Annotated in this window: 106 protein-coding genes and 7 tRNA genes (2 of these 113 only partly in view); 40 read left to right on the top strand and 73 right to left on the bottom strand. The window is 59.5% G+C overall.

Features of this window, described 5'->3' with window-relative positions; all coding sequences use genetic code 11:
- The 11 genes from HMPREF1261_RS08575 to HMPREF1261_RS08525 form a co-directional block, all read right to left on the bottom strand.
- Positions 1-1730, bottom strand: the 5' portion of a protein-coding gene (locus HMPREF1261_RS08575) for a bifunctional (p)ppGpp synthetase/guanosine-3',5'-bis(diphosphate) 3'-pyrophosphohydrolase (RefSeq protein WP_034658193.1). It extends 565 nt beyond the left edge of the window; the window shows 1730 of its 2295 coding nt (coding positions 1-1730); the start codon lies at positions 1728-1730; its stop codon lies off the left edge, out of view.
- An 85-nt stretch (positions 1731-1815) separates the two neighbouring features.
- On the bottom strand, positions 1816-2361 hold the full coding sequence (locus HMPREF1261_RS08570; protein ID WP_023017406.1) for an adenine phosphoribosyltransferase: 546 nt from the start codon (positions 2359-2361) through the stop codon (positions 1816-1818).
- A 51-nt stretch (positions 2362-2412) separates the two neighbouring features.
- Entirely contained in the window at positions 2413-4164 is a 1752-nt protein-coding gene (locus HMPREF1261_RS08565) for an ABC transporter substrate-binding protein (RefSeq protein ID WP_023030654.1), read from the bottom strand.
- Positions 4165-4228: 64 nt separating this feature from the next.
- Positions 4229-5401 carry a protein translocase subunit SecF gene (secF, locus tag HMPREF1261_RS08560; protein WP_023030653.1) on the bottom strand — a complete coding sequence of 391 codons (1173 nt, stop codon included), beginning with the start codon at positions 5399-5401 and terminating at the stop codon, positions 4229-4231.
- 2 nt (positions 5402-5403) lie between these two features.
- Positions 5404-7287: a protein translocase subunit SecD gene (gene secD, locus HMPREF1261_RS08555; protein ID WP_023030652.1), complete on the bottom strand. Its 1884-nt coding sequence runs from the start codon at positions 7285-7287 to the stop codon at positions 5404-5406.
- Positions 7288-7565: 278 nt separating this feature from the next.
- Entirely contained in the window at positions 7566-7940 is a 375-nt protein-coding gene (gene yajC, locus HMPREF1261_RS08550; RefSeq protein WP_023030651.1) for a preprotein translocase subunit YajC, read from the bottom strand.
- An 89-nt stretch (positions 7941-8029) separates the two neighbouring features.
- Complete coding sequence (gene ruvB, locus HMPREF1261_RS08545; RefSeq protein ID WP_005278995.1) at positions 8030-9109, bottom strand: Holliday junction branch migration DNA helicase RuvB; 1080 nt, start codon at positions 9107-9109, stop codon at positions 8030-8032.
- A gap of 36 nt (positions 9110-9145) precedes the next feature.
- A complete protein-coding gene (ruvA, locus tag HMPREF1261_RS08540) occupies positions 9146-9754 on the bottom strand; it encodes a Holliday junction branch migration protein RuvA (RefSeq protein WP_023030650.1) in 609 nt (202 codons plus the stop codon).
- Positions 9755-9835: 81 nt separating this feature from the next.
- Complete coding sequence (gene ruvC / locus HMPREF1261_RS08535; protein ID WP_005283305.1) at positions 9836-10408, bottom strand: crossover junction endodeoxyribonuclease RuvC; 573 nt, start codon at positions 10406-10408, stop codon at positions 9836-9838.
- Positions 10409-10596: 188 nt separating this feature from the next.
- Positions 10597-11352, bottom strand: coding sequence for a YebC/PmpR family DNA-binding transcriptional regulator (locus HMPREF1261_RS08530; RefSeq protein ID WP_023030649.1), 756 nt, complete (start codon positions 11350-11352; stop codon positions 10597-10599).
- A gap of 92 nt (positions 11353-11444) precedes the next feature.
- A complete protein-coding gene (locus HMPREF1261_RS08525; RefSeq protein ID WP_084538535.1) occupies positions 11445-12323 on the bottom strand; it encodes an acyl-CoA thioesterase II in 879 nt (292 codons plus the stop codon).
- 142 nt (positions 12324-12465) lie between these two features.
- Here HMPREF1261_RS08525 and HMPREF1261_RS08520 point away from each other — a divergent pair, with 142 nt between their 5' ends.
- The gene (locus tag HMPREF1261_RS08520; RefSeq protein WP_034658192.1) at positions 12466-13857 is read left to right on the top strand and encodes a DUF2029 domain-containing protein; all 1392 of its coding nucleotides are present in this window, start codon (positions 12466-12468) and stop codon (positions 13855-13857) included.
- Between the two features lie 4 nt (positions 13858-13861).
- Here the strand turns inward: HMPREF1261_RS08520 and HMPREF1261_RS08515 are convergent, their stop codons facing one another.
- The 15 genes from HMPREF1261_RS08515 to HMPREF1261_RS08445 form a co-directional block, all read right to left on the bottom strand.
- The gene (locus tag HMPREF1261_RS08515) at positions 13862-14323 is read right to left on the bottom strand and encodes a hypothetical protein (protein WP_034658282.1); all 462 of its coding nucleotides are present in this window, start codon (positions 14321-14323) and stop codon (positions 13862-13864) included.
- Entirely contained in the window at positions 14323-15426 is a 1104-nt protein-coding gene (locus tag HMPREF1261_RS08510) for a glycosyltransferase family 4 protein (RefSeq protein ID WP_023030646.1), read from the bottom strand. The genes HMPREF1261_RS08515 and HMPREF1261_RS08510 overlap by 1 nt, the downstream gene beginning before the upstream one ends.
- Complete coding sequence (locus tag HMPREF1261_RS08505) at positions 15426-16328, bottom strand: phosphatidylinositol mannoside acyltransferase (protein WP_023030645.1); 903 nt, start codon at positions 16326-16328, stop codon at positions 15426-15428. Before HMPREF1261_RS08505 ends, HMPREF1261_RS08510 begins: the two co-directional genes overlap by 1 nt.
- Positions 16329-16413: 85 nt before the next feature.
- Positions 16414-17022 carry a phosphatidylinositol phosphate synthase gene (pgsA, locus tag HMPREF1261_RS08500; RefSeq protein ID WP_005278979.1) on the bottom strand — a complete coding sequence of 203 codons (609 nt, stop codon included), beginning with the start codon at positions 17020-17022 and terminating at the stop codon, positions 16414-16416.
- The gene (locus HMPREF1261_RS08495) at positions 17015-17584 is read right to left on the bottom strand and encodes an HIT domain-containing protein (protein WP_023030644.1); all 570 of its coding nucleotides are present in this window, start codon (positions 17582-17584) and stop codon (positions 17015-17017) included. The genes pgsA (HMPREF1261_RS08500) and HMPREF1261_RS08495 overlap by 8 nt, the downstream gene beginning before the upstream one ends.
- The gene (gene thrS / locus HMPREF1261_RS08490; protein WP_005278975.1) at positions 17571-19634 is read right to left on the bottom strand and encodes a threonine--tRNA ligase; all 2064 of its coding nucleotides are present in this window, start codon (positions 19632-19634) and stop codon (positions 17571-17573) included. Before thrS ends, HMPREF1261_RS08495 begins: the two co-directional genes overlap by 14 nt.
- Positions 19635-19711: 77 nt before the next feature.
- Positions 19712-20938, bottom strand: a complete 1227-nt coding sequence (locus HMPREF1261_RS08485; protein WP_023030643.1) for a Dyp-type peroxidase — start codon at positions 20936-20938, stop codon at positions 19712-19714.
- A gap of 2 nt (positions 20939-20940) precedes the next feature.
- Positions 20941-21597: a copper chaperone PCu(A)C gene (locus tag HMPREF1261_RS08480; protein ID WP_023030642.1), complete on the bottom strand. Its 657-nt coding sequence runs from the start codon at positions 21595-21597 to the stop codon at positions 20941-20943.
- Complete coding sequence (locus HMPREF1261_RS08475; protein WP_034658280.1) at positions 21597-22169, bottom strand: copper resistance protein CopC; 573 nt, start codon at positions 22167-22169, stop codon at positions 21597-21599. The genes HMPREF1261_RS08480 and HMPREF1261_RS08475 overlap by 1 nt, the downstream gene beginning before the upstream one ends.
- A 223-nt stretch (positions 22170-22392) precedes the next feature.
- A tRNA-Gly gene (locus HMPREF1261_RS08470) sits at positions 22393-22468 on the bottom strand.
- 43 nt (positions 22469-22511) lie between these two features.
- Positions 22512-22583 (bottom strand) — tRNA-Val (locus HMPREF1261_RS08465).
- 27 nt (positions 22584-22610) lie between these two features.
- Positions 22611-22681 (bottom strand) — tRNA-Cys (locus HMPREF1261_RS08460).
- Positions 22682-22711: 30 nt separating this feature from the next.
- A tRNA-Gly gene (locus HMPREF1261_RS08455) sits at positions 22712-22787 on the bottom strand.
- A gap of 38 nt (positions 22788-22825) precedes the next feature.
- Positions 22826-22897 (bottom strand) — tRNA-Val (locus tag HMPREF1261_RS08450).
- Positions 22898-22951: 54 nt separating this feature from the next.
- Positions 22952-23027: transfer RNA gene (locus tag HMPREF1261_RS08445), tRNA-Gly, on the bottom strand.
- Between the two features lie 256 nt (positions 23028-23283).
- Here HMPREF1261_RS08445 and HMPREF1261_RS08440 point away from each other — a divergent pair.
- The 5 genes from HMPREF1261_RS08440 (at position 23284) to msrB (ending at position 26678) form a co-directional block, all read left to right on the top strand.
- A tRNA-Val gene (locus HMPREF1261_RS08440) sits at positions 23284-23358 on the top strand.
- 88 nt (positions 23359-23446) lie between these two features.
- Positions 23447-24349, top strand: a complete 903-nt coding sequence (locus HMPREF1261_RS08435; protein ID WP_023030640.1) for a DMT family transporter — start codon at positions 23447-23449, stop codon at positions 24347-24349.
- Positions 24350-24394: 45 nt separating this feature from the next.
- On the top strand, positions 24395-25093 hold the full coding sequence (locus tag HMPREF1261_RS08430; protein WP_023030639.1) for a pyrimidine reductase family protein: 699 nt from the start codon (positions 24395-24397) through the stop codon (positions 25091-25093).
- 6 nt (positions 25094-25099) lie between these two features.
- Complete coding sequence (locus HMPREF1261_RS08425; protein ID WP_023030638.1) at positions 25100-26251, top strand: glycosyltransferase family 87 protein; 1152 nt, start codon at positions 25100-25102, stop codon at positions 26249-26251.
- Positions 26252-26261: 10 nt separating this feature from the next.
- Positions 26262-26678: a peptide-methionine (R)-S-oxide reductase MsrB gene (msrB, locus tag HMPREF1261_RS08420; protein ID WP_005283348.1), complete on the top strand. Its 417-nt coding sequence runs from the start codon at positions 26262-26264 to the stop codon at positions 26676-26678.
- 90 nt (positions 26679-26768) lie between these two features.
- On the opposite strand, the gene hemQ is transcribed toward msrB, so the two are convergent.
- On the bottom strand, positions 26769-27470 hold the full coding sequence (hemQ, locus tag HMPREF1261_RS08415) for a hydrogen peroxide-dependent heme synthase (protein ID WP_005283350.1): 702 nt from the start codon (positions 27468-27470) through the stop codon (positions 26769-26771).
- A gap of 150 nt (positions 27471-27620) precedes the next feature.
- Between hemQ and HMPREF1261_RS08410 the strand changes: the two genes are divergently transcribed.
- Together HMPREF1261_RS08410 and HMPREF1261_RS08405 are read left to right on the top strand one after the other, a co-directional pair.
- The gene (locus tag HMPREF1261_RS08410) at positions 27621-28295 is read left to right on the top strand and encodes a DUF3000 domain-containing protein (RefSeq protein ID WP_023017387.1); all 675 of its coding nucleotides are present in this window, start codon (positions 27621-27623) and stop codon (positions 28293-28295) included.
- Between the two features lies 1 nt (position 28296).
- Positions 28297-29517, top strand: coding sequence for an HRDC domain-containing protein (locus HMPREF1261_RS08405; RefSeq protein ID WP_023030637.1), 1221 nt, complete (start codon positions 28297-28299; stop codon positions 29515-29517).
- Here the strand turns inward: HMPREF1261_RS08405 and dxs are convergent.
- The 5 genes from dxs to dut form a co-directional block, all read right to left on the bottom strand.
- Entirely contained in the window at positions 29514-31412 is a 1899-nt protein-coding gene (gene dxs / locus HMPREF1261_RS08400; RefSeq protein WP_023030636.1) for a 1-deoxy-D-xylulose-5-phosphate synthase, read from the bottom strand. The genes HMPREF1261_RS08405 and dxs overlap by 4 nt on opposite strands.
- Positions 31413-31518: 106 nt before the next feature.
- On the bottom strand, positions 31519-32775 hold the full coding sequence (locus HMPREF1261_RS08395) for a class I SAM-dependent RNA methyltransferase (protein ID WP_023030635.1): 1257 nt from the start codon (positions 32773-32775) through the stop codon (positions 31519-31521).
- Positions 32768-33475, bottom strand: a complete 708-nt coding sequence (locus HMPREF1261_RS08390; protein ID WP_034658279.1) for a DUF3159 domain-containing protein — start codon at positions 33473-33475, stop codon at positions 32768-32770. The genes HMPREF1261_RS08395 and HMPREF1261_RS08390 overlap by 8 nt, the downstream gene beginning before the upstream one ends.
- A 29-nt stretch (positions 33476-33504) precedes the next feature.
- Positions 33505-34476 (bottom strand): DUF3710 domain-containing protein, encoded by a 972-nt coding sequence (locus tag HMPREF1261_RS08385; protein WP_023030633.1) that lies wholly within the window; start codon positions 34474-34476, stop codon positions 33505-33507.
- 14 nt (positions 34477-34490) lie between these two features.
- Positions 34491-34964, bottom strand: a complete 474-nt coding sequence (gene dut / locus HMPREF1261_RS08380; RefSeq protein WP_023030632.1) for a dUTP diphosphatase — start codon at positions 34962-34964, stop codon at positions 34491-34493.
- 103 nt (positions 34965-35067) lie between these two features.
- On the opposite strand from dut, the gene HMPREF1261_RS08375 reads away from it, so the two are divergent.
- Positions 35068-35529 (top strand): DUF3093 domain-containing protein, encoded by a 462-nt coding sequence (locus tag HMPREF1261_RS08375; RefSeq protein ID WP_023030631.1) that lies wholly within the window; start codon positions 35068-35070, stop codon positions 35527-35529.
- A gap of 529 nt (positions 35530-36058) precedes the next feature.
- Here the strand turns inward: HMPREF1261_RS08375 and HMPREF1261_RS08365 are convergent.
- Together HMPREF1261_RS08365 and HMPREF1261_RS08360 are read right to left on the bottom strand one after the other, a co-directional pair.
- Positions 36059-36349 (bottom strand): DUF4193 domain-containing protein, encoded by a 291-nt coding sequence (locus tag HMPREF1261_RS08365; protein WP_005278945.1) that lies wholly within the window; start codon positions 36347-36349, stop codon positions 36059-36061.
- A gap of 111 nt (positions 36350-36460) precedes the next feature.
- Complete coding sequence (locus HMPREF1261_RS08360; protein WP_034658189.1) at positions 36461-37348, bottom strand: inositol monophosphatase family protein; 888 nt, start codon at positions 37346-37348, stop codon at positions 36461-36463.
- On the opposite strand from HMPREF1261_RS08360, the gene ppgK reads away from it, so the two are divergent.
- Together ppgK and HMPREF1261_RS08350 are read left to right on the top strand one after the other, a co-directional pair.
- Positions 37347-38105, top strand: a complete 759-nt coding sequence (gene ppgK / locus HMPREF1261_RS08355; protein WP_023030628.1) for a polyphosphate--glucose phosphotransferase — start codon at positions 37347-37349, stop codon at positions 38103-38105. The genes HMPREF1261_RS08360 and ppgK overlap by 2 nt on opposite strands.
- Before the next feature lie 197 nt (positions 38106-38302).
- A complete protein-coding gene (locus HMPREF1261_RS08350) occupies positions 38303-39784 on the top strand; it encodes an RNA polymerase sigma factor (RefSeq protein WP_023030627.1) in 1482 nt (493 codons plus the stop codon).
- Positions 39785-39929: 145 nt separating this feature from the next.
- Here HMPREF1261_RS08350 and HMPREF1261_RS08345 read toward each other — a convergent pair whose 3' ends face one another.
- A complete protein-coding gene (locus HMPREF1261_RS08345) occupies positions 39930-41693 on the bottom strand; it encodes a DEAD/DEAH box helicase (protein ID WP_023030626.1) in 1764 nt (587 codons plus the stop codon).
- Positions 41690-41941, bottom strand: a complete 252-nt coding sequence (locus tag HMPREF1261_RS08340) for a DUF3039 domain-containing protein (RefSeq protein ID WP_005278940.1) — start codon at positions 41939-41941, stop codon at positions 41690-41692. Before HMPREF1261_RS08340 ends, HMPREF1261_RS08345 begins: the two co-directional genes overlap by 4 nt.
- Positions 41942-42079: 138 nt before the next feature.
- Here HMPREF1261_RS08340 and HMPREF1261_RS08335 point away from each other — a divergent pair, with 138 nt between their 5' ends.
- From HMPREF1261_RS08335 to galE, 9 genes are all read left to right on the top strand, one after another.
- Positions 42080-42463: a DUF3099 domain-containing protein gene (locus tag HMPREF1261_RS08335; RefSeq protein WP_023028868.1), complete on the top strand. Its 384-nt coding sequence runs from the start codon at positions 42080-42082 to the stop codon at positions 42461-42463.
- 39 nt (positions 42464-42502) lie between these two features.
- A complete protein-coding gene (locus HMPREF1261_RS08330) occupies positions 42503-44080 on the top strand; it encodes a methyltransferase (RefSeq protein WP_023030625.1) in 1578 nt (525 codons plus the stop codon).
- Between the two features lie 41 nt (positions 44081-44121).
- On the top strand, positions 44122-44565 hold the full coding sequence (dtd, locus tag HMPREF1261_RS08325) for a D-aminoacyl-tRNA deacylase (protein WP_023030624.1): 444 nt from the start codon (positions 44122-44124) through the stop codon (positions 44563-44565).
- Positions 44566-44925: 360 nt separating this feature from the next.
- Positions 44926-46320, top strand: a complete 1395-nt coding sequence (locus HMPREF1261_RS08320; protein ID WP_005278931.1) for an HAAAP family serine/threonine permease — start codon at positions 44926-44928, stop codon at positions 46318-46320.
- A gap of 38 nt (positions 46321-46358) precedes the next feature.
- Positions 46359-47732: an L-serine ammonia-lyase gene (locus HMPREF1261_RS08315; RefSeq protein ID WP_023030623.1), complete on the top strand. Its 1374-nt coding sequence runs from the start codon at positions 46359-46361 to the stop codon at positions 47730-47732.
- 140 nt (positions 47733-47872) lie between these two features.
- Positions 47873-48625 carry a transcriptional regulator gene (locus HMPREF1261_RS08310; RefSeq protein ID WP_232018220.1) on the top strand — a complete coding sequence of 251 codons (753 nt, stop codon included), beginning with the start codon at positions 47873-47875 and terminating at the stop codon, positions 48623-48625.
- Between the two features lie 193 nt (positions 48626-48818).
- Positions 48819-49832, top strand: coding sequence for a sigma-70 family RNA polymerase sigma factor (locus tag HMPREF1261_RS08305; RefSeq protein ID WP_005278926.1), 1014 nt, complete (start codon positions 48819-48821; stop codon positions 49830-49832).
- A 234-nt stretch (positions 49833-50066) separates the two neighbouring features.
- Positions 50067-50744, top strand: coding sequence for a metal-dependent transcriptional regulator (locus tag HMPREF1261_RS08300; RefSeq protein WP_023017369.1), 678 nt, complete (start codon positions 50067-50069; stop codon positions 50742-50744).
- Between the two features lie 3 nt (positions 50745-50747).
- Positions 50748-51731 carry a UDP-glucose 4-epimerase GalE gene (galE, locus tag HMPREF1261_RS08295; RefSeq protein WP_023030622.1) on the top strand — a complete coding sequence of 328 codons (984 nt, stop codon included), beginning with the start codon at positions 50748-50750 and terminating at the stop codon, positions 51729-51731.
- Between the two features lie 9 nt (positions 51732-51740).
- Here galE and HMPREF1261_RS08290 read toward each other — a convergent pair whose 3' ends face one another.
- Positions 51741-52826: a DUF4192 domain-containing protein gene (locus tag HMPREF1261_RS08290; protein ID WP_023030621.1), complete on the bottom strand. Its 1086-nt coding sequence runs from the start codon at positions 52824-52826 to the stop codon at positions 51741-51743.
- 260 nt (positions 52827-53086) lie between these two features.
- On the opposite strand from HMPREF1261_RS08290, the gene HMPREF1261_RS08285 reads away from it, so the two are divergent.
- Positions 53087-54103: a PAC2 family protein gene (locus tag HMPREF1261_RS08285; protein WP_023030620.1), complete on the top strand. Its 1017-nt coding sequence runs from the start codon at positions 53087-53089 to the stop codon at positions 54101-54103.
- 34 nt (positions 54104-54137) lie between these two features.
- Complete coding sequence (locus tag HMPREF1261_RS08280) at positions 54138-56681, top strand: RNA helicase (protein ID WP_023030619.1); 2544 nt, start codon at positions 54138-54140, stop codon at positions 56679-56681.
- 120 nt (positions 56682-56801) lie between these two features.
- Here HMPREF1261_RS08280 and HMPREF1261_RS08275 read toward each other — a convergent pair whose 3' ends face one another.
- Positions 56802-57326 carry a carboxymuconolactone decarboxylase family protein gene (locus HMPREF1261_RS08275; protein ID WP_023030618.1) on the bottom strand — a complete coding sequence of 175 codons (525 nt, stop codon included), beginning with the start codon at positions 57324-57326 and terminating at the stop codon, positions 56802-56804.
- Between the two features lie 106 nt (positions 57327-57432).
- Complete coding sequence (locus HMPREF1261_RS08270) at positions 57433-58026, bottom strand: peroxiredoxin (protein WP_023017366.1); 594 nt, start codon at positions 58024-58026, stop codon at positions 57433-57435.
- Positions 58027-58188: 162 nt separating this feature from the next.
- Here HMPREF1261_RS08270 and HMPREF1261_RS08265 point away from each other — a divergent pair, with 162 nt between their 5' ends.
- The gene (locus HMPREF1261_RS08265; RefSeq protein ID WP_023030617.1) at positions 58189-59136 is read left to right on the top strand and encodes a LysR substrate-binding domain-containing protein; all 948 of its coding nucleotides are present in this window, start codon (positions 58189-58191) and stop codon (positions 59134-59136) included.
- Between the two features lie 108 nt (positions 59137-59244).
- On the opposite strand, the gene HMPREF1261_RS08260 is transcribed toward HMPREF1261_RS08265, so the two are convergent.
- Positions 59245-60162: a hypothetical protein gene (locus tag HMPREF1261_RS08260; protein WP_023030616.1), complete on the bottom strand. Its 918-nt coding sequence runs from the start codon at positions 60160-60162 to the stop codon at positions 59245-59247.
- Positions 60163-60282: 120 nt separating this feature from the next.
- Between HMPREF1261_RS08260 and hrpA the strand changes: the two genes are divergently transcribed.
- On the top strand, positions 60283-64185 hold the full coding sequence (hrpA, locus tag HMPREF1261_RS08255; RefSeq protein WP_023030615.1) for an ATP-dependent RNA helicase HrpA: 3903 nt from the start codon (positions 60283-60285) through the stop codon (positions 64183-64185).
- Between the two features lie 192 nt (positions 64186-64377).
- On the opposite strand, the gene nrdR is transcribed toward hrpA, so the two are convergent.
- Both nrdR and HMPREF1261_RS08245 read right to left on the bottom strand, forming a co-directional pair.
- Positions 64378-64836 carry a transcriptional regulator NrdR gene (nrdR, locus tag HMPREF1261_RS08250; protein ID WP_023017363.1) on the bottom strand — a complete coding sequence of 153 codons (459 nt, stop codon included), beginning with the start codon at positions 64834-64836 and terminating at the stop codon, positions 64378-64380.
- 220 nt (positions 64837-65056) lie between these two features.
- Positions 65057-65461, bottom strand: coding sequence for a hypothetical protein (locus HMPREF1261_RS08245; protein ID WP_023030614.1), 405 nt, complete (start codon positions 65459-65461; stop codon positions 65057-65059).
- 253 nt (positions 65462-65714) lie between these two features.
- On the opposite strand from HMPREF1261_RS08245, the gene lexA reads away from it, so the two are divergent.
- Both lexA and HMPREF1261_RS08235 read left to right on the top strand, forming a co-directional pair.
- Positions 65715-66425 (top strand): transcriptional repressor LexA, encoded by a 711-nt coding sequence (lexA, locus tag HMPREF1261_RS08240; protein WP_023030613.1) that lies wholly within the window; start codon positions 65715-65717, stop codon positions 66423-66425.
- A 483-nt stretch (positions 66426-66908) separates the two neighbouring features.
- Positions 66909-67691 (top strand): DeoR/GlpR family DNA-binding transcription regulator, encoded by a 783-nt coding sequence (locus tag HMPREF1261_RS08235; RefSeq protein WP_023030612.1) that lies wholly within the window; start codon positions 66909-66911, stop codon positions 67689-67691.
- A 69-nt stretch (positions 67692-67760) separates the two neighbouring features.
- On the opposite strand, the gene ptsP is transcribed toward HMPREF1261_RS08235, so the two are convergent.
- Positions 67761-69449, bottom strand: a complete 1689-nt coding sequence (gene ptsP, locus HMPREF1261_RS08230) for a phosphoenolpyruvate--protein phosphotransferase (protein WP_023030611.1) — start codon at positions 69447-69449, stop codon at positions 67761-67763.
- Positions 69450-69658: 209 nt separating this feature from the next.
- On the opposite strand from ptsP, the gene HMPREF1261_RS08225 reads away from it, so the two are divergent.
- From HMPREF1261_RS08225 to HMPREF1261_RS08215, 3 genes are read left to right on the top strand one after another with little or no spacing between them, the layout of a single operon-like run.
- A complete protein-coding gene (locus HMPREF1261_RS08225) occupies positions 69659-70621 on the top strand; it encodes a 1-phosphofructokinase family hexose kinase (protein WP_023030610.1) in 963 nt (320 codons plus the stop codon).
- Between the two features lie 18 nt (positions 70622-70639).
- Positions 70640-72736, top strand: a complete 2097-nt coding sequence (locus HMPREF1261_RS08220; protein ID WP_023030609.1) for a fructose-specific PTS transporter subunit EIIC — start codon at positions 70640-70642, stop codon at positions 72734-72736.
- 55 nt (positions 72737-72791) lie between these two features.
- A complete protein-coding gene (locus tag HMPREF1261_RS08215; RefSeq protein ID WP_005278890.1) occupies positions 72792-73064 on the top strand; it encodes an HPr family phosphocarrier protein in 273 nt (90 codons plus the stop codon).
- 222 nt (positions 73065-73286) lie between these two features.
- Here HMPREF1261_RS08215 and HMPREF1261_RS08210 read toward each other — a convergent pair whose 3' ends face one another.
- From HMPREF1261_RS08210 to hflX, 3 genes are all read right to left on the bottom strand, one after another.
- The gene (locus HMPREF1261_RS08210; RefSeq protein WP_023030608.1) at positions 73287-74318 is read right to left on the bottom strand and encodes an HNH endonuclease signature motif containing protein; all 1032 of its coding nucleotides are present in this window, start codon (positions 74316-74318) and stop codon (positions 73287-73289) included.
- A 126-nt stretch (positions 74319-74444) separates the two neighbouring features.
- On the bottom strand, positions 74445-75725 hold the full coding sequence (locus HMPREF1261_RS08205) for a uracil-xanthine permease family protein (protein WP_005283439.1): 1281 nt from the start codon (positions 75723-75725) through the stop codon (positions 74445-74447).
- Positions 75726-75757: 32 nt separating this feature from the next.
- Positions 75758-77266, bottom strand: coding sequence for a GTPase HflX (gene hflX, locus HMPREF1261_RS08200; protein ID WP_023030607.1), 1509 nt, complete (start codon positions 77264-77266; stop codon positions 75758-75760).
- Between the two features lie 75 nt (positions 77267-77341).
- On the opposite strand from hflX, the gene HMPREF1261_RS08195 reads away from it, so the two are divergent.
- Together HMPREF1261_RS08195 and HMPREF1261_RS08190 are read left to right on the top strand one after the other, a co-directional pair.
- Complete coding sequence (locus HMPREF1261_RS08195; RefSeq protein ID WP_005283444.1) at positions 77342-78151, top strand: hypothetical protein; 810 nt, start codon at positions 77342-77344, stop codon at positions 78149-78151.
- Positions 78152-78161: 10 nt separating this feature from the next.
- Positions 78162-78710: a hypothetical protein gene (locus HMPREF1261_RS08190; RefSeq protein WP_023030606.1), complete on the top strand. Its 549-nt coding sequence runs from the start codon at positions 78162-78164 to the stop codon at positions 78708-78710.
- Positions 78711-78715: 5 nt separating this feature from the next.
- Here the strand turns inward: HMPREF1261_RS08190 and dapF are convergent, their stop codons facing one another.
- Genes dapF through HMPREF1261_RS08175 form a run of 3 tightly spaced genes read right to left on the bottom strand, consistent with a single transcriptional unit; the run spans position 78716 to position 81073 of the window.
- Positions 78716-79561 (bottom strand): diaminopimelate epimerase, encoded by an 846-nt coding sequence (gene dapF, locus HMPREF1261_RS08185; protein ID WP_023030605.1) that lies wholly within the window; start codon positions 79559-79561, stop codon positions 78716-78718.
- A 10-nt stretch (positions 79562-79571) separates the two neighbouring features.
- The gene (miaA, locus tag HMPREF1261_RS08180) at positions 79572-80471 is read right to left on the bottom strand and encodes a tRNA (adenosine(37)-N6)-dimethylallyltransferase MiaA (protein ID WP_023030604.1); all 900 of its coding nucleotides are present in this window, start codon (positions 80469-80471) and stop codon (positions 79572-79574) included.
- Positions 80453-81073, bottom strand: a complete 621-nt coding sequence (locus tag HMPREF1261_RS08175; protein WP_023030603.1) for a hypothetical protein — start codon at positions 81071-81073, stop codon at positions 80453-80455. Before HMPREF1261_RS08175 ends, miaA begins: the two co-directional genes overlap by 19 nt.
- Positions 81074-81209: 136 nt before the next feature.
- Here HMPREF1261_RS08175 and HMPREF1261_RS08170 point away from each other — a divergent pair, with 136 nt between their 5' ends.
- Both HMPREF1261_RS08170 and HMPREF1261_RS08165 read left to right on the top strand, forming a co-directional pair.
- Complete coding sequence (locus HMPREF1261_RS08170; RefSeq protein ID WP_005278868.1) at positions 81210-82514, top strand: DUF349 domain-containing protein; 1305 nt, start codon at positions 81210-81212, stop codon at positions 82512-82514.
- Positions 82514-83614: a GNAT family N-acetyltransferase gene (locus HMPREF1261_RS08165; RefSeq protein WP_023030602.1), complete on the top strand. Its 1101-nt coding sequence runs from the start codon at positions 82514-82516 to the stop codon at positions 83612-83614. Before HMPREF1261_RS08170 ends, HMPREF1261_RS08165 begins: the two co-directional genes overlap by 1 nt.
- Here HMPREF1261_RS08165 and HMPREF1261_RS08160 read toward each other — a convergent pair.
- The 5 genes from HMPREF1261_RS08160 to HMPREF1261_RS12500 all read right to left on the bottom strand — a co-directional run bounded on the left by HMPREF1261_RS08160 (position 83611) and on the right by HMPREF1261_RS12500 (position 88141).
- The gene (locus HMPREF1261_RS08160; RefSeq protein ID WP_023030601.1) at positions 83611-84237 is read right to left on the bottom strand and encodes a hypothetical protein; all 627 of its coding nucleotides are present in this window, start codon (positions 84235-84237) and stop codon (positions 83611-83613) included. The genes HMPREF1261_RS08165 and HMPREF1261_RS08160 overlap by 4 nt on opposite strands.
- Before the next feature lie 22 nt (positions 84238-84259).
- Positions 84260-85786, bottom strand: coding sequence for a tRNA (N6-isopentenyl adenosine(37)-C2)-methylthiotransferase MiaB (gene miaB / locus HMPREF1261_RS08155; protein WP_023030600.1), 1527 nt, complete (start codon positions 85784-85786; stop codon positions 84260-84262).
- Positions 85787-85969: 183 nt separating this feature from the next.
- Positions 85970-86569, bottom strand: coding sequence for a recombination regulator RecX (recX, locus tag HMPREF1261_RS08150; RefSeq protein ID WP_023030599.1), 600 nt, complete (start codon positions 86567-86569; stop codon positions 85970-85972).
- 39 nt (positions 86570-86608) lie between these two features.
- Entirely contained in the window at positions 86609-87745 is a 1137-nt protein-coding gene (gene recA, locus HMPREF1261_RS08145; protein ID WP_023030598.1) for a recombinase RecA, read from the bottom strand.
- Between the two features lie 180 nt (positions 87746-87925).
- Positions 87926-88141: a DUF3046 domain-containing protein gene (locus HMPREF1261_RS12500; RefSeq protein WP_023017347.1), complete on the bottom strand. Its 216-nt coding sequence runs from the start codon at positions 88139-88141 to the stop codon at positions 87926-87928.
- Between the two features lie 130 nt (positions 88142-88271).
- On the opposite strand from HMPREF1261_RS12500, the gene HMPREF1261_RS08140 reads away from it, so the two are divergent.
- The 3 genes from HMPREF1261_RS08140 to HMPREF1261_RS08130 are packed head-to-tail and all read left to right on the top strand — an operon-like array spanning position 88272 to position 90164.
- Entirely contained in the window at positions 88272-88835 is a 564-nt protein-coding gene (locus HMPREF1261_RS08140) for a biotin transporter BioY (RefSeq protein ID WP_023030597.1), read from the top strand.
- On the top strand, positions 88835-89527 hold the full coding sequence (locus HMPREF1261_RS08135; RefSeq protein WP_023030596.1) for an energy-coupling factor ABC transporter ATP-binding protein: 693 nt from the start codon (positions 88835-88837) through the stop codon (positions 89525-89527). Before HMPREF1261_RS08140 ends, HMPREF1261_RS08135 begins: the two co-directional genes overlap by 1 nt.
- A 13-nt stretch (positions 89528-89540) precedes the next feature.
- Entirely contained in the window at positions 89541-90164 is a 624-nt protein-coding gene (locus HMPREF1261_RS08130) for an energy-coupling factor transporter transmembrane protein EcfT (protein WP_023030595.1), read from the top strand.
- A 125-nt stretch (positions 90165-90289) separates the two neighbouring features.
- Here HMPREF1261_RS08130 and HMPREF1261_RS08125 read toward each other — a convergent pair whose 3' ends face one another.
- From HMPREF1261_RS08125 to pgsA (HMPREF1261_RS08110), 4 genes are all read right to left on the bottom strand, one after another.
- Positions 90290-91147 (bottom strand): PspA/IM30 family protein, encoded by an 858-nt coding sequence (locus HMPREF1261_RS08125; protein WP_023017343.1) that lies wholly within the window; start codon positions 91145-91147, stop codon positions 90290-90292.
- A 133-nt stretch (positions 91148-91280) separates the two neighbouring features.
- On the bottom strand, positions 91281-91658 hold the full coding sequence (locus HMPREF1261_RS08120; protein ID WP_005278839.1) for a helix-turn-helix domain-containing protein: 378 nt from the start codon (positions 91656-91658) through the stop codon (positions 91281-91283).
- Between the two features lie 8 nt (positions 91659-91666).
- Positions 91667-92182, bottom strand: a complete 516-nt coding sequence (locus HMPREF1261_RS08115) for a nicotinamide-nucleotide amidohydrolase family protein (protein ID WP_023030594.1) — start codon at positions 92180-92182, stop codon at positions 91667-91669.
- A gap of 5 nt (positions 92183-92187) precedes the next feature.
- Positions 92188-92772 carry a CDP-diacylglycerol--glycerol-3-phosphate 3-phosphatidyltransferase gene (gene pgsA / locus HMPREF1261_RS08110; protein ID WP_023030593.1) on the bottom strand — a complete coding sequence of 195 codons (585 nt, stop codon included), beginning with the start codon at positions 92770-92772 and terminating at the stop codon, positions 92188-92190.
- A 59-nt stretch (positions 92773-92831) separates the two neighbouring features.
- Here pgsA (HMPREF1261_RS08110) and HMPREF1261_RS08105 point away from each other — a divergent pair, with 59 nt between their 5' ends.
- The gene (locus HMPREF1261_RS08105; RefSeq protein ID WP_023030592.1) at positions 92832-93122 is read left to right on the top strand and encodes a YciI family protein; all 291 of its coding nucleotides are present in this window, start codon (positions 92832-92834) and stop codon (positions 93120-93122) included.
- Between the two features lie 9 nt (positions 93123-93131).
- Here HMPREF1261_RS08105 and HMPREF1261_RS08100 read toward each other — a convergent pair whose 3' ends face one another.
- The 7 genes from HMPREF1261_RS08100 to dapB all read right to left on the bottom strand — a co-directional run bounded on the left by HMPREF1261_RS08100 (position 93132) and on the right by dapB (position 103246).
- The gene (locus HMPREF1261_RS08100; RefSeq protein WP_023030591.1) at positions 93132-94253 is read right to left on the bottom strand and encodes a TerC family protein; all 1122 of its coding nucleotides are present in this window, start codon (positions 94251-94253) and stop codon (positions 93132-93134) included.
- 169 nt (positions 94254-94422) lie between these two features.
- Positions 94423-97791, bottom strand: a complete 3369-nt coding sequence (locus HMPREF1261_RS08095; RefSeq protein WP_023030590.1) for a DNA translocase FtsK — start codon at positions 97789-97791, stop codon at positions 94423-94425.
- 131 nt (positions 97792-97922) lie between these two features.
- Positions 97923-98561 carry a TIGR03085 family metal-binding protein gene (locus tag HMPREF1261_RS08090; RefSeq protein WP_005278818.1) on the bottom strand — a complete coding sequence of 213 codons (639 nt, stop codon included), beginning with the start codon at positions 98559-98561 and terminating at the stop codon, positions 97923-97925.
- 65 nt (positions 98562-98626) lie between these two features.
- Complete coding sequence (locus HMPREF1261_RS08085; protein ID WP_023030588.1) at positions 98627-100783, bottom strand: ribonuclease J; 2157 nt, start codon at positions 100781-100783, stop codon at positions 98627-98629.
- A gap of 2 nt (positions 100784-100785) precedes the next feature.
- Entirely contained in the window at positions 100786-101694 is a 909-nt protein-coding gene (dapA, locus tag HMPREF1261_RS08080) for a 4-hydroxy-tetrahydrodipicolinate synthase (RefSeq protein WP_034654087.1), read from the bottom strand.
- Positions 101695-101748: 54 nt separating this feature from the next.
- On the bottom strand, positions 101749-102495 hold the full coding sequence (gene thyX, locus HMPREF1261_RS08075) for an FAD-dependent thymidylate synthase (RefSeq protein WP_023017334.1): 747 nt from the start codon (positions 102493-102495) through the stop codon (positions 101749-101751).
- A 4-nt stretch (positions 102496-102499) separates the two neighbouring features.
- A complete protein-coding gene (gene dapB, locus HMPREF1261_RS08070) occupies positions 102500-103246 on the bottom strand; it encodes a 4-hydroxy-tetrahydrodipicolinate reductase (protein ID WP_023030587.1) in 747 nt (248 codons plus the stop codon).
- A gap of 124 nt (positions 103247-103370) precedes the next feature.
- Between dapB and HMPREF1261_RS08065 the strand changes: the two genes are divergently transcribed.
- Both HMPREF1261_RS08065 and HMPREF1261_RS08060 read left to right on the top strand, forming a co-directional pair.
- Positions 103371-103760, top strand: a complete 390-nt coding sequence (locus HMPREF1261_RS08065) for a VOC family protein (protein WP_023030586.1) — start codon at positions 103371-103373, stop codon at positions 103758-103760.
- Positions 103761-103877: 117 nt separating this feature from the next.
- Positions 103878-104609 (top strand): AMIN domain-containing protein, encoded by a 732-nt coding sequence (locus tag HMPREF1261_RS08060; RefSeq protein WP_023030585.1) that lies wholly within the window; start codon positions 103878-103880, stop codon positions 104607-104609.
- Between the two features lie 86 nt (positions 104610-104695).
- Here HMPREF1261_RS08060 and HMPREF1261_RS08055 read toward each other — a convergent pair whose 3' ends face one another.
- The 4 genes from HMPREF1261_RS08055 to HMPREF1261_RS08040 form a co-directional block, all read right to left on the bottom strand.
- Positions 104696-106942 (bottom strand): polyribonucleotide nucleotidyltransferase, encoded by a 2247-nt coding sequence (locus HMPREF1261_RS08055; protein ID WP_023030584.1) that lies wholly within the window; start codon positions 106940-106942, stop codon positions 104696-104698.
- A gap of 213 nt (positions 106943-107155) precedes the next feature.
- Complete coding sequence (gene rpsO, locus HMPREF1261_RS08050) at positions 107156-107425, bottom strand: 30S ribosomal protein S15 (RefSeq protein WP_005278802.1); 270 nt, start codon at positions 107423-107425, stop codon at positions 107156-107158.
- A 149-nt stretch (positions 107426-107574) separates the two neighbouring features.
- On the bottom strand, positions 107575-108516 hold the full coding sequence (locus HMPREF1261_RS08045; protein WP_023030583.1) for a nucleoside hydrolase: 942 nt from the start codon (positions 108514-108516) through the stop codon (positions 107575-107577).
- Entirely contained in the window at positions 108517-109539 is a 1023-nt protein-coding gene (locus HMPREF1261_RS08040; protein WP_023030582.1) for a bifunctional riboflavin kinase/FAD synthetase, read from the bottom strand.
- 23 nt (positions 109540-109562) lie between these two features.
- Between HMPREF1261_RS08040 and truB the strand changes: the two genes are divergently transcribed.
- Positions 109563-110456 carry a tRNA pseudouridine(55) synthase TruB gene (gene truB / locus HMPREF1261_RS08035; RefSeq protein WP_023030581.1) on the top strand — a complete coding sequence of 298 codons (894 nt, stop codon included), beginning with the start codon at positions 109563-109565 and terminating at the stop codon, positions 110454-110456.
- Between the two features lie 47 nt (positions 110457-110503).
- Here truB and HMPREF1261_RS08030 read toward each other — a convergent pair whose 3' ends face one another.
- The 4 genes from HMPREF1261_RS08030 to HMPREF1261_RS08015 form a co-directional block, all read right to left on the bottom strand.
- On the bottom strand, positions 110504-111178 hold the full coding sequence (locus HMPREF1261_RS08030) for a 4'-phosphopantetheinyl transferase (RefSeq protein ID WP_023030580.1): 675 nt from the start codon (positions 111176-111178) through the stop codon (positions 110504-110506).
- Positions 111178-111984 (bottom strand): metallophosphoesterase, encoded by an 807-nt coding sequence (locus HMPREF1261_RS08025; protein WP_023030579.1) that lies wholly within the window; start codon positions 111982-111984, stop codon positions 111178-111180. Before HMPREF1261_RS08025 ends, HMPREF1261_RS08030 begins: the two co-directional genes overlap by 1 nt.
- 76 nt (positions 111985-112060) lie before the next feature.
- Positions 112061-113371, bottom strand: a complete 1311-nt coding sequence (locus tag HMPREF1261_RS08020; RefSeq protein ID WP_023030578.1) for an MATE family efflux transporter — start codon at positions 113369-113371, stop codon at positions 112061-112063.
- On the bottom strand, positions 113361-114083 hold the 3' portion of the coding sequence (locus HMPREF1261_RS08015; protein WP_023030577.1) for a bifunctional oligoribonuclease/PAP phosphatase NrnA. 246 nt of this gene lie beyond the right edge of the window; only the last 723 of its 969 coding nucleotides appear in the window; its start codon lies beyond the right edge, outside the window; the stop codon is at positions 113361-113363. Before HMPREF1261_RS08015 ends, HMPREF1261_RS08020 begins: the two co-directional genes overlap by 11 nt.

Here is a 114083-nt window from a genome sequence, read left to right as displayed (position 1 = left end):
TGGTTGGCCACGTGCTGTGCGGAGACGTGGCCTGCGCCGATGGCCGTGTACAGGGCATCGACATCGGAATAGTGCAGCTGTTCTGCGACCTGCTTCATGGAGCTGGCGGTAAACAGACGGTGCATCGGCAAGCCGCCGCGCTGCACCTCAGAGGCCAAGGCATCGCGCCCGGCTTCGAGGTGCTCCTCGCGCCTTTCCTTGGCAAACCACTGGCGCACCTTCGCCTTGGCCCGCGGTGAGACCAAGAATTCCTGCCAATCGCGCGAGGGGCCGGCGTTGGGATCCTTGGAAGTAAAGATTTCTACCTTGTCGCCGGATTTCAGCGGCGATTCTAGCGCCACCAATTTGCCGTTAACCTTGGCGCCAATGCAGCGGTGGCCAACCTCCGTATGCACGGCGTAGGCAAAATCCACCGGGGTGGAACCCGCCGGCAAATCCACCACATCGCCCTTTGGGGTAAAGGCGAAGATCTGGCGCGCCGTCAGGTCATAGCGCAATGAATCGAGGAACTCATTGGGGTCTGCCGCTTCCTTCTGCCAATCCAGCAGCTGACGCATCCAAGCCATCTGGTCCACCTCTTCTTGGTGCCCAGAATTCTTGCCCTTCGTTTCCTTATAGCGCCAGTGCGCGGCGACGCCGAATTCGGCGTTGTAGTGCATCTCGTGCGTGCGGACCTGTACCTCCAGTGTTGCTCCGCCGTCTGCTAGCACCGTGGTGTGCAGAGACTGGTAGACGCCGAAGCGCGGGGAGGAAATATAATCCTTAAAACGCCCAGGCAAGGCCTGGTAAATGGAGTGCACGACGCCAATGGCGGCGTAACAGCTATTGATGTCATCCACCAGTACGCGGATGCCCACAAGGTCAAAGATCTCCGCGAACTCGCGGCCGCGCACGACCATCTTTTGATAGATGGACCAGTAGTGCTTCGGCCGGCCCATCACCTCAGCCTCGATGCCGTTTTCCTTTAAGGCGGCACCTACTTGGTTGATGATTTCCTTCAAGGCGCGATCGCGCGAGGGCGCGCGCTCTGCCACCATGCGCACGATTTCGTCGTACTTTTTGGGATAGAGGATGGCAAAAGACAGATCCTCTAACTCCCATTTCACGCTGGCCATGCCCAACCGGTGGGCCAAGGGGGCGATGACCTCTAGTGTTTGGCGCGCCTTCTTTGCTTGCTTTTCCGGCGGCAAAAAGCGCATGGTGCGCATATTGTGCAGACGGTCGCTGACCTTAATGACCAGCACGCGCGGATCGTTGGCCATGGCGACGATCATCTTCCGGATGGTCTCGGCTTCCGCCGCAGCCCCCAGGGCCACCTTGTCCAGCTTCGTCACGCCATCAACAAGCCGGGCCACTTCGGGCCCGAAGTCGCGGGTCAGATCCTCCAGCGTGTAATCGGTATCCTCCACCGTATCGTGCAAGAGTGCTGCAACGATGGTGGTGGTATCCATGCCGATTTCCGCGGCGATCGTAGCCACGGCTAGCGGGTGGGTAATATACGGCTCGCCCGACTTACGGAATACTCCCTCATGCAGCCTTTCTGCGGTGTTATAGGCAGCGTTGAGTAATTCCGCATCCGCTTTGGGGTGGAATTTCCGGTGAATGGACATGAGGGGATCGAGCACCGGGTTAATCTTGACCCGCCCGCCGGTCAGTGACCGGGCAAGGCGGGCAGACATGCTCCGCATCCCGTTATTAGCCTGGCGTTTTGCTGACTTATCAGTGGCCATCTCTACCGCCCTTCACAATGCCACAGCCTATAGTGCTAGCTGCGGCGCCTTTCCAGATCGTGTGATCTAGCTTAGACGCACCATCTTAGTCAGCGTCATCCAGCACAATGAGCGGCGGGCCCGATAAGCGCTCCCGGCCGTTCAGGCCCTTTACCTCTAGCACCACGACGTTGCCCGCAACCTCGGCCCCGGCGGACTCAAGCAGCAGCTTGGCGCCGTGGAGGGTGCCACCGGTGGCCAGGACGTCATCGACAAGCACCACGCGCTTGCCCTTCACATCAACGCCGCTGGCGGGAATCTCCAACGCGGCCGAGCCGTACTCCAGCTCGTATTCTTCGGTATAAACCGGCGGCGGAAGCTTGCCCTTTTTACGAATGGCCAAAATGCCCAAGCCCAACTTGTACGCCACGGCAGAGCCCAGCAGGAATCCGCGGGCATCCAAGCCGCCAATGAGATCCGCGCCCAGCTCCTCGCAAGCGGCCGCTAGGCCATCAACGACGGCCTGAAATGCCTCAGGATCGGCCAATACCGGGGTGAGATCTTCAAAGAGGATTCCTTCCTCTGGAAAATCCTGAACGAGGCGCACCTTGTCGTGCAAAGCTTGTGCTGCTGATTCGTACTGGGAACTCATCATCTTCCTTGAGAAATAAATAGCGAGAAATATTTTGAGAGCGAAAAAGGCCTAGGCCTTTTCCACAGGTTCTTGTGCCGGCACGTGCCAACGGTCCATGTTCCAGCCGATGCCCGAGATGCCAGTGTACGGCAGGACACCCTCCACGTCGCGGTGAACGATGAACACGCGCGGCTGCGCGGCAATAGGAATGGAGGGAACGCTGTCCCACAGCTGCTCTTCCTGCTCCTTGAGCTGCACGGAGTTTTTAATGCTGGAATCTGCCGCGGAGTACTCGGTCAGCGGGTCGACCGGGCCTAAGAAGGCATCAATGGTGGGCTCACCCGTTTCCGGATTGGGATTGAGATAGAACTGCGATAACTGTTCGTCCGCAGCATCCTCAATGGTAATGCCCGCCGGTTCGCAGGAGGCGCGCAGTGCCTCGACCATTGCCTGGTAGCGCTTATCCGGGCCAACGTAGCCCACCTTGATGGTAGTGCCGTTCAACTGGCCGGCCGCGGCCATGTCCGTTCCCTCGTGGTCCTTCGCCACCGAGCCGAGCGTTTGGGCCACCGGATCCTGTACGGACACGGTGCGGACATAAGCCGGCGGGACGTCGACGCCAGATATTTCGGAGCTCTTGTGCGCCATCGAGGCTTGGTCCACGCAGGCAGCAAATGCCTTCCTGGCAGAGGGCTCTGCGAAAATCCCGGCCTGTGACAGGGTCAGCGTATCGGTTTGCAGGCCCACCTTGGTGGTCGTCTCAAACTCGTCATTGCCTGCGCCCGCGGAGTCCTCCCCAGCGGAGTCGTGGTCTGGTTCTTTGCCTTCCGCGGATTCTGCGTCCTCGCCCGCGTTCCCGGAAAGCCAGCCGGGCGCCGCGGTGGCGGAGTCTGCCACCTTGAGTACGCCCTTATCCGCAAGCTCCTGCGCGTCGGCGCTACTCGGCCACACGACGAGCCGGTCCAAGGCAGGCTGGTCACCGTGATACTGCTCATTGGCCTTTAAGAAAACCTCGCCAGAATCGCCGACCTTTTCTGCCGTGAAGGGGCCGTAAGACACCTGCAGCTCGGGATCAAAATCATCCTTGGCAGTAGAAAAACCATAGCGCCACAACTCAGCCACTGGCTGCAGCGCCGCCATGTCTTCTGCATGCAGGGCCGCGTTGAGATCCTCCATGCTCATGTCCGTCTTCTGTGCAAGCGCGTGCGCAGGCATGACCGTGCCAGGGCCAAACATCTGGCGCCAGCGGTGGCCCTGGTCTTTATAGAAGGTCAGAGTAAAGGCCTTGCTGTGCGGTGCGCACTCGATGTCCGCGATGTCATTCATCAACGGCATATGCGAGGCAAATTCCACCGGGTGCGTACCGGCCGTATAGGCAAGCAGGTAATCATCGCAGGTGACGGGGGCGCCGTCGGAGAATGTGGCGTCATCGGCAAGCGTCAAACGCACGCTTTCCTGGTCGCTATCTGCTGCGGGCGGAAGCTTTTCGGTCTCGACCAAATCCGCGTTGGGAATGAGCTGTCCGGAGGGGCCCGGCACGAAAAGGCCGGGATAAAGGCGCGTCGAAAGCTGCGCCGCGGAGGTGGTGCTGCCGAAGGCGGTACCGGCATTCGTCGTTGCCAGCTGGGAGTTGACCATATAACCGGGGTAGTTATAGGACTCCGGATCGCTGGGCGCTGCATGGTCACCGCTATCGGATTTCTCGCTGCTGCACGAGGCCGCTACCAGCGCGAGGGCGGAAAGCCCCGCCACAACCGCCGTGATTTTGGGACGGCGACCCCACCACCGTGTGGTGCCTAGTCTGCGTTCCACGGTTCGCACAACCCCCTCTTCTCCTTCAAAGACCGAGCCTTACCCCGTCTGATTATGACGTGTTTCAGAGCACTTAGCGGCCTGGGCGCCAGGTAGCACCGGTATGACCGGAGGCGCTGCTGCCGTGATCAGATTGCTCTTCTGCTACTTCCTTGTGCGTCTTGGCGCCCGCATCAGAAGGCGTTACCACCTTGCGCTTCGCAGAACCCTCTTGCGCCGGTTCACCATCCTCAGACTTACCCGCGCGGTAATCCAGCACACGCTGCGTGTGCTGTTTGACGCGCTTGGTCCAATTAGCAAACGTCACCACCAACGGGGTGGCCAAGAAGATCGAAGAGAAAATGCCCTCGATAACGCCGATGAGCTGGATCAGCGCCAGATCGCGCAGCGTACCGATGCCCATGAGCCATACAGCGATGACGAACAGGGCGATAATAGGCAGCGCGGAAATGATGGACGTGGAAATGGAGCGCATGACCGTCTGGTTGATCGCCAAGTTGGCCAGCTCCCCGTAGGTCTTAGATCGTTGACCTTCCAGCCCCGCCGTATTTTCATTGACCTTGTCAAAGACGATGACGGAGTCATAGATGGAGAAGGTCAGCACGGTGAGCAAACCGATGATGACGGCGGGAGAAACTTCAAACCCAAAGAGGGCATAGATGCCGGCGATGACGATGCCATCGATAATAAGCGCCGAGATGGCCGCAAACGCCATGATCTTTTGCAAGCGCACCGCCACATAGATGGTCGCAGCTACGAGGAATACGACCATGGCCAGAATCATGCGCTGGGTAATGGAAGAACCCCAGGACTCGGAGACGGTGGAGGAACCAATGGCGTCCGGGGTGGCCTCCCCGTTTTCGTCCTTCGGCTGGAATTCCTCGTAGATTGCGGAGCGGGCGCTGTCTACCTCTTCTTGGCTCAAGCGCTCAGAGGTGATTTCGAGCGTCTCAGAATCGCCGGCGCCGACGATGCGCACCTGCTCGGGTTCAACGCCGGTGGAGTCCTCAAAGACGGTAGCTACCTCGTCCTCTTTCAAGTCCCCAGCGGGCATGGACAAGGTGGTACCTCCCTCAAAGTCGAGGGAGAGGGTGAACCCGCGAATCAAGATGGCGGCGATGGCGCCGACGAGGAGCGCGGCGGTAATCGCGTACCACCGTTTGGTGTGGCCAATGAAGTCATAGCCACGCTCGTCTTCATAGAGACGATCCAAACGCGAAATCTTGTGTTTAGTAGATACGGCCATGATTATTTCTCCTCATCTTCCGCAGCTGCTGAGGGCGCTGAGCTCTCAGACGAATCGGCGCTAGCGGATGCCGAATTGTCAGTGGCGCGCGCCTGCGATGCGGTAGCAACGCCGCGGGACTCCGCGTAGTAGCCGCGTTCGCGTCGCTCTTCAATCAGCGCGTAAATTCCGCCCAAGCCATTCATCGATGGCTTGGCTGCCGCTGGGCGGCGGCCGATGATCTGCATCAACGGCGCCATGACCAGGAAGGACACGACGAGGTCGAAGATCGTGGTCAAGCCCAAGGTGAACGCGAAGCCCTTTACCTCACCGATGGCGAGGAAGTAGACGATGACAGAACCAATCAGCGTCACCGCGTTACCGGTCACGATGGTGCTGCGCGAGCGCTCCCAGGCCTTCTGCGTTGCTGACCTGAAGGTTCTACCCTCTAAGAGCTCGTCCTTGATGCGCTCGTAGTAGACCACGAACGAGTCCGCGGTGGCGCCAACACCGATGACCAAACCGGCGATACCAGACAGGTCGAGCGAGTAACCGATCCAGCGCCCCAGCAGCACGATGGCGCCGTAGGTCAGCAGGCCGGAGCCGAGCAGGAAGATGATGGACACGCCACTTAGTGCACGGAAGTAGTACAAGGAGTAGAGGATGACCAAAATCAAGCCGGCCAAGCCTGCCCACAGGCCGGCCTCGAGCGCTGCCTTACCCAGTGTCGGCGGAATGGACTCTACCGTGCCGCCGGGCTCGCCATTCTCTCCGGCAAAGGACAGCGGCAATGCACCATAGCGCAGGTTATTGGCCAGGTTATTGGCTTCTTCCTGGCTAAAGTCACCGTTAATGGAGGTAGCAGAGCCGTACGGGGTAGCGCCCTGGATAACCGGCGCCGAAATGACGGCCGAGTCAAGGGTGATGGCAATCTGGTCGTTCAGGTGCTCCCGCGTGAGGTCAGCCCAGGTCTGGGAACCGTTCGGGCCATTGCCGGTCTTGAAGGAGAAGCTAATCTCCATCTGGCCGGACTGCGGGTTCAGGCCGCCATTAATCGGGGAATTGGTATCAATCTCATTACCCGTCAAACGGGTACCGTCTTCATCCTCAACGCCGTTGAGCAACGGCGCTGGCTCCAAGACATAAGGGGTGCCGCTGTCGTAATCACAGGTCACGAAAGGCTTGGACGGATCGTCCGCACCAGCCAGTGGGTCGGCGGAACCTTGGCAGGTCAAGAGCGACGAGGCCGCTGCCTGCGTCGTCGGATCGTCCGATTGGCGGTCCTTCAACAACATCTCAGTGACTTCGTCGCGGCGCTCGGTCTGCTCAATGGAGTTGGAAGGCTCGTCCAAGGGCTTGGCGGAGACCTTCGGCGCCTTGACGTCCTTGGGTTCCTTGCCTTCCGCCTGCGCCTCTTGCTGGGCAACGGCATTGGTGACGTCTTCCAGCTTCTTATTGGCCTCGTCCTCATCTAGGACGCCGTATTTGACCCACCGGTTAGCCATATCTTCCAGCTCTTTGTCGAGCTTTTCCAGATCCGGCGCGGAGGGTTGTGCCACTGGGCGGAAGTACAGCTGGGAGGTCTGTCCCACCGCCTGGGCTTGGGACGCATCCTCGCCCGGCACGGTGATGACGAGGGTATTGCCGTTGATGACGACCTCGGAACCAGAAACGCCCATGCCGTTAACGCGCTGTTCCAAAATATTGCGCGCCTGCCGTAGCTGATCCTGGGTGGGGTCTTCACCTTGTGGTGCCAAGGTAACGCGAGTGCCGCCCTGCAGGTCGATGCCTAGCTTCGGGGTGGCTTGGCGGTTTCCGGTAAAAAAGACCAGCGCATAGATAACAACCACGATGAGCCCAAAGAGCGCGAGGGCGCGCTTGGGCCATTGGCGGTTGCTATTTTTCATAGCGCCTCGAGATGATGCGGACAACGATATTCTCCTGTGCACTGCAAACCAGGGTGATTAAACAATAAATACGGCCCGCCCGATTCGGCGCGGGCACGTTAACAACGCACAATCGTACGTCATGGAACAACATTTTCCTTAACGGGGTCTGCGATTCAGCGAAAATGTGTCAGGTTCTACGTTTCTCATAAGCCGATTGCAGGTTCAGAGAACCCCCAGCTTATGCACAGAATACGCCCGCGGCCTACTCGGAAAAGGGCGCGGGCGATAGCGAGGACTTAACGGTTGGAGGGCTGCTCGCCTTCCCCGCCGTTGAATCCATCATCATTATTGTTCTCACCGTTATCGCGCTGCGGCTCTACGGCATTGTTTGCACCACCGCGGTCTAGCTTCTGGGCCTCGCTTTCGGTGCGCACCACCGCCATCTTGTCAAAGGTGAGGGTAACGCCCGGGGAAACCTCGAGGTCCACGCTGGTATCCGTGGTTCCGCGCACCACGCCGTGGACACCGCCGGCGGTGACGATGCGATCCCCATTCTGCAGGGAGTTTTGCAGCGATTGCATATCGTTCTGGCGCTGGCGTTGCTTACGCATCGCCATAAAGGAAGGAATGATGAACAAAATGACAATGATGATGAGAAAGATGATTTCCATAACTTTCCAGTATGCCAGACCGTTTCGTTCACAAAAACCATGAGCCGGTTCCACCTCTGCGGCCGCTCCAGCGCGGTGCCGACGCTTGCCTAAAACAGCCCAATCGCGCCATCGGGAGGCGTCAGGCCGAGGTGTTGCCAGGCGGCCGCGGTGGCTACCCTGCCCCGCCCGGTGCGCGAGATCATGCCGGCGCGAACCAAGTACGGCTCACACACCTCTTCCACGGTGGAGGGTTCCTCGCCCACGGCGATGGCCAAGGTATTCACACCCACCGGCCCGCCGCCGTGGCCATTGATCAGGGCATTGAGGACGGCGCGGTCCAGGCGGTCCAGGCCCATTTCATCGACGTCGAATACCTCCAGCGCCCCTTGTGCTGCGGACAGATCGATGCGTCCGGTGCCATTGACCTCTGCATAATCGCGCACGCGGCGCAGCAGGCGGTTGGCAATGCGCGGGGTGCCGCGCGAGCGGGAGCCGATTTCCACGGCGGCATCGTCATCGATGGCAACGTCCAAGATATGCGCCGCACGCTTGATCACGCGGGTGAGATCCTCGGTGCTGTAGTACTCCATTTGGGCGGTAAAACCGAAGCGATCCCGCAGCGGACCAGTGAGCATCCCCGCTCGCGTTGTCGCCCCGACCAGCGTAAACGGCGGAATCTCCAAGGGGATCGAGGTAGCACCCGGCCCCTTGCCCACAATCACATCGATGCGGAAATCCTCCATGGCCATATAAAGCATTTCTTCGGCGGGCCGGGCGATGCGGTGGATCTCATCGATGAACAACACGTCGCCCTCCATGAGGTTGGACAGCATCGCCGCCAAGTCTCCCGCACGTTCCAGCGCTGGCCCCGAAGTCATGCGCAACGAGGTGCCGAGTTCCTGCGAAATGATCATCGCCATCGTGGTCTTACCCAGGCCGGGCGGCCCCGATAACAGGACGTGGTCCGGGGTGACCCCGCGGTTTTTCGCGCCGGTAAGCACGAGGGAGAGCTGCTCCCTTACCTTTGGCTGCCCAATGAATTCCGTCAGGGACTTGGGGCGCAGGGAGCGTTCAATATCGTGTTCTTCGGCGTGAGCGGTGGCTTCCACATCACTATTGTGCTGGGATTCGTGCGCCTTACTCATTCCCTCTGGGAGGTTGAACTCGGTGCGCTCAATATCGGACATGCTGTAGCCTTTGTGTCTTCTTGACGTCGTATTCTTTTAGCCCTGCTTACCCAACTGGGCCAGGGCCGCACGCAGCAAGGTTGAGGTATCCGCCGCAGGGGCTTCGGCGTATGCCGCCTCCACCACGGGGCGAGCCGCCTTCTCAGTAAATCCTAGGCCCAAGAGGGCTTCAGTGACACTATCGACAACTGGGCCACCGGCACCTGTTGCCTCCGGCGCAGCATCGGGCGCGGGAGTTCCAGCAAAGCGCTTTACCTTATCCTTGAGCTCCAGGGTAAGGCGTTGGGCCATGCGCTTGCCGACGCCCGGGATAGACTGCAGCGCCTTCACATCCTCCCCGCCAATGGCCGCGGCCAGCTCTTCTGCGCCCATGACGGATAATGCGGCCAAGGCGAGTTTGGGCCCCAAGCCTGACACAGATTGCAGCACTTGGAACATTTCGCGGTCATCGTCGCTGGTAAAACCGTATAAGGTCAATGTGTCTTCCTTGACTACCAAGGTAGTGAGCACAAAGGCGGTTTCTCCGCGGCGCAAGGTTCCCAACGTCTTTGCGGTGGCTAAGAACTTATAGCCCACCCCGCCGCATTCAATAACGCCGTGGTCTAAACCAATGTGGAGTACCTCTCCCCGCAATGCCGCAATCATTTTCTACCGTGCCTTCCTACCTGTGTGCGCTTTCAACATGACCTAGTACTGAACAAAACTTAACCTGTGGGGTGTGGCGCGCTAGGGCTGAACACCCTTCCCTCGCCCGCGGACGCCGCTGGTCTTTGCGCCGAGCCCTAAACCGGTACTATCCATTCTCACGATCGCCGGCGCGCGCCAGCAGTGGCAGACGGCCAGCGCCAATGCATCCGCCGCATCCGCCGGCTTGGGCGGCTCCGTAAGCCCCAGGATACGGGTGATCATGGTCGTCATTTGCTTCTTATCCGCGCGCCCATTGCCAGAAATGGCCTTTTTCACTTCGGATGGGGTGTACATGTACACCGGAATATCCCGCTCGGCGGCCGCGAGTACCAGAACCCCTACGACGTGCGCGGTCTGCATGACGGTTGAGACCTGGCCGCGTTCGAAGACGCGCTCTATGGCCACCACATCCGGCGAATAATCGTCCATCCATTCCTTGGCCGCCACGGATAGCCGCAAAAGCCGTTCGGTTAAGTCTTTATCGCTGGGGGTCCGCACCACGCCCACGGAGACAGGAAGAATTGCGCGCCCGCGGCCTGCTTGGACTACGGACAGGCCGCAGCGGGTAAGCCCGGGATCGATGCCCATCACGCGCATGCCTTCGATATTCACACCCGCCCACTCCCGTTCCGCGGCCTCGTCGTTACCAATCTTGCTTCCCTATTATGTCTTACACACACATGTTCTACAACACGGCGAGAACCTAGGGCCCCAATAAAGCACAATAAAAAGCCCGGCGCCGACATCTCCACATCCGCGAAGAGCCGCCACCGAGCTAGTGCCTAATAAGAGCAGTATCCCTACTCTGCGTTGAGCTCCGCTAAAACCTCATCGGATAGATCCATATTGGTATATACGTTCTGGACGTCGTCGGAGTCTTCCAAAACATCGATGAGGCGGAAGATCTTCTTCGCGTCATTAGCCTCGAGGGGAACCTCAACGGAAGCACGGAAATCATTATCGGAGTCATCGACCTCGATATCAGCTTCCTTGAGAGCCTCCTTGACGGCCTGCACATCCGTGGGGGCGCAGACGATCTCGAATTTCTCGCCCTGGTCTTTAACCTCTTCGGCGCCGGCATCGAGGACCGCCATCAAGACGTCGTCCTCGCTCAGCTCGCCCTTTTCCACCAAGACATAGCCGGTGCGGGAGAACATATACGCAACCGAGCCGGATTCGCCCAAGTTGCCGCCATTCTTGCTCATCGCGGTGCGGACATCGGTAGCCGCGCGGTTGCGGTTATCGGTCAAGCATTCAATCAGCATTGCGACACCGTTGGGGCCATAGCCCTCGTACATGATGGTCTCCCAGTCGGCACCACCGGCTTCTTCACCAGAACCGCGCTTGCGGGCGCGTTCGATGTTGTCATTGGGGACGGAGGCCTTCTTGGCCTTCTTAATCATGTCATCGAGCGTTGGGTTGGCCGCAGGATCACCACCGCCGGTTCGCGCCGCCACTTCAATGTTCTTAATGAGCTTGGCAAATTCCTTGCCGCGCTTGGCGTCATTGGCAGCCTTCTTGTGCTTGGTAGTTGCCCATTTTGAGTGGCCTGACATTAAGTCCCTTTCTAATTGGGTTCTAAATCTGTTGACAATTATACGTGCCCTGCACGAACTGGGAAAAGCGCCCCCAGGATACGCAGGCGTTTCTAGACGTTATGCCAATTGCCGTGGGCAGAACCGCTGCCCAAGTTCTCATCGAGGAAACGCGTCAAGCCCTCCTGGTTGACCAGCGCAACCAGTTCGCCCTGTTCAGTGAATAATTTACCGCGCGCGATGGCCGTGCCTTGCGACGCTGTGGGCGATACCTGCTCATAAAGCAGCCACTCATCCACGCGGAAAGGACGGAGAAACCACACCGCATGGTCAAGGCTGGCCAATTGGATCTTCTCCCCCTGGTGCGGAATGAGCGCCGACCGAATGAGGGTCATATCGGACATATACGTCAAGGCAGCGCGGTGAAAGTCGGGATCACTCCCAAGCTCGCCGGTATTGCGGAACCAAATATGGCGATATCCGGCACCGGTTACCTCCGCGGCGGCATCATCGCGGCCTTCATCGGGGACCAAACGGATATCCCAATCGGTCCACTCCTTCAAGATGATTCGGGTGGAATAGGGCGCCCCGCCACCGCGGCGCGCGGCTTCATCGGGGCTTAGTACCTGCGGTGCCACATCCTGATGCTCGGGCCCTGTATCACCATCGCGGTGGAAACTAGCCAGCATGATAAAGACGAGGCGACCATCTTGGATGACTCGAACCTGCCGGCTGGCAAAGGAACGGCCATCGCGCAGCCTTTCCACCCGCAACTCAAGCGGCTTTTTCGTATCACCTGGGCCAACGAAATAGCCGTGGAGGGAATGCACCTGCTTATTATCTACAGTCCTTTGCGCCGCGGCTAGCGCTTGCGCTGCCACCTGCCCGCCAAAGGTGCGCTCAATCTGCGAGGGAATCGCCGGGCCAGAAAAGACATCCGCTTCTTGGGTGCCTTCTAATGCCAAAACCTCAGAAATGGTGCCCACAGTCATCCTTCCTTATGCGCCTACTATGCGCTATATCACGTAACTTCTTATCTGCCTTGCCACCCTACTCCCTAGCCGGTCCAACCCCTGTGGCTAGCAACCTGATTCGAACTACCCACTGCCCAAATTTTTTCCTAGAATCTTTTGGGTGAAAAGAATCGCGTCAGTTCCTGCAGTATGGGTGGGCTGGGTTCTCGCCCGCTTGGTATTGGTCTATTTCTTGAAGCTCGACCACAGTGCACGCGGCGATGTTGCCTATTATTTCGCTGGGCTTTATGGCGACGATCCCACGCTGATGACCGAATACCCCCATGCGGGAACGTGGCCCACCATCATCTTAAGTTGGTTTACCGGCGGGGACCGCGGCGTGTTTTACATCGGTTTTACCATCATGACGCTGCTTGTCGATGCCACCTTCCTCGCCCTCCTGCTGCGCCACCACCAGCGCAATAAGCGCGTTTTCCTCGCCGGCTGGTTCTGGGTCTTTTTTGGCACGGCCGCAGGCCACGTCTTTGTATGGCGCCTCGATATCTTCCCCGCGGTTGCCGTTGCCGGTGCCGCCGCGCTCCTAATTTCTCATCCCAAGACTGGCGCCGCTCTCTTGGGCTTCGCCACCACCATGAAGCTCTGGCCAGGCGTCCTCGCCGCAGGCCTAGTGGGGCGGTTTAATAGCGCTAATTCCTGGCTGCGCCTGGTGTCCTTTTTCGGCTCAGTTGCAGCACTATCTGCGCTGACGGTCACCACCTCCGGCATGGACCGGCTCCTTTCACCCCTGGACTATCAGGGGGTGCGCGGGCTCCAACTCGAATCCGTCCCGGCGACGTACCTGCTCCTGCAAGCCCACCTCAACCCGGGCACATGGCATCTAGGCTATGCGCCGTCCAAGAGTTTTGAGATTTCTGGCCCAGGAGTCGATACCGCCATCATGTGGAGCGCCATCGCGACGGCCGGAATGCTCGTCTTCGCCCTGGGCTGGGCGCTGTACCGTTTTATTGCTGGCGGCTGGACCTCACGCACCACCGTCGCCTTCTTCACCCTCATGGTGCTGCTGCTCATTGCCACCAATAAGGTATTTTCGCCCCAGTACATCATCTGGCTCGGCCCACTTTTCGCGGTGGTCGTACGCCAACAGCTCCCCGCCGGATTCGTCCCCATCAAGATCTGCCAGGGCCTCCTCGCAGTCTGCGCGGTTGCCGCCGCCGCACTCGGCACCTACGCCTATCCGTTCCACTATGACTACCTGTGGAAGTACGTGGGCGCAGACCTTACTCCGGTCTACGTCCTCGTTGCCCGCAACGTGCTCATCCTCGTCATGGTCCTCATCGCACTCATTTGGTTCATCCTTGAGATAAGCCTGTCGCGCCGCATAGAAAAGGCCATCGTGGCAGCAAGCGGTCCGGAGCAAGCACCGGACGCCGGCGCAGAGAAGGAGCCCACTCCTAATACGGGTAATACTGGGCGAATCAACGTGCCAGGCTCGGACACCGCTGCCGAAAATGACGCGAGCACCGATGCCACCACGCAGGTGCCGCACGGCTAGATTTTCAATCCGCCAGCATGTAGTCGAAGTACTCGGGTAATTTAGCGGTTCCGCCGAGGTGGAAAAAGCGCACCGCTGGGCGCAGGCGCAGCGCGCGCGTATCGCTGACTGCCTCGTTATAAAAGCGATGCGCCAATTGGATGCGGCCTTCTGCATCCGCCAAGGCGGCCGGGCGCTGGCCTACCGGAAAATCGCGCACGATGGCGGCCGAGAGCTCGCGTTCTACCATGGTGCGGGCTTGAAAATGCCCATGCGAAAGCTCCGTGGATTCGGCCTTTTGCGCCAAGGCGGCAAGATCCGGGGAGACCGCCGCCGTTACCGCCGCGCGCCGGTCTAGTGCCGCCTGCAGCTGCGCCAGTGCGGCATCGGTGCGAATGTGCAGGAAATTTAGCCGCTGCGCGGTAAAAATGGCCCACGATCCTAAAAGTATGAGGATGACGAGCGCAATGGTTATCTCAATCCCCATCATCGCTTCACCCTTACCTTCGTGCCATCTTGCACCGTTTCATAAACCTGCATGACCGCCGCGGCGACATGGTCCCAGTCATACATCTGGGCGCGTTGGACGCCATTGCGCACCAAGCGCCGCCGGTAATCGCCATCATCCAAGACCTGGTTGAGCACGCGCGCCAAATCGGTGGCATCGCCGGTGCGAAATAGCGCGCCCGCAGGCTCATCCGATTCCGCGTTGCACACCGCCCGAAAGGCCTCCAAATCAGAAGCCACGACGGCCGCACCGGCGGCCATGGCCTCTACCAACACGATGCCAAAGCTCTCCCCGCCCGTATTCGGCGCCACGTAAACATCGGCCCGGCCTAAAATCTGTGCCTTTTCTGCATCGCTGACGCGCCCGACAAAGTCCACGCCCTCAACCTCGCGGGCGCGGCCGCCGCCCATAATGGTGACGCGAATATTCTTATTGACCTGACGCAACGCGGCTAACAGAATGTCCAGGCCCTTGCGCGGCTCGTCGAGGCGGCCGAGGAAGACGACCTCGAGTGGGGCATCGGCAAGCGCGGGCTGGCTTTTCTTGCGCGCAAGCGCATAGACGGAGGTATCGACTCCGTTGGGGATCAGGACGGGATCGCCGCCCAGTTGCTCCACCTGCCAGCGCCTCGCCATGTCCGATACCGCGATACCGCCGCGAATCTTTTCCAAAAAGGGCACGAGGAGCGGCTTAGCCAAGGTGAGGATGAGGGAGTTGGCCGCCGAGGCGTGGTACGTCGCCACCATCGGGCCGTGTGCCACGGCCAAGGCGGTCATGGAAAAACTCGGGGAATTGGGCTCGTGGATATGCAGGACATCGAAATCGCCGTCCTGGATGAAGCGCTTGACCTTGCGGGTTACCTTCGGCCCCACCGACAAGCGCGCGACCGAGCCGTTATACGCAATCGGGAAAGCAGGCCCGCCCTTGACCACGAAATCCGGCAGCGGAGTCGTTTCCGCGGCGGGACCAAGGACCTGGACAAAGTGGCCTTGTTCTATAAAAACGGTGGCCAGGTCAAGGATATGGGCCTGCACGCCACCGGGCTCATCAAATGAATACGGGCAAATGATACCGATGCGCATTAACGGGAGCATTCCTTTCGCGCTTGCCGGCGCCGCTCCACATCCTCATTCCATTGCGGCTGCAGCATGTGCCAGTCTGCGGGGTGGCGCTGGATATTGGCCGCAAACCCATCCGCCATGCGCTGGGTGGTCTCCTGAATATCGGTGACCTCAACTTCTGGTGACACCGATAACCCCCAGCCATCGCCTTCAAACCAGGAATGCACCACGTGGAGTGCCGCACCGGTTTCGATGGCCAGCTGCGCAGGACCTGCCGCCATATTGGCTTCCTCGCCCATGAAATCTACCGTGATACCGCGGCGGGTAATATCGCGTTCTGCCAATAGGCAGACCACCCCGCCTTCCTCGAGGGCTTCCTTTAAGCGCGCAAAGGGCGTGGCCGCACCCCCGGTAAGCGGCAGGACTTCAAAGCCTAATTCCTCGCGGTAATCTACGAAGGCATCAAAAAGCACCTCCGGCTTTAACCGCTCTGCCACGGTGGTAAATTGCCCGTAATGGCCCACCAGGAAGACCCCGGCCATATCCCAGTTTCCGGAGTGTGGCAGCGCCAGGATCACGCCGCGGCCAGATTGCGCGGAGGCATCAAAGTGCTCAAGGCCCTCCAAACCGCTCATAAGCCGCTGGTGCAGCTGGGGATCGGCATGAATAGCGGGAAGGCGAAACGCCTCCCTCCAGTAGCGCATATATGAGCGCATGGAATCGCGCACCAATTCGCGCGTGACGTTTTCTGCCCCCACCACGCGGGTGAGGTTTCGCCGCAGGCCGTCCATGCCGCGGCCATGGTCGCTCGCAAAATCCGCGACCCACCGGAAGATGGTGCGCGCTACCGGCTCGGGCAACCAGCGAACTACCTTCCAGCCCGCCAAATACCCAGCCGCTGCTACATCTTCTTTATCCCACATGGTGGCCGGATCCTCCAGAAAAGTGTGTGCGCAATCCATGAACTAGCCGGAACGATAGCTCCCGCTGCGCCCACGATCGCTTAATTTATACTCCGGCATCTTGGCGCGCTGCAATGGCAATGCGCTGGTACACGGTAAAGATTGAGCCCACTGCCAAAATCCACAGCGATACCGCCGCGGCGTACTCTACGCCCAAGCCCTCTAGGCCAATGCCGCCTAATGCCAGGATGAGGCGCTCCGGGCGCTCAATCAGGCCACCTACCATGGTGAAACCGGAGGCCTCTCCCCTAGCCTTGATATAGGAAATGACCTGGGAGCATACCAAGGTGATGAGGCACGCCGCCACTGTCCATTTGGACGCGTCTGCGGTATACACCAGCCACCACGCAATGGCGCAGAACAAGGCGCCATCGGTAATGCGGTCGCAACTGGCATCCAGCGTGGCACCGAAAGCGCTCGATTTACCGGTCAGGCGCGCCATGGTGCCATCGAGCATGTCAAAGGCGGCAAAGAGGCCGGATAATACGGCGGCGATAAACAGGTGGCCGGTAGGAATGAGGATCACCGAAATGGCGATGGTCACAATAGTGCCTACAACCGTGACCACGTTGGGAGTCAATCCCAACTTTAAAAAGGTCTTGGCTATAGGTTCCACCACCACGGCGGCGGGCTTTCGCCCATGCACGCTAAGCACGCGAGTCCTCCTCTTCCATGTCACGCCAACCCTCTGCCAGCACACGACGAGTGTCTTGCAGTAGTTGCGGTAATACCTTAGTCCCATCGAGGACAGTCATAAAGTTACTATCCCCGGGCCACCTTGGCACCACATGCAAATGCAGGTGGTCTCCCACCGAGCCGCCGGACGCGCGCCCCAGATTAAAGCCCACGTTAATGGCCTCTGGGCGTGACACACGCTTGAGCACCCGCACGGCCTTTTGGGCAAAGGTCATGAGCTCGTGGGATTCCTCCTCGGTGAGGTTTTCCAGCTCGGATTCCTTGCGGTACGGCACCACCATGAGGTGGCCGGCATTATAGGGAAACAGGTTAAGCAGCGCATAGACCGTCTTACCGCGGGCGATAATGAGCCCATCCTCATCGCTGCCCTTGGGTGCTTCCACGAAGGGATCCTCGGACCGCTGCGCAATATAGGCCATCCGGTACGGCGCCCACAATCGCTCCAACCGGTCCGGCTCACCGGCACCGGTATCGACGAATGTCTCCTCGCTCTGTCCCTTCCGCGGATTAGCGCCGGGCACGAATGAGCTCTTCTGTCGGCTGCTCGTTGGTGCGCTCTGCCACCCACGTGGAGATGAGCTCGACGGCTTCATCGACGGGCACGCCGTTGACCTGCGTGCCATCCAAGAAGCGGAAGGAGACCGCACCGGCTTCCACATCGCGGGCGCCGGCGACCAGCATGAAAGGAACCTTGCCCGTCGTGTGATTGCGGATCTTCTTCTGCATGCGGTCATCGGAGGTATCTACATCCGCGCGAATGCCCTTGCGGCGCAGCTTTGCGGCGACTCCCTCCAGATGCGGCACGAAGTCATCTGCGACTGGGATGCCCATGACCTGGTGCGGTGCCAACCACGCTGGGAATGCGCCCGCGTAGTGTTCAAGAAGCACGCCGAAGAAGCGCTCGATGGAGCCGAAGAGGGCACGGTGGATCATGATCGGGCGCTTCTTGGTGCCATCGGATGCGGTGTATTCCAGCTCGAAGCGCTCAGGCAGGTTGAAGTCCAGCTGCACCGTGGACATCTGCCAGGTACGTCCAATGGCATCGCGGGCCTGGACGGAAATCTTTGGCCCGTAGAACGCGGCGCCCTCAGGATCAGGAACGAGCTCGAGCCCGGATTTTTCTGCCACGGACTGCAAGATGGCGGTCGAGCGCTCCCAAATCTCATCGGAGCCGACGAACTTATTGGGATCCTTGGTGGAAAGCTCCAGATAGAAATCGGACAGGCCGTAATCCTCAAGCAGCGAGATGATGAAGTCCAGGACCTGGGTGAGTTCTTCTTCCAGCTGCTCTTCGGTGCAGTAAATGTGGGCATCGTCCTGGGTAAAACCGCGCGCACGCGTCAAGCCATGCACCACGCCGGACTTTTCGTAGCGGTAGACCGTACCGAATTCAAACAGTCGCAGCGGCAACTCGCGGTAGGAACGGCCGCGGGATGCAAAGATCAGGTTGTGCATCGGGCAGTTCATCGGCTTGGCGTAGTAGTCCTGCGGCTCCTTGACGGTATTTCCCTCGGCGTCATACTCGCCATCGAGCTGCATCGGCGGGAACATGCCATCTGAGTAGAAATCAAGGTGGCCGGATTTACGGAAGAGGTCGCCCTTGGTGATGTGCGGGGTATTGACAAAGGAGTATCCCGCCTGCACGTGGCGGTTGCGGGAGTGGTTTTCCATCTCCATGCGCACGGTCGCGCCATTGGGGTGGAATACGGGGAAACCAGAACCGATCTCATCCGGGAAGGAGAAGAGATCCAGTTCTTGGCCCAAGCGGCGGTGATCGCGCTTTTCTGCCTCTTCCACCATGGTCTGGTAGGCAGCCAGTGCGTCCTTGGACTCAAAGGCGGTGCCGTAGATGCGCTGCAGGCCAGCATTGGCCTGGTCGCCGCGCCAGTAGGCGGCGGACGACCGAGTCAGGGCAAAGGCCGGAATGTATTTCGTGGTGGGAACGTGCGGGCCGCGGCACAGGTCAAACCATTCCACCTCGTTGGTGCGCGGGTTCACGTTGTCATAGTGCGTCAGATCGCCGGCACCCACCTCAGCGGCCTCATCGGAATCCGGGTCCACGTTGCCCTTGTCCTGGATAAGCTCCAACTTGAAGGGCTCATCCTGCAAGGCCTGTTCCGCCTCTGCCGTAGACGCATAGGTGTGGCGCTCGAAGCGCTGGCCGCCCTTGATGATCTTCTTCATGCGCTTTTCCAGGTTCTTGAGATCCTCCGGGGTGAAGGGCTCAGCGGTCTGGAAATCGAAATAGAAGCCGTTTTCAATGGACGGGCCAATACCCAGCTTGGTGCCGGGGAACTCGGCCTGCACGGCCTGGGCCATGACGTGGGCGCAGGAGTGGCGAATGACGGCGCGTCCATCTTCCTCACAGGCGGCTACCGGGACAAATGTCGATTCCTCATCCGGGGTGTGCGAAAGGTCATACAGGGTACCGTCCACGCCGCGGACTACCACGACCGCCTCTGGGCCCTTATTGGGAAGGTTCAGCTCGCGGAGGGCCGCACCAACCGCTTGCCCGGCCGGCACGGTGAAGGATTCGTAATTTACCGGTGCTGCGGGAATAAGTTCCGCCATATTCGCGCTCCTTTTTGCGCTCACGCAGATACGGCATACCTGGCCGCATCCACTAGTTAAATTTACGGATCGTCATTCTACAGGCCAGCATGCGTGCAAAGCGATTCCGCCCACCACGTTTCTTTGCCATCGCTGCCTTTAGTTCCCGGCGGGCAGAAATACATCGCCGAACCGATGTGGGTAAGCCACTCATTCAGCAGGTCCGCCTCATCAAGGCGCGCCTGAATAGGCTCGAATTGCTTGGTGGGATCCTGCTGGTAACAGATGAAAATCTGGCCAATATTGGATAGTTGGCCATCCTTGCCATCCGGCGGCAATTCATAGTTATAGGGCCGGCGCAAGATCTTTTGCTCCGGGTGGTCCTTCGGCGCAGTCGCGCGCGCCATGTGGGAGTTCTTATCGATGACCGGCAGGCCATACTCATCCGTGGCCTTAAAGTCCGCCTCATCGAATTCCTTATCACCCGTAAGCGGTGCCCCGTTTTCCAGCTTGCGGCCCACCGCATTTTCGCGGGAGGAGCGGTCCAGCTTTTCCCAGGTATCGAGGTTCATGCGGATGCGGCGCACCACCATGGCCGCACCACCCTGCTGCCACTTCGGGCCATCTTCGATCCAGACCTGGTCCGCGAATTGTTCATCGCCGCGCGGGTTCACGGTGCCATCTTTTTGGCCAAACATATTGCGCGCGGTCTCGCCCTTTTCGTGACTGCCGTAGGCATTGATAAAGCCCTGCTGCAGCCAGCTAACTTCGGCATAGTGCTCGCCAGAGCGCACCATGTGCCGCAACGCATAGGTATTCATCAGCGGGTCATCGCTGCAGATTTGCAGGACGATGTCAGTCTGGCTCCACTTGTCATCTAATTGGTCGCGGGAATAGGCGCGGACATCGCCAAGCCATTCTGGCTTATCCACGCCCAGCAGGGAGAAAATGCGCTCGCCCAGCCCACACGTAATGGTGAGGTTCGCAGGCTGGCGCACCATTTCCGGTTCCAAGGTCCCCAACGGCGGCTGGCCCGTGCACAGCGCTCGCGCGTCCTCGGTCCACAGCTTCATGAGCCGGGCAAAGCCCTGCTTGCCGATGCCCCCTTTAAGATCAAAGCCCACCAAGTTCAGGTGCGCTTGCTCCGGCGTGTCAATGCCGGCCTGGTGTGGGCCGTCGAAAGCCACGGTGGCATCGGCAAGCGGGGGCTGCTCCTCCGCTTCAGCGTGTGGTGTTGATTTATCCGAGTTGCATCCCACCAGCGCAATGGCGCTGGTAGACACTGCAGCGCCGGTGAGAAATCCCCTTCTGCTGAATCCCGTCATGATTAGTGCTTGTGGTTTTCTTTCTCGTCGTCCTTGCTGGAGTGGTCGTGACCGGAGTGATCATGGCCAGAGTGGTCGGAGTGATCGTGGCCCGCGTGACCGTGGTCCATGCCCTCCATGTCGCCGTAGTCCTCATCGCCAGCACCCATGGTGCGGGCCTGGATGGTGCCCAGGTCAAGCTCCTCGCCGTCAGACAGGGTGACCGTCATCTCGAGGGAATCACCAGGCATGATGCCTTCTTTCATACCCATCAGCATGAAGTGGTCACCGCCAGGAGCAAGCTCGTGGCTCTCGCCAGCCTTGACAACCAAGGGGCTGGACTTTTCGCGCATCTGGCCATCGACGGTCTCGTGAATCTGGTTCATCTCTGCGTCCAGGCTCGTGGAGAAACCGGTGATCTCGATGTCTTTATCCGAGTGGTTGACCAACGTACCGAAGATGGCGGTCATGTCCTTGTCTTCGTTGGCGCGGACAACAGCGTCCTCGAAGGTCAGGTCCTTATCCGCTGCAGCGGTAGATTTACTGGTTTCTGCAGTCGAAGAAGCGGCCGAAGTCGACTCCGAGTTGCTGGAATCGCTCTCGTTATCCGGGGAGCAACCAGCAAGAACCAGGGCGCTGAGGGATACGCCGGCAATCAGGTGGGAAATTTTCTTAGTCATTATTTGTGACCTTTCGAGTCGTTTCGACGGGTTTTAGCAATCAGCAAAGCCAGAACGGCCGCTATGGCCAGCACACCGCCCACTCCCAGGATGATTTTCACCGAGGTGGGCATATCGCTCGAAGAATCTGCAGCTCCATCTGCATCTGCAGCGTCGGTGGAGGAAGCATCATCGCTATCCCCACCGGTGACCGTAAATGAGACTCCACCGCGCGTGGCGTGTCCATCCGAGGAGGTGATGTTGTAGCCCACCTGGTAGTTACCTGGGCCGGGATCGACATCATCTGGAGTCGTGATCGTCAGATCGCGTTCATCGAGCTCCGGCTCCTGGCTAAAGATCTGTTCCCCAGTGTCCTTATTGGTTACCGCAAAGGTGTTGAACTGGTCTTTAGGGATGCCGGAGAACTCCAGGGTAATTTCCTCAGGAAACTCCTCGAGCTGGTCGCCCTCCTTCACGGTTCCGCCCACGACGGAATCGTGCGCCAGTGCTACGGGTGCGGATCCGCCGGCGATAAGCGCGGTAGCTCCCACTGCCACTGCCGTGCGGCGCAACCAAGGTACGCGATGGCTCATTTTCAGCTCCTTCAGTTCTGAATTTTGCGTGTACATGCAAAGACATCCTAATCCCACCGAATGCCTTGGTGACAATCGTGGTCATCAGGGTGTCTCTATCAATAGTCGGGAACCATATCCCCATAGTTCCGCACCAAAGCGAAAAAGTCTGCGATCTCCATCACTACAGAAGCTTTGAGCTTGCCGCATGCAAAAAGCCGCCTTGCTAACAAGGCGGCTTGAGTGGAGCGGATGACGAGACTCGAACTCGCGACCCTCACCTTGGCAAGGTGATGCGCTACCAACTGCGCTACATCCGCAGGTAAATCAAAAGATTCACCAAGGGCCACAAGGTGACCCTCGTGCGCGATACTGGGATTGAACCAGTGACCTCTTCCGTGTCAGGGAAGCGCTCTCCCACTGAGCTAATCGCGCCTAATGCCCGAAGGCATTAAGACGTTGAGGTGGAAACGGGAATCGAACCCGTGTGCACGGTTTTGCAGACCGTTGCCTCACCACTCGGCCATTCCACCGTGGCGATACCGCCTCACACAATACAGTGTTGGAGCGGATGACGAGACTCGAACTCGCGACCCTCACCTTGGCAAGGTGATGCGCTACCAACTGCGCTACATCCGCATGCGAAACCAGGCCCGGTTTCTAGGACAAAGTCCTTGTGCGCGATACTGGGATTGAACCAGTGACCTCTTCCGTGTCAGGGAAGCGCTCTCCCACTGAGCTAATCGCGCGCTATTCATTTAGTTCCACTTTCCCTTTGTGGTGTAACACCCTCTAGAAAAGCGTGGAGCGGATGACGAGACTCGAACTCGCGACCCTCACCTTGGCAAGGTGATGCGCTACCAACTGCGCTACATCCGCATCGCGCCGCAGTGCTTAATGCTTTGCGGTGCGTGAACAAACATTATCGTGCTCCCTGCCAGTTTCCAAATCCCCAGCCCAGCACACCTATTGCGCGGAGTAAATCACTCACTTATCGGCGCTGTGAATTGCAGGGTTGTCATTTAACCCGCGCGCTCACCTTCCCAGGCATATCCGCTTTAACCCCACCTTCCGCGCCCTCCATCCAGCCAATTAGGAAAATGGAATGCACCGGGTGTAGATTTATCCCCCGCAAGGTCCTATAGCTCAGTGGGAGAGCGTTCCGTTCACACCGGAAAGGTCACTGGTTCAATCCCAGTTAGGACCACCACCGCCCGCTTAAGCTTAATTTCCTTTGCTTAGGTGGGCTTTTCTCATTCAAGTAGGCTTTTTGGCTTATCTGAGTAAAGTGTCCACCCGTGTTGTGGATACTTTTGGGAATTCTTGCTGGACTGGTCTTACCGATTCAAACGCTAGTCAATACTCGCCTTCGCGCTTCCACCGGCACCCCGTTTTCCTCCTCGATGATTTCCTTCGCCGTAGGAACGGTAACCCTGCTCATCGTGGCTACTGCCGTTACCGGCGGGGATTACGGCATTGCGCAGGCTTTTGATGAACCACTTTGGATTTGGTTCGGCGGTTTGCTGGGTGTTGTCGCACTGACCGGAAATATTCTCCTCTTTCCGCACCTAGGCGCGGTGCAGACCGTAGTCTTACCCATCGCGGGGCAAGTCATCATGGGTCTTATAGTTGACCACTTCGGGCTCTTCGAGTCCCCTCAGTCTTCTTTAACGGTTGTGCGCGCTATCGGTGCCATTATCGTGCTTATCGGCGTGATTGCGGTGGTAGCTACCCCGAGCGCTGCAACAACTAGCGAGGATTCCGCGACCGCCCTGTGGCTCTGGCGGCTCGCCGGGTTTATCTTTGGCTGTTTTACCGCTAGCCAATCCGCTATCAACGGACATCTGGGCCAAGTCACGGGCTCCCCAGTCAGCGCTGCGCTGGTATCTTTCGCCGTCGGCGTTACCGCCCTGGTCATCGTCAATATCGTGTTGCGCTGGCGGCCGCGCATCGAGCGCCCGGAAGGAAAACCTAACCCGTGGTGGATGTGGGTAGGCGGTGTATTGGGCGCGCTTTTCATCTTCGGCAACGCCGCCCTCGTTCCGCAGATTGGTACTGGCCTCACCGTCGTCGCCGGCCTGCTTGGCTCGATGCTGGGCTCGCTCATCATTGACCGCGTAAGCGGCGCCCCCATTAAATCCCGCCAGGTGCTTGGCATTGCCCTGCTCTTAACCGGTGTTGTGCTCATTCGGCTGGTGTAGTTAACGGGGCCCTTCAGGCTCGCACAACCATTACACTGGCAGAACATGGACATCGCTTCGCTTTTAGGGCCCGAGCCCACTCACCTACCCGCCCTCCGGGCCAATATGGTTTCTACCCTCACCGGGTCTGCCACCATCAACGACCTTTCTGAGGCCATGGGCAATGACACCGATGCACAGCTTTTCCAAACCCTGCGCGGCTGGGCGGACGTGGTCTTTGTTGGCGGGCAAACTGTCAGGTCAGAAGATTATTCGGGAGTAGAACAGCACTCTCCTGATTCACGGCCCGCCCCCATCGCCGTGTCCACGCAAAGCTTAAAGTTCGATCCGAGCTCTAAGTTCTTAACGGACTTCACCACTGCCCCGCTCTTCCTTGTCCCCCACGCGGCGCTGCAGAACCCGGAGGTCTCCGCGAGGAAAGGTCCTCTTGAGGCGGCAGGCGCAGAGGTCATCGATGCAGGTGAAGGCACCATGCAGGACTACCTCCGCGTATTGCGGGAGCGTGGATTTCAACGCATCCTTTGCGAGGGTGGGCCAGGAATGCTCGGCCAGCTGGTGCATGTCGATGCCATCGATCAGATGTATCTCACCTTGGATCCCCACCTGTCCACCGGCGTGGAAAAGCCCGTGGCTACCTTTCATGGCACGCACTCCCACCGCCGAATGCACCTAGAAAATATTGCCGCAGATACTGATAGCACGGTGTTTCTGCGATACTCGCGGGCGCCTGAACCCGTAGACTAAAATGTCGTGTCTGCTCGAATAAACGCCGCCGCATGGCCTATTGCCGTTCTCCTTGTCATTCAGCGCGTTTTCATCGTCGCGCGCAATGGGACGCTGACTGATGATTTCACCACGGTCTATAGCGCGCTAAGGCGCATGATCGACGGTATTCCGGTGTATGAGCAGGCCTATAACCATGTGGATCCTTTGTATCTCTACACCCCGGGCGCCACGCTCTTTTTATCGCCTTTAGCGTGGCTCGATTTCGGCCCAGCGCGTGGGCTTTTTATCGTAGTCAACGCCTTTGCCATTATCGCCGCACTGGCGCTACTGACCCACGTGGTAGGTAGAAAGCTCACCTCACCGATATTTCCGGTCTCAATTGCTTTAGCCTTCGCCACGGAATCTGTCACCAATACTTTGGCGTTTACCAATATCAACGGTGTGCTCTTATTTTGCATGGCGCTTTTCCTGTGGGCTTTTATAGAAGCAGAACGCTCCCCTCAGCTCGCGTGGGTTTCCGGCATAGCCATTGGGCTAGCCATTTTGATTAAGCCCCAATTCGCGCCCCTCCTCTTCTTGCCCCTAGTCAAGCTGCAGTGGCGCAACCTCCTCGCGGGGCTGGGGATTCCAGTGGTGCTTAACCTCCTCGCGTGGCCCCTGGTGCCCGGTGCAAGCGGTTACCTGGACAAGCTTGTGCCCTATCTGTCCACGACCCGCGATTATGCCAATTCCTCCTGGGCGGGATTACGCGCCTATGTGGAATTTGGACCAGTCCTCTACTGGGTGGTGTGGGTAATCTTCGCTGCCTTGATCGGCTGCGCGGTGCTTGGGCTATTGCGGTGGCGACAATCCGAACCGGTGTTTTGGGCGCTGACGACGAGTGGCGCGATTATGGTGGGGATCTTCTTCTTGTCCTCGCTAGGACAGCAATATTATTCGATGTGGCTATTCCCGCTGATATTCACCGTGGTCCTGCCGCGCTCCGTCTTTCACTCAGTGGGCGCATGGGTGGCCGCGTTCCTGTTCTTGGCGCCTGTGTCGTGGACATCGCACGCGCACCCGGATGCTGGGCGGTGGATGAACTTCTTCTCCGGCACCGTGGGATGGAGCCTGCTCATCGTCATCATCTTCGCCTGCGTTGCCGGATGGTGGCGTGCAACGCAAATAAAGGATTAAACTTAAAGTCATGACTGATTTTAAGCTCATTGCTGATGCCGACTGGCAAAAGCGCCTTAGCCCCGAAGAATATTACGTATTGCGCGAAGCTGGTACGGAGCCTCCGCACGTGGGCAAATACACCGATACCACCACAGAAGGTGTCTACTCCTGCAAGGCCTGCGGCGAGGAGCTATTCCGTTCCACCGAGAAGTTCGATTCCCACTGTGGTTGGCCTTCCTTCTTCTCCCCGCTAGCCGGTGACAAGATCATCGAGCGAGAAGATAACTCCCTGGGCATGCGCCGCATCGAGGTTCTCTGCGCCAACTGCGAGTCCCACTTGGGCCACGTTTTTGAAGGCGAAGGCTACGATACCCCGACTGACCTGCGCTACTGCATCAACTCTATTTCCTTGAACCTGGAAGAAAAGCCCATCGAGGAAAACTAGGATTTCACTACCACGCGCAGTGAAATGAAATGACAGCGCTGGGAGCTCCCTCCAGTAAAGGGTGCTCCCAGCGCTGTTTTGTTTCACATCTTAGGGCAGAACCTTAATGAGTTCTGCGATGTCCTCCACGCGGCGTCCGGTGTGGAAAGGAATTTCCTCGCGGACGTGGTGGCGGGCTTCGGTATAGCGCATCTTATACATCAGGTCCACGATGCGGTGTAGCTCGTCGGCCTCAAAGGCAAGGACCCACTCATAATCCCCAAGCGCGAATGCCGGCACAGTATTGGCGCGCACGTCGGGGTAGTCGCGTGCCTGCATGCCGTGCTCCATCAAAATGCGGCGGCGCTTTTGTTCGTCCATCGTGTACCAGTCATACGAACGCACGAAGGGGTAGACGGCAATCCACTCCTTGGGCTCTTCCCCCATGATGAAGGAAGGCAGGTGGGATTTATTAAACTCGGCGGGCCGGTGCAGGGCGTTTCCAATCCACGTTACTTCGCTTACCTGGCCCAGGGTGGTCTCCCGGCGGAAATCGCCGAAGGCTTTTTGGATATCGGAAAATTCCTCAGCGTGCCACCAGATCATGAAGTCTGCAGAATCGCGCATCGCGGTCAGATCGTAGACGCCGCGAACGGTGACCTTATTGTCCTTTTCTAGCTCCGCAAAGAATTCTTGGGCTTGGGAGATAATCTCCTCGCGCTCGGTGCCCAGGCCGCCTGGGATCACCTTAAAAACGGCGTGTTGGGAGTACTGCTGTACCTCGTTGAGTTCCTTGAAATCGAGCTTCGCCATTGCCTTCTCCTTTGCAGAAGCTTATTCGAATATTCGGACATATCCATCATAAGTTGGAGTTACACCGATTGTCATCCCGCTCCCCTGTGTGCCTCCCACTATCGGCGCGCCTCCGCCAGCTCAAGGTAGCGAAACTATAGCTTTATCAAGGTGAGTAATTCCGAATCGACCACGCCCAGCGCCGGTAAGAATGCCGGAGGCAACTCCGGAGATGGTGCAGCCTTTACCTCCCTACGCCGCAACGACGAGGCACAAGAGCCGACGACGCCACCGGCTTTTACTCAGGCGGTAGAGTCCATGCACGCGGCCACTCTTCGCCCTGAGATTAGCCTCGGGTCCATTCGCCCACCGCAGCGGCTAGCCCCCTTTAGCCACGCCATTGGCCTTGAGGTGGGCACGGAAGAGGAGCCCGATATTATCGCCACCGATTCAGATGGCGATGCCTTCGGGCGTCTCATCCTCCTCCATGACCCGGGTGCAGAAGAAGCCTGGGAGGGCGCGATGCGCCTAGTGGCGTATATCCAGGCCGATATGGATGATTCGGTTGCAGGAGATCCGTTGCTTCCGGACGTCGCCTGGCAGTGGCTCAATGAAGGCTTAGAAAAAGAGGGCGCGGAGCTTACCAACCTCGGCGGCACCGTCACCTCCACCGCTTCGGTCCGCTTCGGGGAGATCGGCGGTCCCCCGCGCGCTTATCAGATTGAAATGCGCGCATCGTGGACCGCGGAGGGACTAGATTTAGCACCGCACGTGCAGGCCTTTGCACAAGTATTAGCCAACGTCGCGGGCCTGCCGCCTGAAGGCGTTACTGAACTCGGCCGCTAAGATGGTGGAATTTCGGAAGCGTCCGAAAGAGGGTATTCCGAAGGTATTATCCACCCCGGCGGAATTTGCCGCTGCCGCCGCGCGGTTGCAGGCAGGCACCGGGGCCTTTGCCATCGATACCGAGCGCGCCTCAGGCTACCGGTACGATGACCGCGCCTTTCTCATCCAGATTCGCCGTAACGGCGCCGGGACGATGCTTTTTGCCCCAGAAGGCCACCGCGCGGAGTTAACCCAGGTGCTGGCCCCGGTGCTCAATGGTCAGCACTGGATCATTCACGCCGCCCCCTCGGATCTCCCCTCTCTTGGGTGGCTCGGGCTTTTCCCCGGCGCCCTTTTCGATACGGAATTAGCCGCCCGGTTTGCTGGCTTTCACCGCACCAATTTGGGCGCCATTATCGCGGAGCTTTTCGATGTCCAGTTAGAAAAGGGCCACGGCGACGATGACTGGTCCATCCCGCAGTTGAGTGAAGAAATGCGCGCTTATGCCGCGCTCGATGTCGAGCTCCTGCTGGAACTAGCTACGACGCTGCGCGATATCTTGGCCGAACAAGAAAAGCTGGAGTGGATGCTGGAGGAGTGCGCGGCAATCGTCGCCAAGCATGCACATGACACCTCCCCACAGCCGGGCTCCTGGCGCGATATCAAGGGAGTATCGAGCTTAAAGAATGGGAAGCAGCGCGCCGCGGCGCAATCACTGTGGAACCTGCGCGATGATATTAGCCGGCGAACCGATACCGCGCCTGGGCGGGTACTGCCCAATAAGGTCCTGGTAGAGATTGCCCGGATCCTGCCCAGCACGCAGCCGCAGCTCACCCGCATCAAGGGGTTTCCGCGCCGGCGCAAGGGTGCCGCGCAGCGCTGGTTGCGGGCGGTGCAGCAGTCCCAGAAAATTCCACCGCGGGGGCGCCCGGGTGCGCTCCGTGAGGAAAGAACCGTTCCCTCCAAATCGGTGTGGTCCAGGGAGTATCCAGAACTGTGGGAGGAGTATCAGCAAATCCGCGCCGCCGTTGGGGACATCGCCGAAGAGCTCGGGCTACCATCGGAGCTGCTCCTGCGACCCGCTACCCTCCGCGCTGCCGTGTGGGCGGCGATTGGTGGGAGCGGAACCATCAGCCAGCCTGAAGACGTGCCCGCCTTCCTAGAAAGCGAAGGCGCGCGGTCATGGCAGGTCAACCTCGTTGCCCCGGCATTGATCGCGAGCCTATTTTCCCAACCAGATTAAGCGGTGAGGTTTTCTACCCACTCGGTAATCGATGCGGCAGTGAGCTCTGGGCTTAGGCCAAATTCTTCCAAAACCTCGCCGCGGGAACCGTGCTTGGGGAAGTAACCAGGAACGCCAAGGCGCCGCACCGGGGTATCCACCTCTGCGGCTCCGAGAGCCTCAGCAATCATGGACCCGATGCCGCCGCGAATGAGGCCGTCTTCTACCGTCACCACCAGATCGTGATCTGCCGCCATAGCGATGACGGAGTTTGCCACTGGCGCGACCCATCGCGGGTCAATGACCGTGACGTTGAGCCCCTGCTTCTCCAGCTCTTGCGCGGCCTTAATGCTCCGTGCAGACATCGCACCGATAGAAACGATGAGAACCTCGGGGGTATCCTCACCGGCATCGGCCTCGCCGTAGTAGAGGATATCGACGCCATCGGCAAGCGTATCCACGGCTTCCATATCGGGCAGCAAGTTTCCCTTGGGGAACCGGACGACTGAAGGCCCAGAATCAATGTCCAGAGATTCGTGAAAGAGCTCGCGCAGGCGCGCACCATCGCGCGGGGCGGCGATGTGCATGCCAGGGACAATGCTCATTAAGGACATATCCCAAATTCCGTTGTGGGAGGCGCCATCAGATCCCGTCACGCCCGCGCGGTCCAGCACGATGGTCACCGGCAGCTTGAGCAAGGCAATATCCATGATCACCTGATCCACAGCCCTATTCAGGAACGTGGAATACACAGCCACCACGGGGTGCATGCCGCCCAAAGCCAAACCAGAGGCAGAGGCCATCGCGTGCTGCTCGGCGATGCCCACATCAAAGAACCGCTCTGGGAAACGCTCCTGGAAGGGAGCCAACCCCGTAGGACCCGCCATGGCTGCGGTGATTGCAACGATGTCATCGCGCTTTTCCGCCGCCGCGATCAATTCTTCAGAAAATGCGGCCGTCCACCCCGGCTGCTTGGTGCCCTTGGCAACGCCGGTTACTGGGTCGATGGCACCGGTCGAGTGCATCTGATCCTTCGGCTCATTGACCGCAGGCGCAAACCCGTGGCCCTTTTCCGTGACCACATGCACGATAATGGGGCCCTCATAATCGCGGGCATAGGAAAGCGCATGCACCAAACCATCGATGTCATGGCCGTAAATGGGGCCAATATATTTAATGCCCAGCTCCGGGAAAATCTCCGTGGGCAAGACCGTGGACTTGACGCCTTCTTTCATGGCATGGAGCGCATCAAAGGCGCGCTCGCCTACCCACCCCATGGATTTTAAGCGGCGCTTGCCCTGCTCCATGAGCTCGTCGTAGCCATGCTGAGAACGAATGCGCCCCAGGTTTTCAGAAATGCCGCCAATCGTGGGCGAATAGCTGCGGCCGTTGTCGTTGACCACGATGACCGCATTGCGCTTTTTATCTTCAGAAATATTATTGAGCGCTTCCCAGCACATGCCGCCGGTCAAGGCGCCATCGCCGACGATGCCGATGACGTTGCGGTGGCCTTCCCCGCGAATCTTGAAGGCCTTGGATAGGCCATCCACAGTCGATAGCGAGGCGGAAGCATGCGAGGATTCCGTCCAGTCATGCTCGGACTCACCGCGGTCCGTATAACCGGACAGGCCGCCCTTTTGGCGCAGGGTATCGAATTGGGCCGTGCGGCCAGTGAGCATTTTGTGCACATAAGACTGGTGGGAGGTATCGAAGATGATGGGCTCGCGCGGGGAATCAAAGACCCGGTGCAGCGCAATGGTCAATTCCACCACGCCCAAATTGGGCCCCAAGTGCCCGCCTGTCACCGATACCTTATCGATGAGGCGCTGGCGAATATCCGCCGCAAGTTCCTCCAACTTTTCTGCAGGCAGTGCCTTCAGGTCTTGCGGCGAGTTTATGGTATCCAAGATAGTCATGGAGCGGCCTTCAACTCCTTCTGTGCTTAGTTCTTCCTATCCACCGTACCCGTGGTCCGTATTTTCTTTTATATCGGCTCATTACTTCAGGCGAGGTATTTTCGCGTTAAACGGACCTCTGCGCCGGCTTATCTGCTTCCTTATCTGGGGTAATAAGAGCGATAACCTCAAAGTGATGGGTGCCAGGAAAGGCATTGATTAGCGCCATTTTCTCAGGCTTGTACCCAGCGTTTTGCCAGAGGGACAGGTCGCGGGCAAAGGTGGCAGGGTCGCAGCCCACATGAACCACGGCCTGCGGCTTTGCCTCCGCCACGGCGCGGATCACCTGCTCGCCCGCCCCGGTTCGCGGCGGATCGAGCACCACGGCACCAGGTTGGGGCAATTGAGCTGCAACCTGTTCTACCTTGGCGGATTTTACTGCGATATCGATATCGCGCAGCCCCGGCTGCGTAGACGCCGTTGCCGCGGGCGAATAGTCCACGGAAATGACTTTTCCGCCGGTGGCATCAGACAACGCAGGCGCGAAAAGTCCGACCCCGCCGTATAAGTCCCAGGCGGTCTTGTGCTGGTAATCCCGGCCGGCCAGCCACTGCCCCGCCACAGCGCTATAAAGCTCCGGCGCCGCCACATGCGCTTGCCAAAAGGCCGTGGCAGGAAAGGAAAACTCGCGGCCATTGACATATTCGGCCACGGTGCCAGAGCCCTCGATAACTTCGCGAATGGTCTCCACGCGCCTGCCCCTCGGGGCCTTGCGCGTTTCCACCACATGCCGGTTACCCGCACCATCGAGAACCGCGACTACTTCGGCCCCAGGGGTAAAACGCCGCGCGCCGTCGCCTACCAAACCATCAATCAAGCCATCTGCTAGTTGGGTACAACCGACAGAAGTCACCAGCTCATTCGAGCGGTACTTCCGCAATCCGGCGCGGCCTTGCTTGTCGACGCCCAACCTGACCCTCGTCCGCCAGCCCCGTACCGGCGGCAGGTCGTGTTGTTCAATAGTGAGGGACTCGAGCCCTTCTATGCCGCTACGGCGCAGCTGTTCGCGGAGAACGTCCATCTTGATGTCTAGTTCCGCTGCGGGATCCAACTCTGCAAAATCGCAGCACCCAGCACCAAGCTCCGCGGCGGGGCAACTACTGGGTACGCGCAGAGCCCCTGCGGTGACGATGCTATCGAGTTCGCCCTTGATAAAGGACTTTTTCACCTTACCGGCGGTTGCGCGAACCGTGTCCCCCGGAAAAGCCCGGGGAACGAAGACGACGCGCCCGTCTGAGGCGTGGCCGATGCCAAGTCCACCATGGGCCATGCGGTCAATGGTGACCTCCAGGGTGTCTCCGCGAGATAGAGCGGACTCATTCATTTTCTACCTCGAACTCTTGTGTACTGCGATCTGAACTTGTGGCAAGCCCGGCATTTTCTGCCGCTTCTACCGCGGCATCTGCGCGGCGCACCATCCACACGGTCAATGCGGTCACCAATAGCGTCAAGGGCCAGCCCATGACGATCCTGGTAATGCCCAAGGCGGTCGTCTCCCCGGCATCATAAATCGCCCGCTGGATGATAAACCGCGCTAAGAAGATAACGGCCCACCCGGCGGTGGCAATGGAATAGGCCCTGCGCGCAAGCTTTACCTTCTGCCAGGCCATATCATCGCCGTTCAAGCCCTTCCAGATAACGCCAACGGCCGGCCACCGGAAGAGAATTGATAGCGACGCGGCGATAAACAGGGCCAGTGACATCCAAATGCCGTATAGGAAGTAGCCTTTGGCATCGCCGGTAAACCAGGCGATGGCGGCGCAAATGGCCACCCCGATAAGGCCAGAGATGGCCGGCTGAATGGTCTGTTTGCGAACGATGCGCCATATGGCGATCACTACCGCCACACCCAGCGCGGAGATGAGCGCCGGGGTTAGGCCGTAAAGGCTATTAACTGGAATAAGGACGACGATGGGCAAGGTGGCCGCAACCAGTCCGGGAAGGCCTCCCATTTGTTCCAACAGAGTTGGCTCAGTATCGCGGTCCTGGTCGTCGCCTAGCTGTGGAGCCTGCGGCTCCGGCAAAGAGTTACTCACGTAGCGTTCTGCTTTACTTACTTATCGGTATCGGGGTTAGACCCCTTGTCTTTGTCATGTGCGGGAGATTCATTGTCCCCCTTGGGTGGCTGCGCGCCCAAATCGCGCAGTTGCTGTTCGGCTTCCGCCTCAGCTGCGGGATCGGGGCCGCCTACCCCGTTTTCTGGGTGACCTTGGGCCGCCTGCCCCTGGGAATTTGCGCCTGATTGGTCCTGCTGACGCTTTTCCATGGCTTGTTTGACCTGCTCCACCAGCTGCTTGGGCATGATGACCGGCAGTGCATTGCCCGCCAAAATGGGATCTTCACCGCGGTAGACAAAGGTGCGCGATGCTACATCGCGCGCGATCTGCGCCAAATCCTCTTCAAGGCCGGTAGGTGCCGCAAGAGTCAAGCGCAGCATCCACCGCGGGCCTTCGGCGCCAATGACGCGGAGCTGACCGTTGTCATTCTTGCCGACGATCTCCAGCCCCCAGGGGCCTTGCTCCGTGGTGACGGATAGACCATCGCGGCTCATGCCTTCCTTGATTTCTTCCACGGATTCAGCCCACTGGCCAGGCTTGCGCGGCGCTGCAAAGGCAACGGGAGTAATACGGCCCGCCTTGGTGACAATGTGCAGCATCTTCGGGCCTTGTTCGCCCATTTCTACCTGGACCTGGGAATCCTTGGGCAGCGGAATGCGCATCGAGCCAAGATCAAGGATGCCGATGGAAGAATCAGAAAAGTCAAAGTCTTCGATATTGACGGAATCGCCATCGAAGGGACCGGTTTCGCCATTTACGGCGTCGTGGGCAAACTCCGTTGGCACCTGTCCTGAGGCTGCGGCGGCATCGGCAGCCGTGTCTTTTACGGATGCAAAGGAACTCGATTCAGCCGAAGCCGAGCCTGCGGAATCAGCGGCAGGCTCTTGCGGCTGCGATTGCCGTGAGTCCTCCGGCTCTTCTTTCCGGTTGTCATCGTTTTTCTTTTTGCCAAATGGCCAAATACCCATGTGTTTAAACCTTTCTACACCCCGGTTGATCCGTAGCCGCCGGTACCGCGGTCGGTCTCATCCAAGTCTTCTACTTCGCTAAAATCCATTAGTTCTACACGCTGTACCACGAGTTGAGCGATGCGCATGCCGCGCTCGATCTCGATCGGGGTGTGGGGATCGTGGTTGATCAGGCACACCTTGATCTCCCCGCGGTAGTCAGCATCCACGGTACCCGGCGTATTGACAATGGACAGCCCATGTTTGGCTGCTAGGCCGGACCGCGGATGGATTAATCCCACGGTGCCCAGCGGCAAGGCCATGGCTATACCGGTGCCGACAAGGGCGCGTTCGCCAGGTTGGAGGGTAAGCGCCTCGGCAGCATAAAGATCGGCGCCGGCGTCACCCCGATGCGCCCGAAATGGCATCGGCAGCCCTTTATCGAGGCGCTTAATTTTGACGTCTCCTACTGGCGTTAGTTCCTGCGGTAGCGAATTCGAATCAGTCACTTAGCCAATCCTACCTGCCCCAGCCGGTTCATTCTGCGCCTGGAGTGGACTAGACTGCCTAGGCGTGTCTGATATTTCTGCTCCTCAACCCGCTGCCCCGAAAGTGTTGTATCGCGAACGCCAATGGGTGCCGTGGTACTTCTGGATTTTTGCAGCAATCGTCGTGGCTTTAACCTCAGCTACGGCCGGACTCAACCGCTCTGTGTGGTGGACCATCGTTCCCGCTGTCTTGCTCGGCGCCATCGCTATCTGGGTGCTCATCACGTGGTCTGGGACCGTTGTTCAAGTAGAACAAGATGAAGATGGAACGCGGTGGCTGCTCGTCAAAGACGCACAGCTGCCCAATGAGGTTGTCTCTCGCTCGATTACCGTTCCAAAGTCTGCGCGCCATAACGCACTGGGCCCGCAATTCGATCCGGCCGCATTCTTGGTCTCTCATGCCTGGATTGACGAGCACGCCATGATGGTCCTCAATGATCCTGAAGATGACACCCCATATTGGCTCATTGCCTCGAAAGATCCAGACCAACTGCTCCGCGCCTTCCTGCCGGAGCAGCACGCTTAAGCTTCATGGGTTTCGGCGGAGCTTTAGGCAGAACTCAGAAAGATGGAAAACCCTGGATACCGCCGTGGTGGTTTTCCTTCGTGCTACTGCCGCTAATGGTCATCGCTGAATTCTACGTCAGCCAAGTAACCGGTTGGCGGGGAGTGTCCTCATCCAACGTGGAAGGAGTCTCTTGGAGCGAAGTGAGCTCTGACGGCATCGTCCTTCACGTAGTGGGGTACATGGCTTTTTACTTCGTTCTAGTCATGCCCATCTTCTTGGTTCGTCGATACCTATGGGAGAAACGGCAAAAGCAAGGGAACGAACCGGATGAAAAGGGCAAAGACGAACAGCCTTAGATATAGCTGGATAACTGAGGGGGCCTGCCCCCGAAAGTAGAGGCCCCGGGGAGTTAGCTCCCGCGCACATTAGGTGTCTGCTAAACAAGGAAAACTTCACACCCCGCCACGTTTGCCTGTGCAAACTGCGGCGGGGTGAATCTTTATTTGGGTTGTGCGCAGTAACGGCTAGCTAGGCCAATACTGGCTGTTTAGGCACAATCCTTACAGATGGGCATGCCATCTTCTTCGTGCGAGTAACGCTTATTGGACTGGACCAAAAAGCAGGATCCGCAGGTAAATTCGTCTTCTTGGCGGGGAACGACCTGTACGTTGAGTTCCTCGCCGGTGAGGTCAACTGATGGCGGCTGGAATGCTTCGACGATTTCGCCATCGTCATCCATGCCATTGCTTTCGGGTTCAGCTGCTTTCAGTCCCTCTAAAGAGTCAGTTTCAAGTTCGTCTTCTGCACCGCGGCGCGGTGCGTCATAATCGGTGGCCATACTGCACGCCCCTATAAGTCGAGTTGCTTTAGGAATAGTTGTTTATCGATCGCGCATAGTAAAGGACAAACACCGATATGTCATCCTGCTGCTAAGAAATTCTTAAATCCTTCACCCCCGCATCGCTTCCTTAGCGCCATGTGCTGCCAAAAGTTCCTCAAATGCGGGTGCCAAATTCACCCCCGCAGCCCAGGTTAATTCACCATCGGCGGACCCCTTGTCCAGCCCTGGATGGTGGACTTTAGCTCCTGCCTCGCGGGCGATGAGAGCACCGGCGGCAAAATCCCAAGCGTTAATGCCGTGCTCGAAATAGGCATCTACGCTCCCCTCGGCCACGCGGCACAAATCAAGGGCGGCTGCGCCGATGCGGCGGATATCGCGGACCTGCGGCAGCAACTTGGTCAGCAGTTCCGCCTGTTGCTTGCGCCGCTGTGCGCCATAGCCAAATCCTGTCGCAACCAAGGAAAGGGCGGGGTCATCTTGTTCACCGCACCGTAGCGAGGACCGCGTGCCATCCGCAGTGGTAACCGTGGCACCCTCGCCTGCCGCTGCGGAATACACCTGCCTCCGCGCCACATTGACCACTGCACCCGCTACCAGGCGGCCATCGTATTCCGCACCGATGGAGACCGCGTAGTCCGGAATGCCGTAAAGGAAATTGACCGTGCCGTCGATGGGGTCCACGATCCACCTGACCCCGGTCGTCCCGTCGAAGCTCGCACCTTCCTCACCTAATAAGCCATCGCCAGGGCGGCTTTCCTTAATCGTGCGCGTAATGAATTCCTCAGTGGCGGTGTCGACCTCCGTCACCGGGTCGACGGCGCTCGATTTCGTCTGAGTATGTGCCGCAATACCATCACCAGCAACCAAATCTGCACGGCGAGAGCGAATAAGTTCAGCCGCACGCAGTGCGGTAGATTCCGCAAAATCTCGCAACTGCAGAAAATCTATGTCATGATCCATGCCAACCATTGTGCCTTCTTCTACACTTGCGAGCATGACTACTCATACTGGCCACTCATTTGGCATCGATATCGGCGGCTCCGGCATTAAGGGCGCAGAAGTCGACCTCAAAAACGGTGAATTCGTGGGTTCGCGGCTAAAGATCCCTACCCCACAGCCGTCCACACCAGATGAGGTAGCCACGGTAGTAGCCCAAATTGTGCGCGAAAAAGAGTGGGACAAGCCCGTCGGCATCACGTTGCCCTCGGTAGTGTCCAAGCACACGGTGCACTCTGCTGCCAATATCTCACCTGAGTGGATCGGAGTAGATACCACCGAGTTGTTTTCGCGTTATCTAGACGTTGACTTTGTGGTCTTAAATGATGCCGATGCCGCAGGACTTGCGGAAGTCGCGTATGGAAACGAGTTGGCTAAAACCGGGCCAGTCATCTTTTTGACGCTGGGAACCGGTATCGGATCGGCTTTCTTCCTCAACGGGCAGCTCTTCCCCAATACCGAGCTTGGCCACCTCACGGTGGGAACTAACGAAGCCGAGGCGATCGCGTCCTCCGCCGCCAAGGAACGCGAAGGGCTGAAGTACAAGGAGTGGGCACCTCGGCTCAATCGAGTGCTGCAGGAATACGAGAAATTATTTAACCCGCAAGCATTCCTGATCGGGGGTGGCATATCTCGCAAATTCCACAAATGGGGACCCCACTTAACCATTGATACCCCCGTTATGCCTGCACAGTTGCAAAATCGTGCGGGTATTGTAGGTGCAGCGATGGCGGTATTGGAAGGCCTAGAGCCATAAAATCGCCGTTGCATTAACCCTATCTACCGGCATTGTGTAAAAATCGCCTATACTGGGCGGTCGATCCAAAATTGCATGGCTCTCGGGCGTGTCTGACCTGCATAAGGCCTACACCCGCTAGCATTTCTTAATGCTATTGCCACCCTGTGCGGGTGCGGTGAGCTATTCCCATCAAGTAGTAAGTCGAAAGGGCGTACGTGGCAGCCACTGATTCTTCAGACCAGGCACTCGGCGAGGACGATAAGTCTGTCGAGGCATCTACTCCTGCAAAGAAGACCGCCAAAAAGACGGCAAAGAAAACGGCGAAGAAAACCGCCAAGAAGACAGCTAAAAAGACGGCGAAAAAGACTGCCAAGAAAACGGCGAAGAAAACCGCCAAGAAGTCGGCGAAGAAATCAGCCAAGAAAGCTGTCAAGAAGACCGTGCGAGCCTCTGCGACGGAACCGCAAGACTCCCCTGCAAACTCCGCGGAGAAAGCGCCGTCGGAGGAGGCAGAGGACGCAGAGGATCAGCTCGATTCCGTTGAGCAAGATGCCCCTGCGGATGACGTCGACTTCGACCCAACTCATGAGGACATCGAAGAGGACGAATTCGATGCCCCCACTGACCTCGATGAAGACGATATTCAGGAAGAGTTGGGCGAAGAAGAAGACGAGGACGAAGTAGAAGATACGTCCTCTGTCTGGGATGAGGAAGAATCCGTCGCCCTGCGCCAGGCGCGCAAGGATGCACAGCTGACCGCCTCCGCCGACTCCGTGCGCGCGTACCTCAAGCAGATCGGTAAGGTTGCCTTGCTGAATGCTGAGCAGGAGGTCTCTTTGGCAAAGCGCATTGAGGCCGGCCTGTACGCGCAGCACCGCATGGACGAGATGGAAAAGGCTCGCGCGGAGGGCGATAAGGCTGCCAAGCTCTCCCCCATGGAAAAGCGCGACCTGCGCAGCATCGCGAGGGACGGGCGCAAGGCTAAGAATCACCTGTTGGAGGCCAACCTTCGCCTTGTGGTCTCCTTGGCCAAGCGCTACACCGGCCGCGGCATGGCCTTCTTGGACCTTATTCAGGAAGGCAACTTGGGTCTTATCCGTGCGGTGGAAAAGTTCGACTACACCAAGGGCTATAAGTTCTCTACCTACGCCACGTGGTGGATCCGCCAGGCCATTACCCGCGCCATGGCAGATCAGGCTCGCACCATCCGCATCCCGGTGCACATGGTGGAGGTCATCAACAAGTTGGGCCGCATCCAGCGCGAGCTGCTGCAGGACTTGGGCCGCGAGCCCACCCCACAGGAGCTCGCGAAGGAAATGGACATCACCGAAGAAAAGGTGATGGAGATTCAGCAGTATGCGCGTGAGCCCATCTCGCTGGACCAGACCATCGGTGATGAGGGCGATTCTCAGTTGGGTGACTTCATCGAGGACTCTGAGGCCGTCATCGCCGTCGATGCCGTGTCCTTCACCTTGCTGCAGGACCAGCTCCAGGACGTGCTGACCACGTTGTCCGAGCGCGAAGCTGGCGTCGTGCGCCTGCGCTTCGGGCTTACCGATGGCATGCCGCGCACTTTAGACGAGATCGGCCAGGTCTACGGCGTTACCCGCGAGCGCATCCGTCAGATCGAGTCCAAGACGATGTCAAAGCTGCGTCACCCCTCTCGTTCGCAGGTATTGCGCGATTACCTCGACTAGATAACTCGCCCGCCTCGCACAGCATTAAGGCCGCACCACGGTGGTGCGGCCTTTTATGTGCCTTTCCCTCCTGCGGGGCTGGCGTCGCGAAAGAAGCGCAGCGCCAGCAAGCCGGCCGACAGCCAACCGGCGATAAGGAGGCTTGCTACCACTTGCGCAAGTAGTTGATGCGCTCGCGCAATTGGTCCGCGCTACACAACGCGGTGGGCGGTCCGCCGCAGGCCTTGCGGACCTCGGTGTGGATGGCACCGTGCGGCCGGCCGGAGCTCTGCGCGGCAATGGAGACCACCGTGTTGAGCTCCTTGCGCAGCGCGCCGAGCTCATCCACCACGCCGGTATCCTCCGCGGCATCGGACTCTTGCTGCTTCGCGGCAGGCGCATGGCCCATGCCGTAAATCTTGCGGCGGTGGGCCTCTTCTGCCTCGGCTGCCCGGCGCGCCTTTTCCTCGGCCTCGCGGCGGTCCATTTCCTCGGATTGCTTCTTGCGCAGGAGGTCTTTGACCTGGTCGGCATCGAGGAGCCCGGGGATGCCAAGGAAGTCGGCTTCCTCATCAGAGGTCATATCGCCGGTATTAAACTGCGAGCCGTTATAGAGCAGGCCAGAGAATTCGGCTTCGGCGCCTAAGGACTCGTAGGACTTTTCCAGCATGTCCGGTTCGGTCTTTTTCTGGTTTGCCTGCTCGAGTAGCTCGTCGTCCCAGCCTTCTTTCTCGGTCTTTTCTTTGCCCAGGACGTGGTCGCGGGATTTTTCCATGTGCTCGGCAAGGCCGAGCAGCACGGGGACGGAGGGCAAGAATACCGAGGCGGTTTCACCCGGCATGCGGGAGCGCACGAAGCGGCCGATTGCCTGGGCGAAGAACAAGGGGGTTGACGCGGAGGTGGCGTAGACGCCCACCGCGAGGCGGGGCACGTCAACGCCCTCGGACACCATGCGAACGGCAACCATCCATTCATCGGTGGAGTCCGCAAATTCTTGAATGCGGTCCGAGGACCCTGGGTCATCGGACAAAATGACCGAGACCGGGGTATTGGAGAGTTGCTTGAGGATCTTCGCGTAGGCGCGGGCGGTGGTCGTATCGGAAGCGAGCACGAGGCCGCCGGCATCCGGCATATTGCGCCGCATCTGCATGAGGCGGGTGTGCGCCGCCTGCAGCACGGCGGGGATCCATTCACCCTTGGGGTCGAGCGCGGTGCGCCAGGCGCGCGCGGTTTGTTCCACGTTCATGATGTCGCCTAGGCGCGCGGAGTGCTCCTCCCCGGCGGAGTCCCGCCAGCGCGCCTCGCCAGAGTAGGACAGGAAGACGACGGGGCGCACGACGCCATCGGCAAGCGCATCGCCGTAATCGTAGGTGTGGTCGGCCCGCGAGACCTTGTGGCCTTCCCCATCGTCCTCATAGCGCACAAAGGGGATGGGCGATTCATCGGAGCGAAACGGCGTACCGGTCAGCGCAAGGCGGTGGTTGACGTCGTCGTAGGCCTCCTTGACGCCATCGCCCCAGCTTTTGGCGTCGCCGGCGTGGTGGATCTCGTCCAAGATCACCAAGGTGCGCCGCGCGGAGGCAACGGCGCGGTGCTTGAAGGGATGCATGCCCACTTGGGCATAGGTCACCACGATGCCATCCATGCTGGGGTTGACCGCAGAGGAATTCGTGAAGGCAGGATCCAAGGCCAAGCCCACCCGCGCGGCGGCGGCAGACCACTGCGTCTTCAGGTGCTCGGTAGGCACCACGACGATGACGCGCTCTACCGTGCGGTCTTCCATAAGCTCCGTTGCGATGCGCAGAGCAAAGGTGGTTTTACCCGCACCTGGGGTCGCCACGGCCATAAAGTCTTGTGGCTTGGTGGCGAGGAATTTATCGAGGGCTGATTGCTGCCACGCGCGGAGGTTCGTCTTCTTAAACGTCCTCACTTGCGGCGAAGACCCTTAAAAACGCGTTCGCAATCGGGGCATACCGGCGAGCCCGGCTTTGCTTGTTTAGTTACCGGGAAGGTCTCACCGCACAGGGCAACGACGTACTTGCCGTTGACCGCGGAATCGAGAATCTGATCCTTTTTGACGTAGTGGAAGAACTTCGGCGTGTCATTATCCGTCGTCGAAGTGTCTTCACGAATATCTGGCCGTTCAATTGTCTTCGTAGTCGTAGTCACGCACCCCATTTTGCCGCATCAGCATCGAACTTTGCGAGTCATGCGTCTACCCTTGGAGAACATGCACACTCTACGCATTCCAACGCCGGCTTTCCCGTCCCCTGTTGTAGGGTTACACGCCGCGCTCCAGGGAGGTGCGTAATTTAAGTGTTTGGCAAAAAGGAACGTTTTCTCATCACGGATGCCAAGCTCTCGCCCGCACAAGATCGCAGGCGCCGGGAGCTGTGGTACGGCTTTTTCCAATTCTTGCGCGTGCCATCGCTGCTCATTGCCGGGGTCTTTTTGTACCTGCATTGGTGGTTGCTCGCGGCGATTATCGTGGGCGTGACTTTTCCTTTGCCGTGGATTGCCGTGGTCATTGGCAATAGCCGCGGTGAGAAGAAGGACAAGCGGGATAAGAATGTCTATAAACCCGCGATGAATCGTCAGCTATATTCGCAGTATCAGAACCAACAGATTTCCCGCGGTGGCTCCAAGGCAATCGAATCTCAGCATTCCGTTATTGATCATGACGATACTGCCTCCGACTAGCCACATCATCAGCACGACTGGAAAGGATCTTCTCCCAGCATGACGTCCTTTGGCCCTCATTTCGATGCCGCCGCGCTGCGCAATCTTGCCCCAGAGCTAGCGGAGGCTTTTTCGCAGGCCGGTTTTACTACCGATGGTTTAGCGGGGCATTTGGGCCCGGAGCTTACGGAGGCCCTCTACCGCGGTGAGCCTGCCGCGGTGGCGCGCGGCACCGCCGGTAATTCCCAGCTGGATACGCTCATCCGCTTCTTCCTGCTACATGAGCATCTGCCTGCCACGCTGCTTGCCGATGCCCTCGGGGCCCGCCTTGCCGCCAAGCTCCTGGATGCCGGCGTGGCGCTTTCCGATGATCGCGGCAGCATCTACATTGCCCTCGATATCCGGCCCCATATCATCGTCGGCTCCAACCGCCTCGTCTTTTCCGATGTCGATGCCTCGCTCGTGGATCACGTCCCCGGCGCGGATCACGTCTTGGGAGTCGGGGCGGCAAGCCTCTCACTCTTGCAATCGACGCCGGTAAGCCCGGTATCAACGGTGCTCGATCTGGGCACCGGTTCGGGAGTGCAATTGTTGGGTCAGCTCGAGTGCGCGCGCAGCATTACCGCGACGGATGTCCACCGGCGCGCGCTTGATTTGGCCGGCGCTACCGTCGCCGCCGCGGGAGCTAGTACGGAGGTAGAGCTAGTTGAGGGCTCGTGGTTCGAGCCCGTTGCGGGGCGCACCTTTGACCGGATTGTTGCCAACCCACCATTCGTCGTTGGCCTCCCTGAGGTGGGCCATGTCTACCGCGATTCTGGCCTGAACTTGGATGGGGCCAGCGAATTGGTGGTATCCCAGGCAGTGGATCACCTCACCCCGGGCGGAACCGCGCATTTGCTCGCCGCCTGGGTGCATACCGGTGGGCAGACCTGGCAGCAGCGCGTGGCCTCGTGGCTGCCGGATAAGGGTGTGGCTGCCTGGATCATTCAGCGGGATGTCGCCGATCCTTCCCTCTACGTATCCACCTGGCTGAAGGATGAATCGTTGGATGTGCGCAGCGATGAGGGCAAGGCGCGCTCAAAGGCCTGGCTGGATCATTTCCACCACCACGATGTCACGGGAATCGGGTTTGGATTCGTCGCCATCCAAAAGATCGCCGAAGACGCGCCCTCCGATATCTTGGCCGAAGAAATGCCACAGCACTTTAGCGATCCTTTGGGCCCTGAGGTGGAAGAATACTTCGCCCGCGTGGCCTGGCTGCGCGACTTGGTTCCTGGTGAGTTGGAGGGAAAGCACTTCCAGGTGCGCCCTCAGGTGGCCAAGGAAGAAGTCAGCGTGGCCGATACCGATAATAAACAAGGATTTAGCCGGGCGGTTATCCGCTTGACGCGTACCGATGGGCCCCGGTGGAGCCACGAAGTCGATGAACACTTGGCAGCAATCGTAGCTGGCTTATCTCCCCATGGGCTCAACCTTGGAGAGACCGTTGGCCTGTATGCGGTGGCGCACGGCTTCGATGAGGCAGAACTGACCGCGGCCGCGCTTCCCGCCATTATCGATCTGGTTCGCCACGGCATGCTCATTCCCGCCGATCTGTTGCTTGAGGATGATGCTTCCCCGGCTGCCCACACTGAATAGCACTGAAGAGCACTGAATAGCCAGGAAAGGAAGGTACAGGCATGCGCGCAGTACTAACCCGCGTATCCGAAGCAGCTGTCACCGTTGCGGGCGAGACCGTCGGCGCCATCGACTGCCCTGAGACCGGCGGGCTTTTAGCCCTCGTCGGTGTCTCCCGGGAGGATTTAGCCGATTGGAAACCGCGTGCAGAAAAGATGGCCCGCAAGATAGCGGAGCTGCGCATCCTAGACGGTGAAGTATCGGTTGCAGATGCCGGAGCCCCAGTCTTGGTGGTCAGCCAGTTCACGCTGTATGGCCGCACCGCCAAGGGGCGGCGCCCATCGTGGGCCGATGCTGCACCGGGAGAAGAGGCCGAGCCGGTCATCGAGTACATCATCGAGCGCCTCCGCGAGCGCAATATCGCGGTCGAATCAGGCCAATTCGGGGCTATAATGCGCGTATCTTCCGTCAACGAAGGCCCGTTTACAGTTTTGGTCGAGACCTAATTTCCTCTCCTGCATTTTCTCTTCATCCGACGCCTACCTGCACGAGCGCCCGCCCACACCCGCGGCTGTCTATGAGCTAGCTCGCACAACCGCCCACTTTGTTCAACAATGCATACCTCTGGGTGCCGCGCAAGCTTTTTTAGAGTGATAATTAACCTACTCAAAATGTAATAAATTATTATCAACCAGCATCACCGCGGGCTTATACTTAACGTGTAACGAAGCGAATGGGCTGGACACAAGCTGAAAAAATAATTTCAGTCCCTTTCCCTCGCACGCTGGTGAGAGAAAATCTTTTCTCACTCCAGGGTGACAGGAGCCCTCAAGCTTCGGTCAACCCCATGCAGAGGAGGAAAGAAAATGTCCCACAAGCTCTTGCGCCACGGACAAGTCGAACACCCGGAACACGACGCGCAAATTCCGGAACAACTACCCGCAGAAGAAAAGCCACCCGCTGACGGCATAGAGACCCCATTTGCGGGCCAAGAAGGTGCTCCAGCGTGGAATAAGGAAGACACCGTATGGATGCTCTCCCTGTTCGGCACCGCCATTGGCGCCGGCGTACTCTTCCTTCCCATTAACGCTGGCATCGGCGGCATCATCCCGCTTCTTATCATGACCGTCGTCGCCTTGCCGATGACCTACTGGGCCCACCGCGGCATGACCCGCCTGGTCCTTTCAAGCTCAAAGCCAGACGGCGATCTCACCGACGTCGTGGAAGAACACTTCGGCGTTAAAGCCGGCGTGTTGATGAATATCCTCTACTTCCTCTCCGTCTACCCCATCCTCTTGGTGTACTCGGTAACCATCACCAACACGGTGAACTCCTTCCTGGATCACCAGCTAGGTATCACCCCTCCAGATCGCTGGCTTACCTCGCTGGTTCTCGTCGGCGGCCTCATCCTCGTCGTGCGCATGGGTAAAAACGTGGTCGTCCACGTCATGTCCTACTTGGTCTACCCATTCATCGGCATCCTGGTACTACTCTCGCTGTACCTCATCCCCAAGTGGAATACTGCACTCTTTGACAGCTTCGACCTCAGCGTCGCGCGCGAAGCCTCCGGCCACAGCATGGGCATTACCTTGATGCTCTTGGTCCCGGTCATGGTCTTCTCCTTTAACCATTCGCCCATGATTTCTTCCTTCGCCGTCGACCGCCGCCAAACCTACGGCAAGTACGCGGAATACAAGTCCCGCAAGATCTTGCTCCGCGCGGAAATCCTCATGGTCGTCGTCGTGATGTTCTTCGTCTTCTCCTGCGCGCTCAGCCTTTCTCCTGCAGATATGGCCGAGGCTAAGGAACAAAACATCACCATCCTGTCTTACCTGGCCAACCACTTTGACAACCCCCTCATCCAGTGGATTGCCCCCATCATCGCCATGATTGCCGTAGCCAAGTCCTTCTTGGGCCACTACCTCGGCGCTGCAGAAGGCTTTGAAGGCCTCCTGGTCAAAGGCAGCAAAAATGCCAATAAAGATGATGCAGAATCCAGCCACAAGCTCGACACCATCACGCTCGTCTTCATGCTGGTAACCGCATGGCTCGTTGCCTGGGCGGATCCTTCCATCCTCGGCATGATTGAAACCCTCTGCGGCCCGACCATCGCCATCATGCTGTTCCTCATTCCGATGATTGCCATCCACAAGGTTCCAGCACTCGCCCGCTTCAAGGGCAAAGCCTCCAACTACTTCGTCTTCATCATGGGCCTCGTTGCCCTGGCCACCATCATCTACTCCATCGTGCAGGCTTTCTAAGCAGCACCCACTTCTCAGGATTTTCCAGGAGAAAAACCATGTTCATCAGTATCTTCGATATGTTCAAGATCGGCATCGGCCCCTCAAGCTCACACACTCTTGGGCCAATGAAAGCCGGTAAGGCCTTCGTCGACGAACTCAAAGAAAAAGGCCTCATGGATAAGGTCACCCGCGTCCAGGCCAACGTCTACGGCTCCCTATCCTTGACCGGTGTGGGCCACTCCACCGATAAGGCCATCCTGTTGGGCCTGGCCGGCGAAGAACCAGAAACCGTCGATATCGACGGCATCTCCGCCTTCATGAAAGAGGTCAACCAGACCGAAACGCTCCTGCTCGGTGGCACGCACACGGTGAGCTTCCCCAAGGACGGCGGATTCTACTTCCACGATGAATACCTGCCCATGCACGAAAACGGCATGTGCCTTATCGCCTTTGCCGGCGAGGAAGACATCCTGCACAAGACCTACTACTCAGTGGGCGGCGGGTTCATCGTCAAGCAAGAAGACTTCGCCATGCGCACCCAGGATTCCGTCGAGGTCCCATTCGCTTATTCCAGCGCCGAAGAACTACTGGCGCTGTGCGAAACCAATAATATGACACTGCCGGAGCTCGGTCGGGCCAATGAAAGGGCGCTGCACAGCGATGAGGACATCGACGAGCACCTGCGCAAGGTCCGCGATGTCATGTACACCGGCATCAAGCGCGGCTCCACCACCGATGGCCCGCTCCCCGGTGCCCTGCTCGTACCGCGCCGCGCCGCCGCCCTGAAGCGCAGGCTGGAACAATCCGACCCGCACGATGGCCTCAACATTTTGAGCTGGGTAAACATGTTTGCCCTGGCCATTTCGGAGGAAAATGCCGCCTGTGGCCGCGTCGTCACCGCGCCGACTAATGGCGCATGCGGCGTCGTGCCTGCGGTCCTGGCCTACTTCGATGAATTCGTCGAGCCAGTCACCCCGAGCATGTTCGCGGACTATATCTTCGCCTGCAACCACATCGCCGCGCTGTACAAGATGAACGCCTCCATTTCCGGTGCGGAAGTTGGCTGCCAAGGAGAAATTGGCGTCGCCTGTTCCATGGCAGCAGCCGGGCTGGCCCAACTGATGGGGGCGACACCGGAACAGGTGTGCGTGGCTGCCGAAATCGGTATGGAACACAAATTGGGCCTGACGTGTGACCCAGTCCTAGGCCAGGTGCAAGTCCCCTGCATCGAGCGCAACGCCGTAGCTGCGGTAGACGCCATTACCAGCGCACGCATGGCCCTGGACCGCGAAAGCAAGCCGTGTGTCAGCCTCGATGAGGTCATCTGGACCATGTACAACACCGGTAAGGACATCAACGCCAAATACCGGGAGACCTCACAGGGCGGCCTAGCCCTAGCGGTGCACCCGCCCATTCCGGTATGTGGTTAATGCCGGCAACCTAGGCTCCGGAAAGAGCGCCTTTAAAGGAGGCGAGTACTTGGGCACGGCCGGGTACTCGCCTCCTTTGTCGTTACTTTGTGGTACCTTATCAATAATCTGACAGGAATTATAAGGACATGCTTCAGCTGATGAATCTTTCTAGCAGCCATGCCCCCGAAGAAAACTTCCTCGAGCAGTACATACCACTCGTCGATTTCCTCGGTCAGGCCATGGGCCCCAACACCGAAATCGTGCTCCATGATCTCGATGTACCCGATAAATCCATCATCGCCATTGCCAATGGACACATCTCCGGCCGCGAACTAGGCGGCCCGGTCACAGACTTTGCGCTCTGGTTCATGAAACAGGGCGACGCCGCGGCCGTTCCTATGATGACCGGCTACCGCGCGGTCAATAGCGAGGGAAAAGTCTGCCGCTCCTCGAGCTATTTCCTGCGCGATACCACCGGCCATATGCGCGGCATGCTTTGTATCAATGTGGAATTATCCGAGCTTATCCAGATCCGCGATGCCGCTAACGCGTTGATAGGCGGTACCGAGCCGGCCATCGATAAGGCAAAGGCCTTCGGCGGCTACCCCGGCACCACCGCACCGCAGCGCACTCCCGCCCCAGAAGCGCCCGCGCAGAAAGAGCCGGAGGCGCCCTACAGCGAATCGCTGCGCTCCAACGTCGAGCACCTCTTGGATTCCATGCTGGATTCCGCGATTTCTACGCACTCCACCCCGGTCGAGTCGATGCAGCGCCACGAACGGCTAGAGGTCATCGCTTCCCTCGAGGATGCTGGCTTCTTCCTCCTCAAAGGCGGCATCGCCGCGGCGGCCACCCGGCTCGGCGTATCTGAGCCCACGGTCTATCGCTACCTCGTACAGGTCCGCGGCTAAGACTACCCCGCCACGTGGATGTAGCGGTTTTACTGCATCCACGTGGCGCCTGTGCTTGCCGACGCCCCCAAAAAGGTGGACCAAAGCGGCCGGCACGTCGCTGTTTTAAACATTTCAGGATGGGCGGGAACTAAATGCGTCCTCACACCGTTGTACTTTTTGAAACAGGCGACAATTTCAGGAGGCTGAAAAGATGACGAATCCATCTGCCAACACCGCCAATGGCACTTCGACTGCCACTACTGATGAGGAACAGGAAGTAGACCGCGGGTCTCGCCGCAATCAAACCAATGACAATCCCTCCGCGGACTTGGTACGCGTCTACCTCAATGGCATCGGTAAGACCGACCTGCTCAGCGCCGAGGACGAGGTTGAACTCGCGCAAACCATCGAGGTAGGCCTGTATGCAGAATACAAGCTCAATAATGCAGAGAAGCTGACGCGCGCAGAAAAGCGAGACCTGAAGATCTTGGCTCGCGAAGGCAAGAAGGCCCGCTCCCACCTGCTGGAGGCGAACCTTCGTCTCGTAGTCTCCCTGGCCAAGCGCTACACCGGCCGCGGAATGCCGCTTTTGGACCTCATCCAAGAGGGAAACCTGGGCCTTATCCGCGCCATGGAAAAGTTCGATTACGCCAAGGGCTTTAAGTTCTCCACCTACGCGACGTGGTGGATCCGCCAGGCCATTACCCGCGGCATGGCCGACCAATCGCGCACCATCCGCCTGCCGGTCCACCTGGTGGAACAGGTCAATAAGCTTTCCCGCATCAAGCGTGAGATGTATCAGTCCTTGGGCCGCGAGGCGACCAATGAGGAACTGTCTGAGGAATCCGGCATTGATGAGAACAAGATCGAGATGCTGCTGCGCCAGTCCCGCGATCCCGTCTCGCTCGATATGCCCGTCGGCACCGACGAGGAAGCCCCATTGGGTGACTTCATCGAGGATGCTGAGGCTACCGATGCTGAGACCGCCGTCGTGGCCTCCATGCGCCACTCCGATATTCGCGGTGTCATCGATACGCTAGAAAAGCGCGAGCAGGACGTCATTCGCCTGCGCTACGGCTTGGATGACGGCGTGCCACGCACCCTCGACCAGATTGGTCGCCGGTTCGGGCTCTCCCGCGAACGCGTACGCCAAATCGAGCGTGAGGTCATGGCAAAGTTGCGCGATGGCAACCGCGCCGACCGCCTGCGCGAGTACGCGCTGTAAAACTTTTCGCCTCCTGAACCTTATTTAATCGCGACCTCGACTGTGCCGCCGAGAATTTTTCCAGTGTACTTTCGAGGTCGCATTCTCTATGCAAGCGGCGAGTACGAACTCGTCTCCTTAAAATCTCTCCAGCAAACTTAGGGCAACTTAAGCTAGTCTGGATACAGAATGTAAAAAGCGCTGTCTGCTTTGCGCACGGCACGCATTACTGTTTTCAAAGAAAGGTATGCCCACGTGAGGGACCTCGTTGATACTACTGAGATGTACCTTCGGACCATTTATGAATTGGAAGAAGAAGGCATCACTCCCCTGCGCGCCCGGATTGCGGAACGCCTAGAGCAGTCCGGACCTACCGTATCCCAAACCGTTGCTCGCATGGAGCGCGATGGCCTCCTCCACGTTCGTTCGGACAGGAGCTTGGATCTAACCGAAAAGGGACGCGAATTGGCCACGGCAGTGATGCGCAAGCACCGACTCGCGGAGCGTTTGCTTACTGATGTCCTCGGGCTCGATATCAGCAAGGTCCACGATGAGGCCTGCCGCTGGGAGCACGTGATGAGCGAAGAGGTGGAAAAGCGCATGGTATCGGTCCTCGATGACCCCAGCCGCTCGCCTTTTGGCAACCCCATTCCGGCGCTAGCGGAACTGGGTTTCCAGGTTCCCGAGCCATCGATTGGGACGCGGGCTATCGATCTCCCCGATGGCGAAGAGAAGTCCGCAAAGATTATCCAGATTAACGAGATCCTGCAGGTGGATGAGGCCACCTTCCGGGAACTCGCAGAGGCTGGCATCCGCATCGGTACCGAGGTCACCGTGGTCAATAATGGCGGCACGATTTCGCTTACCACTCCCTCGGGTAAGGTCATCACCTTGGCAGATGATCTCGCACACGCCGTGCGCGTGGAGGTCTAGGCCATGAAGCTTTTGGTTACCGGCGGTGCCGGCTATGTCGGCAGCGTGTGTTCCGCAGTCCTCGTAGAGCAGGGCCACGATGTCACCATCATCGATAACTTTTCCACGGGTAACAGGGATGCCGTACCGAGTTCGGCCCGCGTGGTAGAAGGCGATGTGGCAGACAAGGCGGCAGAGGTACTCGGCGAAGGCGGCTTTGAGGGGGTCCTCCACTTCGCCGCACGCTCGCTGGTCGGTGAATCCGTGGAAAAGCCGGACGAATACTGGCAGCACAACGTCGTGACCACGCTGCGCTTGCTCAACGCCATGCGCAATAACGATGTGAAAAGCCTCGTCTTTTCTTCCACCGCAGCCACCTATGGCGAGCCGGAGCAGGTCCCTATTACTGAGGACATGCCGACCCAGCCCACGAACCCCTATGGCGCTAGCAAATTAGCTATCGACTACATGATTACCTCTTTTGCACAGGCCTTTGGGCTCGCGGCAACGTCCCTGCGCTATTTCAACGTCGCCGGTGCCTACGGCTCCATCGGCGAAAACCGTGAGATTGAAACCCACCTCATCCCCATTGTCCTGCAGGTTGCACTGGGGCACCGCGATAAGATTTTCATGTTTGGCACGGATTGGGATACCCCGGATGGAACGCCGGTGCGCGACTACATCCATATCCGCGATCTTGCCGATGCCCACGTGCTTGCCCTCCACAGCAATGCCCCCAGCACCCACCGGATCTATAACTTGGGTTCCGGCGAGGGATACTCCGTCAAGCAGGTCATCGAGATGTGCCGGAAAGTCACCGGCCACGAGATTCCGGCGGAGATCGCCCCGCGCCGTGCCGGAGACCCAGCCACTCTCATTGCATCCTCAGACAAGATCAAACGGGAGCTGGACTGGAACCCCCAGCGCACCGACTTGGAAACCATCGTGACCGACGCGTGGAATTTCACGCGCCAGCTGGGCGACCGGGCGCATTCGGCGCGGCGCTAAAGCGCGGGGCTACACAAAGCCATCGGCATCAATCCCCGCTGCTTCCCGCGCCGCGTCGCAACCACGGCTTAGGCTGGTAATGAGGCGTTCCCCCATTCCGCTGCGATAGGCCCGGGCGATGAGCTGGCTTAAATTGTGCCCCGGTGCCTCATCGATGACGACGGTCAGCGCCGGACCGGCGTAGAGCCCGTACCTCTGCGCCACCTGGGTCGCTGCAAATAGCGCCAGCGCATTAAAGCGGATGGTGCCGCCAAAGGTGCGCGCCGTGGCTAGGAGCAAGGTACCGGCCGCGTGCGGGGATTCGACGAGATCTCGGATGACCAAGTCGCGCATCCACGTCGTCGACATCCACATCGCCCCCACGCAGAGTAATTCTTCGTTGTCTAGGGTCTCTTCCAGCGTCTCTACCTCGCTTAATACATACTGCGCATCCGCGATGAGGTGCTGGACCACCCGGGTTGGATCCGTCGTGCCATACCCGTGGCCGGCACGCATTTGCCGGGACAATTCCTCGGCGCAGCGCTGCATGGACACGATTTCTTCGTGCCCAAAGTACGGGTTGTGCGGGGCAAATTGCTGGACCAGCTCATCGCGGGAAAGCTCCGGTAGGGTGCCGTTTTCTACGCAGGCGCGCATGGAAGAGCTGGTGGAAATAGCGGGAATGGTTCCCTCGGTCCACGCCTGCATTGGGCCTTTGCCATTTCCGGTGCTAAAGCCGAAGACGAGGTCGTAGGCGGTGGATGTGGCGATTTCTTCTACCAGCCAGCAGGCATCGATTCCGGTGCCCTCGTCATCTTCGAAGTGGTAGAGCGACTCAATCATCTCCCAGAGCTCTACTTCCTCGCGCTGGGAAATGATAAAGCCGAGGACGACTTCCGGATTACCGCAATGAAAGGCGCTCATGATCTCTGGGAGGGCGTCGGGGACATCGGACAGGTCTATGCGTGCAACTGGCCCCATGGTGCGGCCCGCTGGGGTTGGTTCGATGGAGATGAGGACGATGGACTCTGCTGGGAAGAATCCGAGGATTCCTGGAATATTGGCAAGGATATCGCCGGGTGTACGGATGGGCTGTTGTGGTGTTGTGATCTTCATGGCTCCTAGCTTCGGGGCCTGCTGCAAGTGCCGAAAGCCCAGCGCGGGCAGAGGGCCGAAATCTGTGGATAAGGTGGGTGGAAGGGGGCATCGGCAAGCAGTTATGCACAGGCCCACCGCACCGGGCCTAGCGCGGGTTGCTCCATTAGGGCATAATGGGTTATTTAACTACTCCGCGAACACTGACCTGAGTGCGTGTGGGAATAGTGCGGTCCTGGCGGTCGTTGATCTAGATTAAGAGACCAAGGAGGTAACACATCATGCACGAAGAAGAGCGCAGCATGTACGAATTGGAGTACCCCGCTCCGGTGGTCAAGGACAATTCCGGTGAAGGAAAAGGCCCCACCATGATTGTTGCCATGCACGGCTATGCCGATGCAGGCCAGGCCGTTGAGTCGAGCGCCGATCACCTCAAGGCGGCGCTGGAAAACCGCCAGCTAGCCTCCTTTAACTCTGACGAGCTCATCGATTATCGCTCCCGCCGCCCCGCCGTCACCATCGATAATGACCGGGCACTCGAGGTTGAACCCATGGATTTGGGCTTGAAGGTGCTCCGGGATAATTCCGGCAAGTCCTTCCTCCTTCTCTCCGGTCCTGAGCCGGATATGCGCTGGGAAGCATTTACCACGGCGGTGGTCAAGCTGGTGGAGAAATTCGATATTGAAGACACCATCATGCTCTACGCCGCGCCGATGCCCGTGCCGCACACCCGCCCCACCGTGGTCACCGCGCACGGTACCGCCTCCCGCCTGACGGACAGCATGGTCAAGATGGATTCGACCATGATGGTTCCTGGCGCCGCGGCGCTGTATATCGAAAAGGCCTTGGCGGATAAGGGCCGCACGGTAGCGGGCTATACCGCTCACGTGCCGCACTACCTGGCTGCGTCTCCGTACCCACAGGCCACCCTGGAGCTCCTTGACTCCGTGGCTAAGGCTGCTCAACTGAATATTCCGCTGGGCAGCATCGAGGCGGATATTTCCCGCGTCGAGGGCCAGCTGGATGAGCAGGTCAATGGCTCGGAAGAGATTGAGGGCGTGGTCCAGCAATTGGAGCAGCAATACGATGCCTTCATAGAACGCTACCGCGAAGAGCACCCGCAAGCCATCATGCCGGGCGAGGAAGCCGTGCCCAGCGCTGAGGAAATCAGCGAGGAGTTCGAGGCCTTCCTCGCCTCGCTTGATGAAGCCGATAGCGAGGAGATTATCCACACGGATATCGATGACCGCGAAGACTCTGACGATGACGATGACAGAGACTTAGGCGACGATATCTAACGAACCCGCCCCCATCGCCGCTAAGGTGGTGGGGGTGAACTTATCTCAACAGCTGCCAGATTTAACGGAAGTCCCCGAGTCCCTCATTGATGAGGCCATTTGGGATACTTTTAACTCGTGGACCACCAGCAAGGGAATCGATTTATATCGCGCGCAGGAAGAGGCCTCGCTCGGCATCTTGGCCGGAGATAACGTCATCCTCGCGACCCCAACGGGTTCCGGAAAGTCCATGGTGGCCAACGCCGCACATTTCATCGCTCTCGCCCGCGGGCAGCGGAGTTTTTATACCGCGCCCATTAAGGCGCTGGTTAGCGAGAAGTTCTTTGCGCTGTGTGAAATCTTCGGCGCAGAAAACGTGGGCATGATGACTGGCGATGCCACCGTAAACGGCAACGCCCCCATCATCGCCGCCACCGCTGAGATCGTTGCCAATATCGCGCTTCGCGATGGCGCCGAGGCCAATATCGACCAAGTGGTTATGGACGAATTTCACTACTACTCCGATCCAGATCGCGGCTGGGCCTGGCAGGTGCCGCTCTTGGAGCTACCCAAGGCGCAATTCCTCTTAATGTCCGCCACGCTCGGTGATACCGACTGGCTGCAGGAAGATCTCACCCGCCGCACGGGCCGCGAGACTAATTTAGTGGCCGGCTCCACCCGCCCGGTGCCGCTGGATTTTTCCTATGTTTTCAGCGCGGTGCACGAAACCATCGAAGAGCTGCTCGCCGATAATAAGGCACCCATTTATGTCGTGCACTTTTCCCAGCGCGAGGCCGCCGAGCGGGCCCAAGCCCTGACCTCGCTGTCTGGCATCATTAACAAAGAGGAAAAAGAGGACATCGCTGAAGAAATCGGCGGCTTCCGCTTTACCACTGCCTTTGGTAAGGACCTCTCAAAGTTGCTTCGCAAGGGCATTGGCATCCACCATGCGGGAATGCTGCCCAAGTACCGGCGGCTCGTGGAGCGCCTCGCGCAGCGCGGCCTCCTCAAGGTTATTTGCGGCACCGATACCTTGGGCGTGGGCATCAACGTGCCCATCCGCACCGTATTGATGACCGGCCTGGCCAAGTTTGATGGGCAACGCCAGCGCATCTTGAAATCCCGCGAATTCCACCAGATTGCGGGGCGCGCTGGGCGCGCGGGCTATGACACGGAAGGCACCGTCGTCGTCGAGGCCCCAGACCACGAGATTGAAAATGCCAAGGCCCGCAGGCGCATTGGCGATGACCCGAAGCGGCTCAAGAAGCTTAAGAAAAAGTCCGCACGCGAGGGCGAAGTCTCGTGGTCCGAGAAAACCTTTGCGCGGCTGACGGAAGCAGAACCAGAGCAGCTGACCTCGCAATTCCGGGTCTCGAATTCGATGCTGCTCAATGTCTTAGCCCGCCACGGCGATGGTTATGCGCATATGCACCACCTCTTGCGCGATAATCACGATCCCCGCAGCAAGCAGAACAAGGATATCCTCACCACCCTCGACCTATTCCGTGGATTGGTGGATTCCGGCGTGGTCCAAAAATCCACCAAGGGGCTGGATATCTACGGCCGCCCCTACCACCTCGTGCGGGAATTGCCGCGAGACTTTGCCCTAAACCAGCCCCTCGGGCCCTTTGCCTTGGCCGCGCTCTCCCTGTTGGACCCAGAGGCAGACAGCTATCACCTTGACGTAATCTCTATCTTTGAGGCGATCCTCGATGATCCCCGGCAGGTGCTGCAGGCCCAGCAGAAGAAGCGGCGCGGGGAAGAAATCGCCGCGCTCAAGGCGGACGGGGTGGACTACACCGACCGCATGAATATCGTGGAGGATATTACCTGGCCCAAACCCCTAGAGGAGCTGCTCGAGCAGGCCTACGATACCTTTGCGGAAACCAATGCGTGGGTAAAGGAATTCGAGCTGCGGCCGAAATCCGTGGTGCGCGACATGGTGGAAAATGCCATGACCTTCTCGGACTTGGTGGCCACTTACGGCTTAGCCCGCTCTGAGGGCGTTATCCTCCGCTATCTCACCGATGCCTGGCGCACCCTTAAACAGTCCATCCCCGATGAATACACGACGCCCCAAATTGAAGACATCATCGTCTGGTTAGGCGAGCTCATCCGCCAGGTGGATTCTTCGCTTGTCGATGAATGGGCGCAGATGGCCGGCGAAGACTCCCCCATCGATCAAGATACGCTCGACCGCGAGCTGGCCTTTGGCGTCGAAGACCCAACAGCCCTTACCGCTAACCGACGCGCCTTTGGCATCATGGTGCGCAATTACATGTTCCGCCTCGCGCAGCTCTTCGCGCTGGAGGAAGAAGACCGCCTGGCCGAGGTATTGGATTATCTGGACGAGGTCCCCGATTTTGGCGCCGTCTTGGATGACTACTTTGACGAATACGACGACATTGATACCGGCCCTGAGGCGCGCGGACCCGAGTACTTCCGGTTGGAAGAATCCAGCTCCCGCAGCTGGCCCGTGCGGCAAATCATTAAGGATCCGGCAGGAGACCGCGCCTATCAATTCGTCGCTACCGTCGATCTGGATGCCTCTGATGAAGCCGGCGAAGTCCGCCTGTCAGAGTTGCGCGTTGAGTATTAGGAACGTACGGGTTGGGTAAAACGACTTAAGCCACCCCCTGCTGCACCCGGCGTCCTATAAGGGACACCGAGTCAAGTAGCGCGGGGGTGGCTTAGTTTAAAGGCTGATTAAGCAGCGCTTTTAGCGTGCAGCCTCAATCTGAACAGCCTGTGCGACTGCCTGGATGACAGAAGCAACCTTGATGGCCTCCCAGACCTGCTCCTTGGTTGCGCCAGCATCGTTGATCTTCTGGGTGTGTGCGCCCAAGCAGTGCTCGCAGCCGTTGATGGCGGAAACGGCGATATTCCACAGCTCGAAGTTTGCGTCCTCGACGCCAGGCTTGGAGATGAAGTTCATCCGCAGGCCGAACTTGACCTGTGCGTAGTCATCGCCCAACCAGCTCTTGGCGCGGTAGGCAACGTTGTTCATTGCCATGACGGTGGCAGCGCCATAAGCAGCGTTGATAGCGTCCTCGGAGAGGTGCTCTTGTGCCTCTTCCGCGATTTCAGAAATCACGGTGTCATTGCGGGTAGCTGCAGCAGATGCCAACAGGGTGCCCCACAGCTGCTCTTCATTCAGCTCGGTCGTGCGGGTCAGCGCACCGAGGTTGAGCTTCTGGTCCTTGGCGTACTCAGGCAGTGCTGACTTCAAGTTTTCGATAGACATAGTCTTTCTCCTTCTAAATCTTTTCTCAGTAACTTAAATTGCAAGTCGGGGGCGGGCCCTCCCCCGCCTCATGGGGACGGGGACAGCGCTCACACGAAACTAATGCTTAAAGCTGGGACTGAACGACGTCCATCTTGTCGATGTTCTTCGTTGGGTCGTTCTTCTCCCAGTTGCAGGCGCAGACCTCTTCGGACTGCAGGGCGTCGAGGACGCGCAGGACCTCGTCAACGTTACGGCCCACAGCGTCCGGGGTAACGGAGACGAACTGGATGACACCATCTGGGTCGATGATGAAGGTTGCGCGGTCAGCAACGCCGTCAGCGTTTTCTACGCCCAGTGCGCGGATCAGGTCGTGGCGCACGTCGGAGAACATCGGGAACGGAACGTCCTTCAGGTCCGGGTGGGTTGCGCGCCAGTTGAAGTGAGCGAACTCGTTATCGGTGGAGCCGCCCAGCACCTGGGTGTCGCGGTCCTGGAACTCTTCGTCCAGCTTGCCAAAGGCAGCGATCTCGGTCGGGCAAACGAAGGTGAAGTCCTTGGGGTAGAAGAAGACGACCTTCCACTTGCCCTCGTACTTGTCCAAGGAAACCTGCTCAAAGTAGTCCTCTGGCTGGCTAGCGTTAACGTTGTGCAGGTCGCCGCCGGTCAGGGCGGTGAGGTCGAATTCTGGGAACTTTTCGCCAACGGTCATGATAGGCATGTTCTTCAACTCCTTCTTAAAAGGGTAATCTTTTTCAAGTTTCCGACAGTCCTGTGCCGAGGACCACGGGCCGGACCCTCTCCGGCCCAACACCAAAGACAATACCATTAATTCCGGTCACGTCAATAGCTAATCCTATAGATAAATGTTAGAGTGATAGGCATGCATAATAAAGAGTATCGACCAACACTTGCCCAGCTGCGCACGTTTGTCACCGTGGCGGAAAACAAGCACTTCGGCACCGCTGCCGCCAAGCTGGAGATCTCTCAGCCTTCCCTCTCCCAGGGTCTCGTGGCGCTCGAGCAGGGGCTCGGCGTCCAGCTCATCGAACGCTCCACCCGCAAGGTCATCGTAACCTCGGCCGGCGAAACCCTTCTGCCCTATGCCAAATCCACCCTTGAGGCCGCCGATACCTTCCTCGCACACGCCCGCGGCGCCCACGGCACACTGTCCGGTCCACTGACCATTGGTGTTATCCCGACCATCGCCCCGTATATCCTCCCGGACTTGCTGGCAAAGATTACGGAGACCTACCCGGAACTTGAGCCGCGCTTTGTGGAGGAGCAAACCCAGCACCTCATCGCGCGCCTGCGCAACGGCAACCTCGATTTAGCCGTCCTTGCCCTGCCTTCAGAGGCCACGGGTATGGTCGACAGCCCGCTGTACACCGAGGACTTCGCCATCGTCAGCCCGCCCGATCACCCCATCGCTGGGCGTACGGACGTCCAGGTTGCGGAGCTGCGGGATCTGGACTTGCTACTGCTTGACGATGGCCACTGTCTCCGCGACCAAGTCGTCGATCTCTGCCGGCACGCCCACGTCAACCCGGCAGAGGCAACGAATTCCGTCACGCGCGCCTCATCACTGACCACCATTATGCAGTTGGTCATGGGCGGGCTCGGCTGCACTCTTATCCCCAAGTCCGCTTTGGCCACCGAATGCCACGGCAAGAACCTCGGCATAGCCTACTTTGACCCCGATGTCACCGCTGAGCGCGAAATCGGCCTCGTCTTCCGCTCCTCTGCCGCACGCAGTGAAGAGTTCCGCGAATTCGGCACCCTGATTACCGCCGCTTATGAAAATGCCCTCACTCGCTCGCTGGAAGGCTAAAACTTAAGCGTCTTCATTTCCCACGGACCCTCGCCTGGATTAGCCCCGCCAAATAAGTTTAAGGCCACCGAAGCAGTGCCTCGGTGGCCTTAAACAATGGCAAAGCCATTACGCAGTTTGGCCGGCTGCGCGCCCTGCACACTGGCGGAACAAATAAGCCGTAGACAGTAAGGTAACCGGTACAGCAACAATCAACCCAACAAGGAATACGATGAAGCCGCCAATTATAATCAGCATGTTAAGCACCGTTAGCAGCAAAAGCTGGCCGTAGTTTCCTTTACCGGCCTTAAAACCGTTCTTGATGGCTTGGCCAACTCCGTCGCCATCGGCCGCAAACCACTGCATCAACATATAAAGCGGCTGAATAAACAGGCCGATGAGAGTCAATAAAGCCACAACTCCGAAAAGGCCTGCCATGGATTCCAACGCCTCTTCCTCTGTGGCACCGGTCCCCATATCAGGGCTAAGGAAGAATGAACCACCAACGAAGATGAACATTACTAACCAGGTAATAATGCCGATGATGATCATGATCGCTAGCGGCTGCCACCACCGCACATTCTTGCCCACATAGTTCCACCCAGTGCGCGGATCATCGATTTGGAATAGCGCCAGTCGCAGCGCCATCAGGCTAATGACGGCCACGAACACATAGGACACGATCTGCACAATGGCTCCTCCACCGAAGGCCTCCGCACCCTCTGAGGGAGCAACGGCCGCGCTCAAGATAGAGAAAGCGATGGCAATCACGCCAACGAGCAAGCTACCGAGGATCCACAATTTCCAATTCTTAAATACCGTACGAAAGGCCCACGAAATAGAATCGATGGCCGAGGGTTTTCCGGTAAACCCGCCGTTGTTTACGGTGTTGTCCTGTGCTTGGTAGCCCGCATATCCTTGATTGCCAGAGCTCTCGTGGCTACCGCCATAGGAGGGCAGGTTGCCGTAGCTTGGCTGGTCCTCTGGGTGGTTAGTCGGTTCATAGCGTGGAAAATCGTCGTTTCCACCGGATTTATTGTCATTCATCAGCGGTGCCTTCCTTCTGTATCCGGGTTGGGCGCAACGAGAAAAGTATCGTTTGACAAGTATTTTCATACTAGCAACTTTTTCCACTCCACGTAACCGGGGTAAGCTCATAAATTAGCCATGACACAGCATGAAACCACGACGTCGCAGGCCCCTAGCCGCGATGAACTTTTTGCAGCATTAGACAACGTCACCATCGCCGAGGCCCGCAGCTTCCGGCGCCGCCTATCGAAGGCACGCGCCCCCAAGGCCCTGCGCGAAATCGGCCAGGATATCCAGGCTGCCGCAGATCGCCTCGCGCTTGTCGATGCCGCCGTTCCCCCACTCACCTACCCCGATTCCCTGCCGGTCAGCGCCCGCAAGGACGATATCGCCGCCGCGATTGAAAAAAACCAGGTCGTCATCATCGCCGGCGAAACCGGTTCTGGTAAGACCACGCAGATCCCCAAGATCTGCCTCGACATCGGCCGGGGCCGCCGCGGCCTTATCGGCCATACGCAGCCGCGCCGCATCGCCGCGCGGACCGTCGCCGAGCGCATCGCCTCCGAGCTGGACCAAGATATCGGGGAATCGGTAGGCTACGCCATCCGCTTCGATGACCAGGTTTCTGATACCACCGCCGTAAAACTCATGACGGACGGCATCCTGCTAGCTGAAATGCAGCGCGATCGCTTCCTTAATAAATACGACACCATCATTATCGATGAAGCACACGAGCGCTCTTTGAATATCGACTTCCTCTTGGGATATCTCAAGCGGCTGCTGCCCAAGCGGCCCGATCTCAAGGTGATCATTACCTCCGCAACCATCGATCCGGAAAGCTTTGCCGAGCACTTCGCCCAACCCGATGGCACCCCCGCGCCCATCATTGAGGTCTCTGGACGCACGTACCCGGTAGAAATCCGCTACCGCCCCCTCGAATTCGAGGCCGGTGGAAAGCTGGTGGATCAGGACCCGCTCGATGGCTTAACCGAGGCCATCGAGGAGCTCATGGCAGAAGGCGACGGCGATATCCTCTGCTTTTTCCCGGGCGAGCGCGATATCCGCGATGCCATGGAAACAATCGAGGCCAAAAAATGGAAAAACGTCGAGGTCGCGCCCCTCTTCGGGCGCCTATCCAACCAGGACCAGCACCGCGTATTTAGCAATCACCGCGGAAGGCGCATCGTTTTGGCCACCAATATCGCCGAAACCTCGCTGACCGTACCCGGAATCCGCTACGTCGTGGATACAGGCACCGCGCGAATCTCGCGCTATTCCACGCGCACCAAGGTGCAACGCCTGCCCATCGAGCCCATTTCGCAGGCCTCTGCCAACCAGCGCTCCGGTAGGTGCGGCCGCGTCGCCGATGGCATCGCCATCCGTCTCTATAGCGAGCAAGATTTTCAAAGCCGCCCGGAATTTACTGATCCGGAAATCCTGCGCACCAACCTGGCCAGCGTCATTTTGCAGATGGTCTCGCTCAAGCTCGGCGATATCGAGCAATTCCCCTTCCTCCAGCCACCCGAATTCAAGGCCATTCGCGATGGCCTCAACCTCCTCCACGAGCTCGGTGCGCTCCAGGACAAGCACAAGAAACCGGCGCTGACCGAAACCGGCCGCAACTTGGCTCGCATCCCACTCGATCCGCGCATGGCGCGCATGCTTATCGAGGCCCATACCAACGGCTGCCTCCACTATGTCATCGTCATTGTTGCCGCCATGACCATCCAAGACGTGCGCGAACGCCCGCTGGAGTACCAAGCGCAAGCCGATCAGGCGCACGCGCGCTTTAAGGACAAGACCTCTGACTTTTTGTCCATGCTGAAGTTGTGGGATTACATCAAACAGACCCGCAATGAGCAATCGGGCAATAGGTTCCGCAAGCGCATGAAGCAGGAGTTCCTCCACTACATGCGCATCCGCGAGTGGTTCGACCTGGTCCGCCAACTCAAAGACGTCTCCAAGCAGCTGGGGTGGGATTACCAAGAAGGCACCGAACGCCGCTCCGACGATATTCACATCGCGCTGCTATCCGGCCTGCTGTCCAATATCGGCGCCCGCGACGGCAATTCCAAGGAGTTCCACGGCGCGCGCAATACCCGCTTCCTTGTCTTTCCAGGCTCCGCCTTGGCCAAAAAGCCGCCCGAGTTCGTCATGGCGGCAGAGCTCGTCGAAACCTCTCGGCTTTGGGCACGCGACGTTGCCGCCATCGATCCGGCCTGGGTGGAAAAGCTCGGCGCGGACCTGCTCAAACACAACTATTCCGATCCCACGTGGTCCCGCAAGCGCGCGGCCGCCATCGCGCACCAGAAGTCCACGCTCTACGGCGTGCCCATCGTTGCGGATCGCACCGTGCCCTATCACCGCGTGGATCCCGTCGCTGCGCGCGATATGTTCATCCGCAATGCCCTTATCGCCGGCGAGTGGAATGCGCACCATGACTTCCTCAAGGCAAATGCTCAGGCCCTTGATGAGGCCGCCGAATACGAGGAAAAGGCCCGCCGCCGTGGTCTCATCGTGGATGAAGATACCCTCTTTGATTTCTATGACCAGCGCATTCCAGACAAGGTCACCACGGGCCGGCATTTCGATTCTTGGTGGAAGAAAAAGCGCCGCCAGGAACCCGATCTGCTGAATTTCGATCCAGCCACGCTTGTCGATGACTCCCACGACGTCACCGAAGTCTCCTTCCCCGATCACTGGCGCAAAGGCTCCATCGATTACGAGCTGACTTATAAATTCGAACCCGGCGATCCTCTCGATGGCGTCACCGTCATGGTTCCCGTTCCCATGCTTGCCGGCCTCGATACCGAAGGCTTCGATTGGCTCGTCCCCGGCCTGCGATTCGAGCTCGTCAACGAGCTTATTCGTTCCCTTCCCAAGGCCCTGCGGCGCACCGTCGTGCCCGCCCCGGAATTTGCCGAGCGCGCCATGGAACGCCTCATTCCCTTCGAAGGCCCCCTTACCCAGCAGCTTGCCGATGTCCTGCGCGAGCTCGGCGGCCACGGCATCAACGCCTCCGACTTCCAACCGGACAGGCTGCCGGAACATTTGCGGATGAACTATGCGGCCATCGACAAGCGTGGCACCATCATCGATTCCGATAGGGACCTTGCCGCCCTGCGCGAGCGCCAGGCCGGCCACATTAAATCGTCCGTCTCGCGGGTAAGCCGCACCGCCGAATCCACCGCGGTCAGCGAGTGGACCGACGATACCCTCGGCACCGTTGACGAGACCGTCACCACCACCGTCGATGGCCACGAGGTCACCGCTTACCCAGCGTTGGTGGCCACCAAGGAAGGCGTTGAGCTTAAGGTTCATCCCACCAAGGCGGCTGCCGATGCCGCCATGGTCACCACCACCCTCACGCTCCTGATGCGCGAGATTTCCGTCTCGACCGCGCAAATGGTCAAGGGGCTTCCCCTGCAGCAGCGCGTCGCCGTGGATTCTTATCCGCATGGCGGCGCCGACGGCCTAGTCAATGACGCCCGCGTAGCGGCAATCCGCGACCTCATGCTCGAGGCCGGCGGCCCCGTGCGCTCGCCAGAGGTATTTTCCGAGCTCAAGGATACCGTGAAACCGCAGGTTCCCGGCCGCGTGCGGCAATCAATCGTCTCGATCGCGCCTGGCTTGGCTGAGTACTCCAACCTCCGCGCCGAACTTTCCCAGTGGGACGGTCCCGCCATCGACGATATGGAAAAGCAACTCGCGTTCCTTCTTCCGCCGAATGCCATCACCGTGCACGGATCCGCACACCTGCGACACCTTCCCCGCTACATCCAGGCAATGCGGATCCGTCTGGAGGACATGTCGCTCGATCCGGATCGCGATGCCGACCGCCAGGCCGAGGTCGATAACGCCAAGGCCTACCTGGCAAACCGCCTCCGAAACCTCCCCGCGGGCCGCGAAAAGACACGCGAGGTCAAGGACATCCACTGGATGATCGAGGAATTGCGGGTCTCGCTATTTGCCCAGCGCCTCGGCACGGCGCACGCGGTGTCCCTGCGGAGGATCCAAAAGGCAGTGGATAAATTGCGCTAGTCACCCCAACCTCACGTTCCCGCCGCCCGGCCGGCCATACCTAAGCTAAAAATCTGCTTACTCGGCCGCCGGCGGCGTAAACATTGGGCAGGCCCTAACGAAACGATGCACCCAAAAGGCCAGTTAAGACTGCTTCGATCCTGCGCAGGAACGGCTGTATAACTGCTGAGAAATCGTCCTACACTGCGCAGTTTAAAGGTCCCCGCGATCGCGCCGCCGCATCAAACGAATCTCCGATTCAAAGTCATCCGCGCTCTCGAATGATTTATACACCGAGGCAAAGCGCAGATATGCGACCTCGTCTAGGTCACGCAGTGGCTCGAGAATCGCTAGCCCGATTTCGTTGGCGTTTACCTGCGAGGACCCGTGCCCCCGCACCGTTTCCTCAACCTCTTGGGCCAGCTTTTTTAAGGCATCATCGCTAACGTCGCGCCCCTGGCATGCGCGCCTAACGCCCCGAATGAGTTTATCCCGGCTAAATGGCTCAGCGAGGCCATTTCTCTTAACAACCAGCAGTACGGCCTTTTCCACAGTGGTGAAGCGTCCCTTGCAGGAAGCACACTCCCGCCGGCGCCGTATCGATGCGCCGGCATCAACCACGCGCGAGTCAATAACGCGGGATTGTTCGTTATGGCAAAACGGGCAGTACACACTAGTCCTTTCGCTAATTTAGCTTCTCGGTTTAGTTTACCTCCCACGGCCAAGCCAAAAACCTGACACCATTGCGCCAGACTCCTCCTGCTCGAGTGCCTGTCTCCGTGAAGCAAGCGGGCCTTATCTGCGGCCGGGAAGACAAGCTGCTGCCTAAAAGGCTCTAAGCCTTAAACCCCCGAAGTGCCTGCTTTAGTGGCCTGCTTTACTGCAAGCTGCACTACTGACCGATCGCTGCTTCTACTTGCTGTACCGAAGCGCCAGGATCAGTCGGCGTTTCAGCGCTCGTACCCATCAGCCCGCCGGCAACCGTGCCGAAAAATACGGCAGCACCAAATACTGCACCGAGGAGGTAATTCTTGCGCGAACTATGCGCACCGTCTTCTTCCATCGGCCTGTTCGCGAAATCGGATAAGGAACTTTCATCAGTCCACGTATTCGAATAATCTTCACGGTTCGTTCGATATACGGAATTTAAGGTCCTGATTTCCCCCTTTTCGGAAGGAGAATGCTGCACGCACCAGCTTTGATCATCAATATCCCAAATAGCGGCTGAGGGGACGATCTGTGGACGTGCCGCGCGCTGTTTGACCATGTTATTACGAGAGTGAAGTAGTTGAGACATTGCTTTCCTTTCGACGACCGCCGTAAGTCTAAAGCGGCCCCTTGACACAACAAGAGCTCAATGTCGCTCCTGTGTTCGAGATTGTTTCTATGTTCGATTTATAGCACCACTTCGAAAACCTGTCCAGTTTTTCGCGTAAATCTCGAACGCTTGTACTTTTCGTGCTACAAATGAGTTATGGCACGCAGGTGTCACCCAGTCCCTTTTCAAGCTACGAACGCAGAACCTCAGACCCCTTAGCTAGGAGCCGCACATGGGCCGCAAGAAAGCAAGCACCGCAAAGAACGATTACGCCCCCCTTTCCGAAAGGCAACGCCGCATCCTTAACGTCATCAGCGATGCAGTGATGCTCCGCGGTTACCCGCCCAGCATCCGCGAAATTGGCGACGCCGCCGGCCTGCAATCCACCTCGTCCGTGGCCTATCAGCTCAAGCAGCTTGAGGAAAAGGGCTTCTTGCGCCGCGATCCCAATAAACCCCGCGCGGTCGACGTACGCCACCTCAACACTGACGACGCCGAAAAGAAGCCGGGCCGCAAGGCTAAGGACGTCCCCGATACCTCTGCCCGCGGCCCTGAAGAGTCTGCCGCCGTAGCTTATATTCCCGTCGTTGGCCGCATCGCCGCCGGTGCACCAATCACTGCAGAGGAAAATATCGACACGTATTTCCCCATGCCAGACGAGGTCGTCGGCGGAGGAGAGCTTTATATGCTGCAGGTCGTGGGCGATTCCATGCAGGATGCCGGCATCCTCAACGGCGACTGGGTCATCATCCGGTCGCAATCGGTGGCTGAGGAAGGCGAGTTTGTCGCCGCGCTTCTCGATGGCTCCGAGGCCACCGTCAAGGAATTCCACCGCGATTCCTCTGGCGTATGGCTCCTTCCGCACAACGATGCCTATCCGCCCATCAACGGTGATGATGCGGAAATTATGGGCAAGGTAGTATCCGTCTTCCGCAAACTCTAGGCCCCGGCCAGCTACTTTAACCAAGCCGCACGCGGGTGTTCGCCTGTGGTTGTTGTCGCCGCCGACACTCTGCGCCCGCTTTCTTGAAACCCGCTCTTTGCACTTCGTACGCTGCCCTGTTCCCCGCATAGGGAGCAGGGCCATACGAGTTTTAACGCATTCCACGCCTTTCTGCCTCGCAATCGCGCCCCAAAAAGCCAACTTAAGCGCGCGGGGTTTATTGAGAAAGCACCCCCGAAATAACGGATCCGTAAGTTAAGCGCTACTAGGGTTGGCTTTCAACTAGGGCAAATAAAGCTGACTGACCTGCGGCTTTTATCCCAAACCAGACAACAGCGCACACCTTAATTTTTGTTTTCGTCCGATTACCGCCGAATTTTGACACAATGGAGGGAGAAATCCCACATCAGTTAGCTTTCACCGAGCGCCTGCATTCGCAGATGGAGTAACCGCCCGGCCGAAGGCGAGGAGCAAGGAGGGTCCGTGTACGCAGAGGAGCGACGCCGCCAGATCGCGTCCCAAACTGCCGTCGAGGGTCGCGTTAACGTCACCGATTTATCAGAGCGTTTCGAGGTGACTGCGGAAACCATTCGGCGCGACCTAGCCGTACTGGATCGTGAGGGCGTTGTCCACCGCGTTCACGGCGGCGCCGTGGCTTCGCAAGCCTTCCAGACCGCGGAGCTCACCCTCGATACCCGCCAGCGTTCCGCATCTGGGGCCAAGGCCGCCATCGCGCACGCCGCGCTCGACTTCCTTCCCCCTGGCGGCGGCAGCATATTCCTGGACGCCGGCACCACGATTAATACCTTTGCCGAGCTCATTAGCCAGCAATACCCGCAGGCGCAGTTCAATATCGTCTCCAATAGCCTGCCCATCGCATTGTCGCTAGCCAATAGCGGCGTTCCCGATGTCCAGCTCCTCGGCGGGACCGTACGCGCTATCACCCAGGCCGTCGTCGGCGATACCGCCCTGCGCACCATGGCGCTCATGCGCGCCGATGTCGCCTTCATCGGCACCAATGCGTTGACCCTCGATCACGGCTTGTCGACGGCCGATTCCCAAGAAGCAGCCATCAAATCCGCCTTCGTCACGAATGCCCACAAGGTCGTGGTCATGTGTGATTCCAGCAAATTGGGCAACGACTACCTGGTGAGCTTCTCCTCCATTGCAGATATCGATGTCGTCATCACCGATTCCGGCGCACCGAAATCCTTCGTCGATGCCCTGCGTGAGCGAGAGATCGATGTCGTGCTCGCCAGCGAATAGCTCCAGCATGCGCACGACTTCGCCCTCCCTACCTTGACACCTAGGTAGGGAGGGCGAAACCTTTTGCCGTTAGTTGAACTTTTCTATCTGCTCCATCGCTGCGGCGCGGGCGGCGGAGGGGCCTTCGGAGTTGAGGGCGGCATCGGCAAGCTGTTGGCACTGGTCAAAGGTCAGCTCGGCCAATTGGGCACCAACGCCGGCGACTGCGGTCGATGCAGCAGACAAGGAGTTGACGCCTAGGCCGGTCAATACGCAGGCCAATAGCGGATCGGCCGCGGCCTCGCCGCACACGCCAACCGGTACGTTGTATTCGTGCCCCGCAATGCAGGTGTGCTGGATAAGCCGCAGCACGGCCGGCTGCCACGGATCGGTGAGGTACGCCAGCTGCGGTGACAGGCGGTCAGCGGCCATCGTGTACTGGGTGAGGTCATTGGTGCCGATGGATACGAAGTCCAGATGCGGCATGATCTTATCTGCCATCAGCGCTGCTGCGGGCACCTCAATCATCGCGCCCGCGGTCAGGCCGCGCTCCCGGCACAGCTCCGCAAACCACTGGGCTTCCTTCGACGTCGCCACCATCGGTGCCATGACCCAGGTTTCGGCATCGTCGCCGCGGGACTCCGCGGCCTGGGCGATGGCGTCCAACTGGCGCGTCAACAGGGACTCGTTATCGCGGGCAATGCGCAGACCGCGCACACCCAGCGCAGGGTTCTCTTCAGATGACAACGTGGCATAAGAAATCGGCTTATCGGAGCCAGCATCCAAGGTGCGCACCACGACCTTGGAATTGGGGTAGGCATTAAAGACCTTCTTGTAGATTTTTGCCTGCTCGTCAACGGAAGGCTCCTCGCTCGCGGACAGGAACGACAACTCCGTGCGGTAGAGGCCAATGCCCTCTGCCTGCGAGTCGGAAGCGATGCGGGCGGCGTTGCCATCGGCCACGTTAGCCAACAGCTGCACGCGGTGGCCATCCTTAGTTTGCGCCGGCCCAGTCCATTCGGCCACGCGGGCGGCGCGCTCGCGGTATTCCGCGACCGCCTTAGTGGATTCTTCCTCGTCCGCACCCAGCGTCACGGTTCCGAGCGCGCCGTCGACGAAGACGAGCGTGCCGCTTTCAATCTCCCGCAGCTTATTTCCCACGGCGACGATGCACGGAATATCGAGCTGGCGGGCGATGATCGCGGTGTGGCTGGTGGGCCCGCCCAGCTCGGTGACGAGCGCGCGAATATGCGCGGTATCCAGGGTGGCGGTATCGGCGGGCGCGAGGTCATCGGCAAAAAGCACCGCTTGGCCCTCCACCATGGGCAAACCAGGCTCCTGCTCGCCGCGCAGCTGGGCGATGACGCGGTCGCGCACGTCCTTCAGGTCGGTGGTGCGCTCGGCCATGACGCCGCCGGCCGCCTCAAACATGGTGACGAACTTATCCGTGGCTCCCACCGTGGCGAACTCGGCATTCTTGCCCGAGCGAATATTCTTGCGCACGGCCTTGTGCCAGCCGCGGTCCTTGACCATGCCGACGGTTGCGGTCAGCACTTCCGAGGCTTGGCCCTCGGCGGCTGCGGCGCGGTTTTCCAAGCGGCTGGCGACGATGTCGACTGCCTCGAGGAAGCGATCGTATTCGGCTTCGCTGCTGGCCTCTTGGTCAATACTTCCTTCAGTGGGCAGGTCCGGGCGGGGGCGGACCCATACGGCTTCTGCATAGGCGACTCCAGCGACAACGCCGGTTCCTTTAACAGTGGACTGAAGCGTATTTTCCATGGCGATACTTCCTTCGAAGATAGCGGCTTATTTATTTCCAGATCATCACAAATCCAACAGAAATGCAATGTATGCCACACGGTTTCTATTGACTTTCCAACACAATCGGGCAAGAATAAACATTAACGGCGGGCTTAAGCACGAGTTTCAACCGGACCGACTGCGTGTGGCCCCCAATATACGCACTCTGCGAAAGGGATAAGTTCTCGATGATCCTCACGCTCACCCCAAACCCAAGCATTGACGCCACCCTGGCGCTCAATCAGCAACTGACCTCAGGCGATGTCCACCGCGCCGCCAGTGTTACCCAGGTCGCCGGCGGCAAAGGCGTCAACGTCGCCCACGCCGTGCACCTCGCCGGGAAAGAAACCCTGGCCCTCTTCCCCTCCCGCGCGGCCGATCCGTTCATGAACCTCATCCAGGAGGTCCACCTCCCCTACGCCCACGTGGACATGGACGGTGGCGTCCGCGTCAATACCACCATCACCGAGCCAGATGGCACGACCACCAAGGTCAACGGCCCTGGCCCGCTGCTTTCCGATGCCACCCAAAACCACCTCATTTCCACGCTTACCCACCATGCCCAATCCGCCGATTGGGTAGCCCTTGCCGGATCACTGCCCAAGGGTGTTGACGCCGGCTGGTATACCGACCTCATCAAGGAGATCCGCACTGCCGCCCCGCAGGCGCGCATCGCCGTGGATACCTCTGATGCTCCGATGAAGGCCATCGCCAAGCAGCTCGCTACCGCCGCCCCGGATCTCATCAAACCCAACGGTTTCGAACTGGGGCAGCTGACCGGCCAGGACGGCCTCGCCCTCGAGCGCGCCGCTGCGGCCGGGGATTATAGCCCGGTCGTGGAGGCTGCAAGGGATGTCGTGGGTCGCGGCATCAAGGAAGTCCTTGTCACCCTCGGCGGCGCCGGTGCCGTGCTGGTAAACGCAGAAGGCGCATGGGCTGCCACCCCGCCTCCCGCCACGGTGAAATCCACGGTTGGCGCAGGTGATGCCGCATTGGCCGGATACCTCCTGGGGCGCACGCAGGGGCACGGACCAGCAGACTCCCTCGCGCTCTCGGTGGCTTATGGCACCGCTGCGGCCGCAAAGCCCGGCACCCAATTCCCCCGCCCCGAAGAACTCGATACCGCCCATACCTCCATCTCTGCTCTATAGCTAAAGGAGCCTTCCATCATGGCATCCGATCTCATCACCACAGAACTTGTCGCGCTTGACGCCGACTTTGGCGATAGCGTCGACTCCGTTATCACCAACCTTGCCACCTTGGTGCACGATACCGGGCGCGCGACCGAGGTCGCAGGCCTCGCCCAGCCCGCCATCGACCGCGAAGCCAAGGCCGGCACCGGCGTGCCAGGCGGCGTGGCCATCCCCCACTGCCGTTCCGAGGCCGTCACCGAACCGACCCTAGCTTTCGCCCGCCTTACCCGCGGCGTGGATTTTTCCGGTCCCGACGGCGATGCCCAGTTGGTCTTCCTCATCGCCGCCCCCGCCGGCGGTGGCAAGGCCCACCTGCAGATTCTTTCCAAGCTTGCCCGCGCCCTCGTGCGCAAGGACTTTTTAGAGGCCCTGCGCACCGCGTCGACGAAGGAAGAAATTGTCAAGGAAATCCTCGCTGTCGTCAACGCGGAAAAAACGAAGAAGAAAAAGCAGGACACCGCGGAGGCTGCAGCTGGAGCTGCGGAAGGGGCATCGGCAAGCGCGGGTGCTTCGGCGCAAGCTACCCGCATCGTTGCCATCACCGCCTGCCCAACCGGCATCGCACACACCTACATGGCTGCCGATGCCCTCACCCAAACCGCCGGCGAGCGCGACGACGTCGATCTCACCGTCGAAACCCAGGGCTCGTCCAATAATGAATCGGTCTCGCAGTCCACCATCGACGCTGCCGATGCGGTCATCTTCGCCACGGACGTCGGAGTGCGCGACCGCGAGCGCTTCGCGGGCAAACCCGTCATCGAATCCGGCGTCAAGCGCGCCATCAACGAACCCGGCAAGATGCTCGATGAAGCCATCGCGGCGGCGAAGAACCCGAATGCCCGAAAGGTCTCTGGCACCGCCTCTTCCTCCTCCGCCGAAGAGGAAGGAAAATCGCTGGGTTGGGGCAAGCGCATCCAGCAGGCGATTATGACCGGCGTGTCCTACATGGTGCCGTTCGTTGCCGCCGGTGGCCTTCTCTTGGCCCTCGGATTCCTCTTCGGCGGCGCCGATATGGCCAATGGCTGGCAGGCGCTTTCCACGGATTATTCCCTGTCCAACCTGCCGGGCAATGAGATTACCGTCGACGGCGAGACCATGTCGTTCGAGAACTCCGGGTTCGGGCTCTATATAGGCGCAGTGCTCTTTGCCATTGGCCAGGCTGCAATGGGCTTTATTGTTGCCGCGTTATCTGGCTACATCGCCTACGCCCTGGCCGGGCGCCCTGGTATTGCGCCGGGCTTTGTCGGCGGTGCTATCGCCGTGACCCTCGACGCGGGCTTTATCGGTGGCCTGGTGACCGGTTTGTTGGCCGGCTTTATCGCCCTGTGGATTGGCAATTGGAAGGTCCCGCGCTGGCTCGGCTCCCTCATGCCGGTGGTCATCATTCCACTGCTGACCTCCCTCGTCGTTGGCCTGTCGATGTACCTGCTACTGGGCGCCCCACTGGCCGCGCTGATGGAGGGCCTGCAAGATTGGCTGTCTTCCATGTCTGGCTCTTCTGCCGTAGTGCTCGGCATCATCTTGGGCCTGATGATGTGCGTCGACTTGGGTGGCCCGGTCAACAAGGCCGCATACCTCTTTGCCACCGCCGGGTTGTCCACCGGCGACGCAGCCTCCATGCAAATCATGGCCGCTGTTATGGCCGCCGGCATGGTGCCGCCCATCGCGCTGTCCTTGGCAACCTTCATCCGCAAGTCGCTATTTACCCCTGCCGAGCAGGAAAACGGTAAGTCCGCTTGGTTGCTTGGCTTGTCCTTCGTCTCCGAAGGCGCCATCCCCTTCGCCGCAGCCGATCCGTTCCGCGTCATCCCTTCCATGATGGCCGGTGGCGCCGTGACGGGTGCTATCTCCATGGCGCTGTCGGTCGAGTCGCGCGCCCCACACGGTGGTATCTTCGTTGCCTTTGCTATCGACCCATTCTGGGCCTACCTGGTAGCCATCCTTGCCGGCGTGGCGGTATCTACCGTCGCGGTCTTGGCCATGAAGCAATTCTGGCCTAATAAGACCGTCCAGGAAGCTGCCCAAAAGGCCGCTCCAGGGTCCAAAACCGCTTCCCAGAACGTGGCGGCATAAACCAAACGCTCGTACACTGGATCACGATAAATTAACTACAGAAAGGATAATTTCCATGGCTTCCAAGACTGTAAAGGTCGGCTCCTCCGTAGGACTGCACGCACGTCCTGCCTCCATCATCGCTGACGCCGCTGGCGAATACGACGAGGACATCTTCCTGAGCCTCGTTGGTGAAGAAGATGACGATAACGAGACCGACGCCGCTTCTTCCCTGATGATCATGGCCCTCGGTGCCGAGCAGGGCGACGAGGTCACCGTTACCTCTGATAACGAAGAAGCCGTTGAGAAGATCGCCGGCCTCATCGAGCAGGATCTCGACGCTTCCTAAGCGCTGCTGCTCATAACTAGCGTTTAAACACGACTAGTAGGCTCCTCGCCTTGTTGGCGGGGAGCTTTTGCGATCCATAGGCCGTTTCCAAGTGCCCATTGCGCCAGCTATTCAGCTCGCTCGTGCGGCGCATTAGCGCAGTCGCTAGGGTTTTTGACCCTGAACCTGTGGATCGGTGCGGGCGCGCGAATCCTTTTGCGCTAATTCTCTTGGCCCGGATTCTTAGGATGGCGGCCGGTCGTTTTCGTTCGGGCTGCCGGGGTTCGTGGCCCACGGCGGAAGCCAGCGGACCTTTCCTTGTATTCGGGCCAATCGCCCGCGCCGCGGCGGGGCCTGCGGGTCATCATCGTTGACGCCGTTATGGTACGGGCAGCAGGTCGCGAGATTAGCGGCATTGGTATTGCCACCGTGCTGCCAGCTGTCTAGGTGGTGGATCTGGCACTCATCGGCAGGATAATTGCACTTTTCCCAGGGGCATACGGGATTGACGGCGGCCGCCATCAAGCGCTGCTTCGCATTGGCAAACCGGGACGTGCGGTATAAGTTGACCGGCCCCTCAACGGGATGCACAAGCGTGATGTATCCATGATCGCTTAAGACGCGACTCGCGAGGTCAGCGCCGCTGATGCGCGAGCCATTGGTGAGCTGGAGGGTTATTTCCTCACCATCGCCATCGACGATGCGGTCGAGCTCGTCCAAGGTGATAACCACCTGCGTGGTCGCAGTGGTGCGCGCCCCAGACTTCCCGCCGAAGAAGATGGATTTAACGGACTCCAGTGGGCGCTCGTTATCAAGAGCAGAGTGCATATCGGCGACGTCGGCGGATTCCCCGGTGATGGTCAACGACCACGGTCCGCGCGGCCGGCGGGTGATCCGCACGCCTTTCTTGGGAGTGCGGGGAGGTTGCAGCTCCCGCAAGAGGGCGCGCGCCCGCTTGCGCAATGCCGTGGCGCTTCCGCGGAACTCGCATAACTCGGAGCGTACGACCCAGGCATCGCGCTGGGTGCGAGCGCGCAGCGCGAACTTTTCGATGAGGCTGAGCACGTCGAGCGGGTGCGTCGTCGAGCGCGCCGTGCGTTGCTTGGCGCTAAAGGCACAGCGGCCAAAATAGACATCGCAAAGATGCACCACCTCGCGCGCGGCGACGTCGCTGGCGCCACGCTGCACCAAGTCGCGCTCGCTTAAGCCCTGAGCGGCGGCGATGATGTCCATCCCTTGGCCCAGCGCAGTTAAATAACGGTCGAGTGCGTTCATGCCGCCTAGTACAGCGCACAACCCGGTGCAACGGCGACCGCACGCACGAAGGCCTGTGGATTACGCGGCGAACCTTGCCACCAAGGCGCTATTTCGCGGCAGGGTCAACAAAGTTATCCACAGAATTTAGTACTTGGCGTCGTGGCCTTCGCCCACGCTTTCGTACAGGCGCCGCATGATGGGATATGCAACGATGATGCCGACAGAGCCCCAGGCGATGCCCTCCAGGCTCACCCCACCCACGGTCAGGGTCAGGTTGCCGATGCCCGCGATCAAAGCCACCGCAGCCGCCGTCAGGTTCACCGGGTTATTGAAGTTGACCTCATTATCCATCCAGATGCGCACGCCCAGCATGCCGATAAGACCATAGAGCACGAGGGTGGCCCCGCCGAGCACGCCGGTGGGGATGGTGAAAATCAGCGCGCCGAACTTCGGGACGAAGGCCAATAGGATGGCGGTGAGGGCGGCGACCCAATACGCGGCGGTGGAATAGACGCGCGTGGCGGCCATAACGCCGATATTCTCAGCGTAGGTCGTGGTACCGGAGCCGCCGAAGCCACCGGCGAGGGAGGAGGCGAGGCCATCGGCAATCAGGGCATCGCCGGCGAGGTCGTCCAAGTCGCGGTTGGTCATCTCGGAGACGGCTTTGACGTGGCCGACGTTTTCCGCAATCAGCACCACGAGCACCGGCAAGGCCACGGCGATCGCGGAAAGATGGAACTCTGGGGCGTGGAATTCGGGCAGGCCTACCCACGGTGCGGCATCGATGGCAGCCTTGGCATCCTCGCCCAAATTACCGGTCAGGGCAGCGAAAACCCAGCCGACGACCACGCCGATGAGGATGGACAGGCGCGAAACCATGCCGCGCCCGGCGACGGTGGCTAGGAGAATAACCAGCAGCGTGATGCCTGCGACCAAGGGCTGGCTGGCGAAGTTCTCGGCCGCATTCGGCGCCAAATTAAGCCCGATGAGCGCGACGATGGCGCCGGTAACCGCCGGCGGCATCACCGCATCGAGCACCCGCCTGCCGGCAGCCTTGACCACGAATCCGACCGCCACCAGCACCAAGCCGGTCACCAGAATGGATCCGGCCTGCGCCGCAATCCCGTATTGCTGCGAGGCGGTCAGCGGGGCGATGAAGGCAAACGACGACCCCAGGTAGGACGGCAGGCGATTGCGCGTAATCAGCAGGAAGAGGATGGTGCCGATGCCGGAAAATAGCAGCGTGGTATTGACCGGAAAGCCGGTCAGGGTGGGCACCAGCAGCGTGGCACCGAACATCGCCACCACATGCTGCATGCCGATGCCAATGGTTCGGCCCCAACTTAGTCGTTCCTCGGGCGCGACCACGGCGCCTGGTGCAATCTTCTTACCGTCGCCGTGGACGGTCCAACCTAGTATGCTCACGAACCACCATTATGGGCCATGGAGCACGAATTTTAGGAATCTTCCTCCACGATGAATTCGGCGAGCTCGCGGGCGGTGGTGGCGGGCAAGCGGACATCGACAAGCGTGCCGTCCTCGGTGTATTCCTCGCTACGCACGGTGCCCTCGGCATGCACGCGGGAAACGACATCGCCGCGGGTGAAGGGAACCTGCAGCTTAACGTGGCTATCGCGGGAGTTGAGGAAGAGCTCCACGCGCGCGCTCAGCTCGTCGATGCCCTCCCCCGTGCGCGCCGAAACATAGACGACGTCCTCATGATCCAGGACGTGGCGCAGCTCCGCGAGCACAAGCGGATCGGCCTGGTCGATCTTATTGATCACGATGATTTCCGGCGGGGCCTGCTCACCAGTCTCGCTGACGATATCGTAGATGACCTTATTGACCGCCTCGATTTGCTTGAGCGGGAACGGGTCCGATCCGTCCACGACATGCAGCATGATATCGGCGGCGAGCACCTCTTCCAGGGTGGACTTGAAGGCCTCCACCAGCTGGGTAGGCAGGTGGCGAACGAAGCCGACGGTATCGGTGAAGACGACCTGGCGGCCATCGGCAAGCGAGGCGCGGCGCGTGGTGGGATCCAAGGTGGCAAAAAGTGCGTCTTCCACAAGCACGCCCGCGTTCGTCATGGCATTAATGAGCGAAGATTTGCCGGCGTTGGTGTAGCCGGCGATGGCGATCTGGGCGATCGTGGAGGACTGGCGCCTGGAGCGCTTGACCTCGCGGGCGGTTTTCATCCCGCGCAGTTCCTTGCGCAGGCGCGCCATTTCGGTGCGGATGCGCCGGCGGTCGGTCTCGATCTTGGTTTCACCGGGACCGCGCAGGCCGACGCCGCCATTGGAACCGGCGCGGCCGCCGGCCTGGCGCGAAAGGTTGCCGCCCCAACCGCGGGTGTGGGTATAGAGGTATTCCAGCTGCGCCAGCGAGACCTGCGCCTTGCCCTCCTTGGACTTTGCGTGTTGGGCAAAGATGTCCAAGATGAGCATGGTGCGGTCGATGACCTTGGTATTGAGCGCGCGCTCTAATGCTGTGAGCTGGCCGGGGTTCAGCTCACCATCGCACACGACGGTATCGGCCCCGGTGGCCTCGACGATATCGTGGAGCTCTTTTACCTTGCCCGAGCCGATGAAAGTACCAGGATCCGGTTTATCGCGCTTTTGGTAAATCATTTCGACTACGTCGGCACCGGCGGTCTCGGTCAGGGCGGCCAGCTCATCCATCGTGGCCTCAACCTCCGCTACGGTGCCTTCGGTCCACACGCCCACGAGGATGACGCGCTCGAGGCGCAGTTTTCGGTATTCCACCTCGTAGCCATCGGTGGTGTCCTCGGCGCGGATGGAGGTCTCGCGGGTAACGCGGCGGAAGGCGTTGCGCTCGGCCAAATCTAGATCGCCGCTGGTGGGCGTGGTTTCCTGCGGGGTGTCCGCGTGGTCGCGGAAGGCCTGGGCGAGAAGTTCGTCCTTGCTCGCCGAGCTATCAGAATTCTGCGGGGAAAATTTGTTCATATTGCTATCTATTTTGGCACGTTAGGCCGCAAAACGGGAATTGCGGTTTCCGGGCTTACTGGACAAAGCGATACAATGGTGGCTATGGAAACGACGCAGCCTAGGCCAACGACTACTACCCAGAAGAAGAATACCGAAATGCAGGCGATCGGCCTGGATTTCGAACGCTGGCAGGACGCGGTCGAGGCAGCCATCGCCACGGACCGCCTTGCCGTTACCGGCGAGGTCCGCGGTGGCCAGCTCATTCAATACGGCGACCCCTCGGGCGCCCAGCTTAATATCTTGGCGGTAGAGCCCTACGCCACCTTTATCGGCTTCGACGCGGTCACGCAGGGTTTCGCCCACGTGGAGATGTTTAATGACGTGCTAGCGATCATGGACATCATCGATCCCTTCGGCACGCCGCTGGCCCAGGTCACGGCGAACCTCGCGCAAGGGCCGCTGTTGGCAGAAGAACCGCGGCAGGAATGGCAACAGGTATCGCTGACCGCCATGGGCCTTGATATCTCCACCTACGAGTCCCCGGCTGCCTACGAGGCCGAAAACGGCGAATACCCCGCCCTCTTTGAATCCGAGGGCGCCCGCGTCATCGCCTCTGGCTCCGGCGCACAGGCCCCCACGCCGGCGGCTACCTTCGCCGCCCGGGTGATGGAAGCCGAGTGGCGTACCAATGAGCTCACCGGCGAGAAATTCGCGCACCTCGTCATGGACGGGCTATTCCCCTTCGATCTCTGCCTGCCTGCGGACCGTGGCGAATTGCCGGCCAAGGATTCCGTGATCTCCGGTACGGCCCTGCTCACCGCCGCTATTGACATGCCGTCCGGCGGCTGCGGCGATGGCGGATGCGGTTGTGGATCCGGCGGTTGCGGCTGCGGCGGACACTAGATTTTAGGCCATGCCTTTCCTTAGCGATCCGCAAAACCGGAGGATACTTGTCTTTATCCTCCTGGTCCTTTGCGCGATCGCGATCGTTGTAACGCTAAAACTGCCCGGACTCATCATCGCCGCCATGCTGGTGGGCGCGGGCTGGTTCATGCTGCGCACGCGCCCCGATACCGCGGAAAGAAAGGCCCTGCGCAGCTCCATTTCGCTTTCGGCGGACGATATCCAGGACGTCATCGCCGAATTCGAAGAATTCGAAACCTCCACGGAGGCCGAGTCGCTGGCGGATCGAACGCTGTACCGGCCAGCACTGCTGGACCTCGACTGCTCCCACCCCGCCATCGATGCGTTCCACTACGAATTGGCTGGGGCGCGCCGCTTCCTCCGCCGCCTCAATATCCGTATCCACGCCCACGGCATGCGCACGCAGGACTTGGAAGCCCTCCTCCGCGTCACCGATGAGCGCGCCCGCGAGCTGAAAGAATCGTGGCTGGCGGCCCGCCGCGCGGCCTTCCGGCTCGGCCCGGATTACCGCACGCGGCAGATCGACGACGAAAACTAAGGCCCTTACAGGCTCGTTTCACCCGTCGCGACGATGGCGGACGGGCCCGTCAAGCGCGTGCCGCCGTCATAGACCTCGACGGTGACCTCGCCGCCGGGAACGTGGACGTGGACGGTGCCGAGGGCTTGGGCGGCATCGGCAAGCGCGGCGGTAGCTGCCGCGACCGTGCCTGTACCGCACGACTGTGTCTCCCCAACCCCGCGCTCGAAGACGCGCATGTGCACGTGCCCCGCCCGCAGCGGGGTCACCAGCTCAAAATTCACCCCGCCGGGGAAGAAGGACTCGTCGTAGACCGGCGCCGTGAGGTCCTTGGCGGCCAATGCTTCCGGTTCCAAGCCTGGGATGACGGCGGCGAGGTGCGGGTTGCCCATATCCACCCCGAGGCCGGCGTAGGACTCACCGCTCACGGACGCGGTAGATACCCCGGTCACGCGCGCGGGGCCCATCTCCACGGTGACGCTCGCGTCGGTAGCGTTACAGGAATGGACCGTCACCTGCTTGGCGCCCGCACGGGTACCGATGGTGAATGCGTCCTGGCCCACCAAGTCGTGCGAGCGCAGCCAGTGGGCAAAGACGCGGGTGCCATTGCCGCACATTTCCGCCACGGACCCATCGGCGTTGCGGTAATCCATAAACCAATCGGCGGAATCCACCCCGTCCGGAAGTGCCGCCAACTCGCCCGCGTCCACGAGGGCGCCGGCGCGCACAACGCGCAATAGGCCATCGCCGCCGATGCCCGCCCGGCGGTCACACAGCGCCGCCACGCGCTCTGGTGAGAGCGGCGCCTCGGCGTCGAAGTCTTCTACGATGACGAAGTCATTTTCGGTTCCATGGCCTTTGGCAAATTTCATAGCCTCTACCCTAGCGCCCAAGCGCGTACAAAGCTTGGGCGGTGGTATCGCCCGCGGCATCGAGCCAGGTAATGCGCTTATCGCGGTTAAACCAGGAGCGCTGGCGGCGCACGTACCGGCGGGTGCCAGTAATCGTGCGCTCCACGGCATCCTCCCAGGTCAGCTCGCCGCGCTGGGCTTGTAGAACCTGCGTATAACCAATCGCGCGGCCCGCGGTGGAATCGGCCACAAGCCCCTTATCCTGCAGGCGCTCGACTTCCTCGACGAGGCCTTGTTCAAACATGAGGTGCGTGCGCTTTTCGATGCGCGGGTTCAACCACTCGCTATCAGTCCGCAGCCCCAGCAACTTGGTCCCCCACCGGGGCAGGCCGTTCTTCGGCGGCTGGCTGGCTTTAAAGGACTTGCCGGTCAGCTCGATGACCTCGAGCGCCCGGACGGTGCGGCGGGGGTCTTTATCCTCGATGATAGCGGCGGCTGCCGGATCGACGCGCGCGAGCTCCACGTGGAGCGCGTCGGTTCCGATATCGGCGCGGCGGGCCTCGTATTTGGCCCGTACCTGCGGATCGGTGGGCGGGAATTGCCAGTCATCCACCAACGCCTGGGCATAGAGCATGGATCCGCCGACGAGGATCGGAGTCTTGCCGCGGGACATGATGTCCTCGATATCGCGCAAGGCCGCCTGCTGATAGCGCGCTACGGAAGCAGTCTCCCTCACGTCCCAGACATCGAGCTGATGATGCGGGATGCCTTCGCGCTCTGCGGGGGAAAGCTTCGCGGTCCCGATATCCATGCCGCGGTATAGCTGCATGGAATCGACATTGACCACTTCCCCATCTAGTTCATGGGCAAGGGCCAGCCCGAGCGCGGATTTGCCGGATGCGGTGGGGCCAACTACTGCGATGGGGTGCATGCTACCTCCCAACCTGCCACGTAGCGGCCTACCCCGAGGGTGGCGTCCGTCGCCCGGACCTGCGCGCGCTTGGGCGTGCAGCCGGCAAGCTCGAGCCAGAGCGCCGGCTCTTCCACGCCGCGTTGCTTCAGCCACTCAGCCTCGCTGCTTGCCGATGCCCCCATCAACACCTCCTCGCACCACCGATGCGCCTCCTGCGCCCCGGGGATAAGCGCCAGCGGTGCCCTCTCGGTAAGCCCCGCGCTGCCGTCCGCAACCACGATGCTAAGTACCTTTGGGTCTGGCGTGCCCAGGCGGTCGCGGCTATCGCGCACCGTTATCTGTGGGACCGTGGACAGGACGTAGCGGGCCATGATTTCTGGCAGGTAGTCTCCCGCGCCCACGTGTACCTGGTCGGCTCCCCAGGCGCGCAGGCTTCCCGTGTGGCGGGTATGCCACCGCGAGGAGCGGGATCCGATAATTTCTGCCTCGTCAATGCCGGCGGCTGCGGCTTCGACCGCCAACGTGCGCGCCGCTGCCAGCAGCGCCCGCGAGGCGGCATCGTTGGGAGCTAGCTCGACTGCCAGCGCCGGCGAGGCGGGCATAACCATGAGATTGAACATTATTCCTCCATACTATCTACCCAAGAGGAGGTAATTAAATAGATTCTAGGCACACGGCGATTTTTCGCGGTAATGTAACCAGTGATTTCATCCGGCAGCCGTGACGCGCGGCGATATATGTCTAGGAGGGCTTTCCATGTCTCCCACCCCTACCCCAGGTTCCATGCCCAAGAAGGGCCCCCGCCCCACAGCCAAGCCCGTGCCCGTGCAATCACCGAGCAAAAACGACCCGGCCAAGTGGGGGCGCGTCGATGCCGATGGCTCCGTCTTCGTGTCCGCCCCCGAGGGCGAGCGCAAGATTGGGGAATGGCAGGCAGGCTCTGCGCAGGAGGGCCTCGAGCACTTCGGCGCCCGGTATGATGACCTAGCCACCGAGATCGAGCTCCTAGAGGCTCGCCTGCGCGCCAACCCCAGCGAGGCCGCAGGAATCAAGCAGACCGCCGCCGAACTCCGCGAGACCCTGCCTACCGCTGCGGTCATTGGCGATATCGCGGCGCTGGATCGCCGCCTCGCGGCGGTTATTGATCACTCCGTTGTGGCCGGGGAACAGGCGCAGGCGGAGCGGGAAAAGCGCCGGCAGGATGCGATTGCGGCGAAGGAAAAGCTCGCCGCCGAGGCTGAAGAGATTGCCGAGAATTCCACCGAGTGGAAGGCCGCCGGCGACCGCATCCGCGCCATTTTGGAAGAGTGGAAGCAGATTAAGGGCATCGATAAGAAGACCGATGACGGCCTGTGGAAGCGCTATTCGCGCGCCCGCGATTCCTTTAATCGGCGCCGCGGTTCGCACTTTGCGGATCTCGATCGCGCCCGCGCGGCCGCGCGAAAGAAGAAAGAAGAACTCGTCGAGCGCGCCGAGGCCATCCAGGACTCCACCGATTGGGGCCCTACCGCCCGCGCCTACCGCGATCTGATGGCGGAGTGGAAGGCGGCCGGCCGCGCCCCGCGCGAGGTCGATGACCAGCTGTGGGCGAAGTTCCGCGCGGCACAGGACCGCTTCTTTGATGCCCGCAATGCGGTCAACGACGAGCGGGACCGCGAGTTCGCCGAAAACGCCAAGGCAAAGGACGCGCTGCTTGCGGAATACGACAGCCTGATTGACCCATCGCAAAGCATGGACAAGGCCAAGGCTAAGCTGCGCGAACTGCAGGAAAAGTGGGAGGAAATCGGCTTCGTGCCCCGCAACCAGGTGCGCGAGTACGAATCCAAAATTGAGCAGCTAGAAAAGCGCGTCACCCAAGCGGAAGAATCCGAATGGCGGCGCACCGACCCTGAAGCGCAGGCTCGCGTGGCCCAATTCCAGGCCAAGGTGGAAGACTTCAAGGCCCAGTCCGCGGCTGCGGAGGCTAAGGGCAAGGAGAAGAAGGCCGCGGAGCTGCGCGCGCAGGCGGAGCAATGGCAGGAATTTGCCGATGCCGCTGCCAATGCCGTCAACGATAAATAGTGCACCTCGTTCAGATTGCGCGCCCGACCCAGGTAGCCGAGGCTGAACCGGCGGATTGTATCCGTTCCTTTGTTTTCTGGGCAAACCTGGCGGCGCAGGAAGCAAGCGGGGATGCGGCGACCTCGACCTCGCCTAGCCGCGTGGTGCACCGCCTGCAGGGTTCGGGCGAATCGCAGACTTACCTTTTCGCGGTGGTCGATGGCCCGGCGACGCTCGGGCCCGTCTCCGAGCTCGGTCTGCCCCAAATTCCCGCTACCGCACCGAGCCCCGAGCTGGACTACGTGGGATTTATCCACATCAGCCTGCCGCTTTTAGAAGAGCGCAATGCCGCGGAAATCGAGTGCGTCCTGTGCGATCTGCCGCTGCCCGGAGAACCGCTTGATGCCAAGGGGCAAAAGGTGGCTACCTGGATGGGAGATACCGCCTTAAAAATCACCCAACAGCTCGGTCGCAGCGTCGCGCACGTGGGTCTGCTGCACCCACCGGAGACTTCGCCGGAGTACGACGCAATGGCGGAGGTCTACCAATCCCTGGGCTTTACGCGGCGCCATAGCGAGCGGCAACTAGCCATCGATATTCCAGAGCACCCGGCTGCTGCCCTCTTTCCGCCCGGGCTTTCGGCCGCGGTTTGGCAGGACTATGCCATTCCGGAGGCACATATCGACGATGTCATGCGCCTTTTAACGGTCGCCTCCGCGGATGCCGATACCGGCACCTTATCCACCGAGCCCATCGTGTGGTCCCGGCAGCGGTTGGAAGAAGCGCACCAACGCCTGCGCTCGCGGCGCGGGCATACGCTGCTCGTAGCGCTCATCGATGACACCGCCGGAATCGTGGCGCTTACCGAGCTGGCGCGCCACGAGGCGGCGGATCCGGAGGTCTGCGAATGGACCCTCACCGTCACCGACCGCGACCACCGACGGCAAGGCTTGGCGCAATTGGCAAAACTCACCGCCCTACGCGAAGTCAACCAAGCGTGGCCACAGGTGCGCCGCTGCTATTGTTCCGTCGCAGCCGGCGACGCCGCCATGAACGCATTGTATGCGCGGCTCGGGGCGCGGGAAATCTCCCAGTCTTCTGCCTGGGAGCTGCACCTTTAGCCCTCCTGCTGGTGGCGGTGGCGCTCGGCGGCCTTTTTCCGGCGGTCATCGACAAGCAATTCCTGCGGCTGCGGGGACGCAATATCGGACTGGAATTTGCCTACCTCATCCAGCTGGCCCGCCGAGGCGCGAACCTTTTCTTCTGCCGCGCGTTGTTCCGGGCTGCGGCGCAGGGCGACGAGACTAAAGCCCAAGAAGGCCAGGAAGGTCGCCAGCATGCCCACCCACATGCCAATGGCCGGGCCGTCCGCGGTGGAGCCGCGGTACCAAAAGCCCCACAGGTTAACGAAGAAAGAAACCGTCACCATCATCCACGCAATCAGACCGAGCGTGGCGCGGCGGGTCAGCAGGGTTGCCGTCGTCAGCACGCCCACGCCAAGTAGCGCGAGCCACGCGGAGACGGTCTCCATCAGCGAGATCTTCACCCCATCCTCGGTGGTGCCAAAGCTTAAGACCTGCCACCCGTGGGCGGAGCCGGCATAAGGAACGATGAGGTAGACAATATAGGCCGCCACAGCGATCCACAGCGTCACTTTCTGCCCACGCAGATCCATGGTTTGTGCTGCTCGGCGCTCCGCCTGTGCCGCCTCCTGGGCGGCGGTGGTGGTATTTCGCTCTCTCATGGCACCCTAGCCTACTCCCCGGTTAGCAGCCGCAAGAATCCGCTGCGGCAGCGCCAGCAGGCTTGCCGATGCCCGGCAGCCCCAAGCCCACCCCGATGGGAGCGGTAGTGGGGGTTTGGCCCGAAGCCGACATGTCGCCGGCCTTGGTGCGGGTATGGGTGCTTACGGCGGCATCGGCAAGCAGGAAGAACGAGCCTGCACCGGTGACCTTGGTGCGCACGACGTCGCCGGGGCGGATCTCAGCGGAGATATCCGCGCCGTTGTCATCAATGGGGCTAAAGTGCACGAGGCGCCCGTCGCGGGCTCGACCCGACATGCGGTGAGTCTCATCGTTCTTGCGCCCGCCTTCAGCCTGGACCAAGAGCTCCACCTCAGTGCCCACGAGCTTCTGGTTCTCTTCTGCCTGGATGCTATCTTGCAGCGCAACGAGCCGCTCGAAGCGGTCCTGGACGACTTCCTTGGGGACTTGGGTTTCCATCTCCGCCGCCGGGGTGCCAGGACGCGGGGAATACTGGAAGGTAAACGCCGAGGCGAAGCGGGCGCGGCGGACCAAGTCCATGGTGTCCTGGAAATCCTCTTCGGTCTCGCCCGGGAAACCGACGATGATATCGGTGGTAATCGCCGCGTTCGGAATCTTCTCACGGACCTCATCGAGGATGCGCAGGAACTTCTTCGTGCGGTAGGAACGGCGCATGTCCTTCAAGACCTTATCCGAGCCGGACTGCAGCGGCATGTGCAACTGCGGGCACACGGCCGGGGTTTCCGCCATGGCGTCGATGACATCCGAGGTAAATTCCGCCGGGTGCGGGGAGGTAAACCGCAGGCGCTCGAGGCCGTCGATCTTGCCCACTTCGCGCAGCAGCTTCGAGAAAGCAAAGCGATCGCGCGGCATTTCTGGATCGGCGAAATTCACGCCATAGGCGTTGACGTTTTGGCCCAAGAGGGTGACCTCAGAAACTCCCTGATCCACCAGCGCCTGTACCTCGGCCAGAATATCGCCCGGCCGGCGGTCCTCTTCCTTGCCGCGCAGGGAGGGAACGATGCAGAAGGTGCAGGTGTTATTGCAGCCCACGGACACCGATACCCAGCCCGCGTAGGCGGATTCGCGCTTAGCGGGCAATACCGAGGGGAATGCCTCTAGGGAATCGACGATTTCGACCTGAGCTTCCTCGTTATGGCGGGCGCGCTCGAGGAGGGTGGGCAACGCTGCCATATTGTGGGTTCCGAAGACGGCATCAACCCACGGCGCATTGTCGAGGACGGTGTCCTTATCCTTTTGTGCAAGGCAACCGCCCACGGCGATTTGCATGCCGGGATGGTTCTCCTTCGTCTTCTTCAATGCGCCCAGCGTGCCGTAGAGGCGCTTGTCGGCGTTTTCGCGGACTGCGCACGTGTTAAAGACGATGAGATCCGGCTCCGTGGCTTCGTCTGCGGCCGCGTAGCCAGCTTCCTCCAGCAGGCCGGAAATGCGCTCGGAATCGTGCACATTCATCTGGCAGCCGAAGGTTCGGACTTCATAGGTACGGGTTTCAGGAATTGTCTGCTCCACGTCGGCATAGTCTAGCCATCACCCAGAACAACTCATAACCGTCGCTGCTCGGCGCCCGTGACAGCAAGTGGGCCAGAATGGGCGCATAGTGCGGCGCGTCGGGGCGCGGGCCCGCGGTGGGTGGGGCGCGTGTGCGAGTCACAAGGTTGGAGCCAACAAGGCACTAAGCCCCATCCGCCGGATTTAAGGAGAAGACAGCTCCTCGCACCGTTCCTCGAGGGCGCTAATGGCAATGTTCAAAGACATTCCTTCGTTGAACCCGCGGCGCGCCAATACGCCCATGATCCTGCGCAGGGCCTTATCCCGTTCCTTCCTATCTACAGGAATGGATTTCACGCTGCGCGCCTTCTTTTCCGCCAAGGCTCGGGCCATCGCCTCTTCATCGGCGGCGTCAATTTGGGCAAGGGCTTCGTCTCTGTCTTCTTGGCTTACGCCCTTTTCCCGGAGCTCGCGGTCGAGGACGCTGCGCGATTTTCCTCGCCGCTTATGCCGCTGCCGCACCCATTCGGCAGCGAAGGCGGCATCGTTAATGAGGCCCGCATGCGCTAAGTCATCGAGGACCTCGTCAACCACCTCAGGGTCGAATTCGGCTTGTACTAAGCGATCATACAATTCCTGGCGGGACCGCGAACGCTGGTCAAGCAAGCCCAATGCGCGGGACCGAACCTTTGACTTTGCCTCTTCGGCCTCCCGATCAAAAAGCCCACCCCCGGCTTCTCCTTTTTCATAGGCTTCAAGGGCCTGGCGGAGTTGCTCTAACTTTTCAGGGGCGGGTTGATTCATAGCGCGGGTGTTAAGCGGTGGGAGTGTTGGTGGACAGGCTTAATCGTCATCGAAGTCGACGTTCGGGACCAAATCTACGGATTCATCCGTCAATGGGTCATCGGAACCGGGGACATCCATGGCGGTAGCTTCTTCACCATTTGCCGCCTCTTCCCCAATGCCGAGTTTTTGGAAGATCTTCTTTTCGATCTCATTGGCAAGGTCAGGGTTATCCTTCAAAAAGGAACGAGCCTTCTCCTTACCTTGACCCAGCTGGTCGCCCTCATAGGTAAACCAGGAGCCGGACTTGCGGATAAAGCCGTTTTCTACGCCGAGATCGATGATGGAGGACTCGCGAGAAATGCCCTCGCCGTACATGATGTCGAACTCGGCAATCTTGAACGGCGGGGACACCTTATTCTTTACCACCTTGAGCTTCGTGCGGTTACCAATGGCATCCTGGCCATCCTTCAGCGTCTGGATACGGCGGATATCGCAGCGCACGGAGGAGTAGAACTTCAGCGCCTTACCACCGGTCGTGGTCTCTGGGGAACCGAACATCACACCGATCTTCTCGCGCAGCTGGTTAATGAAGATTGCGGTGGTGCCGGAGTTGTATAGCGCACCGGTCATCTTGCGCAAGGCTTGGGACATAAGGCGGGCCTGCAGGCCGACGTGGCTATCGCCCATCTCGCCTTCGATTTCCGCCTTTGGGGTCAGCGCCGCCACGGAGTCCACGACGATAATGTCGATGGCGCCGGAGCGCACCAGCATGTCCGCGATTTCCAGGGCCTGCTCACCGGTATCGGGCTGGGACACGAGGAGGTTATCGGTGTCGACGCCTAGCAGGCGTGCATATTGGGGGTCGAGGGCGTGCTCGGCATCGATAAACGCTGCAATGCCGCCGTCTTTTTGTGCCGAGGCAATGGCATGCAACGCCACCGTCGTCTTACCAGAAGACTCTGGGCCGTAAATTTCCACAATTCGGCCCCGCGGGAAGCCACCGATGCCCAGCGCTACGTCGATTGCCGTGTTGCCGGAAGAAATGGCCTTGATGGGCGGGCGGTCATCATCGCCCAAGCGCATGACGGCACCCTTGCCATAATCCTTTTCGATCATGGCCATCGCGGCGTCTAGCGCCTTTTTGCGGTCATCTCCCTTGGTCGCGGCGGAGGATGATTTCTTTTTCGTTGCCATTGTTATAAATCCTTATCTCGTACGACGCTGCGTGAACACTTAATTAGACTGCTGCAAAACCCTAAATGGTTCCGCCCTCAACGCAATCCCACTGTAGTCGCCCACACCGACACCCCAACTAGAGTACATACATCTGTTCGAATATCGAAAATGGACACGCCTTTTCAGGCTCTCTTGGGCCTATAAGGATGGGTAATCTACGCCGAGACGTCGTTCTTGAGGGACATCAAAGTCATTGCACAGCCCTATCCAGACACGACGGGGATCGACGCCACGTTCGATAAGCTCATCCGGCGTTCCATTGAGCTCTGATAAAACATGCGAATGGCTAATCCACGCCCCTTTTGATTCGCCAAATTCATCCACAACCAATTGGTGGTACTCCGTCAATCGCATGCGCGCAATCCTACCCACCACCATGGAAATATTTCCAAAACTTTTACCAGGACCCCAGAATTAGCTTTCTTGAACGACGTTCAAATTGGTGTGTATACAGAGTTTTTCTCCAAGGTGCTAATCTTTTCCCATGCAGAAGAACTCCGTGGCAACCACCATTGCCTATGTAGCGGTATTTACCGCCCTCGTTATCGTTTTAGCCTTCGTTTCTATCCCCGTAGGCACCGCCGGCGTGCCCATCGTCTTGCAAAACGCCGCGCTCATTTTGTCCGGCCTCATCTTGGGCGGAAAACGCGGCGGCTACGTTGGCTTGCTATTCCTCTTTATCGGTTTGGCATTGCCCGTTTTGGCAGGCGGTGGCACCACGCTCCGCGCGCTTGCCGGCCCCACCGTGGGATACATCATCGGTTACGTACTCTCCCCCATCGCCGCCGGCGCCATCGCTTATCGCGCCCCGCGCGGAAAGGGCGGCATGACCGTGGTTTTCGCTATCGCAGCCATCGTAGGCCTTCTGGTGCAATACACCTGTGGCGCGATCGGCTTGATGCTTCGCTCCGGACTAGACGTCGGCCCGGCCATCGCGGCGCAAGGCCCGTTCGTCCTCGTTGACACCGCAAAGCTCATCGTGGCCGTTATCATCGCCGTTGGTGTTCACTCCGCATTCCCCGACCTGATGGGTAGGAAGGCCTCCTAGTGCCCACCATCGACTTTTCCTCGGTCACGGTATCCTTCGATGAGACGGTCGTCCTCGATGACATCAACCTCATTTTGAGCGAGCAGCGGATCGGCGTCATCGGTCAAAATGGCGGCGGAAAGTCCACGCTGACTCGGCTTATCAATGGCCTGGGTGAGCCCACCGCGGGTACCGTCACCGTTGACGGCATAAATCCCAGCGAGCAGGGCAAGAAGGTGCGCGAAAAGGTGGGGTTCGTCTTTTCTGATGCCGAAAATCAGATCGTCATGCCCAATGTGCGAGATGACATCGCTTTTTCCCTGCGCCGCTTCAAGCTGCCTAAGGACGAGCGTACTGCGCGAGTCGATGCCGCCCTGGAACGGTTCGGGCTCTTAGAATTTGCCGAGCGCTCCCCGCACACTCTTTCTGGTGGACAAAAGCAATTGCTCGCCTTAGCCGCAGTGCTGGTCATCGACCCGGTTCTCATCATCGCCGATGAACCAACGACGCTGCTTGATCTCCGCAATCGCGACCGCATCAAGCGCGAGTTCGCGCAACTTGACCAGCAGCTCATCGTCGTTACTCACGATCTGGAATTCCTCACGGATTTCGACCGTGTCATCTGCATCGATGACCAGAAGGTTGCTGCCGATGGCGCTCCCCAGGAGGTCATCGATTTTTACAGAGATCTCATGGCGCAGCGGCCACTCTAGAAAGCCACCTCCAATGACCCGACGCAGAACCAATATTCCGCTATCCGTATATGTTCCGGGCACGACGGTAATCCACCGGATGAAGCCCAGCTGGAAGATACTCATTTTGCTGGTATTTATCCTGGTTACCAGCATCTTTTTCAACTCTTTGCCGTGGTCCGGCGGCGCGGTGATCGCTGCAGCATTGACGTATTTCATCGCCCGCATTCCCCCACGGATTGCCTGGAGCCAGCTCTGGCCGCCTTTGGTCATCCTCATCCCCCTTGCCGGTTTCCAATGGTGGGCGAAGGATTTTGACTACGCCGCCGTGATGTTCCTTAACATCTTGGCCGCCATGATTTTGGCCTTCTTATTAACGCTTACCTCGACGGTCGACGCGATCATGGAATCCCTGGAAGAATCCCTCCAGCCGCTGAATCGTTTCGGCGTCCCAGTAGAAAACATCAGCTTGGCGATGTCCCTGACAATCCGCCTCATCCCCCTCATGTTCGAAACGGTCTACGAGGTTCTCGATGCCCGCAAGGCGCGCGGCGCTGGCTTTTCCCCCTCGGCCTTTGTCACGCCCGTCATCATTCGCTCCATTCGGCGCGCTCGAGCCATCGGCGAAGCCCTCCAGGCCCGCGGCGTCGGTGACTAAGGAAACCTAGGCACATGCCCAACTAGCACCAAAATGCCTCCGCCTTCCCCCACCGCTCGAAACGGGAAAGGAAAGATCGGAGGCTAGTGTGCAGTTTGCGCTATGGCAAGCCCGGGATGACGAAGTTACTCTCCGCGCAGCTCGCGCAGGCGAGCCTGGACGGCGTCATCATTCGCGGTCGGCTGCGCTGCCTGATCCGCAGCGGAACCAGAGGCCTTATTGCCCTCGATGGCCTGAGTGCGGTTAGCTTCTACGGACTTCGTGGAGTTCATCTCGCTACGGATCTGCTCCAAGCGGGAGTGGCCGGCCATCTGGATACCCGCCTGCTGCACCTCGGCCATACGGTTTTCGACGGAATTTTCCGCCAGCTCCGCCTGCCCCAGAGCCTTAGAGTAACGGCGCTCAATCTTATCGCGCACGGCATCGAGCGAAGGCGTGTTGCCGCCGGCCGAGAGCTCGTTCATGGAGTTCAAAGACTCGGAAACCTTCTCCTGCATCTTTGCCTGCTCCAGCTGCGATAGCAGCTTCGAACGCTCATCAACCTTCTGGCGCAGGGCGGCATTATTGCGTTCTACGGCGCGCTTGGCCTGCTCAGCCTGTTGCAATGCCTGGTCATGGAGCTTCTTCGTGTCCTCCACAGACTCTTCTGCGGTCACCAGCTGAGCGGCAAAGGCCTCGGCGGCGTTCTCATACTCCACGGCCTTGCTCTCATCGCCGTTGGCGCGTGCCTTATCGGCAAGCTCGAGCGCTTGGCGGGTATTGCCCTGCAGCTTTTCGACCTCGGCGAGGCGTCGGTTAAGTTGCATCTCCAGCTGGCGTTGATTGCCAATAACCGCCGCGGCTTGCTGCGATAGCTCTTGATGCTGACGTTGGGCATCTTCGATGGCCTGCTCAATCTGGATTTTCGGATCGGCATTCTCTTCGATTTTATTATCGAACAGTGCCATGAGGTACTTCCAACCCTTAACAAATGGATTCGCCATTATGCTCTAGACCTTTCTAGGGAATGTGGTAATGCGTCGCGTTGTCGTGTTCATAGTAACCCAACGCCTAGGGCTCTGCCGCTACTAATCGCAGGTATCCACCGCGGCTATTCTTTTCAGAATCCCGCACGCGTTAAAGCTCAGAAGCAGCCGGCGCGGTATGCGCGAGCTCTTCATCCATCGACGGCAGCGCCATATAACCGGCAGCCTCGATCAAGACGTCAGACACAGACGCGTCGAGCGCATGGCACACGGAGGCCAATAGCTCAGAAGAAACTTCCTTGCGGCCTCGCTCGAGCTCCGACAAGTAGCCCGGTGACACGCGGGCAACGCTAGCCAATTCACGCAGGGTAACTGACTTATCCGCGCGGAATGCGCGCAGAGTCAAGCCCAATGCTTCACGCAATAGTGGCTCGGGGGCACGGGCAGGTTGTGGCGCCGATGGTGCCGCTGCCGCAGGTTCCGCGGCAGTCTGCGCCGAGTGGTCGAGGACTGCTGTAGAAATGTTCATCGTAAGTTTTAACGCTCCTTCGATGAAATTTGTTCCCCACTGGTAGGAAAATTTTTGAGGATCGCACCAAGTTGGGCGATCGTAGCTCCTACCGTGGCCTTTCTAATTTGGTTTCGTTCAGTGCCCAAGTCACGCAAGCAAAAAGACTGCGCTATGCGCCCGGCGGAATAGATTCCTAAAAATACCGTGCCGGGTTCTTTTCCTTCTTGTTTATCGGGCCCAGCGACGCCGGTAAGCCCTAAACCCCAATCCGCCCCGGTTTCCGCAGCAGCGGCGCGAGCCATATCAACTGCAGTTTCGCCAGAGACGACGCCTACGCGCTCGATCTCTGAGACTGGTTTGTCCAGAAAGTGAGATTTCACCTCGGTGGCATAGGTGATAAGGCCACCGCGCAAGACGGCAGACGCGCCTGGCACCGAAGCGATAGTAGCGCTGGCTAAGCCGGCAGTCAGCGATTCGCACAAGGCCACGGTCTCGTGGCGCTCTGTCAATAAGGCAACGAGGTCAGATTCTGTAAAGGTCATTGCGTTTAGCTATTTTGCTTTTGTCCATCGATGAGATACTGCACGCCGGTAATGACCGTTACCACGACAGCCATCCACATGATGAAGGAGGTAGGAATATCCATCCACGAGGGAAGCGGCCACAAGTATAAGCCCACGGCGAAGGACTGCAGGACAGTCTTTAGCTTGCCGCCTTTAGAGGCTGGGACGACTTTTCCGCGGCGCAGCAAGGCCATGCGCCAGATGGTGATGCCGAATTCCCGGATCAGAATAATGACGGTGACCCAGACCGAAAGCTGATCGACGATATTGAGGCAGACAAGCGCTGTGGTCATGAGCGCTTTATCAGCAATGGGGTCGGCAATCTTGCCAAAATCGGTAATCAACCCGCGGGCGCGGGCAATATCGCCATCGAGCTTATCCGTGAGCATTAAGGCGGCGAAGACGCCAAAAGACCACCACTGATGGCCGCCGATGACCAGCCATGCAAAGACCGGAATGAAAACGATACGCAGGCAGGTAAGGGCATTTGGCAGATTCCAATTAGAGACCTGCGGATTCACATCCGAGGACTGCGCTGACTGTGCTCCGGGTTGATTCACCCTATACATACTACCCGCTTGGGTTATGGTCTCGCGGCACACTCCCCCGAGAATTTATACTGTCCGGTATGAAATATTTTGCAGTCAATTATGAATACAACCCGGCCAACCCAGAGATAGCGAAGGTCCGCCCGGCCCACCGCGAGTTCACCGGGAAACTATTTGATGAGGGCACCATCGTGGCCTCGGGACCGTTCACGGATTCCCAAGGAGGCGCGCTCATCATTGTGCGCTTTAACGATGATGACACCGAGGTAGCCGATGTCATCCAGCTGATGAACGATGATCCCTTCTATCAAGAAGGCTGCCTCCAGGGCCGCAGCTTCCGCGAGTGGAATCCGGTTAAAGCCCGCTTCTAGGCTCTCCCCTTAGTTGGGTAGGTCTTCCTTGGACAGATCCTCGGCCCTGCCCAGGTAATCGCCGCGCGTATTGCGCACGATCTTATTTCCTTCCTCGTCCCAGTCGTAGTGGTTGTGGGATACAGCCACTACGCCTTGGGTTTTATCGCGCATGTTCTTGATAACCGATGCAAGAACCGTGATGACCAAGACTCCAACGATGACCACCAGCGAGCCGATCGTGGAGATTTCTGGCACGGATTCAATGTTGTCGCCGCCATTGATAAACGGCAGGTTATTCTCGTGCAACGCGTGGAAAAGCAGCTTGACGCCGATGAAGCCCAAGATGATGCCCAGGCCATAAGGCAGGTAGACGAGGCGGTCCAAGAGGCCATCGATAAGAAAGTACATTTGGCGCAGGCCCATCAGCGCGAATGCGTTGGTGGTAAAGACCAAAAACGCCTCTGAGGTAATGCCGTAGATTGCCGGGATGGAGTCGAAGGCAAACATGACATCGATAAGCCCAATGGATACCAGCGCGACGAATAGCGGCGTGAAGGCGAACTTGCCCTTCTTAGAGCCATCGTCCACGCGGTGGGTGAGCTTATCCCCGTGGTACTGCGGGGTAACATCTACCGCCTTGCGCACGAGCTTGATGATGGCCATATCGTTCGGGTTGGTCTCCGGCGCGTCCCGAATCTCATCGATGACCAACTTGATGGCGGTGTAGAGCAGGAAGATGGCAAAGAGGTAGAAGATATCGGACCACGCCGCGATAACCGCCGCGCCCAACAGGATGAATACGAGGCGTAAGACGAGGGCGATGATGATGCCGATAAGCAGCACCTTTTGCTGGTACTTGCGCGGGATTTTAAAGGATCCCATGATAAGCGCAAATACGAAGAGGTTATCCACGGAAAGCGCCTGCTCTGTGACATAACCGGTAAAGAACTGGATGCCGTGCTCGTGGCCCCACACGGCCCACACGACGCCGCCAAAAACTACGGCGACGCAAATATAGAAAAGGGTCCACAGGCCCGACTCTTTCAGGGTGGGCTCATGTGGACTGCGCACGTGAGAATAAAAGTCGAATATAAAAAAGGCTAAAATCACCGCACCGGTGACCAGCCACACCCACAATGGGACGTTCATCGCGAGATCCCTCCGGTCGAATTTACTTTAAGAAAGTGACCGGAGGTCTCCCCCGCCCAGCGGATATTCCTCGCTGGGCCGACACGACCGGGAGCGCACAGCTACCGTGTTGACGATCTATGCCGAATGTGGGGTACTCCCCTCCAAGACCGTGACCATCTTACACTACTTAGAAGGCCCCGGACGATGGGTTATAGGTCGCTTGCACCGTCCGCGTATCGGAATCGGGCGCATCGGGGGCATCGGAAAGAGCGGAATCTGCGGAATCACCGGCATCATCGTCTTCTTCCTGGTTCATCTCGTCCTGGATTTCCTTGGGGGCATCGGCAGGGTCGGCACCCTTAATCATCCACAGGATGGTGTCGAGTTCTTCGGGCTTGACCAGCACCTCGCGAGCCTTGGAGCCTTCCGATGGCCCGACGACGCCGCGCGATTCCATCAGGTCCATCAGGCGGCCGGCCTTGGCAAAGCCGATGCGTAGCTTGCGCTGCAGCATTGAGGTGGAACCCAGCTGGGCCGTCACCACAAGCTCGACGGCCTCGAGGAGGTCATCCATGTCCTTGCCAATGTCATCGTCGATCTCCTTCTTCGCCTCAGACTGCTTTTCCTCGGTCACGCCCTCGGTGTAGTTCGGGGCGGCCTGAGATTTAGCGGCCTCGACGACATCCATAACCTCGTCATCGGAGACGAATGCACCCTGCATGCGCACTGGGCGCTTGCCCTGCGGGATAAATAGACCATCGCCCATGCCGATGAGCTTTTCCGCACCGCCTTGGTCCAAGATGACACGGGAGTCGGTCAAGGACGAGGTGGCAAAGGCCAAGCGGGAAGGCACGTTGGTCTTGATGAGGCCGGTGACCACATCGACAGACGGGCGCTGAGTAGCAAGCACCAAGTGAATGCCGGCGGCGCGGGCCTTCTGGGTGATGCGGACGATGGAGTCCTCGATCTCCTTCGGGGCGGTCATCATCAAGTCCGCCAGCTCGTCGACGACGCAGACGATATAAGGGTACGGCCGAACCTCGCGCTCGGAACCTGCCGGGGCCTGGTACTCGCCGGAGACAACCTTGCGGTTATAGTCCTCGATCTTGCGCACGCGCGCGGCCTTCATATCCATGTACCGCTGCTCCATCTCTTCCACCAGCCACTGGAGGGCCGCGGCGGCCTTCTTCGGCTGGGTAATGATGGGCGTAATCAGGTGCGGAATGCCCTCATACGGCGTGAGCTCGACCATCTTTGGATCGACGAGGATCAGGCGTACCTGCTCCGGGGTGGCGCGGGTAAGCAGCGAGACCAGCATGGAGTTCACGAATGCAGACTTACCGGAACCGGTAGCGCCGGCAACCAGCAGGTGCGGCATCTTCTGCACGGAAAAGGACGTGTATTCGCCCTCAATATCCTTGCCCAGCCCAATCAACATTGGGTCCGGGGACGACGTCATGCTGGGCGCGTCCAAGACCTCGCGCAGGTGGACCATTTCGCGGTCTGGGTTAGGAACCTCAATACCCACTGCGGACTTGCCCGGAATCGGCGTGAGCAAGCGCAGGTTATCGGTAGCCACGGCATAGGCCAGGTTGGATTGCAGGTTCGTAATCTTCGAAACCTTAACGCCTGGTCCAAGCTCAATCTCATAGCGGGTCACCGTGGGGCCACGGCTAAAGCCAGTCACCTGAGCATTGACATTGAACTCTTCGAAGACATCGGTAATGGCCTCAATGATGCGGTCATTGATCTCGGTGCGTTCCTTCGCAGGCGTGCCTGGGGTCAGCAGATCGGTAGAGGGCACCGCATAGTTGTCGTTGCCAAATTGCGCAGGCGCGGGCGCTTGGGGCTGTGTGGCAGGCTGTTCCGCCGCCGCGGTGGATTCCACCTGTGCGCCGGTGGCTGCATCGCGCCCAGAGCGCTCGCGGAATAAGCGCCGGGCTTCCTCGTGCGCCGAAGACACAGCATCGGAACCGGCCTTGGCGGCACCAGCGGCCGCGGCACCAGCGGCAGCTCCAGCAGCAGCGCCCTTGGCCTTGCCGGCTGCACCTGCGGCACCAGCCACACCAGAAGCAGCGGCAGCACCGGCGCCAGCAGGCCCAGCGACTCCAGCGGCCCCAGCACCAGCCGCTCGGCCAGCCCGCGACTTGCGGCCGGCGGAAGAACCACCGGTGGCAGAACCCAAGACGCGGGTGGGCTCGCTTTCTGGCAGGGCCGGTTGGGTGGAATCCGCGTCGTCAGCGTAGTCAGCATCGTCTACTGCCGGGAAGGCATCGGTATCCCCCATGCGGGAATCTGCACCATAGCTCAGCTCTTCGTCGCTGCGGTCTACGGGCTCATAACCCGCACGGACCGGGGTGTTGAAGGCGACGGTGTGGTCGTCTGCGGGGGCATCGTCAAGCGACTGCACCGGATAGGAGCTACCGGTCTTGCGCGGGGTGGACGTGCTGCGGCGCTTCGGGGCGGGGCGCTCGGAGCGCTCGCGGCCATGTGCAATATCGTCGATATCGCCAGACACGTGGCCGTAGAGATCGTCATCGTCGGCCTCGTCGTAGTCCGCCTCGCTGCCGCCAAAGCGGGAAAAGGCCGAGCGCAGCGAATCCGCCACGAGCTCGTAGGCCTCGCGGATGGTGATTCCCGTAACCAGCAGCGCGCCGTAAATGATGACGAGGAAGAGCAGGGGTACTGCAACATACGAGGTAAACGCGGCATCCAGAATCCCGCCGATTGCAAAGCCGACAACACCGCCGGCCCCGCCCGCGGTATCGGTGGTAAATCCGAGCGGCGGATTACCGGCAAAGATGTGGATGAGGCTCAGCATCGCCAGCACGATGATCGACGTGCCGCCCGCATTGCGCGGATTAATGCGCCCGGATGGACCATCCATTTCCATCATGAGCGAAATGGCCAGCGCGACGAGCGCAATGGGAAGCACCCACGCGCCGGCGCCGATGACGTAGCGCACCAGGTTGCCCACCCAGGCGCCCACCTGGCCGGCGACGCCAAACCATACGGTGGCGGCGAGGACGATGGCTACGCCAATGAGCACTAAGGCAACCGCATCCGGGTTATTGACGCGCAACCCGCCCTGCGGGGAAGCCGCCGCCTCATCGGAAGCCTGTGCCTCCTCTTCGGCTGCGATATCGCGCGCGCGAGTTACCTTACTTTTCTTCTTTTTCCCGGCGCTATCAGAAATTTCCTGTGGCTCCCTTGTTCTCTCGAAATCCGCCGTGCCGTCAGCAGTTACATCCTGGCTCGGCTTCAGGCCTGCAAGGCCATTGCCTAGGCCGCGGGCAACATTGCCCATTCCGCGCGCGGTGGCACCAAATGCAGAGCCAAGCCCCTTGCCGACGGCCCGAAATGCGCTCCCCGTACGCTCTTGCGTCGTTCCTGCCGCGCGCCCAGACGAGGTCATCTCCAGCGTCTCTGGCACACCGGCGCTGGACTGGCTGCGGCCAGACGGCCGCGACCGGTTCGCTTTCCGGCCAGGCGCGCTTTTTGATGCTCGCGTCTGGTTCCGGCGCGATCCGCGAGAGGAGGCATTTTTGACAGACATGTCATTTACCTTAACCGGAAAACCCCACAAATCACATACGCCACACGCGTGGCAGAGCTAGTTAACCGAGAAATGTCCCGAGTTCGGGCCAAAAAGGTGCAGCACGGGCCACAAAAGCGGCTTTTTCTAGCCTACAGGGTTGACATCTTGATGGCTGACTCGTCGCCATTGATGGTGACCTGCACGACATCGCGCCCGTACGCCCACAGCAGGAGTTCTCCAACCTCCCCGCTTACGCGGACCACGCGATCGCCGCGATCGGCTACCCCGTGCTTATCCGCCACGACGATGCGCTGCATCCCGTCCGGCTGCAGGATCACCGGCTGGGTGGATTTACGCAGGCTCAATTTGGCCCAGATCTTCAAAAAACGGTGCAGCTTCTTCTGCACGGCCACAGAAAAATCGCGGGGTTCGGTCTGGCCATTGGCGCGGCGGATATCCTCGTGGTGGATGAAATGTTCGCCCAAATTTTGCTGGGCATCGAGAAAACGTGCGGGGTTGAACTTTGCCGGTCCCCTCCCCCAGGCATCGACAAGCTCATCGAAATCGCGGCGGGCGACCTTAGCGGATTCCTTTTCTAGGTGGGGCTGCAGGACCGAAAGGAACATGCCCGCTGCGGCATCGGGACGGTTTTCGCGCACCCACAGGTGGGCAACTAAGTCGCGCGTGGTCCAGCCCTCACACAGCGTGGGGGCGTCTGGACCTAGCTGATGAAAAAGCGCGACCATCTTGGCGCGTTCGGAAGATGAAAACGACATGTGCCCCAGCATACCGAGGTCATCGAAATGCTGGGGCACAGAAACTATGCCGGAATTAAATCCTTTTGTAGGAGAACTTACAGGGACTCGCGGCTGGCGTCGACATCGGCGTCATCGGCAAGCAGCGTGCCTGAATTCGTCGGCACGATGGTGGGCAAAATAACCGGCTCGCGCTTGTACTTGGAATCCATGAGCTTGGAGACCTTGCGGCGCAGCTTTTGCACCATCCGGTAGGTGTCATTCTCGCCCTCTGCGGCGAGATCATTCATGGTGTTTTCCACCATCTCCGCGACCTCGGGCACAACACCACGGTCATCATCGGAGAAACCGGTGGTTGCCACGGTTGGGTGCTCGAGCAGGCGGGAAGTGCGGTTATCAATCACGCAGGTAATGGATACCACGCCGCCGGCGCCCAAGTTGGTGCGGTCTGCCAAGGTATCGGCATCGACATCGCCCATGGACACGCCATCGACGTAGAGGTGGCCAACCTGCAGCTGGCCGACGACCTCCGCGCGGCCCTTGCGCAGATCCACCACAACGCCGTTTTGCGCCAAGACCGTCCGGTCGCGGGCCACGCCGGTGGAAATCGCCAATTCCTTATTGGCACGCAGGTGGCGCCACTCGCCGTGGACCGGCATGGCATTGCGCGGGCGCGCCGCGTTGTACAGGAAGAGCAGCTCGCCGGAGTAGCCGTGGCCAGATGCGTGGACCTTGACGTCCTGATTGGTGATGACGTTGGCACCAATCTGGGACAGCATATTGATAACGCCGAAGACGGCCTCTTCGTTGCCCGGGATGAGCGAGGAAGAGAAGATGATGGTATCGCCATCGCGCACCGTAATCTGGCGGTGCTCGCGGCGGGCCATGCGGGACAGCGCAGCCATTGGCTCACCTTGCGTACCGGTGGTAATGAGCATGGTCTTGTGCGGGGCCATCTTCGCGGCCTCATCGATGGGGATGATGGTGCCGCGCGGGACCTTCAAAAAGCCCATCTTTTCCGCGATCTCCATATTGCGCATCATCGAGCGGCCATTGAAGGCCACCTTGCGGCCATTGGCCACGGCAGCATCGATGGCAGCCTGCACGCGGTAGACGTTCGAGGCAAAGGAGGCCAAGATGACGCGCTGCTTCGCATTAGCCACCAAGCGCTTGAAGTTGGCTGGGATATCGCCCTCGGAGGCGGATACGCCCGGCACGGTGGCGTTGGTGGAATCGCACAGCATGAGGTCAACGCCCTCGTCGCCGTAACGGGACAGCGCCGGAAGGTCGGTCGGACGGTTATCCAACGGGGTTTGGTCCAGCTTGATATCACCGGTGTGGATGATATTCCCGGCCGGGGTGCCCAGCATGATGCCGAGCGCATCCGGCACGGAGTGGTTAACCGCCCAGAAGCGAACGCGGAAGCAACCGTAGGTCACGTCGGACTTCTCATTGACCTCAACGAACTTCGGCTTCTGGCGGTGTTCCTTACACTTCGCTGCAATAAGCGCGATGGTGAAACGGGAGGCCACGATGGGGATATCCGGGCGCAGCTTCAGCAGCCACGGGATGGCACCGATGTGGTCTTCGTGGGCGTGGGTGACCACGAGGGCCTTGACCTTGTCGATCTTCTTTTCAATCGGCCCGAAGTCCGGCAGGATGAGGTCCACGCCAGGCTCGCCAGACGATGGGAAGAGCACGCCGCAGTCAATGATGAGCAGCTCATCGCCGTACTCAAAGACGGTCATGTTGCGGCCGATTTCGGAGATACCACCCAAGGCGTAGATGCGCAGGGTATCCTTCGCCTGCTTTGGCGGTTCCGGCAGGCGCTTGGTCAAATCAGCACCCTGCATGGACTTCGGCACGTTGCGGCGGCCGCGGTTATTGTTATTGCGGCCACGGCCCTTGCCGTTGCCGTTCTTTCCGTTGCCACCGTTGTTGTTCTTGTTATTGCCGCCGTGGTTATTGCCACCGTGGTTATTTCCCTGGCCATTGCCATTATTGCCGTTTCCGCCACGGCCACGGCCGCGGCCGCCACGGGAACGCGAGCGGCGGCCGTTGTTATCGCCGTCGTTCTTGTTATCGGCAGAGTTATTCTTGCCAGAGTTGCCCTGGTCCTCATTTCCGGCATTGCCGGCGTTATTGGCAGGGGCCTGAAATACGGGCGAAGCCGCCTCATTGGAGGCGGTCTCAGTTTCCGAAGGTGGACCCGCCTTGCGGGTGACCTTGCGGGAACGGTTACGGGGTTCAGTCATTCTTAAAGGACTCCAGATTGTTCCAAATCACGGCGAAGTACCTCGCGTTCCTCTTCGCTTGCGGCGGTAACAGGAAGGCGGGGATCGCCAACTTCAAAGCCCTGCAGGCGCAGAGCTTCCTTTGCAAATGTCGCTCCGCCCAACCGCGCCTGAGCGCGGGTCAGTGGAAGAAGCGTTGAGTAATTTATTTCTTGCGCGCGGGCCAAATCGCCCGCATCGAAAGCTTCATAGAGTTCTACCAAGGCACGCGGTGCGGCGTGACCGATAACGGAGATGAAACCCGAAGCGCCGAGGGATAGCCACGGCAGGTTAATCGGATCATCACCGGAGTACCACGCCAAGTCGGTTTCTTGGATGAGTTCTGCGGCCGCGGAAAGATCGCCCTTGGCGTCCTTCACGGCTTGGATAGTCGGCAATTCCGCAAGGCGGCGGAGCGTATCCGACGCCACTGGGATGCCCGAGCGGCCAGGGATGTCATAGACGCAAATCGGCAAATCCGTAGAATCAGCAACTGCGGCAAAATGCTCGTAGACGCCCTTTTGGGAGGGCTTGGAGTAATACGGAGTCACCACGAGCAAGCTATCGGCTCCTGCGGCGGCGGAAGCTTGGGCCACCTCAATAGAGGTGGCGGTGTTATTCGTTCCGGCGCCCGCACAGATCCGGACGCGGTCTCCTACTTCCTCTTTTACGGCCTTGAGCAGCTCCAACTTTTCGTCCAAGGACGTGGTAGGAGACTCGCCCGTCGTTCCACCCAAGATGAGTGAATCCACGCCGTTGTCTACGAGATGAGCTGCCAGGCGGCGACCCGCTTCTACATCCAGCGCACCGTCACGATCAAACGGAGTGACCATGGCGACGCCAATGCGACCGAAGGTGTCAACGCCAGTCTTTGCTGTCATACCTGTGCTCATAGCCGTCAAGGTTACCCGCTAGGGCACCTTTTGGCCGCATCGGGGTGGCGCGTGTTAAGCGTAAGGGCTTGCGGCCATCTGCGTTCCATCGGCCAACGTGGTGATATGGAAGTCATCGAAAAGCGCCGGTGCTTGGTCTTGCAAATGCTTCAAGCACTCTACCGCCACTTCGCGCAATTCCGTATCAGCGTGCTCGGCCGCCCGCGCCCCAATGAAGTGGCGCCACGCGCGGTAATTGCCGGTAACGACGAGCCTCGTTTCCGTCGCATTGGGCAAAACCGCGCGCGCCGCCTGCCGCGCCTGCTTCTTTCGCAGCAGCGCATTCGGCTCATCCAGCTTTTCTTCCAAGGCCTCGAGCAGCTCATCGTAGACAAAACGGGTGTCATCCACGGCCTGCATGACCAACCGGCGCAATTGTTCATCTTCTTCCACCAGCTTGGGCAGCGCTACGTGCATCTCATTGGGATGGACAAAGCGCTGGGATAGCTGCGAAAAGGAAAAGTGCCGGTGGCGCACCAATTCATGGCTGGCTGAACGCGAGAGCCCCGTGATGTACATCGTCGCCGTAGCGTGTTCCAATAGCGCCGTATGGCCTACCTCCATGATGTGGTGCAGGTAAGCGGAATTCGTCGCGGTCCGCGGGTTGGGCTTGTCAAAAGACTCATAACACGCCCGCCCCGCGAATTCGACGAGGGCCTCGCCATCGGTCGCCGTCTCATCGGCACGCCACTGCGTTCCCTGAGGCGGGTGAAACTCGGTGGCGGCAATGAGCTGGATATTTAGCTCACTCGCAGTGGCCATACCGTTACAGCCCCAGGTACTTGTCTAGCCCGACGACCAATCCCGGGTGCTGCGCAATCTCGCGCACACCGACCAAAACGCCGGGAGTAAAGGAGGAACGGTCGTAGGAATCCTGGCGGATGGTCAGAGATTGCCCCTGCGCACCGAAAATAACCTCTTCGTGGGCCACCATGCCGCGGGTACGCACGGCATGTACTGGGATTCCGTCTACATTCGCACCACGCGCGCCCTCGAGGGACTTTTCCGTCGCATCCGGCATCTCGCCCAATTCGGCATCGCGGCGCGCCTGAGCAATGGCCTCTGCGGTGTGGATGGCGGTACCGGAAGGCGCATCCAGCTTAGTGGGGTGGTGAAACTCCACGACCTCTGCGGTCTCGAAGAACTTCGCCGCCTGCTTGGCAAGCACCATGGTCATCACGGCAGAGATGGCGAAATTCGGTGCGATCAGCACGTTTCCAGCACCCTCTTGGCGGGTCCACTGCTCCACCTGGTCCAAGCGCTCTTTATCAAAGCCAGTGGTGCCCACCACGCAGTGAATGCCGTTCGCGATGCAAAACTCCAGGTTCCCCATCACTGAATCAGGCTGGGTGAAATCTACGATGACCTCTGCGTGATTATCAACCAATTGCTGCAGGTCATCCCCGCGGCTAATTTCCGCCACGAGCTCTAAGTCATCTTCGGCATTAACGCCTTCAACAATCGCCTTGCCGACGCGCCCTTGCGCTCCCAAGACTCCTACTCTGATCGCCATTGCGGGCCTCTCTTTCTTAACAACTTTGAGTTAAAACTTTGTTTCTTTCCCATCCTATCGCGCTCGCCCATCTGCGGCGGGCGGGCCTCCGAGCGGCAAAAATACCACTGTTAGACTGGGCGTCATGCAGATTTATATTGTGTCCGTTCCAGTAGATGACGTTGCTCGCGCCCACGATTTTTATGTCGATGTCCTAGGTTTCCGGGTAAAAGATGACGTCACGCACGGCGATTTCCGGTGGCTTACGGTCACAAACGCGGACGGCGATGGCAGCGTTGAATTGCTCCTTGAGCCCAAGGGCCACCCGGCCGCCAAAACGTACACCGAGGCGCTGAAGGCGGATAATATCCCGGTCACCCAATTCTTATCGCAGGATGTGGAGAAAGAATACGCCGAACTCAAGGACAAGGGCGTGGACTTTACCATGGAGCCCACCGACGTTGGCCCCTCCATAATCGCAGTCTTTGACGATACCGTGGGTAACCTCATCCAGCTTGTCCAGTTGAAGCGTTAGTCCACGCCTTCGCTACTTTCCCTTGTACAACAATTGCATCACTTCCCCAGTTGGGCCACTTGTGTACCGGTAGAATTGGAAGAGACAACAAGGTAGACAACCTAGGAAGTGGTCACAATGTCTCGATCTACTCTCACCCGCGTTATCGCTGCTGGTGCCGGTATAAGCTGCATGCTCTCGCTGGCTGCTTGCGCTAGCCCCAGCGATGACGAGGCCGCCGATGCCTCATTTGCCACGCAGCAGGAATCCACCAGCTCCACGGCGGAATCGACCACGTCTGCGGCAAAGAAATCAGAGCCTTCCACAACGAACATCGCCGATGACCCAACCAAGACGGTAGAAGACACTGCCCCGTTAAGCCACAATCAACAACAGGCGCAGGGCAATGATCCAAAACCTGCTTTCGGCGGCATGGGCACGCCCTCCCTCGAGGATCAGCGCCACCTTCCTCCTGGCCTGGGTGGCCTCGTTCCCACTGGGATTCGGGTAGCCGCGCATGATTCTTTTACCCGCGTGGTGATTGACCTCGAAGGTGACGGCGAAGCCGGGTGGTTTACCACTTATACTGATCAGCCGGCCCACCAAGCATCGGGGCTTCCGGTCGAGGTCAAAGGCACCACTTTCCTCAACCTTGGCATCGAGGGCACCCCGTGGCCATCAACACCAGAGTTAGAGCAAAGGTTCATGGATTCTGGCATCACCCCAGGTGCCGGTGTCGTGCAAGAGATCAACTACACCACCACCTTCGAGGCGCAAACGCAGTTGGTCATCGGGCTAAAGAAGCAAACGCCTTATTCCGTGACCTTCTTGCAGAACCCCAAACGCCTCGTGCTTGATTTCCAAAACTAAGTGATCACGGCGCAGGCATAGAAAATGGCCCTGTTTCCCACCATATCCGGGAAACAGGGCCACTGCTCTAAAGAGCGTCTGAGGGATTAGTCCTCTACTGGCACCAGGGAGATCTTGCCGCGGTTATCAATATCCGCGATTTCTACCTGTACCTTATCGCCAACGTTTACGACATCTTCGACCTTCTCGATGCGCTCGTCCCCACCCAGGTTGGAGATGTGGATCAATCCATCGCGGCCAGGGGTCAAGGATACGAAGGCGCCGAATGGAACGGTCTTGACTACCGTGCCGAGGAAGCGCTCGCCCACCTTGGGCAACTGCGGATTGGCAATGGAGTTAACCTTTTCAATCGCAGCGTCTGCGGCCTCACCGGTAACTGCAGAGATGTAGACCGTGCCGTCGTCCTCAATCGAGACATCAGCACCGGTATCTTCGGTGATCTGGTTGATGGTCTTGCCCTTAGGGCCGATGAGCTCACCGATCTTGTTGACCGGAATCTTCACCGAGGTGATCTTCGGGGCCAGGCCGGACATCTCATCTGGGGAATCGATGACCTCTGCCATGGTTTCCAGAATGGTGGCGCGGGCATCGCGGGCCTGCTCGAGCGCCTGAGCCAAGACCTTAGACGGAATGCCGTCCAGCTTCGTGTCCAGCTGCAGCGCAGTAATGAATTCGGAGGTACCCGCAACCTTGAAGTCCATGTCGCCGAAGGCATCTTCGGCACCCAGGATATCGGTCAGTGCGACGAACTTTTCCTTGCCCTTGACTTCACCGGAGACCAAGCCCATGGCGATGCCGGCTACCGGCGCCTTGAGCGGAACGCCCGCGTTGTAGAGGGACAGGGTGGATGCGCAGACTGAGCCCATGGAGGTGGAACCATTGGAGCCGAGTGCCTCAGAGACCTGGCGGATGGCATACGGGAAATCCTCGCGCGACGGGATGACCGGAAGCAGGGCGCGCTCGGCGAGCGCACCGTGGCCGATTTCGCGGCGCTTGGGCGAGCCCACGCGGCCGGTCTCACCGGTAGAAAATGGCGGGAAGTTGTAGTGGTGCATGTAACGCTTGGACTCGATAGGAGTAAGCGAGTCGATCTGCTGCTCCATCTTCAACATATCCAGGGTGGTGACACCGAGGATCTGCGTCTCGCCGCGCTCGAACAAGGAAGAACCGTGCGCGCGTGGAACCAAGTCAACTTCAACGGACAGGTCGCGGATATCGCTCAGCCCGCGGCCATCGATGCGGAAGCCGTCGGTCAAGATCTTGCGGCGCACGATCTTCTTCATGACCTCGTTATACGCAGCGCGAATCTGCTTGGAGGCCACTGCCTCTTCCAGGTCAGCAAACTGCGGCAGCAGGTCTTGTTCGACCTGTTCCATGTGCTCATTCGTAGCCTCGTCGCGCTCCTGCTTGCCCGGGATCGTCAGCAAGCTCTCCAGCTTCTTGGAAGCGGCCTTTTCCACGGCGGCGAAGACATCGTCTTCATACGCTGGGAAGAGCGGGAACTCCTGGGTCTCCTTGGCGGTGCGCTCTGCCAGGCCGTTCTGGGCCTCACACAGGGTCTTAATGAACGGCTTGGCTGCCTCGAGGCCCTCGGCGACGGCGGCTTCTTGCGGTGCCGGGGCGCCATCGGCAATGCGCTCAGCAACGTTGGTGCCGGCGCCAGCTTCCACCATCATGATGGCGACGTCTTCTTTACGGCCCTTAGTAACGATGCGGCCTGCGACCACCATTTCAAACAGCGCGCGCTCGTGCTGCTCGTGGTTCGGGAACGCCACCCATTGGCCTTCTGGGTGCTTGTCATCAGCGATGAGCGCCATGCGCACGCCGCCGACGGCGCCGGAGACCGGCAGGCCGGAAAGCTGGGTTGCTGCGGACGCGCCGTTGATGGCTACGACGTCGTAGTACTCTTCTGGGTCCTGCGACAGGACGGTGATGACCACCTGCACTTCATTGCGCAGGCCCTTGACAAAGGTGGGGCGCAGCGGGCGGTCGATGAGACGGCAGGCCAAGATGGCCTCGGTGGAGGGACGCCCCTCGCGGCGGAAGAAGGAACCGGGGATCTTGCCGGCTGCGTACATGCGCTCTTCCACGTCCACGGTAAGTGGGAAGAAGTCAAAGTTTTCGCGCGGCTGGTTCGAGGCAGTCGTGGTGGCCAGCAGCATCGTGTCATCGTCGAGGTACGTGGTTACGGAACCATCTGCCTGGCGGGCCAACTGGCCGGTTTCGAAACGTACCGTGCGGGTGCCAAAGTCCCCGTTGTCGAGGACAGCGATAGCTTCGGTAATACCGAATTCTTCATCGATATTGAACTCTACGGAGTTCTGAACGCTCATCTAGTAATTCTCCTTGAATGTTTTAGGCGATCGTCGGTGCCGCCTTTTCCACATTGTTTTTGACAACGGTGAAAATTCTAACAGAGATTCCGCACTTTTGAGCTACGGCAACCGCAATCGCCCCTGCTCCCTACAAGGATTAAGAGGGTATAAAACCACTAATTCCCCTTGCCGCAGGGCAAGGGGAAAAATTCGGCCGCAGCCGCGTCGCAATTAGCGGCGCAGGCCCAGGCGGGAAATCAGATCACGGTAACGATCCACGTTGTTTTCTGCCAAGTACTTCAGCAGGCCACGACGACGACCAACCATCAGCAGCAGACCACGACGGGAGTGGTGATCGTGCTTGTGGAACTTCAGGTGCTCCGTCAAAGTGTTGATGCGGGAGGTCAGCAGGGCAACCTGTGCCTCGGGGGAACCGGTGTCGGTCTCGTGCAGGCCGTACTCCTTGAGGATTTCGGCCTTCTTCTCAGTGGTCAATGCCATGAGTATTTCTCCTTTATTTCAGTCCACACTATTCTTCAACGCGCAGCGCCGCCGTGGCGAGCTCCGCGTGCCGCAACTGTCGTGAACCACAGTCGCTAAGCCAACTGGTCATCTTACAGCCAATTAGCGTGGCAAATCAAAACGCTGCACTACTTGGCGCCCACCGTGCGGAAAAGTTCTTCGAGGCGGTCTACAAATTCACTGACAAACCGCTCGTTGTCCACGCCCACGGCGACCTTCGCGGTCGGTTCCTGGCTCAGCCTAGTTTCGTCCGCGATGGTGCGCCCGCGGGTGGGGCCTTCCGTATCCGTTTTCATATTGGTTTCGATGACCTCTACCAACGACGGATCTGCGGCTACCGCCACGGCCAGCGGATCGTGCAGGCCGCAACCGCCCAGGTGAGGCGCCGTGGTGGCATAAGCGCGGATATAGTAATCCACCATATCGGCGAAAATCTCGCCCGCGGCCGTTCCTGTTGCCCGCCACCGCGCGGTTTCCTTTTCCGTCAAGAGGGTGCGCAGGGTGACATCAAGGCCCACCATGGTGACATCTTGGCTGTGGCGGAAGAGGTAATCCGTAGCATCCGGGTCCTGGGAAATATTGGCCTCAGCCCACGCGGATACGTTGCCGGGAACGGTCAGCGCCCCGCCCATCATGACGATGTGGGCGTTGGTGGCAAAGGTGGCATCGGCAAGCATGGCCTGGGCGATGGTCGTCGACGGACCGGTGGGGATAATGACCAGGTCATCGCCGTAATCGCGCACGGCCTGCAAGAGGAACTCCGTGGCCGACTGGGCGTCCTCGGTCTTATCGGACGAGGTAAGCGCGACCTCGCCCACGCCATTCTGGCCGTGGATGAAGGAGGAAATCTCGCTGGGCTGGAAACCGTCCGGGCTGGGGCCGGCAAAGACCGGGATATCGGGCCTATCCAGCAGCTCCAGCAGCGCCAGGGTATTGCGCACCGCCAGCGGCACCGTGACGTTGCCATAAGTACACGTCACACCGATGAGCTCAAGATCGGGGTGGGCCAAGGCATAAGCCAAGGCCAGGGCATCATCAATGCCGGTATCAAGATCGAGGATCGCCTTCATTTACTTCTCCTTTAAGAAATAGTCTTCGCTCTTGCAGCCTTGCGCGCGGGCATCGGCAGCCAGCACCGTGCGGGCGGCAGCGACGTCTTGGGCCATGGCCTCCAAAAGCTCATCGACGGAATGGAATTTCACCATATCGCGCAGGTGGCCCACGAATTTCACGGTTGCCTCATAGCCATATAGGTCGGCATCGCGGTCCAATACAAAGGACTCCACGGAGCGCTCTTCATCACCAAAGGTGGGATTCGTGCCGACGGAAATCGCCGCGGCATAGGCTACTTCGGGCTGCATGTCCCCGTCGAGGGGCGATTCGGAATGCACAATGAACCATCCCGCATACACCCCATCCGCGGGAATGGCTACGGTATCTGGGAAATACTGGTTGGCCGTGGGAAAGCCCAGCTCCTTGCCGCCGCGCCCCGCGCCGCGCACCACGGGACCGGTCACCGTAAAGTGCCGGCCAAGCGCCCAATTCGCCGATTCTATGGCGCCCCGGGACAGGCTCTGGCGAATATAGGTGGAACAAATCTGAACGCCGTCTTCATCCAGCAGCGGCATGATATCGACGCTGAATCCAAACTCCTCGCCCAGCTGCCGCATGGCTTCCGCGGTGCCGCTGGCCCCAGCGCCGAAGGTGAAGTTCTCCCCCACCACCACGTGCTGCGCATGGAGTTTTCCCACCAAGAGGTCGCGCACATAGGGCCGCGGCTCCACGCCCTCAAGCTCCTTGGTGAAGTCAATGACAAGCACCATCTCGATGCCCATTTCTTCCGCGAGCTCCAGCCTGCGCTCGAAGCTCACCACGGATAACGGGGCGCGCTCCGGCAAGAAAACCGAAACCGGGTGCGGGTCAAAGGTCACCATGACGGGGACCTGATTATTCGCCCGCGCATGCTCCACGCAGGCAGAAACGAGCTGCTGATGGCCGCGGTGCAAGCCATCGAAGACGCCAATGGTTACCGAGGTCGGCCCCACATCTGCGGGGATGTCATCGATTCCGTAACAAATATCCACAGAATCCATCGTAGAGCATAGACTTGTACCCTATGACTGATGCGCTCGCACATTCCGGACTTGTCATCGTTGATAAGCCTGCCGGCATGACCTCCCACGATGTTGTTAGCCGCCTACGCAGGTATTTTCACACCAAAAAGGTCGGCCACGCCGGCACCCTGGATCCCATGGCGACAGGGGTGCTGGTCCTCGGCATCGAACGCGGCACCAAATTCCTCGCGCACATGGTCGCCTCCACCAAGTCTTATTCAGCTACCATCCGCCTCGGCGCTTCTACCACCACCGATGATGCCGAGGGCGAATTTCGCTGGGGCAAGCCTGCGGCCGCACTGCACCGTTCCGCCATCGAGGCCGAAGTTGCCGCATTGACCGGCGAGATTATGCAAAAGCCCGCCGCGGTGTCCGCCATCAAGATCAAGGGCAAGAGGGCACACGAGTTGGTGCGCGAGGGCAAAGAGGTAGATATCCCCGCCCGCCCGGTCACCGTGCACAGCTTTGATATTCATGACCTGCGCGCCGAGGGCGATTTTATTGACCTCGATGTATCCGTGGAGTGTTCCTCCGGCACCTATATCCGCTCCTTGGCGCGCGATATGGGCGAGGCCCTAGGCGTCGGCGGGCATTTAACCGCCCTGCGCCGCACTACGGTGGGGCCCTTTGCGCTTGCCGATGCCCACATGCTCGACGATCTTGCCGAAAACCCCCGCCTATCCTTGAGCCTCGACGACGCGCTCAAGCGCAGTTTCCCCGTCCTGCCCGTCACCGAGGACGAGGCCGCCGCTTTAGCGATGGGCAAATGGTTAGAGCCGCGCGGGCTGTCCGGGGTTCATGCGGCGGTAGCCCCCAATGGCCAGGCCATCGCGCTCATTAAGGAGAAGGGCAAAAGGCTGGCCACGGTCTTTGTGGCGCGGCCGTCTACCCTCTAAGTCGGTGGCTGAGGGCATTGCTCGAGGAGATCTGAGCGGGTTTCTGTTCAGGCTGAAAAATCAAGGGCCGGAACCAGCGTAGAAACCACGACATAACCGCCCTCTAGAATCCACTTCCCGGTGATAAACGGCACTGGCGTGGGGCGGGCTAGGATATAGGAAATGAAGGTGCCATCCTCGCGGATATCGATCTCTGCTTGATCGAAATCCAGCCACCGATGCGTCATGGGAAACCACGCCTTATAGGTGGCCTCCTTGGCGCAAAACAGCAGGCGGTCTGGGCAGTGCACCCCAGCCTTTTCTAGGCGGGGCAGCTGCGGCATTTCCCCGGCCCGAGCGATCATGGTCAAGACGTGATCGGGCAGGCGCTGCGCCGGCTCCGCATCAAGGCCAATGGAGCGAAAATCCATGGTGGAGGCCACCACCGCTGCGCGCAGGCCCTCCGTATGCGTCATGGATCCAATGAATCCTTCGGGCCACAGCGGCATGCCCCGCTCCCCGCGCAGGATCGGGTTCGAGCCTGTAAAGCCCAGCTCGCGCAGGGCTTGGTGCGCACACCAGCGGGCATCGCCAAATTCGGATTTCCGGATATCAACCGCGTGCGAGACTATGGACTGTTCTTTGGGATCGAGGTGCTCATAGTTGAGCAGGTCGGACTCGCGGGCGTCCGTGCGCACATAGCAATAACGGGTAGTTTCTGGGAATAGGTCGGGATAAAGCATTAATTCACCTCCCCAAAGGTTGAGGTAACTGGGTATGGCCAGGCAATACGGTGCGGCTGGTTACGCCATTCGCGCGGGTAACCTAGGGAGACTTCGATATGGTCTACCCCATCCACATTCATCTTTGAGGGCGTGTGCAGGTGGCCGTAAATGACTGCCTCTGCCTTGTACCGCCGCGGCCACGAGCGCGTATGGCGCGAGCCGCTCCACAGGGCGATTTCCGGGAAGCGCAGCACCATCGTGGGCTCTTGCACCAGCGGCCAGTGGTTGATCAAGATGGTTGGGCCTTGCACTCGGGATAAACGCTTAATGGAATACGCCAAGCGGTCCCAACACCACGCGCGCACGTCTACAAAAGGGGCGATAGCTACCTCATCGGTCATGACAAGCTTTTTGGAGCGCGCCTGCTGCACCGCTTCTTCCACCGAGGTCCCCGGTGGGCGGAAGCTGTAGTCATACAGGGTAAAAAGCGGCACGATCGTTATTCCGTTAAAGACCGGGTAAGGGTCCTCCGGGGTGATAACTCCGATCTCCCGGCAGGCGGCAACCAGGTGATCGTATTTTTCGCGCCCCTTGTACTGGTCTTGGGAACGGGAAAACAGCTCGTGATTGCCCGGCGCCCAAATGACGGTGTCATAGCGTGCGGCCAAGTCCCGCAAGATGCGCACGATGAGCTCGCTGCGCTCTGCAACATCACCTGCCACAATGAGCCAGTCTGCGGGATCTGGTGGGGCTAGCTCTGCAATGCGCGCAAAGTTGTCACTGATCGCGCCGTGCAGGTCTGCTACTGCCCATAACGTTGGCATTGCCGCTCCCACCCGCCTTCCTCATTCATCTTCTAAAGTGCTGTTATTACTCGCTACAGCCACTGTAGCGCAGGTACTACTCTGCTATTACAGCCCATTTCATGGAATAGAAGCGGTAGACCACGCCTGTCAGGCGGAAGGAAATGAACGCGGCCAAGCCGCACCACACACCGGTAAGGCCCGTGCCCATGGCATGAGCGAGGAGCACGCCGGGCAAGAATCCCAAAAGTACTGAGGCAATGGTCAGGCTGCGCAGGAATGCCGCATCCCCTGCCCCCAGCAAGACACCGTCGAGGGCAAAGACCACGCCGCCGGCGATGACCATGCCAACGAGGATCCACCACGGTTGGCTCATGGCATCAATGACCTCCTGCGAGGAGGTAAAGACGCGCGGGATGACCCCGGCTCCTGCGGCGAAAACCAAGGCGAGGAAGGCCGAGAAGATGGTGGAATACATCACTACCTTGCTTCCCACGCTGCGCGCGTGGCGCGCCGAACCAGCGCCCAGGGCCGCGCCGGTCAAGGCCTGGGCGGCAATGGCCAGGGAGTCCAAAATCAGCGACATGAAATTCCACAGCTGCATCATGATTTGGTGGCCGCCCAAGGACGCAGTGCCCACGCGGGACACCACGGCCGTGGCGGTAAGGAAGGCCACCTGGAAGCTGGCGGAGCGCAAGATCAAATCGCGGCCCAAGATGAGCTGTTCGCGCACGATGTGCCAACGAAAGGCCCACGAGCCTTCGTGCTGTTTATACAGCTCGCGCACGAAGAGGCTCGCGATAATGCTCATTCCCATTACGGTGGCGATGGCAGAACCGGCAAGGCCCCACCAGTACACGAATGCAGGCACGGCAATGGCACCGGGAATCATTCCGGCGAGGGTGAAATAGAGCGGTTTCTTGGTATTTTGTACGCCGCGCATCCAGCCATTTCCGGCCATTTCCACGAGTGTTACGGGAATGGCCAGCGCGGCGATCCGCAGCCACAGCGCGGTGCCGGCCGCCGTGGTGGGATCTCCGGTAAGCCACTGGGCAAATACGCCGCCGAAGATCCACATAATAATGGCCAAAAGCCCGCCGACGCCTAAAGCCACATAGGTAGCTTGCACGCCTTCCGCTACGGCTTCGGCGCGCTTTCCGGCGCCAAACAGGCGGGACGAGCGAGCCGTGGTGCCGTAGGACAAGAAAGTCAGCTGCGTGGTCACCACGGTATGGATCGTGGTTGCCGCGGCGAGCGAAGCCAGTTCCTGGGCACCCAGGCGCCCCACCACTGCGGTATCGAGCAGGAGGTAGAGCGGCATCGCGGCCAGGACGCCAAGCGCAGGAAACGCGAGGCCAAAGACCTCGCGTGCGCTTACTGTCGTGGGAGTTGACTGCCTAGTGCTCATCGATGGCACTCACCAGCTCCGCAACGATGGCTTCTTCGCTTCCCTGTGTCATGTACCCGGCAGCCGGAACATGCCCGCCGCCGCCAAAAGTAGCCGCTAGGGCTGCGCAGTTGATCGCCGTCGAACGCAGCGATACCGCCCAAATCCCGGGCGACTGCTCCTTAAAGACCACGCCCAATTCCGTGCCCTCAAGGGCACGCACGAAATCCACCAGGGATTCCACTGCGGAGTCCGAATGACCTTCGATATCGGCTAGGCCCGCGATGAGGATACCTATGCCCAGCTCACCGGCATTTTCAATGCGCAGTCCCGCGAGCACGCGGCCGACCATCTGCAGATCATCAGGGGTCGTGGCATCGAGTAAGTCCGTGGCGATCTGCTTGGTGTCCAGGCCATAGTGCATCAAACGGGTGGCCACATCGTGCATGGCGGGCCTGCCCCACCGGAAACTACCCGTATCGGTCAAAAGGCCGGCGTACAGGCAATGCGCGATGGTGTTTTCTATCTGCACCGACAGCATGTCCAGGATGGTCAAGATGGCCACCGTGGTGGACTCGCACTCTGAATCAACTAAGTTCACGGAGCCAAATCCAGGATTGGATGAGTGGTGATCGATGCACAACACGCGCCCTGCCGCCGCCAGCTCGGCGATATCTGCGGAAAACAGTCCGGTGCGATCGATCGACCCACAATCCACGGTGACATAAAGGTC

Origin of the sequence: Corynebacterium sp. KPL1818, from assembly GCF_000478135.1 — a bacterium.
Classification (GTDB): domain Bacteria; phylum Actinomycetota; class Actinomycetes; order Mycobacteriales; family Mycobacteriaceae; genus Corynebacterium; species Corynebacterium accolens.
Note: the sequence above shows the minus strand (reverse complement) of the source record. Positions and strands in the feature narration are given on the sequence as shown.

Excerpts from the sequence above, each read along its gene's own strand:
- thyX (WP_023017334.1), bottom strand. The coding sequence starts at position 102,495 with ATGGCCACTGCGAGTGAGCTAAATATCCAGCTCATTGCCGCCACCGAG.
- HMPREF1261_RS08060 (WP_023030585.1), top strand. The coding sequence starts at position 103,878 with ATGTCTCGATCTACTCTCACCCGCGTTATCGCTGCTGGTGCCGGTATA.
- HMPREF1261_RS08100 (WP_023030591.1), bottom strand. The coding sequence starts at position 94,253 with ATGAACGTCCCATTGTGGGTGTGGCTGGTCACCGGTGCGGTGATTTTA.
- HMPREF1261_RS08405 (WP_023030637.1), top strand. The coding sequence starts at position 28,297 with ATGGTGGAATTTCGGAAGCGTCCGAAAGAGGGTATTCCGAAGGTATTA.
- HMPREF1261_RS08270 (WP_023017366.1), bottom strand. The coding sequence starts at position 58,026 with ATGCCTATCATGACCGTTGGCGAAAAGTTCCCAGAATTCGACCTCACC.
- HMPREF1261_RS08225 (WP_023030610.1), top strand. The coding sequence starts at position 69,659 with ATGATCCTCACGCTCACCCCAAACCCAAGCATTGACGCCACCCTGGCG.
- HMPREF1261_RS08025 (WP_023030579.1), bottom strand. The coding sequence starts at position 111,984 with ATGCCAACGTTATGGGCAGTAGCAGACCTGCACGGCGCGATCAGTGAC.
- HMPREF1261_RS08095 (WP_023030590.1), bottom strand. The coding sequence starts at position 97,791 with ATGTCTGTCAAAAATGCCTCCTCTCGCGGATCGCGCCGGAACCAGACG.
- thrS (WP_005278975.1), bottom strand. The coding sequence starts at position 19,634 with ATGGCGGAACTTATTCCCGCAGCACCGGTAAATTACGAATCCTTCACC.
- HMPREF1261_RS08105 (WP_023030592.1), top strand. The coding sequence starts at position 92,832 with ATGAAATATTTTGCAGTCAATTATGAATACAACCCGGCCAACCCAGAG.
- secD (WP_023030652.1), bottom strand. The coding sequence starts at position 7,287 with ATGAAAAATAGCAACCGCCAATGGCCCAAGCGCGCCCTCGCGCTCTTT.
- dapA (WP_034654087.1), bottom strand. The coding sequence starts at position 101,694 with ATGAGCACAGGTATGACAGCAAAGACTGGCGTTGACACCTTCGGTCGC.
- dxs (WP_023030636.1), bottom strand. The coding sequence starts at position 31,412 with ATGACTATCTTGGATACCATAAACTCGCCGCAAGACCTGAAGGCACTG.
- HMPREF1261_RS08130 (WP_023030595.1), top strand. The coding sequence starts at position 89,541 with ATGACCCGACGCAGAACCAATATTCCGCTATCCGTATATGTTCCGGGC.
- truB (WP_023030581.1), top strand. The coding sequence starts at position 109,563 with ATGACTGATGCGCTCGCACATTCCGGACTTGTCATCGTTGATAAGCCT.
- HMPREF1261_RS08515 (WP_034658282.1), bottom strand. The coding sequence starts at position 14,323 with ATGGGGATTGAGATAACCATTGCGCTCGTCATCCTCATACTTTTAGGA.
- hflX (WP_023030607.1), bottom strand. The coding sequence starts at position 77,266 with ATGAACAAATTTTCCCCGCAGAATTCTGATAGCTCGGCGAGCAAGGAC.
- HMPREF1261_RS08275 (WP_023030618.1), bottom strand. The coding sequence starts at position 57,326 with ATGTCTATCGAAAACTTGAAGTCAGCACTGCCTGAGTACGCCAAGGAC.
- HMPREF1261_RS08395 (WP_023030635.1), bottom strand. The coding sequence starts at position 32,775 with ATGAATGAGTCCGCTCTATCTCGCGGAGACACCCTGGAGGTCACCATT.
- ruvB (WP_005278995.1), bottom strand. The coding sequence starts at position 9,109 with ATGTCCGATATTGAGCGCACCGAGTTCAACCTCCCAGAGGGAATGAGT.
- secF (WP_023030653.1), bottom strand. The coding sequence starts at position 5,401 with ATGGCCGTATCTACTAAACACAAGATTTCGCGTTTGGATCGTCTCTAT.
- hemQ (WP_005283350.1), bottom strand. The coding sequence starts at position 27,470 with ATGGCGAAGCTCGATTTCAAGGAACTCAACGAGGTACAGCAGTACTCC.
- HMPREF1261_RS08290 (WP_023030621.1), bottom strand. The coding sequence starts at position 52,826 with ATGAAGATCACAACACCACAACAGCCCATCCGTACACCCGGCGATATC.
- HMPREF1261_RS08115 (WP_023030594.1), bottom strand. The coding sequence starts at position 92,182 with ATGACCTTTACAGAATCTGACCTCGTTGCCTTATTGACAGAGCGCCAC.
- HMPREF1261_RS08260 (WP_023030616.1), bottom strand. The coding sequence starts at position 60,162 with ATGAATGACAATAAATCCGGTGGAAACGACGATTTTCCACGCTATGAA.
- yajC (WP_023030651.1), bottom strand. The coding sequence starts at position 7,940 with ATGGAAATCATCTTTCTCATCATCATTGTCATTTTGTTCATCATTCCT.
- dapF (WP_023030605.1), bottom strand. The coding sequence starts at position 79,561 with ATGAAATTTGCCAAAGGCCATGGAACCGAAAATGACTTCGTCATCGTA.
- HMPREF1261_RS08310 (WP_232018220.1), top strand. The coding sequence starts at position 47,873 with ATGAATCTTTCTAGCAGCCATGCCCCCGAAGAAAACTTCCTCGAGCAG.
- HMPREF1261_RS08175 (WP_023030603.1), bottom strand. The coding sequence starts at position 81,073 with ATGTTCAATCTCATGGTTATGCCCGCCTCGCCGGCGCTGGCAGTCGAG.
- HMPREF1261_RS08090 (WP_005278818.1), bottom strand. The coding sequence starts at position 98,561 with ATGCTGGGGCACATGTCGTTTTCATCTTCCGAACGCGCCAAGATGGTC.
- HMPREF1261_RS08320 (WP_005278931.1), top strand. The coding sequence starts at position 44,926 with ATGTCCCACAAGCTCTTGCGCCACGGACAAGTCGAACACCCGGAACAC.
- HMPREF1261_RS08430 (WP_023030639.1), top strand. The coding sequence starts at position 24,395 with ATGGACATCGCTTCGCTTTTAGGGCCCGAGCCCACTCACCTACCCGCC.
- HMPREF1261_RS08340 (WP_005278940.1), bottom strand. The coding sequence starts at position 41,941 with ATGGGGTGCGTGACTACGACTACGAAGACAATTGAACGGCCAGATATT.
- HMPREF1261_RS08040 (WP_023030582.1), bottom strand. The coding sequence starts at position 109,539 with ATGGATTCTGTGGATATTTGTTACGGAATCGATGACATCCCCGCAGAT.
- rpsO (WP_005278802.1), bottom strand. The coding sequence starts at position 107,425 with ATGGCATTGACCACTGAGAAGAAGGCCGAAATCCTCAAGGAGTACGGC.
- dapB (WP_023030587.1), bottom strand. The coding sequence starts at position 103,246 with ATGGCGATCAGAGTAGGAGTCTTGGGAGCGCAAGGGCGCGTCGGCAAG.
- HMPREF1261_RS08505 (WP_023030645.1), bottom strand. The coding sequence starts at position 16,328 with ATGTGGGATAAAGAAGATGTAGCAGCGGCTGGGTATTTGGCGGGCTGG.
- HMPREF1261_RS08120 (WP_005278839.1), bottom strand. The coding sequence starts at position 91,658 with ATGAACATTTCTACAGCAGTCCTCGACCACTCGGCGCAGACTGCCGCG.
- HMPREF1261_RS08160 (WP_023030601.1), bottom strand. The coding sequence starts at position 84,237 with ATGAGAGAGCGAAATACCACCACCGCCGCCCAGGAGGCGGCACAGGCG.
- ppgK (WP_023030628.1), top strand. The coding sequence starts at position 37,347 with ATGACTACTCATACTGGCCACTCATTTGGCATCGATATCGGCGGCTCC.
- HMPREF1261_RS08020 (WP_023030578.1), bottom strand. The coding sequence starts at position 113,371 with ATGAGCACTAGGCAGTCAACTCCCACGACAGTAAGCGCACGCGAGGTC.
- lexA (WP_023030613.1), top strand. The coding sequence starts at position 65,715 with ATGGGCCGCAAGAAAGCAAGCACCGCAAAGAACGATTACGCCCCCCTT.
- recA (WP_023030598.1), bottom strand. The coding sequence starts at position 87,745 with ATGGCAACGAAAAAGAAATCATCCTCCGCCGCGACCAAGGGAGATGAC.
- miaA (WP_023030604.1), bottom strand. The coding sequence starts at position 80,471 with ATGCACCCCATCGCAGTAGTTGGCCCCACCGCATCCGGCAAATCCGCG.
- msrB (WP_005283348.1), top strand. The coding sequence starts at position 26,262 with ATGACTGATTTTAAGCTCATTGCTGATGCCGACTGGCAAAAGCGCCTT.
- HMPREF1261_RS08125 (WP_023017343.1), bottom strand. The coding sequence starts at position 91,147 with ATGGCGAATCCATTTGTTAAGGGTTGGAAGTACCTCATGGCACTGTTC.
- HMPREF1261_RS08525 (WP_084538535.1), bottom strand. The coding sequence starts at position 12,323 with ATGACTGTGGGCACCATTTCTGAGGTTTTGGCATTAGAAGGCACCCAA.
- HMPREF1261_RS08315 (WP_023030623.1), top strand. The coding sequence starts at position 46,359 with ATGTTCATCAGTATCTTCGATATGTTCAAGATCGGCATCGGCCCCTCA.
- HMPREF1261_RS08085 (WP_023030588.1), bottom strand. The coding sequence starts at position 100,783 with ATGACTGAACCCCGTAACCGTTCCCGCAAGGTCACCCGCAAGGCGGGT.
- HMPREF1261_RS08475 (WP_034658280.1), bottom strand. The coding sequence starts at position 22,169 with ATGAGCCATCGCGTACCTTGGTTGCGCCGCACGGCAGTGGCAGTGGGA.
- HMPREF1261_RS08485 (WP_023030643.1), bottom strand. The coding sequence starts at position 20,938 with ATGACGGGATTCAGCAGAAGGGGATTTCTCACCGGCGCTGCAGTGTCT.
- HMPREF1261_RS08510 (WP_023030646.1), bottom strand. The coding sequence starts at position 15,426 with ATGCGCATCGGTATCATTTGCCCGTATTCATTTGATGAGCCCGGTGGC.
- HMPREF1261_RS08220 (WP_023030609.1), top strand. The coding sequence starts at position 70,640 with ATGGCATCCGATCTCATCACCACAGAACTTGTCGCGCTTGACGCCGAC.
- HMPREF1261_RS08245 (WP_023030614.1), bottom strand. The coding sequence starts at position 65,461 with ATGTCTCAACTACTTCACTCTCGTAATAACATGGTCAAACAGCGCGCG.
- recX (WP_023030599.1), bottom strand. The coding sequence starts at position 86,569 with ATGAATCAACCCGCCCCTGAAAAGTTAGAGCAACTCCGCCAGGCCCTT.
- HMPREF1261_RS08285 (WP_023030620.1), top strand. The coding sequence starts at position 53,087 with ATGCACGAAGAAGAGCGCAGCATGTACGAATTGGAGTACCCCGCTCCG.
- ruvA (WP_023030650.1), bottom strand. The coding sequence starts at position 9,754 with ATGATTGCGGCATTGCGGGGAGAGGTACTCCACATTGGTTTAGACCAC.
- HMPREF1261_RS12500 (WP_023017347.1), bottom strand. The coding sequence starts at position 88,141 with ATGCGATTGACGGAGTACCACCAATTGGTTGTGGATGAATTTGGCGAA.
- HMPREF1261_RS08140 (WP_023030597.1), top strand. The coding sequence starts at position 88,272 with ATGCAGAAGAACTCCGTGGCAACCACCATTGCCTATGTAGCGGTATTT.
- HMPREF1261_RS08330 (WP_023030625.1), top strand. The coding sequence starts at position 42,503 with ATGACGTCCTTTGGCCCTCATTTCGATGCCGCCGCGCTGCGCAATCTT.
- HMPREF1261_RS08055 (WP_023030584.1), bottom strand. The coding sequence starts at position 106,942 with ATGAGCGTTCAGAACTCCGTAGAGTTCAATATCGATGAAGAATTCGGT.
- galE (WP_023030622.1), top strand. The coding sequence starts at position 50,748 with ATGAAGCTTTTGGTTACCGGCGGTGCCGGCTATGTCGGCAGCGTGTGT.
- HMPREF1261_RS08065 (WP_023030586.1), top strand. The coding sequence starts at position 103,371 with ATGCAGATTTATATTGTGTCCGTTCCAGTAGATGACGTTGCTCGCGCC.
- HMPREF1261_RS08385 (WP_023030633.1), bottom strand. The coding sequence starts at position 34,476 with ATGGGTATTTGGCCATTTGGCAAAAAGAAAAACGATGACAACCGGAAA.
- HMPREF1261_RS08360 (WP_034658189.1), bottom strand. The coding sequence starts at position 37,348 with ATGCTCGCAAGTGTAGAAGAAGGCACAATGGTTGGCATGGATCATGAC.
- HMPREF1261_RS08215 (WP_005278890.1), top strand. The coding sequence starts at position 72,792 with ATGGCTTCCAAGACTGTAAAGGTCGGCTCCTCCGTAGGACTGCACGCA.
- HMPREF1261_RS08190 (WP_023030606.1), top strand. The coding sequence starts at position 78,162 with ATGCCTTTCCTTAGCGATCCGCAAAACCGGAGGATACTTGTCTTTATC.
- ptsP (WP_023030611.1), bottom strand. The coding sequence starts at position 69,449 with ATGGAAAATACGCTTCAGTCCACTGTTAAAGGAACCGGCGTTGTCGCT.
- HMPREF1261_RS08305 (WP_005278926.1), top strand. The coding sequence starts at position 48,819 with ATGACGAATCCATCTGCCAACACCGCCAATGGCACTTCGACTGCCACT.
- dtd (WP_023030624.1), top strand. The coding sequence starts at position 44,122 with ATGCGCGCAGTACTAACCCGCGTATCCGAAGCAGCTGTCACCGTTGCG.
- HMPREF1261_RS08195 (WP_005283444.1), top strand. The coding sequence starts at position 77,342 with ATGGTGGCTATGGAAACGACGCAGCCTAGGCCAACGACTACTACCCAG.
- HMPREF1261_RS08045 (WP_023030583.1), bottom strand. The coding sequence starts at position 108,516 with ATGAAGGCGATCCTCGATCTTGATACCGGCATTGATGATGCCCTGGCC.
- pgsA (WP_023030593.1), bottom strand. The coding sequence starts at position 92,772 with ATGTATAGGGTGAATCAACCCGGAGCACAGTCAGCGCAGTCCTCGGAT.
- HMPREF1261_RS08570 (WP_023017406.1), bottom strand. The coding sequence starts at position 2,361 with ATGAGTTCCCAGTACGAATCAGCAGCACAAGCTTTGCACGACAAGGTG.
- HMPREF1261_RS08365 (WP_005278945.1), bottom strand. The coding sequence starts at position 36,349 with ATGGCCACCGATTATGACGCACCGCGCCGCGGTGCAGAAGACGAACTT.
- HMPREF1261_RS08530 (WP_023030649.1), bottom strand. The coding sequence starts at position 11,352 with ATGTCAGGCCACTCAAAATGGGCAACTACCAAGCACAAGAAGGCTGCC.
- HMPREF1261_RS08265 (WP_023030617.1), top strand. The coding sequence starts at position 58,189 with ATGCATAATAAAGAGTATCGACCAACACTTGCCCAGCTGCGCACGTTT.
- HMPREF1261_RS08480 (WP_023030642.1), bottom strand. The coding sequence starts at position 21,597 with ATGACTAAGAAAATTTCCCACCTGATTGCCGGCGTATCCCTCAGCGCC.
- hrpA (WP_023030615.1), top strand. The coding sequence starts at position 60,283 with ATGACACAGCATGAAACCACGACGTCGCAGGCCCCTAGCCGCGATGAA.
- HMPREF1261_RS08170 (WP_005278868.1), top strand. The coding sequence starts at position 81,210 with ATGTCTCCCACCCCTACCCCAGGTTCCATGCCCAAGAAGGGCCCCCGC.
- HMPREF1261_RS08210 (WP_023030608.1), bottom strand. The coding sequence starts at position 74,318 with ATGAACGCACTCGACCGTTATTTAACTGCGCTGGGCCAAGGGATGGAC.
- HMPREF1261_RS08030 (WP_023030580.1), bottom strand. The coding sequence starts at position 111,178 with ATGCTTTATCCCGACCTATTCCCAGAAACTACCCGTTATTGCTATGTG.